This is a genomic window from Bacillus sp. JJ1532 (genome assembly GCF_036965085.1).
In the GTDB taxonomy this organism is placed as follows: domain Bacteria; phylum Bacillota; class Bacilli; order Bacillales; family Cytobacillaceae; genus Cytobacillus.
In genome coordinates this window covers 145,814-249,406 of record NZ_JBALOW010000016.1, presented here as the reverse complement: position 1 = coordinate 249,406, position 103,593 = coordinate 145,814, and the positions used below count along the sequence as shown (strand labels likewise).

Genomic DNA, 103,593 nt, shown 5'->3' with positions numbered 1-103,593 from the left:
AAAAAAATTACTCTAATTTAATTGAGTGATTTGAATTGAAATAAATTTATCAACTTTAACACATATTTCGTAGACTGTCTGTTGTCCAACAGATTGTTGTTAATTACAGTGTGAATTATAATGCTAATTTGACTGCTAAAATGCATAAACCCTTATATATCAACAAATAAAAAGAATCCAATTCATATGCGAATTGGATTCCCAATTATACTGCTATTTATTGTTTTGCACCTCTCAACCGAACCCATTAGCTTATGTTGGGCTTTTTTATTGGTTGAATAGCCCATTTTTCTAAAAATTAGTAAAAAGCATTGACTAATTAATTCGTACCAGTGTATTATTTGACTAGTACACCGGAACACTCATACAGGAGGGGAACTATGTTAGCATTTAAAGGCTTAATCATAAAAGAAATTAAATTGACTAAAAGCTGGTTTATGGTAGGGATTGGGATATTATTTTTTTCTTTCATTGCAGGTATAGGGTTAATGCATTACTTTGAAGAGTCTGTTATTTTTCCTATCATTTCTATCATGATTGTGGTTGGCCATGTTTTTTATTTGCCAGCATACTTAATAAATTCACTTAATATCGAAGGTCATTCACAACTTTGGCTGCACAATCCTAATCATGGTGCAAAGCTTTTCCTTGCTAAGCTTTCAGCAGGAACGGTTTATTTTCTTATTTCGTTTTCAATTGCCTTACTTATTGCAGATTGGCAAGTAAATCATTCCACCTATGCAGAAAGCTTTAATCAATTTGCTGGAGAACCTTTGCCTAATCTTAGCTTTATTGGATTGGCCCTTGCTTTAAGCTCGATTTATTTAGGCATATGGGTGTTATTTTACTGGTCCTTATATCACTCAATAAAAGGAGTTCCATCACTTAAGCCATTTCGTTGGCCAATCCTAATCGGGATATGGGTTGTTTTATCTGCAGCTAGTAATTATATTCAAAACCTCCCTTTTTATAAAAAGTTTATAAATATAGGTGTTATCCAGTTAGCTCCAATGAAAACCTTAAAGTTTGAAGCGGAAAAAACCTCTGCATCAGCAGGATTAGTAGATACGGCTGAAATATCAATTATGAACGGAATTATGTATACAGCTGTAGCCGTCATCGTTTTCCTCATCGCAGTTTGGCTATTAGAACGGAAAGTGGAGGTGTAGTGTATTGGGAGAAGAATTCCAAGCATCGAAGCCAATATATATGCAAATCGTTGATAAAATAAATCAGCAAATCATTAGAGGGGAGTTATTGCCTGGAAATAAGCTTCCCTCTGTCCGTGAAATGGCGATACAAACAGGTGTGAATCCAAATACAATTCAACGATCCTATAGTGAGTTAGAAAGGATGGAAATTGTGGAGACGAAACGCGGGCAAGGAACATTTGTAACTGAAAATACAAATCTAATAAAGGAATTAAAAGGCAAACTGCAAATGGATATTATTGAAGCCTTCTTTACTAATATGAAAGAGCTTGGCTTTTCAGAAGAAGAAATGGTTTCCGGCTTAGAGTTTTTTATAAAGGGAAGGCTGGGTGATTAGGATGATTGAATTTCAGCATGTAACGAAAAAGTATGGACGTGAACTTGGGTTAGACGATGTTTCCTTTAAGCTTGAAAGCGGGAAAATATATGGCTTGCTTGGTCCTAACGGAAGCGGCAAATCTACAACATTGAAGATGATTGCCGGTCTTGTCCTCCCATCTGCTGGGAAGGTAATTGTGAATGGGCAAGCATCTGATCGAAGAGTTGCGGGAAGTGTAGCTTATTTGTCGGAACTTGATATGTTCTACCCGTCTTTTAAGGTAAAGGATATGATCAATTTTTATGCTACACAGTTTGCAGATTTTCGAATGGAACGGGCGGAAGAATTACTTCAATTTATGAACTTGGATCCGAATAAAAAAATTAAGCAGTTGTCAAAAGGAAACCGCGGCCGTTTAAAGCTTGTTCTTGTTTTAGCAAGGGAAGCATCTGTATTGCTGTTAGATGAACCTTTTTCTGGCCTTGATCCAATGGTAAGGGATTCAATCGTAAAGGGATTGCTCTCTTATATTGATTTTGAAAACCAAATCGTGATTATCGCTACACATGAAATTGATGAAATTGAGCCTTTACTTGATGAAGTGCTTGCTATTCAAAATGGGAAAATAATCGCCCGTCATCATGTAGAGGAATTGAGAGAAACTGAAGGTCTTTCCATCATTGAATGGATGAAAAAGACATTTTCGGATGGGAGGGAAAATAATTGAAAGCCATTGTGGAAATTCAAAACGTAACAAAAACCATTAAAGGCAGAACAATCATTGATTCTTTGAGCTTTAATGTTAATAAAGGAGAAGTGTTTGGTTTTCTTGGACCAAACGGTGCTGGAAAGACGACCACCATTCGGATGATAGTAGGGTTAATTGGGATGACATCTGGTGATATCAAAATCCTTGGCCAGAGTATTAAAACAGATTTTGAAAAAGCCATTACTCATGTAGGTGCCATTGTTGAGAACCCTGAAATGTATAAATTTATGAGCGGGTATCAGAACCTTGTTCATTATGCAAGAATGTCTAAGGGAGTAACGAAAGAAAAAATAAATGAGACTGTTGAGCTTGTCGGTCTGACAGATAGAATCCATGACAAGGTAAAAACTTATTCTCTCGGGATGAGACAAAGATTAGGACTCGCACAATGCCTTCTCCATGATCCAAAGGTATTGATTCTTGATGAGCCGACCAATGGATTAGACCCGGCCGGAATAAGGGAGATCAGGGATCATCTAAGAATGCTTGCCAGGGAAAGGGATATGGCAGTTATCGTATCAAGCCACCTTTTATCTGAAATGGAAATGATGTGTGACCGTATCGGCATTATCCAAAAAGGAAAGCTCATTGATGTACAGCTTATGAGCGATTTTGTCCAAGGTAATGAAAAGGTTTATGAGATTGAAGTCGATGAAAAGGAGAAAGCAAGTTTTGTAATAAGGGAGTTATACTCTGATCTACAGGTGCAGCTGATTGAAAATGGCATCGCGGTTCCGTTAAAAAGAGAGGCTGTTCCAGTTATAGTAAAAGAGCTCGTTAATAATGGAATACAAATTTATGGAATTAAAGAGATGACAAAAACACTAGAAGATCGATTCCTAGAAGTGACTTCCAAGGAGGTGACGGAGCATGTTTAGACTAATCCAAAATGAATGGATGAAAATATTTAAGCGACCTGGGACGTATGTCATGATTGGAATTCTCCTTTTAGTCACAACGATAGCTGGCGGCTTTATTAAATATCAGGAAACGAAAGGGTCTGTTCCGGATAACACAGAATGGAAAAGAGGACTACAAGTTCAGAATGACAGTTATAAAAAGCAGTTAGAAGAAATGGGTGGTTCTGCACCTAGAGAAATGAAGGATCATTATGAAAGAGAAATAGCAATCAATACGTATCGAATTGACCATGATATTTCTCCAAATGAAGATTATTCGATATGGGGATTTGTTAATGATGCTTCACAGACAATCGAATTTGTTGGATTATTTACAATCATTATTGCAGCAGGAATTGTCGCTAGTGAATTTAATTGGGGAACCATTAAGCTGTTATTAATTCGGCCGATAAAAAGAGGAAAGATTTTACTGGCAAAGTATTTAACAGTTTTGATATTCGGTTTATTTATGCTTCTTCTATTGTTCGTTTACTCAGCAGGTCTAGGAGCGATTCTATTCGGATTGCCCGAACATCCTACCCCTTATTTAAACTATTTTAACGGGAAAGTGACCGAACAAAGCATGCTTGCTCATTTAATTTCTTATTACGGTCTTAAATCTATCAATATGCTGATGCTTGCTACGATGGCCTTTATGATTTCAGCAGCATTTAGAAATAATTCCCTAGCGATTGGACTATCATTATTCCTTTTATTCATGGGAGGACAGGTGACTAGACTGATTTCATTGAAATATGAGTGGGCGAAATATTTATTATTTGCAAACACAGATTTACTGCAATATTTTGAAGGATCTCCAATGGTTGAAGGAATGACATTAGGCTTCTCTGTCATCATGTTAGTTTTATATTTCGCATTATTTCAAGCAGTGGCTTTCTACGTATTTAAGAAAAGGGATGTAGCAGCTTAAAGTATATAGGAGGTTATCTTATGCAAATAATAAATTCTCTTATTACTGCAATTTTACAAGTATTGCTTCTATCAATCATCCCCTTTATTTGGTGGTTGATTTTTGGCAGGAAAGAAACAAGTTTTATTAGATGGGTAGGTTTTAAAAAGCCTATTATTCATAACAAAAGGAAATATGTGATTACATTTATAGCTACAATAATATTTTTATCCATTCCGTCATTTATTATTATCCCCTATTTTGTTGACCAATCAGTTTTGGCAACAGCCCAATTTTCTGGAAAGGGCATCGATGCATTAATTCCAGCTTTAATCTATGCTTTTTTACAGACGGGATTATCAGAGGAAGTTTTTTTTAGAGGATTTTTAATGAAAAGATTAGTTCACAAATTTGGATTACAAGTAGGAAATGGAGTACAAAGTTTATTATTTGGGCTTCTGCATGGGATTTTGCTTTTTTCTTACGCAGGTTTTTGGGGGGCAGTTATTATCACACTCATTACAGGAATAGCTGGTTGGTTAATGGGGTGGTTAAATGAGAAGCAATCAGAGGGCTCTATTGTGTCAAGCTGGCTGCTTCATGGCTGTGCAAACACGTTAGCATCCATCATAGTTATGTTTTAAATTTTTTAGGGTAAAAAGGACGATAGATAAAAAAAGATGAAATCAAAAAAATAGCTGATTTCATCTTTTTTTTACTTTTGGAGATTAGAGTAAATGACAGATATAGCCTGCTCAAATTTGCCCGTTTTCTTTGGCTGGTAATAAACTTTATTTTTTATATTATTAGGAAGGTATTGCTGCTTAATCCAGCCACCTTCATAATCGTGGGGATATTTATAATCAATGCCTCTGCCAAGTTCTTTTGCCCCTTTGTAATGGGCATCCTTAAGATGATCTGGAACTTCCCCGCTAATGCCATGCCTAATGTCGGCAAGAGCCGCATCGATAGCCATTATCGCTGAGTTTGATTTCGGTGATAAGCATAATTCAATAACTGCATTGGCAAGTGGTATTCTCCCTTCTGGAAAACCAACTCTTTCCGCGGTTTCAATCGCCGCCAACGTTCTTGCACCGGCTTGAGGAGAAGCAAGTCCGATATCTTCATAGGCGATTACTAGTAATCGTCTGCTAATGCTTTGTAAATCCCCTGCTTCAATTAATCTTCCTAAATAGTGCAAAGCGGCATTGACATCGCTTCCCCGGATCGATTTCTGAAATGCAGAGAGAACATCGTAATGAGCATCCCCATCTTTATCATGAGTTAAGCTTTTTCGCTGCATGCATTCTTCAGCTGCCGCTAAATCAATTTGGATGATGTTTTCGCTATTAGGTTCAGTTGATAAAACAGCCAGCTCTAAAGCATTTAACGAGCTTCTTACATCTCCGTTTGAGGCAGTTGAGAAATGCGTAAGTGCCTCTTCTGTTACCTGAACATGTTTTTCTCCTAATCCTCGCTCCTTATCCTCGATTGCTCGGAGCAAGGCCTCTTTAATATTTTCAACTGATAAAGGCTTCAGTTCAAAAATTTGACAGCGGCTGCGGATCGCTGGATTAATGGCATGGTAAGGATTGCTTGTCGTTGCACCAATTAGTGTAATCATCCCATTTTCTAAAAAAGGGAGAAGGAAATCTTGCTTCCCTTTATCTAACCTGTGTACTTCGTCAAGGAGCAGTATCACTTTTCCGGACATTTTTGCCTCGGCAGCAACGATTTCCATATCTTTTTTATTATTCGTAACAGCATTTAAGTTCCGAAAAGCGAAACGGGTGCTTCCGGCAATTGCACTGGCAATGGATGTTTTGCCTATTCCAGGAGGTCCGTATAAAATCATCGAGCTCAGCTGTTTAGCTTTCACCATTCGATTAATAATTTTTCCTTCTGCTACAAGATGCTCTTGCCCAATGATTTCTTCGATCGTCCGCGGTCTCATTCGGAATGCTAATGGCTTTATATTCAATTTCATCACTCCAAAACTTCTTATACATTCACGAAGGTAGAATATTATTAAACATACCATAATAATAAGTTTCACAAAATGATTATCACTTTTAAATATGCTATAATAACAAAAGTCTATCTAAATACTGAGAATAAGTTTTACTAATGGGGAGAAATGGACAGGTGGGTATGATAAAAAGGGGTCAAATAGGGCCTAGATTCATTGTTTTTATTGTAGGTTTGCTCATAATGACTCTTGGCGTCGTGATGTTAATTCTCGCTGATTTAGGCGCTACTCCATGGGATGTTTTACATGTAGGATTATATTACAAGTTAGGGCTGACCATTGGCACATGGACCATAATTGTTGGAATCGCAATTTTAGCTGCATCTTCAGTTATATTAAGGGAGTTCCCAAAAGTGGGTGCTTTATTAAATATGGTTTTATTTGGTTTGTTTATGGATTTTCATTTAATGCTTCCATTTATGCAAACTCCATCTTCACTTGTAGGAAAAATCATTATGTTTATAAGCGGAATAGTTATTTGCTGTTACGGAATGGGCATTTATATTTCAGCACAATTTGGAGCAGGTCCAAGAGATAGTCTTATGATTGCGTTAACTTCAAAAACAGGCTGGAAAGTGGCCCATATTAGACTTTGTATGGAAATTATTGTGCTATTAATCGGTTGGCTGCTCGGAGGACCTGTTTTTTGGGGAACGGTTATTATCGGAATTTCGATTGGGCCGATCGCAGGTATTGCTTTGCCCCAATGCCAAAAATTGACGGATCGATTTTTAGATAAAATGAAAGCAAAAGAAGCAATACCAGTTTTAAATGAAAAAGATAGAGGTGTAAATCAATGAAAATATCGACAAAAGGTCGTTACGGTTTAACTATTATGATGGAATTAGCTAAGAAGTATGGAGAAGGCCCGATTTCTTTAAAATCAATTGCACAAACGAATGATCTTTCTGAGCACTATTTGGAGCAGCTCATTGCTCCTTTAAGGAATGCCGGCTTAGTGAAGAGTATCCGTGGAGCGTATGGCGGTTATATTTTAGGAGATCTGCCTGCTAATATAACGTCAGGTGACATTATACGTGTCTTGGAAGGTCCAATCAGTCCTGTAGAAGGGATTGAAGACGAGGAGCCAGCGAAGAAACACCTTTGGATGAGAATACGTGATGCAGTGAAAGATGTGCTGGATAATACAACACTTGAAGATCTAGCTAATTATAAAGATGATGGAGATACGGACGGCTATATGTTTTATATTTAAGAGAAAAATGTAACTGTAGATTAAATATTTGCGAAAGCGGCAGATTTATTTGCGAAAGCAACGGATATATCCCAGAAGACGCGGATTAAGCTAAAGAGTATAAAATTAAGAAGGTGAAAAATTTGGAGCGGATTTACGTTGATCATGCAGCAACTTCTCCGATGCACCCAAAGGTGATTGATAAAATGATGGAGGTTATGAATGCTGAATTTGGCAATCCTTCCAGTATTCATTCTTTTGGCCGAGGTGCCCGCCATATTATCGATGAGGCTCGGGAAGAAATAGCGAAAAGTATCGGGGCAAAAGCGAATGAAATCATTTTTACGAGCGGAGGAACAGAAGCGGATAACAATGCAATTTTTGGCGTTGCCCATTCTAGTCAGCATAAAGGAAAACATATTATTACAACCCAAATTGAGCATCACGCTGTCCTTCATACTTGCGAGCAACTGAAGAATCTTGGGTTTGAAATTACTTACTTGCCAGTTGATCAAGAGGGGAGAATTTCTTTAGCGGATCTCGAGAAAGCCTTAAGAGATGATACAATTCTTGTAACGATTATGTACGGCAATAATGAGGTTGGAACGATACAGCCAATAAAGGAAATTGGCCAAATCTTAAAAGAACATCCTGCGATATTTCATACAGATGCAGTTCAGGCATACGGTCTTGAAAAAATCAATGTCAAGGAATGCGGAATTGATTTAATGTCCGTTTCGGCACATAAGATGAATGGACCAAAAGGGATTGGATTCTTATATGCAAATACAGATATTAAACTTGCACCACGGCTTTTTGGCGGTGAGCAGGAAAGAAAAAGACGAGCTGGTACTGAAAATGTGCCGTCCATTGCCGGATTTTTGGAGGCTGTACGCATCTCTCAGCAGGAGATGGAAACGAAGAAGGAAGAATACCTGAAGTTTAAGTCTGCTTTTATGAAAAAGCTCTTAGATCAACATATAGAGTTTATACAAAACGGATCGCTTGATTTTTCTTTGCCTCATGTTTTAAACTTAAGCTTTCCCGGAACGAATGTTGAAGCAATGCTTGTGAATCTTGATTTAGCTGGCATTGGTGCATCTAGCGGCTCGGCCTGTACAGCAGGCTCGATCGATCCATCACATGTTCTAGTGGCCATGTTTGGCAAGGATGATCCGCGCATTCAAAATTCCATTCGTTTTAGTTTTGGCCTATTCAATACTTTGGAACAAATTGAAAAGGTTGCGGAAGAAACAGGCAGAATCGTTAAGCGATTAACAACATAGAAACTTTGTATAGAAGCGTGGTGAAGTTACATGAAAAAAGAGCCTAAAGATACAAGGGTAGTTATTGGGATGTCAGGCGGTGTAGACTCATCAGTTGCAGCCCTATTGTTAAAACAACAAGGGTATGATGTCATTGGGATTTTTATGAAAAACTGGGATGACACAGATGCAAACGGTGTTTGTACAGCAACTGAGGATTATAATGATGTCATTCGCGTCTGCAATCAAATTGGGATACCTTATTATGCTGTTAACTTTGAAAAGCAATATTGGGATAAGGTATTTACCTATTTTCTAGATGAGTATAAAGCTGGCCGGACTCCGAACCCTGATGTCATGTGCAATAAAGAAATTAAATTTAAAGCTTTTCTTGAGCATGCTATGAAGCTCGGTGCTGATTACTTGGCGACAGGACATTATGCGAGAGTCGATTTCCGCGATGGAGAATATAAAATGCTTCGAGGCATTGATGAGAATAAGGATCAAACGTATTTCCTAAACCAGCTTGGACAGGCACAGCTAGAAAAAGTCATGTTCCCGATTGGCGATATTGAAAAGTCTAAGGTCAGGGAAATTGCTATTGAGGCAAATCTTGCTACAGCGACAAAGAAGGATAGTACAGGAATATGCTTTATTGGCGAACGAAATTTCAAGGAATTCCTTGGAGGTTATTTACCAGCTCAGCCTGGCAATATGGAAACCTTCGATGGCAAAGTAGTGGGAAAACATGATGGTCTGATGTATTATACAATTGGCCAGCGGCATGGATTAGGTATCGGTGGAGCGGGTGAACCTTGGTTTGCAATTGGAAAGGACTTGAAGAGAAATGTTCTGATTGTCGGTCAAGGCTTCCACAATGAAAAGCTCTATTCTCACTCTATTACAGCCGTAAACATTGGTTGGGTATCGGACAAAGACAAGCCAAAAACTTTTAAATGTACAGCTAAATTTAGATACCGTCAGCCTGATAACGATGTAACTGTTGAGCTGCTCGGGGATGACAAAGTAAGAGTCATTTTTGATGAACCGATTAGAGCGATAACTCCTGGACAGGCAGTAGTTTTTTATCATGGAGATGAGTGCCTAGGCGGCGGAACGATTGATGAAGTATTCAAAGACGGACAGCGACTTGATTATGTCGGATAAATTAGTTTAATGATGATGTAAGGGCTCTTTCGGTTCTGTTAAAACAGAGTCGATGAGCCCTTTTTTCTCGTTTGAAACTTTAAAGAATATGCTATACTTCTAAATGGAACGGAGTGAATTTAATATGGATAAAAACCAATTAGGTATTCAATATATGGAAGAAGGAAAATGGGAAGAGGCGGCAACTGTATTTATGGAAGCCATTGAAGAAAATCCTTCAGACCCGACCTCTTATATTAATTTTGGCAATGTCTTATCCGTTGTAGGTGAAACGGAAAAAGCATTAAAGTTTTATGAAAAAGCAATTAAGTTGGATGAAAATGCGGCTGCAGCCTATTATAGTGCAGGAAACTTGCAATACGATCTTCAAAATTTTCAGGAAGCAAAGAATATGTTTGAAACTGCGATGAAAAAGGGAATGGAATCCGGTGATAATTATTTTATGCTTGGATTATCTTTAATAGCGATGGAACAAGGAAAATTAGCCTTGCCCTATTTACAAAGAAGCACAGAATTAAATGAAAATGATGCTGAAGCATTGTTTCAATATGGCTTATGCTTGGCTCAAGAAAACTTTATCGATGAATCTATTATTCAGCTTAAGAAATGTATTCAAATCGATCCGAACCATTCAGATGCTTATTATAATCTTGGTGTCGCATATGGATTCAAGGAAGAGGAAGAACAAGCACTGCATTATTTCGAAAAAGCACTAGAAATTCAGCCAGACCATCTATTGGCAGGATACGGCAAAAAGTTAATTGAAAAAGGAACGGCTCAATAGGAAATTGAAGTATGGGGGAAAGGAGGCAGAGCGATGGATAAGCAGGAGTTGCAGGGGACTTTAGATTTATTTTCGGAACAGGAAAAGAAGTATATGAAAGGCAGGCATCTTGTAACCATTTTTCATAATGAACAAAATTTATATACGGTTTTACGGATTCGAGTGGACGAAACGAATCATCATTATGAAGATAAAGAAGCAGTTATTACAGGATATTTTCCGAAAATGCATGAGCAGGAAACATATATTTTTTACGGAGATTTGAAAGAACACCCTAAATTTGGAGTTCAGCTTCATGCTAGCCATTATCGCAAAGATATCCCTCAGACTAAACAGGGCGTTGTTAATTACCTTTCCAGTGAATTATTTAAAGGCATCGGTAAAAAAACAGCCGAAAATATCGTTGGAATATTGGGAGAAAATGCAATAACTAGAATTCTAAATGAACCGTCCCTTCTTGATGGAATCCCAAAACTGCCTCCTGAAAAAGCGAAGTCCTTATACGATACACTCATGCAGCATCAAGGCATTGAGCAGGCCATGATTGCTTTAAATCAATATGGATTTGGTCCTCAGATATCCATGAGGATCTACCAAGTCTATAAAGAGATGACGATCGAAACAATCCAGAAAAACCCTTATCAGCTCGTTGAGGATATCGAGGGAATTGGATTTGGCAGGGCAGACGAGCTTGGATATAAGCTCGGAATATCGGGCAATCACCCAGCAAGAATTAGAGCAGCTTGCCTTTACATATTAGAAATGGAAAGCATGCAGGCTGGGCATGTATACGTAGAAGCAAGGGATCTTCTTCAAAGCACGCAAAGACTTTTAGAGGAAAATAAGCGAGATGAAATTGAATTCAATGATATTTCCAAAGAAGTTATAAAGCTTCAAGAAGAGGGGAAAATCATGGTCGAGGAGCAAAGGCTGTATTTGCCTTCCCTTTATTTTTCTGAAAAAGGACTTGTTACAAATATTAAACGATTATTGAAGCAAACTCAATATCATGAACAATTCCCGGAATCTGAGTTTCTTCTGGCTCTTGGAAAATTAGAAGAACGTCTAAAGGTTCAATATGCGCCGACACAGAAAGAGGCAATCCAAACGGCGCTTATGTCTCCGATGCTAATACTAACGGGTGGCCCAGGTACAGGAAAAACAACAGTTATTAAAGGAATTGTTGAATTATATGCGGAACTGCATGGTTGTTCATTAGATCCTAAAGATTACAAGAAGGAGGAGCCCTTCCCATTTCTCTTAGCAGCACCAACAGGAAGGGCAGCTAAGAGAATGGCGGAATCCACAGGCTTGCCTGCAGTCACTATTCACAGACTGCTTGGGTGGAATGGAACAGAGGGATTCGATCGTGGTGAAGAAAATTTATTGGAGGGTAAAATCTTAATCGTGGATGAAACCTCCATGGTTGATATTTGGCTAGCCAATCAGCTCTTCAAGGCCCTTCCGGAAAATTTGCAAGTGATCTTAGTTGGGGATGAGGATCAGCTTCCATCAGTGGGACCGGGCCAGGTTCTAAAGGATTTGCTGCAGTCTGAGAGAATTCCTACTGTTCGGTTAACTGACATATACCGTCAAGCTGAAGGATCTTCGATAATCGAGCTTGCCCATGAAATGAAAAAGGGAAAGCTTTCGATGAATGTGACCGCACAGCAAGCCGACAGATCATTTTTTCAATGCAGTCCAGGGCAAATCGCAACTGTCGTAGAAAAAGTTGTTTTAAATGCTAAGAAAAAGGGATATACAGCAAAGGATATTCAGGTTTTAGCACCGATGTACAGGGGTCCAGCTGGAATTGATAAGCTGAATGAAATTCTTCAGGAGATTTTCAATCCGAATCCTGACGGAAGTCGAAAAGAGCTTGCGTTTGGGGATGTTAAATACCGTATAGGCGATAAAGTTCTCCAGCTTGTCAATCAGCCTGAAAGTCATGTTTTTAACGGGGATATGGGTGAAATCATTTCTATTTTCTATGCAAAGGAAAATACGGAAAAACAGGATATGATTATTGTGTCTTTTGATGGAACAGAAGTAACTTATACACGTCAAGACTTAAATCAAATTACCCTTGCCTATTGCTGTTCTGTCCACAAATCACAGGGAAGTGAGTTTCCGATTGTGATTTTGCCTGTTGTGAAAAGCTATTATCGTATGCTGCGAAGAAATTTATTGTATACGGCTATTACCCGCAGTAAACAATTTCTCATATTATGTGGTGAAGAAGAAGCATTTAGATTAGGAGTTGAAAGAACAGATGAGCTCTCGAGGCTTACTACTCTAACTGAAAGGCTGCAGGAGACCATTTTGGACTCGTTTGCAGTTGATAAATCTGAAGCTGATGATGAATTTCCAACTTATGAAGTGCTAATGAAGGTAGATCCATTAATAGGAATGGAAAATATCACGCCGTATGATTTTATGGAAACCGAAAGAAGCTAAGGGAAGAGCAGTATAAAAGACTGTTCTTTCCTTAGCTTTTTATTTTGTTCAAGGAGGTATTATGATGGGCAAATGGAATGAGGAAGCAGCTCCGAATAATAATATGACAGCGGTAGAAATTAAATCGTCTAAGCTTGCGATAGGTAAACAGGAAGTGGAATTTTCTGAAGAGCTTTCCGATGCTGGGGAACGAAATGAAAGGTTTAATAAGCCAAGGTATAACAAGAAATAACAAATTTTCATATATGATTTTACTGGGGAGATTGGTAAGTGATTCACCTTATTTTTAGATGAAAGAAAACGCAAACTATAAATGTTCCGGAAGGGTGGGACATCTTTTGCGGACATTTTCACTATTAAAAGGACTCCCAGTTATAGAAATAGAAAGTGGAACAAAAATTGGGGAAGTTTTTGATATAAGCATTTCAAGTGGTGGGGTCGTTACAGGCTTAATTGTTCGAAAGGGCGCTTTCTTCAAAAAATCTCTTTTACTTGAGGTGAAGAATGTTTCATCATTTGGATGGGATGGAGTCATGGTTGAATCCGAGCAGGTTCTTGAGCCGATAAAGAAATTGGATGAATACACCTTTGATAGCCAAAACCGGCTAATTGGGAAAATGATGATGACAAGAGAAGGGGAACGGCTAGGGTTATTAGAGGATGTATATTTTCAAGAAGAAGTGGGGACAATTGTAGGGTACGAACTATCGGATGGCTTTTTTTCAGATATGCTGGAAGGAAAACGCGTGGTAAAAACCGAGACTCCCCCTGCAATTGGAAAGGACGCTATCATTGTTAACGTTAAAGAGTGAGGTGTCTGCTCCATGTTAAAATGTCCTAATTGCCAAAGTAAAGATATTGGAAAAATTGGAATCAGTCAATATTATTGCTGGGGCTGCTTTATTGAGCTAACCATATCTAATGGTGTAATTAATACCCATCAGGTTGAGGAAGATGGAACATTGAGTTCGCTTGATGATTTATTTGAAGAAGAAGAACGCCGATATCTTTCCTAAATGATGCTGACCCATCGTTGCAAACTAACTGTTTAACAAAATAAACAATATATTGTAACGAGGTGATTGGATTGAAAAAAATGATAACTACAGCCATGGCATTCGGTGCTGGAATGGCTGCCTATAATCTTGTTCAAAGAAACAACCTAATGTCACAGCGTCAAATGAAAAAGCTGCAGAGAAGAATTACCAGACTATTTTAACTTGAGAGAGGCTAACACTTTATCGTGTTAGCCTCTTTTTTAGATGAATAATTTACACAATTTGCACGAAAAATAAAAAAAAATTAAGGAGGGAGAACGTGGATATTCGGTTAAAATGGTATTACCGCTTGGGCTTTCTCCTTCTTCTATTTATTGTATTATTTGTTTTTTTGAAACTAAGGGAGTTATGGCTGCCCATCCTAAAAGTTACATTTGCTGTGCTGCTCCCTTTCATTATTGCAGCTTTTATATCCTATTTGCTTCATCCAATTGTAGAAAAACTTAATAATAGCGGTCTTCATAAAGGGCTTGCTGTTTTCGGCATTTATATATTATTTTTCGGAGGGATTGGTTTGGCCCTTTATAAAGGGATACCAGCCTTCATACACCAATTAGAAGATTTATCTGAAAATGCGCCACAATTTGCGAATCAGTATCGAGGTTGGATTGATATAATCCAGGAGAAAACCTCATCATGGCCTGAGGGTATTCAAGCTAGAATTGATGAAGGGATTCTCGCAATGGAATCTTCTTTAGATAAAATGCTTTCGAAAAGTGTGAATATCCTAATAAATATATTAAATTATTCTATAATCATTGCCCTTATTCCGTTTATATCATTTTATATGATCAAGGATTATGATTTAATGAAACGGACCGTGTGGTATTTAACACCTAGAAAGTGGAGGCAGGAAGGCATATTATTTTTGCGGGATATCGATAAGTCCCTTGGAGGCTATATAAGGGGACAGATCATTGTCTGTGTGGCAATTGGAGCCATTTCTGCACTGCTCTTTTGGTTCGTTGGAATGAAATATCCTTTACTGCTTGGTTTAATAATTGGATTAACAAATGTTATCCCCTATTTCGGTGCATTTGTCGGCGCTATCCCAGCAGTCATTATTGCTTTCGCTATATCAATTAAAATGGTGATCATTTCGGTTATTATTGTTTTTGTCCTGCAATTTCTCGAAGGAAACATATTATCACCTTTGATTGTCGGAAAAAGTTTAGATATGCACCCGTTAGTCATTATGTTTGCCCTTTTAGCTGGTGGAGAAGCAGGCGGTGTCATCGGCTTAATCATAGCTGTACCGGTTTTAGCTGTCATAAAAGTAAGTCTTGTTCATGCTAGATCGCATTTTATTAAAGGACCTAACTCAAAATTTTCACGTTCATGAAGGAAATGTTGACAAACATGATTTTAAATCGTTATAATTCAGACTATATTAGAAAAGTGAAGCTAGAAAATACAATGAAGGAACGAGTATGTTATAGACCATCTAAAGAAAGGGAATTCCTTGGCTGGAAGAATTCCTAGATGAAGGATAACAGAATGCTAATCCCGAGTGCAGCTAATACCTGCCGTTTATTCCGCGTTAAGGATCTGAGAGATGAAGGTTATTGATTGACTGCCTTCTGAATCAGGGTGGTACCACGAGCAAGCTCTCGTCCCTGTATAGGGATGAGGGCTTTTTTGCGTATAAAAATACTTGGGTAATAGCAAAAAGAGAGAGTCGCCGATATATTTGCAAGGTTGCCGATATATCAAGAAAGTCGCTGATATATCAATACTAAACATAATTTTTAGGAGGAATAATCATGAAACAATTATCAGGTTCTGACATTCGCCGTCTATTTTTAGAGTTTTTCAAGGAAAAAGGCCACTCTATTGAACCGAGTGCTCCCTTAGTGCCGCATGAAGATCCATCTTTGCTTTGGATTAATAGCGGAGTTGCTACGTTGAAGAAATATTTTGATGGCCGTGTTATTCCGGAAAATCCAAGAATTACAAATGCCCAAAAATCCATTCGTACGAATGATATTGAAAACGTTGGAAAAACAGCTCGCCATCATACTTTTTTTGAAATGCTTGGGAATTTCTCGATTGGTGACTATTTTAAAGAGGAAGCAATCGAATGGGCATGGGAATTTCTTACCGATGAAAAGTGGATTGGCTTTGAAGCGGAAAAATTATCTGTCACAATCCATCCAGAAGATGATGAAGCATTTGATATTTGGAGAAAGCAAATTGGTGTTCCAGAAGAAAGAATCATTCGTTTAGAAGGAAACTTCTGGGATATTGGTGAGGGTCCAAGCGGTCCGAATACAGAAATCTTTTATGATCGTGGACCTGAGTATGGGGATGACCTAAATGATCCTGAATTATACCCAGGCGGAGAAAATGAAAGATATCTCGAGGTTTGGAATCTTGTTTTTTCAGAATTTAACCATAATCCAGATGGAACGTATACCCCGCTTCCAAAGAAAAATATTGATACTGGGATGGGGCTTGAACGGATGGCATCCGTTGTTCAAAATGTCCGAACAAACTTTGATACAGACCTTTTCATGCCAATCATCCGAGGAACAGAAGAAATCTCTGGTGTGAAATATGGAGAAAATATAGAAACTGACGTTGCATTTAAAGTAATTGCCGATCATATTCGGACTGTTGCATTTGCAGTCGGAGATGGGGCGCTCCCATCAAACGAAGGCCGTGGGTATGTTTTAAGACGCTTGCTGCGCAGAGCGGTCCGTTATGCGAAACAAATCAATATCAATCGTCCATTTATGTTTGAGCTAGTCCCAGTGGTTGGGGAGATTATGCAGGATTTCTACCCGCAAGTAAAAGAAAAAGAAGAATTTATCCAAAAAGTAATTAAAAATGAAGAGGAACGTTTCCATGAAACCCTTCATGAAGGACTGACGATTTTATCAGCCGTTATTAAAAAGGAAAAAGAAAAAGGAAGCGATCTGATCCAGGGCGAGGATGTATTCCGTTTATACGATACGTATGGGTTCCCTGTTGAGTTAACAGAGGAATATGCTGAAGAAGAAGACATGAAGGTTGATCATGATGGTTTTGAGCTAGAAATGAACCGCCAGCGTGAACGTGCTAGAGCAGCGAGACAAGATGTTGATTCCATGCAGGTTCAAGGTGGAGTATTAGGAGAAATAAAGGTTGAAAGTCAATTTACTGGCTATGATAACCTTGAGGCGGATTCCCAAGTGGTAGCAATCGTTAAGGATGGGCAGCTGATTAATGAAGCGCATTTAGGCGAAGAAGTACAGCTTATTTTAGATATTACGCCTTTCTATGCGGAGAGCGGCGGTCAAATTGCTGACAGCGGAATTTTAGAAGCAGAAGGTTTAAAAGTTGTGATTAAAGATGTTCAAAAGGCACCAAATGGCCAAAATCTTCATAAAGCAATCGTTGAAACAGGAACGTTGAAATTAAATGATCGTGTGCATGCAAGCGTGGATGAAGCATCACGTTCAAAGATCATTAAGAATCATACAGCAACCCATTTGCTTCATCAGGCGTTAAAAGATGTTCTTGGAAATCATGTTAACCAAGCAGGTTCATTAGTAGAGCCTGACCGTTTGCGCTTTGACTTCTCACACTTCGGGCAGATCACTGCTGAAGAGCTCGAGAAAATTGAAAACATTGTGAATGAAAAAATTTGGCGCAGTCTGGAATTAGAAATTGATTATAAAGACATTGAAGAGGCTAAAGCAATGGGAGCTATGGCGCTATTCGGTGAAAAGTACGGCAAGATTGTCCGAGTTGTTCAAGTCGGTGATTATAGTCTTGAACTTTGCGGGGGATGCCATGTTCCGAACACATCTGTAATTGGTCTATTCAAAATCCAATCAGAAAGCGGGATTGGAGCTGGCACGCGCAGGATTGAGGCTGTAACGGGTGAAGCAGCATACCAATTATTAAATGATCAAATAAGTATATTAAAGGAAGCTGCAAATAAATTAAAAGCCAATCCGAAAGATTTAGCTGGAAGAATTGAGGGGTTATTAACCGAAATGAAACAGCTGCAAAGAGAAAATGAATCATTGGCAGCGAAATTGGGCAACATTGAAGCTGGAAGCCTTGTGTCGAAAGCTAAAGAGATTAATGGAGTAACTGTATTAGCTGCTAAAGTTGCAGCATCTGACATGAATAACCTGCGGAATATGGCAGACGACTTAAAGAATAAGCTTGGTTCCGCTATTGTTGTACTAGGCAGTGTTAATGATGATAAAGTTAATTTAATTGCCGGTGTGACAAAGGATTTAATTGAAAAAGGATACCAGGCGGGAAAAATTATTAAAGAAGTGGCTACTCGCTGCGGAGGTGGAGGCGGTGGCCGTCCAGATATGGCACAAGCAGGCGGTAAAGATCCAGAAAAGCTTGAAAGTGCATTGAATTTTGTTGAAGAATGGGTTAAAACCTTTTGATATATACACAAAGTAGTGTAAAATGAAGGTAACCTGTCGAAAATGTTCAATATATGGATATAATTAGGGATTTTAATTAAAATAATGAACCTAATAATCGAACTTAAACAATGATTTGTGTATAAAGAAAAGTTCTTTCATTAGAGCTTTCCATCAAAAAAGCGAGGTGTAAGAAATGAGCTCATTTGATAATACGATGAGATTCAATTTTCCTGAAGAGCCCATGGAACATGATGTTAACCAGGTGCTTTTGCAAGTGTATGAAGCTCTTCAAGATAAAGGTTATAACCCTATTAACCAAATCGTTGGTTATTTGCTGTCGGGGGATCCTGCTTACATTCCCCGCCATAAGGATGCGCGCAATATTATTCGCAAACTCGAACGTGACGAAATCATTGAAGAGTTAGTCAAATCATATTTAAAACAGCAGCGAAAGGGATAATATATGCGGACAATGGGATTGGATGTCGGCTCAAAAACGGTCGGCATTGCGCTTAGTGATGCACTAGGCTGGACTGCTCAAGGCTTAGAAACTTTAAAAATAAATGAAGAGAAAAATGAGTTTGGTTTCGAGCAGATTGGTAAGATTATTAATGAGAATGAAGTTAGTAAAATTGTTGTCGGCTTGCCGAAGAATATGAATGGGACGATCGGGCCGCGTGGAGAAGCAAGCCAATTTTACGCTTCTGAACTAGAAAAACGATTTGGCTTGCCTGTCGTACTATGGGACGAGCGACTGACAACAATGGCAGCTGAAAGAGTTCTTCTAGAGGCGGATGTCAGCAGAAAAAAGCGTAAAAAGGTCATTGATAAAATGGCAGCCGTCATGATTTTACAAGGCTATATAGATAGTCAAAATACGATGAGGTGAACAGAATGAACCATGGAGAAAACAATATTACTATAGTAGATGAAGAAGGAAACGAGCAGCTATGTGAAGTGTTATTTACATTTGATTCTGAGGAATTTGGAAAGTCTTACGTCCTTTACTACCCAATTGGCGCAGATGATAATGATGATGAAGAAATTGATATTCACGCTTCAGCTTTTACCCCAAGTGAAGATAATCAAGACGGCGAATTAATGCCGATAGAAACGGACGAAGAGTGGGATTTAATTGAGGAAATGCTTAATACATTCCTTGAAGAAGAAGAAGAAAAAGAAGGTAAATAAAAGTAAAGCTGGCCATTGGCCAGCTTTTTTGCGTTCTATGGTTTTTTTTATTTGTGGCTAATCCTAAGGGACAGCCAATTAAATTGCATACGAAAAAGGTCGAATTGTACAAGTATATTTGGATTTATGTATTTTATTGCGACTATAAAAAGAAAATATAGTATAATAAGCCGAGTATAAGAATCACGTGATTTAATTTAGTTTACGCTTTCTCAGGAGGAGGGGATGTCTATGACGAAAGAAGAGAAAAAGGAGAAAAAGGATATCATCCGTCAAAAAATGATTGAACGCCAAAGCGAAGCGAAATTGGTAAGAAAAATTGTTTTTATCATCTCAATAATTTTAATCATAGTGGTTGGCGCAGTTGCTGGCGGGGGGTATTTTTATATAAAATCAGCCTTAGAACCTGTAAGCCCGGATAGTAATAAAGAGAAGAAGTTAGAAATTCCAATCGGCTCATCGACAACAAGCATCGGTAAAATTCTTGAAAGCAATGGAATCATCAAGGATGCCCGTGTATTCAAGTATTATGTTAAATTAAAAAACGAGACTGGTTTTATGGCCGGTGAATATAGCTTAAAGCCATCTATGACGATTCCTGAAATAATTGGAAGTTTAAAAACAGGAAAAGTGGTTGAAGAAGTAGTGTTTAAAGTGACAATACCTGAAGGAAAGCAGCTCAAACAAATTGCAGGTATTATAGCGGAGAAAACAAATAGGAATGCTGATGAAGTATTACAAAAGCTAAACGACCAAGATTTTATTAAATCCATGATGGCTAAATATCCAGATGTATTAACGGATGATATATTAAATGCAGATATTATATATCCATTAGAGGGTTATTTATTTCCAGCTACCTATCCTTTTTATAAAGAAGATCCAACTATAGAGGAAATTATTGGAGTTATGCTTGATAAGACAGCCTCTGTATTAATGGAATACCGTTCGGAGATGGAAGCTCAAAATCTTTCTGTCCACCAATTATTGACAATGGCGTCTTTAATTGAGGAAGAGGCTACTGAAAAAGTAGATAGAAATCAAATTGCAAGTGTCTTCTACAACAGAATGGAAACAGGAATGCCATTGCAAACAGATCCAACTGTCCTTTATGCACAAGGTGAACATAAGGATAGGGTGCTATATAAGGATTTAGAGGTAGATTCACCTTATAATACGTATAAATATCCGGGGCTAACGCCAGGACCAATTGCAAATGCTGGCGTCATTTCAATTGAGGCAGCATTAGCACCAGCCGAATCAGATTTCTTATATTTCCTGGCAACTTCGACTGGAGAAGTGCTGTTTTCGAAAACATTAGATGAGCATAATAGGAAAAAGGCACAGCATATTACGAATAAATAATTTTACGCGCCCGAACAGGGCGCCTCTCTCATTTACTTGGAAAAACATGAATATTAGCTTTCCCTTATCATTTATGTTAAAATAGTACAAGTGTTTTAATAGGCTCTAAAGTAGCGTAAATCACAGCTAAGAAGGATTTGGGTAAATAGCCGGTAAATCCTTAATGGTTGTGAACGCTATTTTTTTCTGTTAATAGAGCAAAACTTTTACATTGAGGTGATGGCAGCTTGAAAGCCGATAAGCTGCATGCATATATAGAAGGAATTATTCCTGCAAGGCCTAAGCTTTTAGAAGAAATGGAGCAGTATGCGAAAGAAAATGAAGTTCCAATTATGGAACTAGCCGGAATTGAGGCATTACTGCAGCTTCTTCGCATCCAAAAGCCAAACTCGATTTTGGAAGTCGGTACAGCCATAGGCTACTCAGCTCTTCGAATGGCTTATGCATTGCCTTCCTGTGAAATTGTTACGATTGAAAGAGATGCTGAGCGGTACCTGCTTGCAGAGAAATATATACTAGAGGCAGGAAAAGAAACTCAGATCCACTTGGTTAAAGGTGATGCTCTTGAAGTGGAATCGATCATTAAAGAGCATGGACCATTTGATGCAATTTTCATTGATGCGGCAAAGGGGCAATATAGGAAGTTTTTTGAAATATACTCTCCGTATTTAAGTAAAGATGGGATGATTATAACAGACAATGTTCTATTTAAAGGGCTTGTTTGTGAGACCGAAATTGAGAATAAACGTATTCGATCTCTAGTAAAGAAAATTAATGACTTTAACATATGGTTAATGAATCATCCTGAATACTATACGGTCATTCTGCCAGTAGGCGATGGGGTTGCAATTACTAAAATGAGGTGAGAGATGATGGAAAGGCCGGAATTATTAGTCACACCGAAAAGTGTGGAAGATATTATCCCTTTGGCTGAGGCGGGGGCAGATGCTTTTGTAATTGGAGAGCAGCGCTATGGATTACGCTTGGCTGGTGAATTTTTAAAAGATGATGTAAGGAAAGCCATTGAGCTTGCCCATGAAAAAGGAAAAAAAGTTTATGTAGCGATGAATGCACTTTTTCATAATGAAAAAGTGGACGATCTTCCTGAATATATAAAGTTTTTACAGGATGCGAAGGCTGATGCGATTCTTTTTGGAGATCCAGCAGTCCTCATGGCTGCAAGAGAAGCAGCGCCAAATATGAAGCTGCACTGGAGCACTGAAACAACAGGCACTAACTGGTATACATGTAATTATTGGGGCAGAAAGGGATCGAAACGTGCTGTTTTGGCCCGAGAAATAAACATGGACGCCATCATTGAAATTAAGGAGCATGCTGAGGTAGAGATTGAAGTACAAGTACATGGCATGACAGCCATGTTCCATTCAAAGCGTTCTCTCCTTGGCAATTATTATGAGTACCAAGGAAAAGTAATGGAAATTGAAAACCGTAAACATGAGCATAATATGTTTCTTCATGATAAGGAACGGGAAAATAAATACCCTATTTTCGAGGATGAAAATGGCACACATATTATGAGTCCAAATGATATTTGTATAATCGATGAGCTGCAAGAAATGATTGAGGCAGGGGTCGATTCTTTTAAAATCGATGGCATCCTGAAGAGTTCAGAATATATTCTTGAAGTAACAAAGCTATATAGAAAAGCGATTGATCTATGTGTGGAAGATGCTGATCAATACGATGATATTAAAGATGATCTATTAAATGCCATTGAAGAAATTCAGCCTGCTAATCGACCATTAGATACAGGGTTTTTCTTTAAGGAAACGGTATATTAATACTTTATTCAGCAGGTGTTTACTACTTCTAAAGTGGCGAATAAATGCAATAAGAGTAACTTATTCAGCGGGGCGAATCCTTGCTGAATAAAGTTAAGCCTCCGGCGGATGCCTCGATTTTTCAAATGAAACTTTTCGAGCAAGCTCGTGAGTATAGGGCGCAAATACGCCAAGGCGCAGTTGATTAAACTTGAAAGGGGAGCTGTATAATGGCAGCAGTGAAAGATAAAATTTCACAGATGGTGAACGGCAAACGGGTGATTGTGAAAAAACCTGAATTGCTCGCACCAGCTGGTAACTTAGAAAAACTGAAAATTGCCGTTCATTATGGCGCTGATGCAGTATTTATCGGCGGACAGGAATACGGCTTACGTTCAAATGCAGATAATTTTACATTTGAAGAGATGAAGGAAGGCGTTGAATTCGCCAAGAAATATGGAGCGAAAATTTATGTCACAACGAATATTTTCGCACATAATGAGAATATTGATGGACTGGAAGATTATATGAAAGGCTTAAGTGAAGCCGGAGTTGCAGGGATTATAGTGGCGGACCCTCTCATTATTGAAACGTGCCGCAGAGTTGCACCGGAAATTGAAGTTCACTTAAGTACTCAGCAATCCTTATCGAACTGGAAGGCTGTTCAGTTCTGGAAAGAAGAAGGATTAGAGCGTGTCGTTCTTGCCCGTGAAACGAGTGCGGAAGAAATTCGTGAAATGAAGGAAAAGGTAGACATCGAGATTGAGACCTTTGTCCATGGCGCTATGTGTATTGCTTATTCAGGCCGATGCACACTAAGCAATCATATGACAGCTCGTGATTCAAACCGTGGAGGATGCTGCCAATCATGCCGCTGGGACTATGATCTGTATAAATTAGAAGGCGAAAATGAAGTTTCATTCTTTAATGAAGGCGATGCCCCTTTTGCGATGAGTCCAAAGGATTTAAATTTAATTCAATCTATTCCCCAAATGATCGAGCTTGGTATCGACAGCTTGAAAGTTGAAGGTCGAATGAAATCTATTCATTATGTGGCTACTGTCGTAAGTGTATACCGTAAAGTAATAGATGCGTATTGTGCTGATCCTGAAAACTTCAAAATTAAGCAGGAATGGCTTGATGAATTGGCTAAGTGTGCAAATCGTGAAACTGCTCCAGCATTTTTTGAGGGAATTCCTGGGTATAAGGAGCAAATGTTTGGAAATCATAGCAAAAAGACGAATTCTGATTTCGTTGGCTTAGTTTTAGACTATAATCCTGAGACGCAAATCGTTACATTGCAGCAGCGCAATCATTTCAAGCCAGGCCAAGAAGTCGAGTTTTTTGGTCCTGAAATTGAAAGTTTCACTCATGTGATCGATAAAGTTTGGGATGAAAAAGGAAATGAGCTTGATGCTGCCCGTCATCCGATGCAAATTGTGCAGTTTAAGCTAAATAAGCCGGTTTACCCTCACAACATGATGCGAAAGGAGATTTAATCACCATGACTCGCAAACCAGTTGTTATCGGTGTTGCCGGCGGCTCTGGCTCCGGAAAAACAAGTGTAGCAAAATCTATTTATGACCGCTTTCATGGACACTCTATCTTAATGCTGGAACAGGATTATTATTATAAAGACCAAGCACATTTACCTTTTGAAGAACGTCTAAAAACAAATTATGATCACCCGCTTGCGTTTGATAATGATTTACTGATCGAGCATATTGAAAGACTATTGCAATATGAGTCCATTCAAAAGCCTGTTTACGATTATGCCATTCATAGCAGATCTGAAATGATTATTGAAGTAGAGCCTAAGGATGTTATTATTCTAGAAGGCATTCTTGTTTTAGAAGATGAGCGGCTGAGGAATTTAATGGATATAAAACTTTTTGTCGATACGGATGCTGATTTACGTATAATCCGCCGTTTGTTCAGAGATATTAAAGAACGCGGACGAACAATGGATTCAGTCATTGATCAATATATCAACGTTGTCAGGCCGATGCATAATCAATTTATTGAGCCGACAAAACGGTACGCGGATATTATCATTCCTGAGGGCGGACATAATCATGTCGCTATTGATTTAATGGTAACAAAAATTCAAACAATTCTTGAACAAAAGTCTTTTTTGTGACACAATAGCATAGAAAATAAAATAAGGTCCCTTTAATGGACAAACCTGTGCGCGCCCTAAAAAGGTCGCGCTCCTATATTAATTAGCAAGATAGGCTGCAAAGCCATTTATACAAGTACATTGCACAGCAGTATCTTGCAAAAATGCACCTTAAGCCAAGAAATTGGCATGGGTGCTTACATAAAATACAGAAAGAACACAATTCTACAAGGGTTGTGAAAAATTGAAGGAGTGAAGGTTTTGGCAATTGAAAAGGTTTTCCCTATGACACAAGCTGGAAAAGAAAAGCTTGAACAGGAATTGGAGTATTTGAAATCTGTTAAGCGTAAAGAGGTTGTTGAACGCATTAAAATAGCACGCAGCTTCGGAGATTTATCTGAGAACTCTGAATATGATTCAGCGAAAGAAGAGCAAGCTTTCGTTGAAGGTCGAATTACAACGATTGAAAATATGATTCGTAATGCAAAGATCATTTCTGAAAGTGAAATGACCGCAGATGCCGTGTCATTGGGCAGCTCAGTTACATTTATTGAGCTTCCAGATGGTGAGGAAGAAACGTATACGATTGTCGGCAGTGCTGAGGCAGACCCATTTGATGGCAAAATCTCAAATGATTCTCCAATTGCCAAAAGTCTGCTCGGGAAAAAGGTTGGAGATGAAGTGAAAGTACAAACTCCTGGTGGAGACATGGATGTACGAATTGTATCAATTAAGTAAAAAAATAGTTTGAAAAGAAGAAACCTCGTCAAAACTTTTGACGAGGTGTTTTATTATGTGGAGAAGAAGAGCGATAGGGTGGCTTTGTATTTGTTTACTGATGTTTTCTGTTTTGCTCGGCAGATTAATCCAGTTACAATTGGTGTCGACAGAAAACTTCACAAAAAGGCAAATCAATCTGCTTGAAGCAAGTGTAAGTCAAAGGTCACAGGAAATGGTGCTTGACACAGGAAGGGGAAATTTTCTCTACAAGGACGGAAGCTCCATTACACATAAAAGTCTGCCAGTCCTCATTTTGTTTCCCTTTTTAAAAAAAATGGATTGGGAATTGGAGAAGGTTGCTGAAATTATGGGTGTATCTGAATATGGCCTCCGCTATGCAGTGGAAAAGGCAAAGGTACCCTTTGCGTATGGAGATCCAAAGCCAATCCTTTTAACAGAGGGGCAAATGGAAAAAATAAACAGCTTAAAAATTCCTGGTGTATTTGCAGTGGAGAAGAAATACCATTTAACGGATAATCCTGCAGAACATTTAATTGGCATCACTGGTGAGAATGAAGAATTATTGCGAAAGCGATATCCAGACAAAGAGCTTTCTTCAACTACTATGATTGGCTTAACAGGAATGGAAAAAAGCTTCGATGAATTTCTATTGCCAGACGGGAAATCCAAGCTTGTTTTTCACGTTGATGCGACTGGTGGCCCTCTGTTTGGAATTAACGTTAAATATGTTGAGCCGGCGAATCCATTTTACCCGGTAAATATAAGGACAACAATCGATCCAAATTTACAGGCCATGGCTGAGAAGCTTGCAGATCAGCATGGGGTAAAAAAAGGTGGTATTATTCTGTTGGATATAGAATCAAACTCGGTTGCTGCTATGGTCTCAAGGCCATCACTTAATCGAAAGGACCCCTTCAATCAATCAGCTGGCGGAGCAGAAAATGTACTACTCAAACAGCAGATAATGGGTTCTGTATTTAAGACAGTTATTGCAGCAGCTGCCATTGATCATGATCTTACGAAAACCTCTCGAACTTTTGACTGCAGCAAGAAAATTAACGGAGAACCAGATTTGCAATTTCAATATGGCATGCTTGATTTTACAAATAGCTTTGCAAGAAGCTGTAATAATACGTTTGCCACTTTAGCAAAGGAATTAAAGGATATTGATCCAAATATCATTGAAGACTATGCAAAAAAACTAAGCTTAACAGGGTCTGTAGGATGGACTGGAGATATTTATCATTTCCATGACTTCAAACAGCTGCAGGAGGAAGACAAGGGTAGAATATTCCTTACTGAGGATGAGAAGAAGGATATAAATTATGTTGGTCTCACAGGTATAGGACAGCATGAGGTGAGAGGAACACCTCTAGCCGTTGCAAATATGATGGCAACGATTGCAAGAGGCGGTGGAAAAGAAATGGTGAGGGTAGCATCAAAGGTTGAATATAAGAATCAAACAACTTTATTAGATTTTAAGAAACAAAAACTAGATGGAGAGACAATCTCCCCTTATACAGCCATGAAACTGCAAAAGCTCCTAAGGGAAGTTGTCGTGAATGAGAACGGTACTGGAAGATGGTTTCAAAATCTTCCATACGAGGTAGCGGGGAAATCGGGTACCGGTGAGACCGGCAGAATTGATGGAGATAAGCCTCTTTATAATAAATGGTTTGCCGGCTATTTTCCTTACAATAAGCCTAAATATGCCCTTGTAACAGTTAATTTAGGCGTGACTGCAGATACGGGTGGTGTCAATGCTTTATTCGCAGACCTCGTGAAAGAGATCTATGACTATGATCACAATAAAAATATAAATGATTAGTCTCTGTTTTAATCAATTGATTTATGGTAAAGTGAAACTTTCCTTTACCTAAATCCGTCTCTTTAAGAGGAAAAGACAACAATCAGGCATTGTTTAGATCACATATATGGACAAAGCAGTAGTTTCATGGTTGAATGTTAATGTAATTTTTTTTAAGCTTTGCTTCATTCAATTGATATGAAACGAAGAAAAGCAAAGGGGGAGGAGATTTTTTGAAAGGAAAATATAGCTCACCAAGCCGGGAATCCCGCTCAAATATCCGTGGAAAAAGAAGGAAAACAAATTTAATCTTAAATTTGTTAATTGGCTTCGTTATTTTATTAATTATTGTCGTATCCGCAACAATTTTTCTAGGGGGAAGCGCTGAAGAAACGGCTGAAAAGCAGTCAGGAAATAAGGTGACAGATTCAGGTAAGGAAAATCAATCACCGGAAGATAATCCTGCTGACTCAGAAGACGAAACCCCCGTTAAAGGTGAAAATAATTCGTCTCAAGGAGATTCATCTAAACTAGAAGAAGAGACAGTTGATACGGATAAAGAGTCTGATAGCCAGCCTGAGAAAAAGGAAATTGCTCCTGCAAATGAAGAGGAAGCGGTTGTTACTACTGGCGGCGAAGAAGAAAATGTAAAAAAGACGATTGTAAATCCTAGCTGGCAGCCAATTGGAACATCTCAATCAGGTGAACACACATCTGTTTATGATGCTGATTCAGTTGATTGGGCAGAAATGCTGCAAGCTTTATCATATGCTGCAGGGGTAGAACAGGATAATATGACTGTTTGGTTTTTAGGGAATAATGGACATAATAGATCGGTTGGCACCATTTCATCAAAAGACCAACAAAAAAAGTACCGCGTTTATATTCAATGGGTTGATGGCCAAGGTTGGAAACCTGAGAAAGTGGAAGAACTTGACAAAATAGAAAACTAATAAATTTAATCAAATGAGGGGGCAATGAGCCTTCCTCATTTTTTTGCTTTAAAATGAACGACTGCTGAATAAAATGTTTTTCCATTTTCGTCCATATTCATCTGGTGTGATACATGATGTACATGAAGCAGAATGGCTTTATTATGCTCAATCTGAATGCTGATTTTCTTTTCAAGCGATTTTAAGTCATGCGCTTCGAAAAATTCGATTTTATCTTCAATTAAATCAAGCTTAAAGTTCATCTATATGATCTCCTTTTTGTCATTCAATTGTAATCATTTTAACCTAGAAAATTAGATAGTGGAAGTCAGTATGAGATTTCAGTTGATTGGAATAAATGAGAGTGGTAAATTGGGAACATGCATGATGATAAACAAACTCAAGAAAGAGGTCTAAAAGGAAATGAAAATTGGTATCATTGGAGCAATGGAAGAAGAAGTTACATTATTGCGTGAAAAAATAGAGGATAAAAGTCAGATAGTCATTGCTGGATGTGAGTACACAACTGGAAGGCTGGATGGTGTTGAAGTAATTCTACTTCGTTCCGGAATTGGTAAAGTAAATGCAGCATTATCAACAGCTATACTTCTAGAAAGGTTTACTCCTGACTATATCATTAATACCGGATCTGCTGGGGGTTTGAACCCTGATTTAAATGTTGGGGATGTCGTTATATCTTCAGAGGTAAGGCATCATGACGTAGATGTTACTGCTTTTGGTTACGAATATGGGCAAGTGCCTCAGCTTCCCGCAGCATTTGAAGCTGATAGTAAATTAGTACAAATTGCAGAGGAATGTGCTCAAGAAATTAAGGATATTCAAGTGGTAAGAGGATTAATCGCAACTGGAGATTCATTTATGAATGATCCCGTTAGAGTTGAGTATATTCGCGGAAAGTTTTCCAATCTACAGGCAGTAGAAATGGAGGCTGCGGCTATTGCTCAAGTTTCCTATCAATTTGAAACACCGTTTGTGATTATAAGGTCTTTATCAGATATTGCTGGTAAGGAATCAGATGTATCCTTTGAGCAGTATTTAAATAAAGCGGCTTTACACTCCGCAGATCTTGTCATGAAAATCGTTAGGGCTCTGAAATAGAAGATATTCATTGTTAGCAGCCTATTTTAATATTATTTTCAAATTTATGAAATAAAAAGGTTTACAAACTCCACATATATGGATATAATTACCTTTGTAAGTAAAAAAATTCCTAAAAGGAGGTCGAATAAAATGATCATGGTTAATGGAAATGCAAAAGCACTTCAAATTTTATACTTTACGAATTCGACCTACAAGGAATGGATTGCTTAATTTATTTTAACAATACACATCCAAGCCGCAGGGAGAATCGTTTCCTTGTGGCTTTTTTATGCCTTTTTGCCGCAGGGAATTTCTCTTTGCGGCCTTTTTGTGTCAAGGAGGTGGAAATATATGACACTAAATATCTTTTTTCTAACAATCACAATTAAAAAACGTAAACAATCAGTTGAAGAAATTATGTATAACGAGATGATTCACAAAATTCAAGAAGAAAATCGTGATCGTCAGTATACTTTGTATCGCCCATTTTAATTAATAATAAAAATATTGGAGAGAAAGGTGGTAATGAAAATGATTTTTCTTATGCAAGGACGGCAAGCAATTTTATGGGTGGAGAATGATACCACCTAGCTTTAAGTTAGGAGGAGATAGCCTTGGCTTTACATGTTCTTCTATTAACGCTTTCATTACGAAAAAAGAAACGCCAGAGCAAATAACATGTCTTCCCGATTTTCTTATTTAACAAAATGTTCACACCTAACCTAAACGAACAGGCCGCAAATGTGTTAATTTAATATTAAATAAGGGTTCTCAAAAGGGGGGCAAACGCATGTTCACGATTGTGATGGCAGCAGTTCTTTGCTCTGTAATTGGCTGCATTATTTTTTCCGAAGTAAGTGTCGAAGCAGTAGGAATTGAATAAACACTTAAAAGGATTAACCGCATGATGGTTAATCCTTTTTTATCTTTTTAGGGGGAACTTTTAAGAGCGGATAAAGCTGTTTTTCAGCGGCTTGTTAAATATTGGTAAAGTGAATGGTTTTGATATGATGCATATTTAAATAGATGAGTTCCTCTCTCGCAGTAATGAGCTCAATAAAATTATTTTGTAATTTATTTAATTTGCCTATAAAGTCGGAGTTTTCACCTATATTAAGGATAACTAGCTCATCGACCATTTTTTCGATCTGGACCTCCAACGTTCTTGCTAGTGAAATATTGAGTGGCTGTAAAGGCAGCTGCTGATTTGTCAAACTGTATGGTCTTTGATTGGCTGTATAAGGGATCAGCCATTTCAAATGATTAAGAGAAATGAGCATTGTTTTATATACAGGTGAATAGAAGACAAAATAATTATTCATGATGCTTGAAATAAAGCCTGGGATTGGCTGATTGCCTGTAATGTAAATTTCAGTAAACATACCTTTTCCAAGTGTGAGTACTTTTCTTAAAGAAAGTTCTTCATCATGCTCAATATTCGGTGTTGCGGTTGGAGGTGTAATATCATCTTCTTTAGGTTCCAATTTCGTAATATTTTGAATATGAACGATGGGAAGGTATAGGTAATCCTTCCCATCGAACAAAACCAATACATCGCTCCCTATTTCGATTACCATTCCTGCAATGACCTTTTTTCCAGGAAGCTGTAATTTGACTTTTTCACCCATTAATTTTTTTAAAATGCTTTTCAACTATTTTCCCTCCTTTCTTTTTCATAGCAGGAATAATTAATTAGCTCGTTCATTCTTAGCTGCGTGATCCGCCAAAAATTGATTCAAATTGCATAACACTCATTCCACTATCATAGTTGTCATTAGAATTTTGGCTGTTATTATTGGATTGCATATTAGACTCGTTAGCTTTTACAATAGTGTTTATATGAGAAATATTTAAAAAAACCTGTGCGTCTTTTCCGACTAAGATGATATAGTCATCTCCAATCTCAGCAAGAAAGCCTGTATACCCTTGCTTGTTGTTGTTGTTGTTGTTTTGATTGCCGTCGGTGTCAATGGAAACCCATTTTGAGTGGTGATCTTCGAGAACCTCTCTTAATGTCATCCCTTCAGAGGAATAATCAGTTACAAATGTTGTTTTTGATTTCTTGTTCTTTTGGTTTTTTGAATTCTTTGAGTTTTTTGTACTCCTTGTAAATCCCTTCATATTTTTAATATTATGGTAAATAATATTGTTATCCGTCTCGACTACAAAATAATCGCTTTTTATTGCTGCTAAAACACCTTCGATTGAATTTCCATCGCTTAACAAGATATTAATGTCTTTCCCAACTAATGAAGATAAATAGTGACCGAATTCCATTTCTATGAGCTCCTTTTTATTTGTTTTTTTGATGCTTTTAAGTTATAAGGATGCAAGCAGGTTTACCTAGCTTTCATCATTGTCATTTTCTTCTTCTTCAACCTTTACACCGTAGCTAATGCTTCGAATATGATACATAGATAGACGAAGCAGTTCTTCATTGCAGAAAAGAGCGACAAACTCTCCGTTCGTATCATGAAGCATGCCTTCTACTTTTTCTGGTCCCCCTCGATTAATGGTTACCCATTGATACCTTAAGTCTTCTAATAGCTCTTCAAAAGTATCTGGAGCAACGTAGTCTAAAGAATTAATTTGATCCAGGCTGTAGTTTTGTCCGTTATTGCCATTTTTTCCGTTATTTGAGCCTTCGGTTAAACTTTTAATGTGCTGATTCTTGAAGTATACAACTCCATCGTTTTCACTCAATAAAATTAGGTAGTCATCTTTAACATCAAGTAGAGTTCCAGAGCCCGTTTCTGGTCCCCCTCTGTTTATTTTAATGACTTTATTTACTAAAGACTCCATCATGTCCTTACTCATTGCTACTCCTCCTTAGGATTTATAAGCTTATTCACTGCATATATATGTATCATGGGAGGACAATGTACTATTGAAAACGCCTGTTTTTACTATATTAGGTGTAAATAGGCAAAGAAAAAATTGGGCTATTTACAAGAATCACGTTTGAATAGAATGAGAGCTTCGAAAAAGACTGTGGGAAATATTTCTGAGGAAAATAAATGAGGTGGACAGACAAAAACAACTCTTTTTGCACATAGGAATTAGTTAAGGCTAAAGTGTTTGAAAGCGGGGGTGGAAATAATGTCTGGAATATTAACAGCGCTTGGCTATTTAGTGAAAGAGATTGTGTTTCTCGTTTCATATGTAAAAAATAATGCTTTTCCTCAACCGCTATCGGCTGCTGATGAAAAAAAGTATTTGCGGTTGATGGCTGCTGGCGACACACATGCTCGAAACATGCTAATCGAGCATAATTTAAGGCTCGTAGCTCATATTGTCAAAAAATTTGAAAATACTGGGGAAGATTCTGAGGATTTAATCTCTATTGGTACAATCGGGTTAATTAAAGCCATAGAAAGCTATTCAGAGGGGAAAGGCACGAAGCTTGCCACTTATGCGGCGCGGTGTATAGAGAATGAAATCTTGATGCATTTGCGGGCTTTAAAAAAGACAAAAAAAGATGTCTCTCTCCATGATCCCATTGGGCAAGATAAAGAAGGAAATGAGATATCATTGATTGATGTACTGAAATCTGATTCAGAGGATGTCATAAATACAATCCAATTAAATATGGAGCTTGAAAAGGTAAAGGAATATATAGGGGTATTAGATGATAGAGAAAAGGAAGTAATTGTGGGCCGGTTTGGTCTAGACCTGCAAAAAGAAAAAACTCAAAGGGAAATTGCCAAGGAATTAGGCATTTCCAGAAGCTATGTGTCCAGAATTGAAAAAAGAGCTTTAATGAAAATGTTTCATGAATTTTATCGTGCAGAGAAGGAAAAGGAGAAACGAAAAAATAGCTAATAAAAATGGTAAAGCACAATCACTTGCATTTATGGATTTAATGCTAGTGATTGTGCTTTTTTTGACTTATTCAATTCTGCCGTTCTTTAGAACTAATTTCCAATTCTGACCCCCATCAAACGTTTCATAAACATCATTTAAATAAGTAGAAAATGAAAGGGTGTTTTGATCTTTATGATTAACAGAAATAAACGTAATCGGGTTATCATAGCTTAAAAATGGTATAATAATTTGCTCAGCTTCCAATGTATGGATGTTCATTTTATAAAAAAGGACCTTATTATTTTCAACAGATGAATAATATAGGTTGTCTTCTGAAAAGGCCAAGGCAGTTGACATGATAGGATCAGTAACTTTAATCATATTTTTTCCTTGATCTTTAGAATAAAATATTCCACTTTTAGTTGACATCGCCATTAAGCTGTTATTCGTAGGATGGGCAGCAATCATTCCTAGTGTGTCTGCATCTAGTCCATTTAGTTGAACCTGCTCCCACGTTTTCCCCTCATTTTCGGATATAAATACCCCAGGCTCTATTTGTGAATTTTTTTCTTGATTAATGATATAAATTACCTTTCCGTTATAGCTTACAGATAAAAAATAAAAATTACTCTCACCGTAGAAAGCGAGCTTTTCTATAGTTGCTCCTTTATCTTGGCTGTATACTAAGCCAAGGGGGTTTTTAAGATCAGATCCTTTTTCAGGGTGGCCGCTCGCCATAAATCCAGCCTCTGTTGCCTGGAATCCCATATATTCATGTTTTTCGGAGTTTCCTTCTAACCATCCGCCATTAGAAAATACTTTTAAACCTTCTTGCGAGGCAATATAAAGCCCTGTATCATTTCCCGGATATCCTAACCCATAAATCTGCTCTAAACGCTGAGGCGCTGCTTTTTTTAACTCGAAGGTGCCAGATTCAACAGGCTCTTCTTTTTTTAATGGCTGCTTCTGTTCATCGGCTGAACAGCCAGATGCAACTAATGCAAAAGCAAATGCTAAAAATGTTAAATGTTTTTTTATTCTTATCGATATGGTCATGTCGTTCACTCCAACTGCAAATTAATAAGATAAGAGATAAATCCCTTCCAATATTAACGGATATTATATTAGAGAAGCAAAGGATTCGTCCCGATTTTGGAAATTTGATAAATATTTCCCTGCTGCTACTATCTCAGAGCATTATTTTTAACCCCTTTTTTCCATGAATATACTATTGCCTATACGAGTATTTCATGAAAATCATACCATAAAAATAGAAGGTAAAAAGGGAGGCAGAATCAAAATGCCATTTGGTTATCCGTATACATTTGCTTATCCTCCTCCTGTCCCGTACTATGGCGGTGGGGGATTCTGGTTAGCGCTAGCTATTGTTCTTCTAGTCTTATTCCTTATTTTCTTCGGGTTCTTTTTTTTCTCAGGCTGCTGTTAAAACATTAATTGGCTAACATCATTATAAAAATGAGGGCTTAATTGCCCTCATTTTTATGTTGATGTTAGTGTTTCTGATTAATAGAACTTTTTGGAAAGTTAACCTATAATAAAATTATTGAATGAAAAGGGGGAAAAAGAATGACAGCAACAATCTATTCAACTATTTGGGATTTAGATGTTTTCTTTAAAGGCGGCAGCTCCTCAGAGGCTTTTGCTCAGCATTTACATACAACAGAAGAGAAAATTAATGAATTTGGCTTACAGGTACATACATGGGAAACAACAAATTCAATTTCAGATAAAACATCATTAATTAACTTAATAGAAAGCTTTCAAATAGCAACAAAGAAGCTGCGTGAAGCCGGAGCATTTGTCAGTTGTCTGCAGGCCCAAAAAACAAGTGATAAAAAAGCGGCTGAACATCGGGCAAAAATCACTGGGCTAAGTGCAAGCTTTCAAAACGTTTTAACCGTATTTGATGAAAAATTAACGAGCTACGACTCAACCGTTTGGGAGGAATTGCTGCAGGAGCATGGACTCAGCGAATTGTCTTTTGTCCTAACCGAACGGCGCAAGACAGCATCAGAGAAATTATCTAAAGAAGAAGAAAGCTTGATTAATGCCCTTGGGGTTGATGGCTATCATAGTTGGAGCCAGCTTTATGATTTAATTGTAGGAAAAATAAAAATTCCTTTCCAAGTGGATGGAGAAGAAAAACTTCTGTCTGTTGGGCAAGCAGCAAATAAATTTTCTAATCCGGACAGAGAAATCCGGAAACATATATTTGAAAAATGGGAACGGGCCTGGCAGGAACAAACCGATTATTTATCAAAAGCTTTAAACCATTTAGCGGGCTTTAGACTGAATGTTTACAAGCAGCGCGGATGGGAGGATGTATTAAAGGAGCCTTTAGCTATTAATAGAATGGACAAAGAAACACTCGATACAATGTGGGATGTTATTTCAAAAAATAAAGAACCTCTTGTAAAATTTCTAAACAGAAAGGCAGAACTGCTTGGGGTTGAAAAATTAAACTGGTATGACCTAGATGCTCCAATCAACAATACGGAATCGAAGCTTTCTTATCAAGAAGGTGCTGAATTTATTCTAGAAAATTTCTCGCATTTTGGTGATGAGATGACCGAATTTGCTAAAATGGCATTTGCAGAAAGATGGATTGAGGCAGAAGACAGGCCCGGGAAATCTCCAGGAGGTTTTCATACGTATTTTCCTGAGAGCAGCCAGTCCAGAATCTTTATGACATATTCAGGTACACCTTCAAATGTATCCACGTTAGCCCATGAACTAGGGCATGGCTTCCATACCTATGCCATGAGGGATTTACATTTATTAAACCGCAACTATGCGATGAATGTTGCGGAGACAGCCTCTACCCTTGCAGAAATGATTGTATCTGATGCAGCTGTTAAAAAAGCGCAAACCAAACAAGAGAAAATTGCCATGCTCGAGGATAAAATTCAAAGAACAGTTGCCTTATTAATGAATATACATGCGAGATTTTTATTTGAAACTCGATTCTATGAAGAGCGCAAAAATGGAACAGTTAGTACAGAGAGATTGAATGAGCTAATGGAGGACGCCCAAAAAGAAGCCTATGGTCAATCGCTAGGAGAATATCATCCGACATTTTGGGCATCTAAGCTTCATTTCTATATTACCGGTGTTCCATTTTACAATTTCCCATATACCTTTGGCTATCTTTTCTCACTTGGCATTTATGCCCGCGCATTAGAGGAAGGAAAGGAATATGAAGAAAAATATATTGCGTTATTGAAGGACACAGCATCAATGAAAGTAGAGGATTTAGCTAAGAAACATTTAAATGTAGACCTATCCACACATGAGTTCTGGGAAAAAGCCGTTCAACTCTGTGTGGATGATATTAATGAATTTCTTGAACTAACAAAATAATATTAAAAGCCGCACCTTAAAATTTTATAGGTTCGGCTTTTACCCCTGAGTATCCCTTTTTACAATAGCATCAACAGCCATTAGGAAAAACCCACAGACTAGAGAAATAGAAAAACTGATCCAAATTGATAAAAGAGGCCCAGCAGTAGAAAAAAACAATATACTAATTAACCATCCGATCAAGGCACTGTAAGGGATAAGATATGATATCTGACGCTTGCTGAAAACTACCCAAAGCATAACTGGAATAAGAGCTGCATATAGCTTTCCGAAAAAGAAAAGAAGTTGATGTAAACTTGGTGCTATAGTAGAACTAATTACTAATAGTACAAGACATAGAAGACCAGAAATAAGATATGAGTATTGATAAAGTTGGCGAGCCGTCAATTTTTTTGAATCATTTAGACAGTTTTTAACAATAAGAACTGTTGTAGCATGTAATTCTGCATTTGCAGTAGTAGTAAAAGTTCCAAAAAAGAATAACATTATTAAAACAACCAGTGGAACAGAATCAATTTTCGGAATCAGTTGAAAAAGCAATGAGTATGAATCTTGAAATCTTTGATCAAAGATCGAGATTAGTGTCATTGCTGAAAGAGCTAGAGGAATTGTTCCCAAAAGAGTTCCTGTTAACCAAAAAGTGGAACGGATTTTAGCGGGTTCAATTAAATAGATACGCTGCCAAGTAGAACGATCAGTAATGATTTGGCCAAATCCGATTAATATTGCAGTAATAATGAAGAGTATTGCTTCTTTATTATTCCAGAAAAGTAAATATGGATGATATAAGCGAATCCCATTATAAATTGGAAAAACACCTTCTAGAATGAAAAAGTAAACAGGTAAAAAAATAATACCTGTAAAGATAAAAATAATATTAATTCCTTCAAACCTTTGTATCCATTTCATTCCTCCAAGCCCAGCATGAATGAAACAATAAAATAAAAAGAAAAAAAGACCAATATTCACTGGGATTTCAAATAAAATGTTTAGAAAAATTCCAACACCTATTGAATGTACAAATAATGAATCAAATCCAAGAAAGATTATCATCCATAATAGGGCTGAAGAGCCTGATGGCTTTATTCGATCTTTAAGAAAATCACCTATAGTTTCATGCTGTGGAAAGTTAATACGTATTCGCTGAGCAATAATTCCAAATATAAAGAAGGTGAAAGCCCCCATAACTGAAAAACCAATTCCGCCAACTAATCCAAATTTAACAAGGGTTTCAGGAGATGTTACAATTGTATTTCCAGTAGCCCATCTTGCAAGTAAGCTTACAACTCCCAAAGAGAGTCCAAACTTTAGTGAACCGCTAATATAGTGTGAATATAGTTTCATTTATTTTTCCCTTTATTTCGAAAGTCTCTCGGTGATGAACCTGTTAGTTTATTAAATGATGAACTAAAATAGTGTTGACTGTTAAAACCGCATTTTTCCGATATGACTGATATACTCCAATCTTTTTGTTCTATTAAATATTTTTTAGCAATTTCAATGCGGAAGGTATGTAAATAATCAGTAAAGCTCATTCCCATTTCCTTGTGAAACTTTCTACTTAAGTAGGTAGGGTTAAGATGTATTTTTGAACCAATATAGTCAAGTGATAACTTACTATCATACTCTTTTTGAATGATAGTAATGACTTGTTGAATAATACTCGATTGAGCAGATAATTTTTTGAAAGGATTGAGAATAGAAAGCAGCTCTGACTCAATAACAGGCTTCGTAATATAATCGTTCACTCCAAGACGAATGGCAGTTTGTGCATATGAAAATGTTTGAAAGGCAGTAACCATAATAATTGCCATGGTGTAATTTTGTTTTAATTCAGCAGCTAGTTCCAAGCCAGACTTACCTGGTAGATGAATGTCTAAAAAAGATAATGTGATGTTGTGTTTTTGTGCAATACTAAGAGCTTGAGAAGCATCCTGGGCTTTATAGAAACTCCAATGAGGAAAGTGTGGCATTATTAAATATTCAAGCTGTTCTAATTCTAGAGGCTCGTCATCGACTAAAAGCACATTCATTATTAAAACCTCCTTGTTTGCTTACTCTGTGTTATCATCTGTTTTCATTGGCCAACTTACTATTGCTGATGTTCCGTGGTTTTTTTCAATAAGATTTAAAGAAACTTTTTCCGTTGGAAATAGTAATTTTAGCCTTTTCTTTATATTATTAAGACCATAGCCGCTATTGCTTGATGTTTGTATATCTGATAAAAAACTTCCGCTATTCCAAACCTCCACAAAAACACAATCTTCAATTTTATTTATTTTAATAATTAGCTCTGAAGACCCACTGTTTTTTTCGATTCCGTGTTTAAAACAGTTTTCTACGAGTGTTTGCAGAAGAAAAGGTGGTGACATGGCTATTAAGCAACTCTCGTCAATCTTTTGTTTGACGGTTAGTCTTGAACCAAAGCGCAGGTTTTGAATAGTTAAATAATCATTCATGTATTGAAGCTCATCTATTAGTGGAATAAGTGAACGATTCGTCTTATATTTATATTTAAAATATTTTGATAGAACTTCAATAGAGTGAACAAGATCTTCTTTCCTATCAAGTCGGGCAAGGCTTAAAATGGTATTTAGTGCATTGAAGAAAAAGTGAGGCTGAATTTGCTGGTTTAGTTGATAATATTGTGCCGACTTGAGTTCTTTTTCAAGTGATATTAGACTTGCTTCTTTTTGCAGGATGTCAAACCTTTTCTCAAAAATCATTATAAAGGAAAGAGTAAAGGCTCCTAATAATGGAGATAAGATGCAAAGCATAATATAAAGTGAAAAATCATCTAAACTTAGCATGCATATCACTCATTTCAAGGAAAGATATAAACATTTTACCGCTTTCTACTAAAAAAGAAAGCGGTTTTTGTAAATTTTCTCGTTATTTAGAATAATGACGAAGAAAAATTTATGCATAATGACATGCCACTAATTGTTTATTGCTTATTAACCTCAGGCTAGGCTCTTCGTTGCTGCAGCGCTCAGTTGCAAAGGGGCAGCGGGTTTGGAAGCGACAACCTGGTGGAGGGTCTATAGGCGAAGGTATATCGCCTGACAATATTATTCTTTCTCGCTTACTTTCTGTATTAGGCACAGGTATTGATGAAAGAAGTGCCTTTGTATAGGGATGTGAAGGATTAGAGAAGAGGGTTTTCTTATCTGCTAGCTCCACTATTTTTCCAAGATACATAACCATTACCCGATCCGAGATATGATGAACAACACTTAAATCATGAGAAATAAACAAATAAGTTAATTTTAACTCCCGCTGAAGCTTTTTTAGTAAATTTAAGATTTGGGCTTGTATTGATACATCAAGTGCTGAGACTGATTCATCGCAAATAATCATTTTCGGATTGACTGATAGTGCGCGTGCGATGCCAATGCGTTGGCGTTGCCCCCCCGAAAATTCATGAGGATATCTTTCAAGAGATTCTGGCCTTAAACCAACTAAACTCATTAATTCGAGTAAGCGTTCTTCTTGTTGATTTTTGGGGAGTACTTTTTGAATTGTCATTGCCTCACTTAGTATTTGACGAATACTTCTTCTAGGATTTAAAGATGCATATGGATCTTGGAAAATGATTTGGATATCACCCCTTATTTGGCGCAATTCCCGTTTAGAGAGAGAAGTCAATGAACGGTTTTGAAAAATAACCTTTCCTTCTGTAGGTTCATCAAGTCGAAGAATTGAACGACCTGTTGTAGATTTCCCGCATCCGGATTCTCCGACAATACTTAAAGTTTCTCCCTCCATTACATGAAAGGATATATCATCAACTGCTTTAACAACTTGCTTTTGCTGAAAAAAAGAGTCTTTTTTAAGAGGAAAGTATTGTTTTAAATTTTGTACATTAAGTAAAGGTTCTTTTGATTTTTCAATATCTGAAATCATACTGACACCTGCTTTTCATTAGATGAGAGTTTCCACTCTGGATCATACATCCAGCACCGAATTTGTTCTTCATCTCCAATATTGATTAATTCAGGCAAACTGTTCCTGCAAATCTCTTTAACGTAAGGACAGCGATCTGCAAAACGGCACCCCTCTGGAAAGCTGTATGGGCTTGGAACAGTTCCTTCAATCGTTTCTAATTCCTCTTGTTCTTCATGAATTTTAGGTAAGGATCGGATAAGACCCTGTGTATATGGGTGCAAAGGATTTTTGAAAATTGTTTTTGTCGATCGATTTTCTATAATTTGACCTGCGTACATGACTGCTACTTTGTCACAAACTTCTGCGACAACACCTAAATCATGTGTAATGAAAATAATGCTCATACCTATTTGGTTTTGAAGCTTTTTCATTAGATCTAAAATCTGCGCTTGTATTGTTACATCGAGTGCTGTGGTGGGTTCATCTGCGATTAAGACCTCGGGTGTACAAGCTAGAGCCATAGCAATCATGACACGTTGGCGCATTCCCCCACTTAATAGAAAAGGTTCCTGCTTAACTCTTTTTTCAGGCGAAGGTATACCGACAAGTTCAAGTAGTTCTAATGCTTTTGCTTTTGCTTGCTTTTTATTCAATTTCTGATGAAGTTGAATTGCCTCTGAAATTTGACCTCCTATTGGAATAACTGGGTTTAGACTTGTCATTGGTTCTTGAAAAATCATTGAGATTTGATTTCCTCGTATTTTTCGTAATTCCGAAGTTGGCATTGTTACGAGGTTTCTGCCTTTTAATAAGATCTCTCCAGCTACAATTTTTCCAGGAGGGGTGGGAATAAGTCTTAGTATAGAGAGTGAGGTAATCGATTTTCCGCACCCCGACTCTCCTACAATGCCCATAGTCTCTCCCTTTCGCAGAACAAAGTCGATCCCGTCAACTGCTTTAGCTACACCTTTTGATGTATGAAAATGTGTTTTTAGACCTTTAACTTCTAAAATAACTTCCTTATCCATATGTTCCTCCTCTAATTAAGTTCAATTCTTTTGTTAAAAAATCGATATAGGATATCTACAAATAAATTTACGATGACAAAGATAATTGAGGCTATAAGTATTCCACCTTGAACCATAGGAAGATCTCTTGTCCTTATTGAATCGACAATCATTCGACCAAGTCCATTTATTGCGAAAACAGATTCAATTAAAACAGTACCGCCTAGAAGCGAACCAAACTGAAGTCCAACAACTGTAATAACTGGAATAAGTGCATTCCGTAATGCATGCCTGTAAATAATTACGTATTCCTTTACTCCTTTGGCACGTGCTGTACGAATATAATCTTGACTCACGACATCAAGCATAGTCGAGCGGGTCATACGAGCAACGATGGCTGCACCGCCAACTCCAAGTGAAATAGCAGGCAATATTATATGCAAAATACTATCCCATCCAGCTACCGGTAAAATTTGTAGTTTAATAGAAAATACATACATCATAACTAAACCAAAAAAGAAGCTAGGTAATGAAATTCCAAGTAGTGCAATTAACATGACCAAAAAGTCCATAAGGGAATAAGGTTTTATTGCTGAAATAATCCCAGCGGCCATACCAAGAACGATGGTGATTAAAATACTGAAAAAGGCTAATTCAATTGTAATTGGTAACCGTTGCATAATTTCATTAAGAACTGGTTGCTTATTTTTAATAGAATGTCCTAAATCGCCTTGAAACACGTTAACAATATAGTTTATGTACTGTTCATGTAGAGGAAGGTCTAAACCAAGGTCCTTACGATATTGTTCAATTGTTTCTTTTGATGCACCTTCGCCTGCCAAAATCGCAGCCGGATCCCCAGGGACCATTTGCATAATGAGAAATACAACAAGCGTTACACCAAAAATAACCGGGATAATTTGCAGTAAGCGTTTTGATACGAAAAATAACATAAAACCTCACCTTTCATGAGTTTATTTTTTCATTCGTGGGTCCAGAGCGTCACGTAATCCATCACCAAAAAGATTAAACCCTAATACTAGAATTGAGATGACTAAACCAGGAAAAATCGCCATATATGGAGCACTGAAAAGAAAGTCACGTCCACTTGAAAGCATAGTTCCCCACTCCGGAGAAGGAGGTTGTGCACCAAGACCTAAAAACGATAACCCAGCAGCTGATAAAATGGCTGTCGCTAATCGTAATGTACCTTGAACGATTATAGGGGATAGTATATTCGGAAGTATGTGTCTGAAAATTATGATTGCATCATTTGCGCCTAGTACACGGATCGCTTCAATGTATTCCAGCTTTTTTACTTCCATAGTTGAACCGCGAACGATTCGAGCAAATAAAGGAATAGAAAAAACACCAACTGCAATTGTGACGTTAATTAAACTAGGTCCTAAAGCACTGATGATTGCAAGAGCAAGTAAAATACCTGGAAAAGCTAGCATTACATCAAGAACTCGGCAAATAATATTATCTACCCACTTTCCGTAGTAACCTGCAAGAAGCCCCAATGTAATTCCAAAGATAGCTCCAAATAGTACAGAGGAAATCCCTACACCCATCGATAATCTTGAACCATAAAGGATTCGGCTTAGAATATCACGTCCCTTATCATCGGTACCCATCCAATGCTCAATGTTCGGAGGCTGCAGCTTGTTTTCAAGCTGAATGACGTAGGGGTCGTAAGGAGCTAGAAATGGAGCAAAAAGAGTCATGATTAAATAAAAGATAATAATAATTCCACCAAATAATGCAGCTCGATTAGAAGTGATGGAAAAAATAACTTGTCTCCATCTCTCCTGTTTACTAGCTTTTCTAATTGATCGAAGTGATGGATTTGTGCTTGAAACTAAAGGTTTAACTTCCATATGGTATATCCTCCTTTAATAAATTTAGGAATTAATGTGAAATGAGCGTATTCTCTAAATCCAAAATAAAAAAAGTCAGCTAGAAAGTAAATAGTATTAATTAGAATAGTTTAAATATTAAAAAAGATAGTAAGTATAATGAAAAAATCACGACAGAACTTTCTTTATAATTAAAATTGGAAAATGAAATATGGAGAAGTTCAGAGTTTATTTTCTAGGTTGATAAAAGGAGTGAAAAAAGAGTGGATACCTTACTTATTAAGCAGGCACGGGTAGAAACAGGTTTTGAATATGAAGGAGACAGGGTATGCGGAACAAAAACAGAGTTAATGGATTTGTTTATTGAGAACGGTAGAGTAAAGGAAGTATCTTCTTCGGTTCATAAAGATGGTGTTGATGTGCTAAATGCAAATGGAAAACTGCTAATGCCATCTTTTCGTGATATGCACATCCATTTAGACAAAACGTATTTTACTGGACCTTGGAAAGCTTGTAATCCTGCTCCAAAGGGAATATTTTCACGTATTGAAGAAGAACAGTCTCTTCTTCCCAAGCAACTTCCGTTTGTACAGGAACGAGCAGAAGCAATTATAGATTTGCTGTTAACACAGGGGCATACACATATTCGTACACATTGTAATATAGATCCTGTTATTGGGCTCAGTAATCTAGAAGCAACAGTACAAGCTTTTAAAAGTTTTCAGGGAAAATTAACCTATGACATCGTTGCTTTTCCGCAGCATGGATTGTTACGAAGCGGTGTAACGTCTTTAATGAGAGAGGCAATGAAATATGGTGCAACGATTGTAGGTGGACTGGACCCAGCTACGGTTGACCGAAATATTAATCAATCTCTTGAAACAATGATGGATATTGCGATTGAAGCAGGAACAGGCATAGATATTCATCTACACGATCCAAGTTCACTTGGTGCATTTACAATTAATATGTTGGCGGAAGTAACGAAACATGCAAAAAAGGAAGGTCAGGTTACAATTAGTCATGGAATTGCGCTTGCAGATTTAGAACAACAAGAGTTAATCCCGGTGATAGAAACTTTGCTGGATACTGGAATTGATATAACATCAACGATACCTATCAATAGACCAACCATTCCTGTTCCGGTTTTAAAGTCATATGGTGTTTCTGTATCAGTTGGTCATGACTGTTTAACAGATCATTGGTCTCCATTTGGAACTGGAAACACAATAGAGAAGCTGAGTATTCTAGGAGAGCGTTTTAGATTAATAGATGAATACAGCCTTAATCGAACATGGGGCTTTGCATCAGGCGGTGTTACGCCACTAAACGAATTAGGTGAAAAAGTATGGCCACAAGTTGGAGATATTGCAAACATGATTCTTTTGGATGCCACTTGCTCCGCACATGCAGTAGCGAGAAGGGCACCTGTCAAAACAGTCCTTCATCAAGGCACTATTGTAAAGAACAACGCATGAGGAGGCGGTCTTCCTTGACTATAAAAACATGGAGTAAGAATAGAAGGGAATATGTGTGAAGAAATATGGATACAAAGGAATTCTTTGGGCTTCAAAAATAAAAAGACAAAAAACTATAAAAAGCAGTAAAAATTACGAAAAACAAAATATTTAGCATCATTCATAATCTAAATATATTAAAAATTCAGAAATATAAAGGAGGAGCATTTTATTGATTGATTTACTTTTAACAGACGGATTTGTCGTAACGATGGATAAGCAAAGGCGGTTACTTCAAAATGGCGGAGTAGCAATAAATAAAGGAAGAATTATTGATGTAGGCAATTCAGAAGATTTAAACAAAAAGTATCAGGCAAAGAAGGTAATTGATTGTAAAGGTCATGTAATAATGCCAGGCTTTATTGACGCGCATGGTCACGGGGGCCATTCACTTTTCAAAACGATAGCTTCAGATAATATTGGAGATTGGATGCCTATAATAACAACTGCATACAAGCACTTTGTGACCGATGAGTTTTGGTATTATGAAGGCAAGTTATCAGCACTCGAACGATTAAAATGTGGAGTGACAACAGGAGTTTCAGTTATGGGGTCTGTACCTCGTTCGGATAATCCGATATTTTCCATAAATCATGCAAAGGCTTATACAGAAATTGGAGTAAGAGAAATTGTTTGTACAGGTCCGGCTAACCCTCCGTGGCCACAGTCATTTAGCCGATGGAAAGATGGAAAGCGAATAGTCGAGGAGGTTACTTTTGATCAGGCTATTAAAGGAGCAGAGGCGGTTATAGAGGCCCTTAACCATTCACATAATGATCATATAAGAGCTTTTATTACTCCTTATGTCATTGTTACATCTGTCAATTCATCTGCACCTACGCCACTGGAATCACTTCATAGGCTGACAGATCATGATAAAATGCAGGCTCGGCTGGTTCGTTCAATCGCTAAAAAATATGATACGCGTATTCATTCTGATGCATTTGGCGGAATGATTCACCTTGCAGCTAAGGAAAAGGAGTTTTCACTTTTCGGCCCTGATGTTCATTTACAGCATTGTCGTGGAATATCATTCGATGAAGCGAAAATTCTCGCTGAAACAGGTACTAATGTCAGTGCATCACCAGGTTTTGGATCAATTAATGCTCGAACACCTGTTACTGAATTAATTGAAATGGGAACTACAGTTGCAATTACTACAGATGGAACATCACCAATTAGCCCATTTGATATGTTCCAAGCGATGAGGCGTATGCAGCTTCTTCAACAGGCAGCCCTTAGGGATTATTATTATTTACCACCAGGAAAACTATTGGAGATGGTCACCATCGATGCTGCAAAATGTGTAGGTTGGGACGATGAAATTGGTTCACTTGAGATAGGCAAAAAAGCAGACGTAATAACTGTTAATTTTAATCAGCCACATTTAACTCCGGCTTTCATGCATGTTCACCGTCTTGTATACCAAGCAGTAGGAAGTGATGTTGATACTGTAATTGTAGACGGTAATGTAGTAATGGAAAATAGAATTGTAAATACGGTGGATGAGAAGCAAGTACTAGACGAAGCAAATGAAGAAGCTTGGGCAACAGTTAAAAGAGCAGGATTGGAACCTTTTATGCAGCCAACTTCTTATTTTTGGGGACATGCAAGAGCATATTTGGATGAAAGGCGTTTTAATAAGGAAGAGTTTGAGCAGAAAATGGAGGTAAAAATTTTATGAAGAAAAAACTAAAGGCAAAATACGTAATTGCCTTCGATGGTAATGATCATACAATTTTAACCAATGCAGAAATTGTTTATGAAAACGACACTATCTTGTATGTTGGAGAATGTTTCAATGGGCAGGTTGATGAAACAATCGATTTTGGAGAAGCTGTAATTAGCCCTGGCTTTATTGATCTTGATGCACTTGGTGATATTGATCATGACTCCATTCATGTTGAACAAGAAGAAGAAAAACGCAAAAATCTGCTTTGGTCAAAAGAGTATTACGATGCTGGACCAAAAGAGTTTATGTCGGAGGAAGAAGAGGCATTCAAGTCTCTTTATGCATATTCTCAGCTAATACTAAATGGTGTTACAACTGCAATGCCGATTACATCTGTTTTCTACAAAAAGTGGGCAGAGACATATAAAGAACTAGAAGCAGCGGTTCATCATGCAGGAATGTTAGGTTTACGTGTATATTTAGGACCAAGCTATCAATCCGGAATTAGAGTCGTGTCACCAAATGGAGAGATAACTGTGGAATTTGATGAAGACGAGGGTCAAGCAGGTTTGGAGCGAGCGGTTGAATTTGTTCGGCGGTACGATGGTGCTTATAACGGGCTGATAAGAGGGATGCTTGCACCTGAAAGAATTGAAACCCAATCTGAAGATATTCTTGTTAAAACAAAAAAGTATAGTAAAGAATTAAAATGTCCGGTACGCCTTCATGCAGCCCAAGGTGAATTCGAATATAAAGAAATTGTAAGTCGTTATCAAAAAACACCAATTCGTTTTCTGTATGATATTGGTTTCCTTGATAAGAATACGGCAATACCTCACGCAATTTATACAGCTGAGTATGTAGGGGAAGAGGAAAAATATGGCAGTGATTTGAAGCTTTTACACGAAACAGGTGTAACAGTAATTCATTGTCCCCTAGTGTTGGGGAGGCATGGTGTTGCAATGGAATCATTTTCAAATTATTTGGGGATGGGAATACCACTTGCACTAGGTACCGATGCGTTTCCGCCAGACTTTTTTCAAAATATCCGTACAGGGGCAATATTATCACGCATAACTTCAAAAAAAGTACAAGGTTCTACCTTTGCTGATATTTTTAGAGCAGCCACAATTGGAGGAGCATCTTTTTTAGGTCGTCCTGATTTAGGACGACTTGCACCTGGGGCAAAGGCAGATATTATCGTTGTAGATATGTCAGGCTTTCACATTGGCAATATTGATGATCCTTTCAGAACAATGTGCCTTGCAGCTTCAGGAAGTGATATTAAAATGTCTATTATTAATGGTAGAACTGTTATGAAGGACAGAACCATACCGGGAGTAGATTTTACAGAATTGAAGAAAAAAGGGAAGGATTATTTCACAAAACTTAAAGCAAGTTATATAGTTAGGGATTATCAGAGTCTTGGTCCGGAGAAACTTTTTTCTTCAGCTTTGAATAGTGACAGTGAACAACAAAAGATAGAAAAGTAGAAAAGGAGAGGAAAAAAATGAGTATTGTACAAAAGCCATATAAATTAATCGTATTATTACTGGTATTAATGTTTGGTCTCGTGGGATGTTCCACTACAAAAGAGAATGTGGATGGGAAAGAAAAGGTTGAAAAGGAAGAGATTAATGAATTAATAGTAGCTCGAAAAGCGGACGCAGGAAATATTGATCCACACTTCATATCAAGTAATCCTACTGCAAATTATGTATATGGGAAAGTATATGAAAGTCTTGTATCAAGGGATAAGGACTCGAACTATATTCCAGCATTGGCAGAAGAATGGAGTCAGATTGATGATTTAACTTGGGAATTCAAGTTACGAAAAGATGTAAAATTTCATGATGGAAGCGATTTTAACGCTGAAGCTGTTAAGCAGGTTTTCGATCGCCTGCTAGACGAAAAAACTGCTTCACCGAGAGCCGTAGTTTTTTCCATGTTGAAGGAAGTTGAGGTTAAAGATGATTATACGGCAGTACTTCATTTAAATAATCCATTTTCAGCATTATTGTCTGTGTTAGCAAGCAGTGAAGGCTCCATTATTAGTCCTAAAGCATTTAATGAAGGAGGAGTTGACTTATCAATCAATGCTGTTGGGACAGGACCTTTCAAGTTCGAATCTTGGAAGCCGGGGCAAGAAATGGTCCTTCTTCGCAACGAAGAATATTGGGGAACAAAACCTTCTTTTGAAAAACTTACGTATAAAGTAGTCCCTGAAGAATCGACAAGAGTCGCAATGGTCGAAACAGGAGAAGCACATGTAGCCGATCAACTTCCGGTAACAGAGCTAAATAGAGTGGAGGGTTCTTCATCAATGTCTGTTCTTCGAACAGAAGGATTTGGTGTTGAATATATTGGATTCAATGTAGAAAAGGAACCATTTACAGATGTGAAAGTACGCCAAGCGATTGCACATGCTATCGAAAAGGACGCAATCATAAAAGGTGTATACAATAGTGTCGGATCTAGAGTAGCATCGGCATTGGCTCCAAAGGTGATTGGCTTTCACGATGGATTAAAAGATTTTCCATATGATGTGAATCAAGCAAAAAACTTATTAAAAGAAGCTGGTTTTCCTAACGGTTTTAAAACAACGATTGTAACCGATGATCGTAAAGAGCGTATTAATTTAGCAGAAGTTATTCAATCTCAACTTAAAGGTATTGGAGTAGAAGTAGAGATACAAGTATTAGAGTACGGAGTTTATATTGAAACACTTTCTGAAGGGAAATCTGAAATGTTTATTGGCGGATGGGGTAATGCAACTGGAGATGCTGATTACAATCAATACAATGTATTCCATAGCTCTTCAGCAGGACCGGTCGGAAACTTTTCCTTTTATAAAAATCCAGTAGTTGATAAGCTAATTGAGGACGCAAGAAAAGAACCAAATGAGGAAAAGCGAATGGAATTGTATGCGGAGTTGCAAGAAATTGAGTTAGAAGAAGCTCCTCTTATACCGATTAGAACTCTTGAGCATTTATCTGTAACTGCAAAGGGGATTGATCATGTTTGGATGAACCCAGTTGGATTTTTCTTCTTTGAATAAGTGAATAACAAAAATTTGACCCAAAAGGTTGTTAATAAACAACTCTTTTAGGTCAATTTTTTATTCCATGGTGTTTATTTGGGATAACATTTATTCTGTTAGGTATCAAGCGATAGGTATTCTACTAAACCTTTTTCAATTTAAACGGACTGACCATTAAAAATGAAAGGATAATCGTTATAAATAAGAAGAATGGCGCAGGAATATAAGGAATCATAAGGTAGCTCAATGTAATTAGACAGCCGGCAGCTGTTATCGGAAGTCCAGTAAAATAGCCATTGTTCTCACTAATATTAAATCGTGCTAAGCGGAAAGCTCCACAGCCAATATAAAAAATGGTGAAAAATGAACCGGGGGCCCCGAATTCAATTAAAATTCCTTGATATATTAATAGTGCAGGAGCAACTCCAAATGATATAATATCACTCATGGAATCTAATTGCTTCCCTAATTCCGATTCAATTTGAAGCTTTCTAGCAATCATTCCATCGAACCGGTCAGCAAGTGCTGCGACAAAAATGAGCAGCAAACTTAGATTTAAATTACCTTTTAAGGCAAAAATAATGGCAAACCCGCCTAATGATAAATTCACTAAAGTGATAACATTTGCAGTTTGTGCTTTTAGTTTTTTTATGGTTTGATCTAAAATATCATTTAAAAACATTTACCACACTCCTTTTTAGGTAAGATATCATATGCCTAGTTGTCGTCCTAAGTGCTTTAGATTCACAAGTAAGCACGTTACTGTTCTTATTTTATAATATTTAATTTTATTCTTTTTAGTACTGACCGTAAAGAGTATATTGGGGGTGAAAGAATGAAACAATCGCTTTATCGTCTTTTTATTGAGCTTACGAACGGTAAAATAACTTCAGGACTATTAAAAAGATTTGCTCGTTCCAATGCCAGCCGCCTGTTCGTCCCATCTTTTTGTAAAGCTTATCAAATTAACCAGGATGAAATGGGGAAAACATTAGCGGAATATCCCACTTTGCATGATTTCTTTACGAGGTCTCTTAAAGAAGGAGTACGTCTTATTGATCAAGATCCCTATTCCATTGTGAGCCCGGTTGATGCAATCATTGAAGACATTGGCCTAATAAAGCCGGGACATATTATTACAGTAAAAGAAAAGGATTATTCCATTAGAGAGATGATGGGGAATGATGAAAAGCTAGATAAATATACGGATGGCTGCTACATGATCTTCTATTTAAGTCCTAGTCATTATCATCGGATTCATAGTCCTGTTACCGGCCGTGTTCTTGACCAATGGACATTGGGTCAGAAATCCTACCCAGTTAATAAATATGGTTTAAAATATGGAAAAGATGCACTGTCAAAAAATTATCGGACCATAACTGAAGTAGAGCATATGAACGGCAAGCTTTCAATTGTTAAGGTGGGGGCTATGTTTGTGAATTCAATAGAAGTGATACATAATGGTGATCAATTGGCAAAGGGTGATGAAATGGCTTATTTCTCCTTCGGCTCAACGGTTGTCCTTTTATTCGAAAAAAACAGTTTTACCCCAATGTCAACGATTAAAACACCATATGACATAAAAGTGGGTGAGCGGATTGGCCATATTAATCATGACAAGAACATCACACAGTAGAAATAACGTTTTGGAAGAGGAAAAAAGGTGCTCTGCGGGGGCCGGTATATTTATCGTGAATTCACAAAGCCGTAACCCCCACTAAAAAGGAACATTGCATTAGGATGAAACTTTAATCTTATGTGACAATGAACGTCGGTGAATTTCCGTCTTTATTAGGTTAATAAAGTCTGAGCTTAACTTTAACTCGATTGCTTTATAATAGGATTCGATTAATAGTTCGTCTGACAGCTTTCGCATGTCCATTCACCTCCATGAATTTTAATTTTAGAATTCTATATAATTGACTTCATACATATAATGTAAGATTTATGTTGTAATCATACTCTAGCAAACTTTTTTCTTTAGAACAACCGTTCTGTTATCCACAATGCTTAGTGGATAACCTGTGGTTAAGTTGTTAGTAAAAGGTGGGAAATCATATAAATGAGTGTGCTTAATGTGAATAAAGTTATCCACAGAAATTTCTTGAGAAAAAAATGTCGAAAAATTTCTTAATTAGCTCAGATTAAGCCTATGTTTGAAAGAGAGAATAAAATTGTTTATGATGAGTACAAATTATTACTTTTCTTTTTCGTTTTATAATAAAGAAGTAAATAGAGGTGTTATATATCGTGTTGAAGCAATTTTTACCGGATCAGCATGTTAGAAGTATATTTGAGATTACCCCTGAAAAGTTGAAGGAATACGGCATAAAAGGAATTATTACTGATTTAGATAACACCCTTGTCGAATGGGATCGACCGAATGCTACACCAAAGTTGATAAATTGGTTTGAAGAAATGAAAAATAGTAATGTCATGATTACGATCGTATCAAATAATAATGATAATCGGGTTAGGTCTTTTTCTGAGCCGCTTAACATCCCCTTTATCCCATTGGCTCGAAAACCTTTAGGGCGGGCTTTTAATAGAGCATTACTTGAAATGGGTCTTAAGAAAGAGGAAACAGTCGTTATTGGCGATCAATTATTAACTGATGTTTTGGGCGGTAACCGAAGCGGATTTCGGACCATTCTTGTTGTTCCAGTTGCGCAGACTGATGGTTTTATTACTCGGTTCAATCGTAAAGTGGAGAGATTAATCTTAAATTGGTTTAGGAAAAAAGGCATGATTCAGTGGGAGGATTAATTTGTGAGTGAACAATATATTTGTATAGGCTGCGGTGTGAAGATTCAGACTGAAGATCCAGCCGCAATTGGTTATGCACCTTTATCAGCGCTGGAAAAGGAAGCGATTATTTGTCAGCGCTGTTTTCGCTTAAAACATTATAATGAAGTGCAGGATGTTGATTTAACGGATGATGACTTTCTGAAAATTTTAAATGAACTAGGTAAAAGTGATTCTTTGATTGTGAAAATCATTGATATATTCGACTTTAACGGGAGCTGGCTGCCGGGACTGCATAGGTTTGTCGGAAAAAATAAAATCCTGCTTGTAGGGAATAAAGTCGATTTGCTGCCAAAATCGGTTAAACACAATAAGTTAATTAATTGGATGAAGCAAGAAGCAAAAGAGCTAGGCCTTAAGCCAGAAGATGTTTTTCTAGTAAGTGCTGCTAAAGGGAAAAATATTTCTGAGGTGGCTGAAGCAATTGATGTATATCGAAAAGGTAAAGATGTTTATGTTGTTGGCTGTACGAATGTTGGGAAATCAACATTTATTAATCGAATTTTAAAAGAGGTAACAGGAGAAGGTGATGTGATCACAACCTCACATTTTCCAGGTACAACTCTTGATATCATTGAAATCCCCTTATCGGATGGGAAGTCACTTGTTGATACGCCAGGAATAATAAATCATCACCAAATGGCTCATTATGTTGATAAGCGTGATTTAAAAATCATTACGCCGAAAAAAGAAATAAAGCCGACAGTCTTTCAGCTGAATGAGGGGCAAACCCTCTTTATTGGAGGCTTAGCGCGCTTTGACTATAAAACAGGCGGACGCAGATCCTTTGTTTGCCATTTCTCCAATGATTTAAATCTTCACCGTACAAAATTGGAAAATGCGGATGAATTATACAAAAACCATGTTGGTGAAATGTTAACGCCGCCTAGGATGGAACAAATGGACAGCTTCCCGGAACTTGTTAAACATGAATTTACAATTAAAGAAGGAAAAACGGATATAGTTTTTTCAGGTCTTGGCTGGATTACAGTCAATGAACCTGGGGCAAAGGTAGCTGCATATGTTCCAAAGGGTGTTCATGCCTTATTAAGAAAATCATTAATATAAATTCTGGCAATCGTATTTAAAGGGGAGAGAAATTGTGAAAAAGTTTTTTGCCGTTATAGGGGATCCGATTGCCCATTCCATGTCACCTGCCATGCATAATGATTTATTTCAAGCCTATCGTATAGATGCCCATTACCATCCTCTTCACGTCAAGAGAGAGGATTTAGCAGATGCTATAAAGGGGTTAAAAGCCATCGGGATTTCAGGATTTAATGTGACTGTTCCACATAAGGAAACGATTATTCCATTGCTTGACGTACTTGATCCACTTGCACAATCAATTGGAGCTGTAAATACAGTTGTGAATCAGGACGGCAAACTGATTGGCTATAATACTGATGGCAGCGGCTACGTTAAAGGGCTGCAAAAGGAAATGCCAAATTTGAAGGATAAAAAAGTATTGGTTATTGGTGCTGGCGGTGCAGCAAGAGCTATTTATTTCACAATTGCTGAGGCTGGAGTTGAAAAGCTGGATATTTGTAATCGGACAGTATTAAAGGCAGAGGTAATTAAGAATGATTGTCCATATTCAGTCGATTCCAATGTGTATGATATAAAAAATGCGGAAGAAAATCTTGGATTATATGATCTAGTTATTCAGACAACACCTGCAGGTATGGCGCCAAAAGTTCAAGATTTGCCGCTTTCGTTACATAATTTGAAAGCTGGAGCATTAGCAAGCGATATCATCTATAATCCATTAGAAACAAGATTTCTAGAAGAAGCAAAAAGCAAAGGTGCAACAATTCAAAATGGCTTAAATATGTTTGTGTACCAAGGTGCACTTGCATTTGAAAAATGGACAGGGATTTTCCCAGATACGAATCGTATGAGAGATATCGTTCTTTCACAACTAGGAGGATAACAAAATGTTAACAGGAAAACAGAAACGCTTTTTGCGTTCTAAAGCACATCACCTAAATCCGATTTTTCAAGTTGGTAAGGGTGGCGTAAATGAAAATATGATTAAACAAGTAGATGAGGCTCTTGAAGCACGAGAATTAATGAAAATATCCGTTCTGCAAAATTGTGAAGAGGATAAGGACATCGTTGCTGAACAATTAGTAAAAGGAACGAGAGCAGAGCTTGTCCAAATTATTGGAAGTACAATCGTGCTTTATAAAGAATCACGTGAAAATAAGCAAATCAATTTACCTTAATTCTTTTCGTTAAGCATGAAAGAATGTTGGGAGGAATTCACATGATTAGAATCGGCATACTAGGAGGGACCTTTGATCCGCCACATCTGGGACATTTAATTATTGCAAATGAAGTGTTGAATGCTTATGACTTAGATGAAATTTGGTTTATGCCGAATCAGGAGCCTCCCCATAAAAAAAAATCTAATGCCATAAAAGAAGCAGATAGGAAAAATTTATTACAGCTTGCAATTAGTGGGCATCCTAATTTTAAAATAGAGCTATTAGAGCTTGAAAGATCAGGTCCCTCCTATACATATGAATCCATGAAGATTCTTACAAGAAAGCATCCTGATAAGGAATTTTATTTTATTATTGGTGCTGATATGGTTGAGTACTTGCCAAAATGGCGGAATATTGATGAGTTGGTTAAGATGGTTCAATTTATAGGCGTAAATAGACCATCTTATAGTAATGAAAGCCATTATCCAATATTATATGCAGAGGTTCCGGACGTGGAGATTTCATCCAGTCAAATCCGGAATCGACTGCTGAAAAATAAGACGATTCGATATCTCGTTCCCGATTCAGTCAGGAATTATATTAAGGAGAATCAATTATATGGATCGTGAATCTGCTTTACAAATAGTTAAGAAACAATTAACGGACCATCGTTACCATCATACGATTGGAGTAATAGAAACGGCCTTGGTCTTAGCTGAAAAGTATGGTGCTAATGTGAAAAATGCAGAGCTTGCTGCTATTTTCCATGATTATGCTAAATTTAGGCCAAAAGAGGAAATGCAACAAATCATTATCGATGAAGGAATGCCGAAAGAGCTTCTTCTATACAATAGTGAACTTTGGCATGCGCCAGTTGGGGCATTTCTAGTGCAAAATGAAGTTGGAATAGATGATGTTGAAATTTTAGACGCCATCAGATACCATACATCAGGACGAATTAATATGACCATACTTGAAAAAGTAATTTATTTGGCTGATTATATCGAGCCTGGAAGACATTTTCCCGGGGTTGATGAAGTTCGTGAAATAGCAAAGGAAAGCCTGGAAAACGCTTTAATAAAATCAATTCAAAATACGATCTTTTTTTTAATGAAAAAAGAACAGCCGGTTTTTCCTGCTACATTTAACACATATAATGACTTAATTATGAGATCGGGAGGACTGATTGAATGAAAGAAAAAGAATTGCTACTAACCGCTGTTAAGGCTGCTGATGATAAAAGAGCAGAGGATATTATTGTTTTAAATATGAAGGGTATTTCTTTAATTGCTGATTACTTTCTTATCTGCCATGGAAATTCTGATAAGCAGGTGCAGGCAATTGCACGTGAAATGAAGGAAAAGGCAGAGGAAAAGGAATATACAGTTAAAAGAATTGAGGGCTTTGATGAAGCAAGATGGATCCTCGTAGATTTAGGGGATGTTGTTGCACATATTTTCCACCGTGATGAAAGAAGCTATTATAATTTGGAACGATTATGGGGCGATGCACCAATTGAAAATGTGCAAAGTGAGCTGAATCAATGAGCTATGGAAAGTTTGCCTATCTTTATGATCAGCTCATGAAAGATGTCCCTTATGATAAATGGGCAGAATTAGTATTAGAGAAGGCAAAGAATTATGAAGTAAATGGAAAAAAACTACTTGATCTAGGCTGTGGGACAGCGGAACTTTCTGTGAAGTTATCTGAGATAGGATTTCAAGTGACGGGCGTAGATCTATCCGAGGATATGCTAACAGTCGCACAGGCAAAAGCTGATGAAAAAGGATTTGCCGTGGAATTTTATCAGCAAAACATGGCTGAACTCGATGGTTTAGGTAATTTTGATATTATTGGAATTTTCTGTGATTCGATAAATTATTTACAGGAAGAAAAAGAGGTTGTTGCGACATTTCAACGTGTCTATCAGCATTTGTCTAGTAATGGTCTCTTTATCTTTGATGTACACTCACTTCATAAAATCATGGAAATATTTACGGATCAAACCTTTACTGCGAATGACGAGGAGATAAGCTTTATTTGGCATTGCTTTGAAGGTGAATATCCTTTCAGTGTAGAGCATGATCTAAGTTTTTTTGTTTTAGACAATGAGACAGGCATGTATGCTCGTTATGATGAAATCCATTATCAGAGGACTTATCCCATTGATGTATATGAGAATTGGCTTCAGGAAACAGGCTTTGAACTCCTTGAAGTTACTGCTGATTTTGAAAATATTCCTCCACAAGATCAATCTGAACGAATCTTTTTTATTTGCAGAAAAGCCTCTAGAAACTAGTATAAGAGCCAGCTTATGCAGCTGGCTCTTTAATTTATAAAAAATTTATTTCTTACATAGGAAGGATTTTTTAATTATATAAAGAATAATTAAATATTGAGAGTATAGTGTTCTTTTACCTGTTTAATATCCTCGTCAAACTTTGCATGTGTCGCCTGGAATACTTTTTCAAACACATCACCTAATTCTTTTTCGAACACCTTGATTCCTTCCCCTGTGATGCCTCCCTTTACACAAACCTTTTCTTGCAGCTTTGGCAAAGTATAGAATCCTTTTTTCATTAGATCTCCCATACCAATTAACATATTCTCAGCTAGTGTTGTAGCGGTTTGCTGGTCAATTTCTGTCTCATTTACTGCTGCCATAATAAACCTTTGTGTTAAATAGCTGAAGAAGGCTGGTCCACAGCTTACAATGTCAGATGCCACTCTCGTAATGTTTTCTTCGATTTCAACAATCCTGGAAATATCGCCAAACATCTTTTTAATAATTGATTTCCACTCTTCCTTGCAATTCTTTCCAAATGATAATAAAGAAACACCTGAAAGTGCTCGATTTGTAATACTTGGTATGACTCTTGCGACAGAACAAGTTGCAATATTTTCTAGCTTATCAACACTAATTGGACTCGTGATGGAAACGATACATTTTTCTTTCGTTAGAAACGGGGTAATATCTTTAATGACGTTGTGAACATCATGTGGTTTAACACAAATAAAGATGAGCGAGGATTTCTCCGCCACATCCTTCCCAGTTGCTGCAACATTTATTTCTTGATAATTCTCCTTTATTTCCAAAGCTTTTGATAAAGTTCGATTGGTTATTGTTATGGAAGAAGGGGAAACGGCCTTCCCATCAATTAAAGCTTCTGTTAGGATTCTCCCCATATTACCTGTACCAATCATTCCAATTTTCAATGTCCTTCCCTCCTTCACAAGCGAGCTTTCTCCTATACATTATGAAATTCCTTATTAGAATATGCTAAATATGAAAGGGTGGTATAGTTGTTACACTTGATTAAAGAGCACAAAATTTACATTATTGCAGGTTTAGCTGCTTGTATTGCAGCCTTTTATTTTATTTATCAGCCAGTGCAGGATCAAAGTACGGTCTTTGAAGAACATGAACTCATTCTATCAAGTGAGCAAATAAGTGCTGAAAATCTGGAGGAGGCAATAATCGATGAGACCCTTTATGTTGATGTAAAGGGAGCAGTAGAAAAGCCTGGAGTATATGAAGCCAAAAGCAATGACCGAGTCATCGACATCATTAACAAGGCTGGTGGATTAATTGAATCAGCGGACGAAGCAAAAATAAACTTTGCTATGAGGGTTGAGGATGAGATGGTTATTTATGTACCGAAAATGGGTGAGGAATCTGAGGAAGCTGTTGAGGCTTTAAGAGTGGGAGGGTCCCAAGGAGCAGGTCAGGCAAAAAATGATGGAAAGGTTAATCTTAATACAGCCAATGAAGCTGAATTACAAACCCTGACAGGAATAGGACCTGCCAAAGCCGCGGCTATTATTGAGTTTCGCGAGACAAATGGTCCATTTAAAGGGATTGAAGATTTAAAATCCATTAGTGGAATTGGGGAAAAAACCTTTGAGAAATTGAGAGAGAGTATTAAAGTAAAATAGAAAACAATATTGACCCATTTTGACATGAGGCTTAAACTTGGCTTATAAGAAAAAGTCTTTGAAAGGTTCGTAAAATTTATTGTAAGGAGTAGGGAAAGTGGGAAGAAAAAGCTGGGATGAATATTTTTTAGATATTGCAACTGAAGTGGGATCCCGTTCGACATGCCCAAGATTACATGTGGGCTGTGTAATTGTTAAGGATAAGCATATTGTATCGACTGGCTACAATGGATCTATTCATGGTCATGACCATTGTGAAGATATAGGCTGCTTAATAAATGATCAGGGAAGATGTATTCGAACTCTTCATTCTGAGCTTAATGCAGTTCTGCATGCAGATAGGAGTTTATTAAAAGGGGCTACTGCCTATGTGACTCATGAGCCATGTGAAAATTGCGCTAAGACAATTGCTCAATCCGGTATTAGTAAAATTGTTTATCGACACGCTTATCCTAATAAATATAATGAATACTTTTTGAAAAACGTTGAAGTGGTTCATCTTCCTTAAGAGGAAGTATCGAATTAAAAGGTGTAGGGTTTTACCTATGCCTTTAACCATTTAAGGGAATGAACAATGAAATAAATGGATAAAGGAGAAAGGATGAAATGAAGGGCAAATGGATTTATTTTACCGTTGCCTCGCTGATGGGAATGTTAGCAAGCTTCATCAATGTTTTTATCTGTATGACTCTATTATTTCTGTTAATATTTCTCTATAAAAAGAAAAATTTTTCAAAGAGGCAGCTTCTTGCAGTAAGTATTTTTTTTACCATGTTTTTTTTGCGAAGTGAAATGATCGAAAGAGCAAATTTCAGCCGTTTAGTTCAAGGTGAAACAAATTTTATTGTTTACTTGCAGGAAAATCTAAAGGTAGATGGAGATACATTTACCGGAACAGCCAAAGAATTAAAACATAATGAAAGGCTAATTCTTACGTATAAAATAAAAACTGAAAAAGAAAAAGCTGATATACTAAAAAGGATAAGAACAGGGATGGCTTGTTCAGTCAGAGGTACATTAGAAGTGCCATACTCCTCAACAAACCAATATGCTTTTGATTATAAGGAGTATCTCTACCGAAATCATACTTATTGGATATTAAAAGCAGATTACTTAACACCCTCCAAATGTATGCCTCAGAAGAAAACACCACTATCTTTTTTCCGTACACTTAGAGAAAATGGGATTGAACATATACATAATTATTTTCCAAAGGATACAGCGCCCCTAGCAATTGCTCTGCTGTTTGGAGATCGAAATTATATTGAAGAAGACGTCCTAACTGCCTATCAAAAGCTCGGGATCGTTCATTTATTAGCCATATCGGGTCTTCATGTCGGAATGCTTTTCGGGATGATTTTCTTTCTTGGCATACGGGCAGGGGTGTCAAAAGAGAAAATGACATCAACCTTGCTTATATTATTGCCATGCTATGCCCTTATTACAGGTGCTTCCCCTTCTGTCATTCGTGCTGTTTTTATGATGATCATATTTTTAGCTCTTCAAAAATGGGGAAGGAACTTTTCACTTTTAACTATTGATGTAATAGGCATTGTCTTCATCTTATATACCTTTTTTTCTCCTTATGTTATTTATAATGTTGGGTTTCAGTTATCCTTTGGCGTAAGCTTTTCCCTTATATTATCCGCCCCCATTATCTTAAAACGCTTCTCTAATCCGATTTCATTATTATTTGCCACTTCTTTCATTTGCCAGCTGGCGGCTACCCCAATCATGTTTTACTATTTTTTTGAAGTTTCATTCATCTCTGTACTAGCTAATATTCTGTTTGTACCTCTATTTTCAATATTCATATTGCCTGCCTTATTTATCATCTTCCTCCTACATCTTTTATTTGGCGGGAATATTAATTTTCTCGTGACTTTAATGAATTTCATTATTTATTGGATGGATGGTATTGCTGGGGGGCTAGCTCAATTGCCATTTGCAACGATTGCTTTAGGAAGGCCCCATTTCATCATTTTGTTTCTTTATTTGATCATATTCCCCTGTTACTTTTCCTTATGGGAGAAAATGAGGGGGATAAAAAAGTCTCTGATCATTCTAATCTTACCGACCCTCCTATTATTACTGCACGGTTCTGTGAATTTTCTATCTCCATACGGAGAGATTACCTTTATTGATGTTGGGCAGGGGGAAAGCATCTTCATAAGACTTCCTCACAGTCAAGGGAACTACCTAATTGATACTGGAGGTACATTAAGGTTCCATACAGAGGAGTGGAAGTTAAGAAAGAATCAATATGAGGTTGGTAAGGATGTGGTCGTACCTTATTTAAAGAGCAAGGGTATTAGGACAATCCATAAGCTTATTTTAACGCATGGGGATTCAGATCATATAGGAGGCGCTCCTGCAATAATAGAAGAAATGAAAGTGAAGAATATTATTTTACCAAAAAGCGAGGAGCTTTCAGAGCTCGAAAAAGTGATCCTATTAAAAGCTAAAAACAAAAAGATTCCCTACTATTTTACAAAATCGGGTGATAGCTGGACGGAAGGTAAGGTTAATTTTCAAGTTTTATCTCCTCAACCGGAAATGGAGTCAGAAAGAAATAATGGTTCCATTGTTTTGTTTACAAAAATCGGGGGATTATCATGGCTGTTTACAGGGGATTTGGAGGAGAGCGGGGAAGAAAAATTAATTAGCCGTTATCATAATTTAAAAATTGATGTATTAAAGGTTGCTCACCACGGCAGTAAATCATCTACCTCTAGTTCGTTCTTAAATCGAATAGAACCAAAGCTTGCCGTTATTTCTGCTGGCAGAAACAATCGTTACGGTCACCCAAATAAAGAAATACTAAATAGCTTAGATGAAAGAAGTATTAAAGTATTACGGACAGATCTAAATGGAGCCATTACTTATTATTTTAAAGGAGACCTAGGAACCTTTTCTACGCAAATGCCATAAGATGTAGTAAATAAATCAGGAATTGAAAAAGAGGCTGCTATTTGCAGCCTCCAAAATTTCCTATGTAGTCATTAAGAGCCTATTACTTTAACGACTGTTGCAATAATAAATAACGTTGCAAAGAAACCGAAAGATACGATAAATCCTACTCCAGAGTCAATAGCATCATTGCGTTTATACTGGACGTCTTTTTCAAATTCATTCACAGTCTACCCCTCCTATTTCCATTATAGTATAAGCTAAAGCGAAGAAAAAATCTAGCTTTCCTCTAACAGCATTTCCTCTAGTGACAAGAGTTGTCACAAATAAGTTAAACTTGAATGGTCACAATAATGATACAGTGATGCACCGTCGTGGCTTGAGTATCCTAGGCCTCATGTTCCGACGTTCATTATAGATGAGGGAATTGGCACAAGATCGGTTCGTGTCAATTCCTTATTGCCTTTACAATTGGTCCGAAAAATGAATGGTAAAGTTTGAGCAACTAGGACATTTGTGTACACTTTGTTACTTGTCAAATTGGACAAGGTTCATTAGGATAAAGATATCCCAATGAGAACGGAGAGAAAGAAAGTGGTTTTTGAATTATGGAAGCAAATTAAAGCAAAAAATCTTTCTCCGATTTTTCTATTATACGGAGCGGAATCATTTCTTATTAATGAAACAAAGCAGTTATTAATTTCCAATATCCTTACTGAGGCCGACATGGATTTTAACCTTTCCTCCTATGATTTAGAAGAAACACCGATTGATGCTGCACTTGAAGATGCGGAGACACTGCCTTTTATAGGTGAAAAGAGACTCATTTTTTTACATAATCCTGTTTTTCTGACATCTGAGAAAACAAAAGAAAAAGTTGAGCATAATTTAGCAAAGCTGGAGGCTTATATAAAAGCACCATCTCCATATTCCATTGTTGTTTTTATTGCTCCTTATGAAAAATTAGATGAACGGAAAAAGCTTACGAAGGAATTAAAAAGAAGTGCAGCGGTTTTGGAGGCCAAAAAGCTGAATGAAGCGGAGTTAAAAGGATGGATTAGAAAACGTGCTGCTTATAATGGTGTTGAAATAGAAGATGAAGCAGTCGAATACACGCTAACTCTTGCAGGTACAAATTTGTTTTTACTAACGAGTGAAATGGATAAGCTTGCATTATATTCAGGTGCGGGCAACAGAATTGATTTCCAATTAGTTGAAAGATTAGTTTCTCGTTCTTTAGAGCAAAATATCTTTGCTCTAGTAGATAAGATTGTACAACGGAAAATTGAAGAGGCATTACGGATCTATTATGATCTGCTTAAGCAAAATGAAGAGCCGATCAAAATTTTATCTGTTATTACTGGACAATTTAGGCTGATTTATCAAGTAAAGGAGCTAGCTAGAAGAGGATATGGCCAACAGCAGATTGCAGGGGCCTTAAAGGTCCATCCTTTCCGCGTTAAGCTAGCTGCAGGACAGGCTCAAGCTTTTGATGAAAAAGAGCTAGCGCAAATAATGAAATTATTAGCAGATTCAGATTTTCAAATGAAGACAGGCGGTATGAATAAAGAATTGCTAATAGAGATGTTTCTGTTTCGCCTACATAGTAAACCAAATTAAAACGACCTAATTGGTCGTTTTTTTGCATAATAAAAGGCTATCTTTAGGAAGATAGCCAAAGCAAGCTTACGCGTTTAAAGTGTTCATTTTTTTCATTAAACGAGACTTTTTACGAGCAGCAGCGTTTTTGTGGATAAGACCTTTAGAAGCGGCTTTGTCTAATTTACGAGCAGCATCAACGAAAGTTTCTTTCGCAGCAGCAGCATCGTTAAGAACGATAGCAGCATCAACCTTCTTAACAGCTGTACGCATAGCAGATTTAACAGTAGCGTTTTGAGCGTTTTTAGATGCGTTCGTTTTCACACGCTTAATAGCAGATTTAATATTTGGCATTCCATTCACCTCCTGAGGGCAGCATCGAGATTATATTATAACTCGACATAAACATTCATTAACAATTTAATATTAAGAACAAGTGATATTTTATCAAACACGCTGGAATTTTGCAATACTCTCCCTTAGTTTTTCCTAATTTCGGACAACTTAAGTTAGGAGTTTTACTGAATGTTTTGCTAAGAAAAGGAAAGAATAGTAAATAGTCTAACTTATAGCAAAAGATGCGAGGGGGATTCAATATGGAAAAGTCAATGGATTTGAGTAAATATTCGATTAGAACAGATTTGGCTATTGAAGCACGGGAAATGGTCATAGCGGATCGCGATAAACATATTCAAGAGGAAGAAAATCTTTCGCATATTGAAGGGGTTATCATTAAAGAAAAAGAAGAGGATGATATTAAAGTATCATATGTTGAAGTGACAAAAGAAGGAGCCAAATCTTTAGGGAAAAAAGAAGGAAAATATTTAACACTAGAAGCAATAGGCATTCGCCAGCAAGATACACCAATGCAAAAAAAAGTTGTCAAAATATTTGCCTCTGAGCTTGCTCAGTTTTTGAAGCAGCTAGGTATTAAAGCGGATGCCTCCTGTTTAGTTGTCGGACTGGGGAATTGGAATGTAACTCCTGATGCTCTTGGACCGCAAGTGTGTGAAAACCTTCTTGTCACGCGACATCTCTATCAATTACAGCCTGAAAGTGTTGAAGAGGGCTATCGTCCTGTCAGTGCTATTGCTCCTGGAGTTATGGGGCTAACAGGTATTGAAACTAGTGATATCATCTTTGGAATTGTTGATAAAACAAAACCAGATTTTGTGATTGTCATTGATGCACTTGCCTCTCGTTCATTAGAAAGAGTAAATTCGACCATTCAAATTTCAGACACTGGAATTCACCCTGGTTCAGGCGTTGGAAATAAGCGAAAAGAAATTAGCCAGGAATCATTAGGGATTCCTGTCATTGCCATTGGCGTTCCAACTGTTGTTGACGCTGTATCTATCACAAGTGATACGATCGACTATATACTAAAACACTTCGGGAAAGAAATGAGAGAAGGGGACAGACCTTCAAGATCGTTGGCTCCTGCAGGAATGAGCTTTGGCGAACGCAGAAAGCTGACTGAAGAAGACCTGCCAGAAGAACACCATAGAAAAACCTTCCTTGGTATGATTGGAACACTGCCTGATGAGGAGAAGAGAAAACTAATATATGAAGTCCTCTCTCCGATTGGACATAACCTAATGGTAACACCGAAAGAAGTAGATATTTTTATTGAGGATATGGCAAATCTTCTTGCCAATGGGCTAAACGCGGCATTACATCAAAATGTTGACCAAGAAAATGCAGGTTTTTATACAAGGTAAATATTTTCTGTTCTATCCTTTCTAGCGAAGTCATATGAATTACTAGACTAGCAAAGAGAGGTGGAAGAATGAAACCTATTAAAACGAACGGAATTGCTGTGTTTATACAAGGGACAAGCTTACTAAAAATATTTGGCGGTTTTCTGCTGTTCTTATTTATGATTTTTTCACTGAGCGGTGTTTTAACTGTGTTAAAACCCGAATATAGAATCAGCTCATCATCTGTAAATACGGCTGCTAATAAAATAACTGGAGAAATGCTCTATCATTTCCTTGGTTGGGAAAACCATCATTTTATGCAAAGCTTGGACGATCAGACGGGCTCCCCAACCATCATGAACATGTTATTTAAACTTTCTACTAATATCAATTTAGATGATCCAAGAAGTTTATTGGGAAGGGAATTACCCTATTTCTCTATATATGACAAGGAAATTTTAGTCGCAGGTGAGGGCACGAATTATACGAATATGCCATTTGAATCCGCCCCGCCCATTGAGCTCCTTAGGGCTGAACAGCAAGCTACACTTCAGAATATCGAGGATTTAGAGAAGCCAAGCGGAGAAAAAACAGCGGAACCATCGATAAACACTACAGGTGATAGAAAAGTCGTTTATTTATATTTTTCCCATAATACGGAATCTTTTCTTCCGTATTTAAAGGATGTGGCTAATCCCGATTTTGCTCATCATTCCCAATTAAATGTTACTAAAATTGGCGATAAGCTAAAGGAAGAACTGGAGCGGAAAGGGATCGGGACAACGGTTGAAAAGACGGATATACAAGCAAAGCTGAATGAAAAAGGATGGGATTATTGGCGATCCTATCAAGAGTCTAGATCAGCTGTTCAAGCAGCAACGAGTAACGACCGAAATTTGACTTATTTAATTGATATTCATCGGGATTCCCATAGAAAAAAGGATACAACGAAAGAGATTAATGGAAAACCATATGCAAAGCTAGCCTTCGTCATTGGAACAGAGCATCCGAATTATGAAAAGAATGCACGTTTAGCCAATGAATTGCATAAAAGACTCGAGGAAAAATACAAAGGTTTAAGCAGGGGGGTTCTGCCTCAGCAAGGATCGGGCAATAACGGTATATATAATCAGGATTTATCAGAAAATGCCATATTAATTGAATTTGGCGGTGTTGATAACACATTTGAAGAATTAAATCGGTCGGCAGAGGCACTAGCAGACGTATTTAGCGAATTTTATTGGCAAGCGGAAAGTGTTAGTAATCCTGTACAAGAACAGTCTGAAAAGAAATAGTATAGATAGGTGATCAGTTATGAAATGGTTTATGTTGAAGACCTTTTTTCTTACAATACTCATGTTTATTGTTGTATTATTTAGCATGCAGCAGGCTAGTGAAGGGATAACAAAGATGAAAGGCTATAATGATGCAAATTTCAAAGGAGCATTCACCTTACAGGAGAATGACAGTGGAGGTCTGCAAGCATCCATTTTAGGCAATGATGTTTCAAGTCATGACCTCGAGCAGAAAAAAGCGAAGCTGGAGGAAATGAAAGCCTATAACTTTTTTTCAACAATGGGAAAGAAGCTATCTGAAGGCATTTCCACTATGACTGAAACCGTGGTGCATTTCATAACTGATTTAATAAGAGAAAAATAATGCGGCTGCATCGATGCAGCCGTTTTTGTTTTATACTAGAATACATCCGAAGTGAAACTTATTTTTTGTTTCATCGTATATTAATCAGCCACTGGCATTGAATCTTCATAAACGGACTGCTATAATCTAAAAATAGTGCATATTTTGTGCGTTAAAAGGAAGATATTTTTTATTAGATGTTTTACACTGGCGCAAAGAGCGCATGCGTTTTTCTATGTAGGAGTGAAATAATGAACAGAGAAGATAGACTTAATAGACAATCAAAGATACGGAATTTTTCTATTATCGCTCATATCGATCATGGAAAATCCACTTTAGCTGACCGAATATTAGAAAAGACGAATACTTTAACGTCAAGAGAAATGAAGGATCAGCTGCTAGATTCTATGGATTTAGAAAGAGAACGAGGCATTACAATAAAGCTAAATTCAGTTCAATTAAAATATAATGCGAAAGATGGAGAAACTTACACCTTTCATTTAATCGATACCCCAGGGCACGTCGACTTCACTTATGAAGTGTCCCGCAGTTTGGCTGCATGTGAAGGTGCCATTCTAGTTGTCGATGCAGCACAAGGGATTGAAGCACAGACACTAGCAAACGTGTATTTAGCAATTGATAATGATTTAGAAATTGTGCCGGTCATTAATAAAATAGACCTTCCTAGTGCTGACCCAGAGCGTGTAAGGAATGAAATAGAAGAAGTAATCGGTCTTGATGCTTCTGAGGCTGTTCTTGCTTCCGCTAAAGCTGGCATCGGTATTGAGGACATTTTAGAACAGATCGTAGAAAAGGTTCCTGCACCAACAGGAGATCCGGACGCCCCTCTAAAAGCACTTATTTTTGACTCGTTATTCGATGCTTACCGTGGAGTTGTAGCTTATATCCGAGTAGTCGAAGGAACAGTAAAAGCTGGGGACAAAATTAAAATGATGGCAACTGGCAAGGAATTCGATGTAGTTGAAGTTGGTGTCTTTTCCCCAAAAGCACAAGTCCGTGAAGAGCTGACTGTTGGGGATGTAGGGTTCTTAACCGCAGCAATCAAAAATGTTGGCGATACTCGTGTGGGTGATACCATTACAAATGCAAAAAATGGCGCAACCGAGCCTCTTCCTGGATACCGTAAATTGAATCCGATGGTTTTTTGCGGATTATATCCAATCGACAGTGCCAAATTTAATGATCTTCGTGAAGCTTTAGAGAAACTTGAACTTAATGACTCGGCTTTACAATTCGAGCCCGAAACATCTCAGGCTCTCGGGTTCGGCTTCCGCTGCGGATTTTTAGGACTCCTTCATATGGAGATTATCCAAGAGCGTATCGAGCGTGAATTCAAAATCGATTTAATTACAACAGCACCAAGTGTAATATATGATGTCATTTTGACAGATGGCTCCAATATTAAAATTGATAACCCATCCAAAATGCCAGATCCGCAAAAAATTGAACGCGTTGAGGAGCCATATGTAAAAGCAACCATGATGGCGCCAAATGACTATGTTGGAGCGATTATGGAGCTTTGCCAAGAAAAACGCGGAATCTTTATTAATATGCAGTATATGGATGAGACTCGTGTTAATATTACTTATGAAATTCCATTATCTGAAATTGTGTATGATTTCTTTGATCAGCTTAAATCAAACACAAAAGGATATGCTTCGTTTGACTATGAGTTAATTGGTTATAAGCCATCCAAGCTCGTTAAAATGGATATCCTTTTAAACGGAGAAAAAGTAGATGCATTGAGCTTTATCGTCCATAAAGATTTCTCTTATGACCGTGGAAAGATAATTGTAGAAAAACTTAAGGAACTTATTCCACGCCAGCAATTCGAGGTTCCGGTCCAAGCGGCAATTGGCCAGAAGATAATTGCTCGTTCAACCATTAAGTCAATGGGGAAAAATGTATTAGCGAAGTGTTACGGTGGAGACATTTCCCGTAAACGTAAGCTGCTGGAAAAGCAAAAAGAAGGTAAGAAACGCATGAAGCAAGTAGGATCGGTAGAAGTTCCTCAAGAAGCTTTCATGGCTGTTTTGAAAATGGACGATACCAACAAAAAGAAGTAAAATAGATAGATTCTATAAAAGGAGGTTGGAAATGCTGTCAAAATAAAAGCAGCTCCGGCCTCTTTTTTAATGAAATAAATAATAAGGGTGTGTTAATAATGATAAAAGCAGCCTATATTCATATCCCTTTCTGTGAGCATATTTGCCACTATTGTGATTTTAATAAAGTGTTTCTCGAAGGGCAGCCTGTTGATGAGTATCTTAATTCATTAAATAAAGAAATGGAGCTAACATTAATTGATTCCCCTGCCGTCCAATTAAATTCCATTTTTGTCGGGGGAGGCACGCCAACTGCATTAAATGAACAGCAGCTTGATATGCTTTGCCGAATCATAAAAGACCGCCTGCCATACAACGAACAAACGGAGTTTACGTTTGAGGCAAATCCCGGTGACCTCTCAGAAGAAAAACTTCGTATTCTTTACGAAGCAGGAGTTAATAGAATTAGCTTCGGGGTACAGACTTTTAATGAAGAACTGCTTAAGAAAATTGGCAGGGTGCATCGAGCAAAAGATGTTTTTCAATCTGTTGAAGCTGCAAAAAAAATAGGCTTCGAAAATATTAGCATTGATTTAATCTATAGCTTGCCTGGACAAACAGTGTCTGATTTCAGAGAAACATTAGAGACTTCTTTCACGTTAGATATTGACCACTATTCTGGTTATTCTCTTATTATCGAGCCCAAAACCGTATTCTATAACTTGATGAGAAAAGGAAAGCTCCAATCTCCAGGAGAAGACACAGAAACAGAAATGTTCAAAATATTAATGGAAGAGATGGATAAACATGGTTTCAACCAATATGAAATCAGTAACTTCTCTAAACCAGGATTTGAGAGCAAACATAATCTAACTTATTGGAATAATGAGTGGTATTACGGATTTGGTGCTGGAGCACATGGGTATGTTAATGGCAAACGTATTTCCAATCATGGACCATTAAAAAAGTATATGGACTCATTGAAGATGGGGAGATTGCCTATACTCGAAGAAAGCCATGTTACACGGACTGAGCAGATTGAAGAAGAAATGTTTTTAGGTCTAAGAAAAACAGCAGGCGTAGCCATTTCTCGCTTTATCGAGAAATTTGGTGAAAATCCTGTCGAATTATTTAAAGAGGAATTGAAAGAATTAAAAAATCGTGAATGGATCATCGTTACTGAAAATCAGATTCAATTATCGAAAAAAGGACGGTACCTTGGAAATGAAGTTTTTCAGTTCTTTCTAAGATAAAAAATCACATCTCGTTTTTATTGACACCAAACCATTGATTTGATAATTTATTAGTAGAATTAGCACTCACATCTAAAGAGTGCTAACAGAGGTGATAATTGTGTTGACTGATCGCCAATTATTGATCTTTCAGGTTATTGTTGATGATTTTATTCAATCTGCGCAGCCAGTCGGTTCAAGAAGTTTGTCGAAAAAGGACAAAATTACATTTAGTTCTGCGACAATTCGAAACGAAATGTCTGATTTAGAAGAGCTGGGGTTTATTGAAAAAACACATACCTCATCCGGAAGAATTCCTTCCGAAAAAGGGTATCGCTATTATGTGGATCATTTGCTTTCTCCTCAAAAGCTAAATCAGCAGGATATCCATAAGTTAAAGTCTGTATTTGCCGAAAGAATTTTTGAACTTGAAAAGATTGTACAGAGGTCAGCTAAAATATTATCGGAACTGACTAACTATACTTCAATTGTGTTAGGCCCCGCTGTTAAAGATAATAAATTAAAGAGAATTCAAATCGTTCCTTTAAATAATCAGACAGCCATTGCGATCATTGTCACTGATTCTGGTCATGTCGAGAATCGAATGTTTCATCTTCCTGAAACAATGAATTCCGGTGATCTTGAAAAACTGGTCAATATTTTGAATGATCGCTTAGCTGGCGCTCCAATTGAAAGCTTGAATGAAAAAATCTATAAAGAAGTAGCTATTCTTCTAAGGCAGCATATTACTAATTATGATTATATTCTGCATTCTATCGCAGATACACTAAAGATCCCAGCTCACGAGAAGCTATTCTTTGGCGGAAAATCAAATATGCTTAGTCAGCCTGAATTTCATGACATTGAAAAAATAAAAAATTTAATGGATATGATTGAACACGAAGATAGCATTTATGAGCTAATTCGAAAAAACAAGTCAGGAATTAATGTCAAAATAGGCAAAGAAAATAATAATACAGCTATGGAAAATTGCAGTTTAATTACAGCAACATATTCAATGGGTGCTGAACAACTAGGGACCATTGCTATATTAGGTCCTACAAGGATGGAATATTCCCGTGTAATTAGTTTATTGGACTATATTAGCACAGACCTTTCAGCCGTATTGACGAAGCTGTATCAAAGTGATTGACGTTGGAAATATTGACTAAGGGTGGGGGCCCCTCAGGGTCAAGACCCCCATCCCTTTCCTTGTGTTTATTTATTTGTACTTAAAGGGAGGTGAATAAATTGGCAGATGAAAAAAATATTTTAGAAGAAGAAACAATCCAAAATTCTGATCAAGCTGATGAGACTGATGTTTCTGAAACGGAAACTGCAGCCCATTCTGATGATACAGAAGCAGTGAACGAACTTTCTGAAGAAGCTTCTTTAGAAGAACAACTTGTGAAAGCTCAGGAAAAAACGGTTGAGTTAGAGGCCAAACTAGCTGATATAGAAAACCGTTACTATCGTCTTCAAGCCGATTTTGATAATTCCAGACGGAGAGCAAGATTAGATATTGAATCGTCTGAAAAATATAGAGCTCAAAAGTTAATTTCTGATTTGCTGCCTGCTATCGATAATTTTGAGAGAGCGCTGCAAATGGAATCTGATAATGAACAAGTGAAATCCGTTCTTCAAGGAATGGAAATGGTTTATCGCAGCTTGCTGGAAGCTCTGAAAAATGAAGGAGCAGAACAGATTGAAGCTGTTGGGAAGGAATTTGATCCTCAAGTCCATCAAGCAGTTATGCAAGCTGAGGTGGAAGGCTTCGAGTCAAATACTGTAGTAGAGGAATTCCAAAAAGGCTATATTTTAAAGGACAGAGTGATCCGTCCGGCTATGGTAAAAGTAAATTCATAAGATACATATTTTCGGGAGGTAAGAAACATGAGCAAAATCATTGGAATCGATTTAGGTACTACAAACTCATGTGTTTCCGTTTTAGAAGGCGGAGAGGCAAAAGTTATTCCAAATCCAGAGGGTAACCGCACAACTCCTTCTGTCGTTTCTTTCAAAAATGGGGAGCGTCAAGTTGGGGAAGTGGCAAAACGTCAAGCGATTACGAATCCACATACGATTATGTCTGTTAAGCGTCATATGGGAACAGATTTTAAGGTAGAGGCTGAAGGAAAACCGTATACTCCTCAAGAAATTTCAGCTATTATTCTTCAACACTTAAAATCATATGCTGAAGAGTATCTTGGTGAAAAAGTAACGAAAGCGGTTGTTACAGTTCCAGCATATTTTAATGATGCTGAACGCCAAGCTACAAAAGATGCTGGAACAATTGCTGGTCTTGAAGTTGAACGTATTATTAATGAGCCTACAGCTGCTGCTTTAGCTTATGGTATGGATAAGACAGATGAAGATCAAACAATTCTTGTATTTGACCTTGGTGGAGGAACGTTTGACGTATCCATTCTTGAACTGGGAGACGGTGTATTCGATGTAAAAGCTACAGCTGGTGATAACCGTCTTGGCGGTGATGATTTTGACCAAGCGATAATCGACTATTTAGTTCAGGAATTCAAAAAAGAAAATGCCATCGATCTTTCAAAAGATAAAATGGCTACTCAGCGTTTAAAGGATGCAGCTGAAAAAGCGAAAAAGGATTTATCTGGAGTCACTTCTACTCAAATTTCCTTGCCATTCATTACAGCAGGGGAAGCAGGTCCTTTACACCTTGAAGTAACATTAACAAGAGCTAAATTTGATGAGCTTACAGCAGATTTAGTTGAACGTACTATGGGCCCTACTCGTCAAGCATTAAAAGATGCAGGACTTTCGCCTTCTGAAATTGATAAGATTATTCTTGTTGGTGGTTCAACTCGTATTCCTGCCGTTCAAGAAGCGATCAAGAAAGAAACGGGCAAGGAGCCTCATAAAGGTGTTAACCCTGATGAAGTAGTAGCGATGGGTGCAGCAATCCAAGGTGGAGTAATCTCTGGTGATGTTAAGGATGTTGTCCTATTAGACGTTACACCACTTTCACTTGGTATCGAAACTATGGGTGGCGTATTTACGAAGCTAATTGACCGTAATACAACAATCCCAACATCTAAATCACAAGTGTTCTCGACTGCTGCTGATAATCAGTCAGCTGTAGATATTCATGTTCTACAAGGTGAGCGTCCAATGTCAGCAGACAATAAAACATTAGGCCGCTTCCAACTTGGAGATATTCCTCCTGCACCTAGAGGAATACCTCAAATCGAAGTGACTTTTGATATCGATAAAAACGGTATTGTAAATGTTCGTGCAAAAGATCTAGGCACAAATAAAGAACAAGCAATTACAATTAAATCTTCAACAGGTTTATCTGATGAAGAAATCGAAAAAATGGTAAGAGAAGCTGAAGAGAATGCGGAAGCAGACAAGAAGCGTAAGGAAGAAGTAGAGCTTCGGAATGAAGCAGATCAACTCGTTTTCACTACTGAAAAAACAATGAAGGATCTTGAAGGTAAAGTAGATGAAGCTGAAGTGGCAAAAGCAAATGAAGCAAAAGATGCTTTAAAAGCTGCCATTGAAAAGAATGATTTAGAAGAAATTAAAGCGAAGAAAGATGCTTTACAAGAAATCGTTCAAGCATTGACAATGAAGCTTTATGAAGAAGCTGCTAAACAAGCTCAAGGAGCGCAAGGGGCACAAGGTCAAGAAGGTAATAGCAGCGATGACAATGTAGTTGACGCAGAATTCGAAGAGGTTAAAGACGATAAATAAGTCTCAAAATCTTAAATGATGAAAAAGTCAAAGTCAGGTCATTCTTGACTTTGACTTTTATTTTTGAATGTCTAGCTCCAGCGCCTACCCCCTCGAGGTCATAAGCCAATCCTCCCAGAAAGGTAAAGAGCACCTTTCCGGGAGGCTTGTCTTATGCTTGTCGGGGGTGATCAAGGCGCTTGCACTTTTCTATTAGAAGCTGTTAAAATAATCTTTATGTGAAAAGATTCGGGGAGTGGTAATCAATGAGTAAAAGGGATTACTATGAAGTCCTTGGTGTCAGTAAAGGGGCATCCAAGGATGAATTAAAAAAGGCTTATCGAAAGCTATCCAAAAAATATCATCCAGATATTAATAAAGAACCAGATGCAGATGAGAAATTTAAAGAAGTAACAGAAGCATATGAAGTATTAAGTGATGACCAAAAACGTGCTCATTACGACCAATTTGGCCACACTGACCCTAATCAGGGCTTTGGCGGCGGAGGTTTTGAAGGATTCGGCGGCTTTGAAGACATTTTTAGTACTTTCTTTGGCGGCGGCGGATCACGCAGAAGAGATCCAAATGCTCCACGGCAAGGTGCTGATTTACAATACACAATGACTTTATCTTTTGAGGACGCAGTTTTTGGCAAGGAAACGGAAATTGAAATTCCTCGTGAAGAAACTTGTGAAACTTGTAACGGATCAGGTGCAAAGTCAGGTACTAAGCCTGAAACATGCGGACAATGTCATGGTTCTGGACAGATTAATATGGAACAAAATACGCCTTTTGGCAAAATTGTAAATCGCAGAACTTGCCACCATTGTAATGGTACCGGTAAACAGATTAAACATAAATGTTCCACTTGCGGCGGGGATGGAAAAGTAAAAAAACGCAAAAAAATAGCAGTTAAAATTCCAGCGGGTATTGATGACGGACAACAGCTTCGAGTATCTGGTCAAGGGGAGCCTGGGGTTAACGGAGGTCCTTCTGGAGATTTATACGTTGTTTTCCATGTTCGCTCTCATGAATTCTTTGAACGTGATGGCGATGATGTCTATTGTGAAATGCCAATCACCTTTGTTCAGGCTGCTCTAGGGGACGAGGTAGAAGTACCGACCCTGTATGGAAAAATAAAATTAAAAGTCCCAGCAGGCACGCAAACAGGTACAAAGTTCCGCTTAAAGGAAAAAGGGATCCAAAATGTAAGAGGATATGGCAAAGGCGATCAGCATATTATCGTGCGCATCGTAACCCCAACAAAGCTGTCAGAAAAACAGAAACAGCTGCTTCAAGAATTTGCAGAGATAAGTGGGCAAGTACCTCAAGGAGAACAAGAGGAAAGCTTTTTTGATAAAGTAAAGCGTGCATTTAAGGGCGATTAACCGCAGATTAACGGGCTGTAAGACTCCCGCTTGAAGAAGTTGAAAAACGAACTTCTAAGAGGGAGATCAAACGGCCCGTAAAGGCCCGATTATAGGAACACAGACTAAGAACGCCACGTCCTGTGGCAACGTCTGTGTGACCCACATCCTGTGGGCCGCAACTAACATTCAGTGGGGAAAAGGCGCCCCCACTGAATGAAGTTTCACTTTATGGAAATGGAGTTGGAAACATTGAAATGGTCAGAGATCAGCATTCATACGACAAATGAGGCAGTAGAACCAATTTCAAATATACTGCATGAAGCAGGAGCAAGCGGAGTTGTCATTGAAGATCCATTAGAACTTAAAAAAGAAAGAAAAGATCAATTCGGTGAAATCTACCAGCTCAATCCATTAGACTATCCTGAAGAAGGGGTTATCGTCAAAGCTTATTTGCCTGTAAATAGTTTTCTTGCAGAAACGATAGATGGAATTAAAGAAGAAATCAATAATCTCCTTTTATATAATATCGATATTGGCAAAAATGATATTAGCATCAGTGAGGTTAATGAAGAGGAATGGGCAACTGCCTGGAAGAAATATTACCATCCAGTAAAGATTTCTGAAAGATTTACAATCGTTCCAAGCTGGGAAGAATACACCCCTGTTTCCAGTGATGAATTACTCATTGAGCTTGACCCAGGGATGGCATTTGGAACTGGTACTCATCCAACAACAGTTATGTGTATTCAAGCGTTAGAAAGAACCGTAAAAAAGGGAGACAACATTATCGATGTTGGTACAGGTTCAGGTGTATTAAGCATTGCAGCTGCTATGCTTGGTGCTGAAAAAGTTACAGCACTTGATCTCGATGAGGTTGCTGTGAACTCTGCCCGGGAAAATATTGAATTGAATAAAGTTCATGATATTGTAAATGTTGCACAAAATAATCTGCTTGATGGAATCACCGGAAAGGCAGACGTTGTAGTAGCAAATATATTAGCTGAGGTTATCCTCAGATTTACTAATGATGTTGCTACAGTAGTGAAAAAAGACGGCTTCTTTATTGCATCAGGCATTATCCTGCAGAAAAAACAAGAAGTGAAGGATGCAATGATTACAGCGGGATTCCAAATCGAAGAAACGATTCAAATGGAAGATTGGGTTGCGTTAATCGGCAGAAGAAATTAGCACGGACGTTAGAACATAATTATGAATTCATTTTAGAAAAGGGGGGGCCTTCTATATGTTCCCTCTTTTTATACGTTAATAATAGAAGAAGGCAGAAAAGAGGGTGATCATTTTGCAGCGTTATTTTGTTAATCAATCTGCGATTGATAATTGTTTCACTATTACATCTGATGATTATCACCACATTGTTCGCGTAATGAGAATGAAGGAAGGCGATCAGCTTATTTGTGTAGATCCCCTGAAAACAAGTGCTGTTTGCTCAATTGTAGAAATTACCGCTGAAAAAGTGATTGCAGAAGTTGTAAAATGGGAAGAAGGGTCCCCTGAATTGCCGATTTATATAACAATTGTGAGCGGATTGCCTAAAGGGGATAAGCTGGAATGGATTATCCAAAAGGGAACTGAACTTGGAGCATATCGATTTATCCCTTTTATTTCAGCACGCTCAGTAGTAAAATGGGATGAGAAAAAGGGCGCAAAGAAAGTCGAAAGGTGGCAGAAAATTGCCAAAGAAGCGGCTGAGCAGTCTCATAGAACCATTTTACCTGAAGTCATGACTCCTCAAAATATGAAAGCTTTAATTAAAGCAAGCGAGAAGTATGACTATAAGCTGATTGCTTTTGAAGAAGAAGCGAAGCAAGGAGAGAAATCTCAACTATATAAAACCATGGCTAACATTCAACATGGCCAATCACTTATGATCGTATTTGGACCTGAGGGCGGATTAACTGAGCAGGAAGTCTCTTTATTAAAAGAAAACGGTTTTCAGGCTTGCGGGTTAGGTCCACGGATATTAAGAACGGAAACGGCACCGCTTTATGCACTATCAGCTGTTTCCTATCATTTTGAACTAATGGAGTGAAAAAATATGCCTACAGTTGCATTTCATACACTTGGCTGTAAAGTGAATCATTATGAAACAGAGGCCATTTGGCAATTATTTAAAGAAACAGGATATGATCGGGTCGATTTTGAATCAATGTCCGATGTTTATGTCATTAATACTTGTACGGTTACGAATACCGGAGATAAGAAAAGCCGTCAGGTTATCCGTAGAGCGATTCGAAAAAACCCGGATGCGGTTATTTGTGTGACAGGCTGTTATGCCCAAACCTCTCCAGCAGAAATTATGGCCATCCCAGGGGTTGATATCGTAGTAGGAACGCAGGATCGCGTGAAAATGCTAGATTATATCGCTCAATACAAGCAAGAACGCCAGCCGATTAACGGGGTAGGCAATATTATGAAAAGCCGCGTATATGAAGAGCTTGATGTGCCTGCTTTTACAGATCGTACACGTGCTTCCCTTAAAATACAAGAAGGCTGTAATAACTTCTGCACATTTTGTATCATTCCTTGGGCACGCGGATTAATGCGTTCAAGAGACCCGCAAGAAGTTATTCGCCAGGCACAGCAATTAGTGGATGCTGGCTATAAAGAAATTGTCCTAACAGGTATTCATACAGGCGGCTACGGAGAGGACATGAAAGATTATAACTTGGCAATGCTCCTTCGTGATTTAGAAGCACAAGTAAAGGGATTAAAGCGAATCAGAATCTCCTCTATAGAAGCAAGCCAGATTACGGACGAAGTTATTGAGGTTATTAATCAATCTAACATGATCGTAAGACATCTTCATATCCCGCTGCAGTCAGGGTCAAATACGGTTCTAAAAAGAATGCGCAGAAAATATACAATGGAGTTCTTCGGCGAACGTCTAGATCGCTTAAAAGAAGCTCTCCCAGGTTTAGCAGTTACTTCTGATGTCATTGTCGGCTTCCCAGGTGAAACAGAAGAGGAATTTATGGAAACGTATAATTTTATTAAAGAACATAAATTCTCAGAGCTGCATGTTTTCCCTTACTCTAAACGAACAGGAACGCCAGCAGCCAGAATGGAAGATCAAATAGACGAAGAAGTGAAGAATGAACGTGTTCATCGCTTAATTTCTTTATCTGACCAGCTTGCAAAAGAATACGCATCCCAATTTGAGGGAGAGGTTCTGGAAGTCATTCCTGAGGAAGAATTCAAGGAACAGCAGGAAGGCGGACTATATGTCGGCTATACTGATAATTATCTTAAAGTTGTTTTCCAAGCAACTGAAGAAATGGTCGGAAAAATTGTGAAAGTAAAAATCACAAAAGCCGGATACCCATATAACGATGGACAATTTGTCCGAGTATTAGATGAACTGGAAAATTGTGAAGAAGAAGCAGCAGTATAAAACATTCTAATTAAATGATAATATGTAAAGAGCTAATCGATTGCGATTAGCTCTTTACTCATTCCTTTATTTTAAAATAGCAAATAATAAATGATAAAAATTAATAAACTAAATAATGCCCTTTTAAATTGGAATAATAAGTTTATTAATATAAAACAAGTTATTTATGCAAATGAACCTGCTCATAATTATTCAACTCGAAATTTTTTCTTATGAGTGATATGATGTAAGAGGTACGTACAACTTGTTAGTTTGAAAGGAGTCATTATAATGGCGAAAAACGTAGCTGGAATGATCGATCATACATTACTAAAAGCAGATGCAACTAAGGAGCAAATTGAAAAAATTTGTGCTGAAGCGAAAGAATATCAATTTGCATCAGTGTGCATAAATCCTGCTTGGGTGAAGCTTTCAAGTCAATTATTGAGCGGAACAGATGTAAAAGTCTGCACAGTAATTGGTTTTCCTTTAGGTGCTTCAACGCCTGAAACAAAGGAATTTGAAACTAAAAATGCAATTGAAAACGGTGCAACTGAAGTAGATATGGTGATCAATATTGGAGCATTAAAAAGCGGAGATCATGAATTAGTCGAAAGAGATATCCGTGCTGTAGTGAATGCAGCAAAAGGAAAGGCTTTAACAAAGGTGATTATTGAAACTTCTCTACTTTCCGAAGTAGAAAAGGTTAGAGCATGTGAAATATCTGTAAAAGCTGGAGCAGACTTTGTAAAAACGTCAACAGGCTTCTCTACTGGCGGAGCAACTGTTGAAGATATCGCTCTAATGAGAAAAACAGTGGGTCCAAACATCGGTGTCAAGGCTTCTGGCGGCGTAAGAAGTGCAGAGGATGCACAGAAGATGATTCAAGCGGGAGCAACAAGAATTGGAGCAAGCTCAGGAGCAGCAATCGTTAACGGATTAACAAGCGATTCAGACTACTAAAAAAATGCCGGATCTCCGGCATTTTTTCTTTTGGGTTGACAGTTAGTTAATGACGTCCGTGGATTCTAATGATTATTTTCCCAAATTGAGTAGCAAATGGAAGTACCATTAAAGATGTGATAACGTTAAAGATAACACCGATATGTGCGAGCTGGACATCTGGTGCGGATGCTAATTGCAGACCGAGGGAAGTCAGGAAGCTGATAAATGGATAAAAAATCACAACTCCGATGACATTTAGCCAAATATGAGCGTACGCGCAAAGCCTTGCCTCTTTTCCTCCCAATAATGATGCTAAAAAAGCATCGACACATGTTCCAATATTGGAACCAAGCATGATTGCTATTCCTGTGTCCAGCCCGAATGCTCCTCCAGATAGAAAGCCCATAATGATGCCTGTAGTCGCAGTACTGGACTGAATGATTGCTGTAATAATAGTTCCAGCAAGTATACTTAAAAGGTAACTTCCTTTTAATTCAATTAATAGTTGATTGACAAATTCAATCGATCTTAATGGCCCTGCTAAATATTCGAATCCCCCCATCGCTGCAAAAACTGCAGATATACCTAGTAAGATTAATCCAATACTCCTTACATTTCTGTTCCCAATCAATAATAATACAGCACCTAAAAGGGCAAAAGGAATAAGGAAAGATTCAATATCAAATGTAATTAATTCAGTTGTTAACGTTGTTCCAATATTCGTTCCTAAAATAATTCCAATCGACTGAGGAAATGAAAGCAGCCTTGCAGAAATGAGCCCGATCATAATAATCATCACCGCTGAGCTGCTCTGCAATATACAAGTTATGCCTATGCCCGCTAATAATCCTTTCCAAGGAGTGGCTGTTAATTTAGTTAGTACATTTTTTAAAGAATCCCCAGATAAATTATATAGACCTGATCGAAGCAAGGTCATTCCGTATATAAAAAGTCCAATGAATAAAATAAATAGAAATAGCTGGGTCAAGCTCCCACCCCCTATCTCTATATGTATGGCAACTGAGCCAAGGACATGCCTTTTTATCTTTTTTATGACCGCACTCTTTAAATAATAGGGTTTTTCAACTAGTACTATGAAGGTTTATGTCGAAAATAGCAGGAAAATTTATGGCATGTACATTGGAGCGATGCTGCTGTTGAATTTCATTGTGAAAAACACTTCTGAGGGGGCTATTAACAGTTGACCTTGATTCACGGTTATATTATAATTGCAAAGTACATGGAAAAATCCATGTTGGTGTAAGTGTGTTGTGCTCGGAGGGAGGGAAAGAGAATGTCTAAAACCGTCGTTCGTAAAAACGAATCGCTTGAAGATGCTCTTCGTCGCTTTAAACGTACTGTATCTAAGTCTGGTACTATACAAGAAGCAAGAAAGCGCGAATTCTACGAAAAACCTAGTATTAAACGTAAGAAAAAGTCTGAGGCTGCAAGAAAACGTAAGTATTAAGAGAGGGTGTCCATTATGAGTCTTCTCGAACGTTTAAATGAGGATATGAAACAAGCGATGAGGAACAAAGAAAAAGATAAGCTAACTGTTATTCGGATGATTAAAGCTGCCTTGCAGAATGAAGCAATTAAGCATGGACAAGACTTATCCGAAGATCAAGAGCTTACTGTCCTTTCTCGCGAAGTTAAACAACGCAAGGATTCCCTCCATGAATTTGAAAAAGCAGGTCGTGAAGATCTTGTTGAAAAAATTCATACTGAACTTCAGTATGTCGAACTATATATGCCTAAACAGCTCTCTGAAGATGAGGTTTCAAAGATCGTACAAGAAACGGTTGCTGAAATAGGTGCAAAATCTAAAGCTGAGATGGGTAAGGTAATGGCTGCCATTATGCCGAAAGTAAAAGGCAAAGCAGATGGAGCACTTGTAAATAAACTTGTACAACAACACCTTTCATAAAAAACAAAACCATTGTATAAAAGACCGTGAGCATTCGCTTTCGGTCTTTTTTAATAGTTAGTAAAGAGACAAAATATTCATAAAAGAATTAGCCAAGTATGAAACCTTTTTTAGTTGAATACGTAAAAGAACTAGATGCATTGTTTTGGAGGGAGGGGAGAGCTTTGAGATTAAGAAGGATATTCATCATTTTTTCATTCCTTTTTGCTTTTATCCTAATGATTATCCCATTTAAAGGAAATGCTGATAATGAAATTGTCTATGTCGTTTCGATTCAAGATACAGTAGAAAAAGGTCTGTTTGCTTATTTAAACAGGGCTGTTCATTTAGCTGAGGAAGACAAGGCATCTGCGATTATTTTTGATATTGATACCCCTGGAGGGGCAGTGGATGCCGCTGGGAAAATTGGGAAGTTATTAACATCAACAGATGTGAAGACGATTTCATTTGTGAACAAACAGGCTTTATCTGCTGGTGCTTATATTGCACTAAATACAGATGAAATCTATATGGTGCCAGGTTCTACAATGGGGTCAGCGGCCATTATTGATCAACAGGGAAATACTGCTGGGAAGAAGGCTGAATCCTATTGGTTTGCGGCAATGGAGGAGGCAGCAAAGCAGAGTAAAAGAAACCCGATTTATGCGCTAGCAATGGCAGATGAGTCTATCAATCTTCCTGAAGTTGGAGCCCCTAAAGGAAAGTTACTCACTCTAGGTGCTGAAAAGGCATTGGAAGTAAAGTATTCAGAAGGGACTTTCAATAATTTGAATGAACTTCTCGATCATCTTGGTTATTCTGATGCTGAGGTCAAAACAGTGGAAGAAAGCTTTGCAGAAAAAATAGCGAGATTTATTACCCATCCTGTAGTGATACCGATATTATTATCTATTGGAAGTTTGGGACTAATCCTAGAATTGTATTCCCCCGGCTTCGGGCTTCCCGGATTTATGGGATTGTCTGCATTATTATTGTTTTTCTATGGACATTTAGTTGCAGGTCTTGCCGGATATGAAACACTTATCCTCTTTGTTGTTGGCATTGGACTGATCATCGCGGAGTTTTTTCTCCCAGGAGGAGTTGCAGGTATTCTAGGCCTGGCAGCGATACTTGGAAGTCTATTTTTAGCTTCTGATAATGTCGTCCATATGGGAATTTCTTTATTAATTGCTATCAGTATATCTATTTTAGCGTCTATTATAATGGTAAAGGTGCTTGGTAAAAAAATGAAATTTTTCAAAAAAATCATCTTAACTGATGCAACAAAAACAGAAGAGGGCTATGTTTCCAATAAAAGCCGATTAGAGCTCATTGGGTTAGAAGGCTACGCACTGACAGCTCTTCGGCCATCAGGTACCGTTGTGATTGAAGATGAAAGAATCGATGTCGTCAGTGAAGGTGCGTTTATTTTAAAAGATGCGAGAGTTAGAGTTGTAAAAGCTGAGGGTTCTCGTATAGTAGTAAGAGAAATAATAGATCAAAATAAGAAAGAAAAAGAGGAGGAATAAATATGGAATTGCTAGGGGCTGGTACAGCTTTTTTGATAGTAGCCGTTGTTCTTGCGATTATTCTATTGGGAGTTCTTTTTACATTTGTTCCAGTAATGCTTTGGATTTCAGCTTTGGCAGCTGGAGTCAGAGTCAGTATCTTTACATTAGTTGGGATGAGGCTCCGGAGGGTTATTCCAAGCAGGGTCATTAACCCCTTAATTAAAGCACACAAAGCGGGTATAGATGTAACGACAAATCAGCTGGAAAGCCATTATTTAGCAGGTGGGAATGTCGACCGTGTTGTGAATGCACTGATTGCCGCACATCGAGCAAATATTGAATTAAAATTTGAGCGCAGCGCAGCAATTGATCTGGCAGGCCGTGATGTTCTTGAAGCTGTCCAAATGAGTGTTAATCCAAATGTAATTGAAACACCTTTCATTGCTGGTGTTGCAATGGATGGAATTGAAGTAAAGGCAAAAGCTAGAATTACTGTTAGAGCGAATATTGAACGTCTTGTCGGGGGTGCTGGTGAAGAAACAGTCGTTGCTCGTGTTGGTGAAGGAATCGTCTCGACTATCGGTTCGTCAGAAAATCATAAAAAAGTTCTTGAAAATCCTGATATGATTTCTAGAACAGTCCTAGATAAAGGATTGGATTCCGGGACAGCCTTTGAAATCCTTTCGATAGATATTGCGGATGTGGATATCGGTAAAAACATCGGAGCCCATTTACAAACAGAGCAAGCAGAGGCAGATAAGAAGATTGCCCAAGCTAAAGCGGAAGAACGACGTGCAATGGCTGTCGCTTCAGAGCAGGAAATGAAGGCAAGGGTTGAAGAAATGAAAGCGAAGGTTGTAGAAGCTGAAGCACAAGTACCGCTTGCCATGGCTGAAGCGCTTCGATCAGGAAATATCGGGGTTATGGATTATATGAATATCAAGAATATTTCCGCTGATACAGATATGAGAGATTCTATTGGTCGGATTAATGATGATCACAAAGACGGCGGTCAAAGATAAATAAAGGCTCACTTTAATAAATAGAAGGGAGGGGGTTCCCTCTTGGAATTTATTTTCGAAAACCCAATTTTTATTATCGTAATAATTGGCTATATTATTTCCTTTTTCATGAAAAATAAAGGAAATCAGCAGCAACAGCGGAAAGGCAGCGGGCAGCAGGTGAAGCCATCTCCAGCTGAAGTGTTTAAGCAAATGCAGGAACGTATTCCTCAAATGGAGACGAGATCTATTGAAGAACAGCAAAGGCATCAGGCTGAACAAGCACTAAAGCTTGAAATGGAAGCTTTAGAAAGGCAGAGGCTTGCTGAAGAAGAGATAAATGCACTAAAGGAACAACAGGAAATGGCTAAGAAACAAGCGGAATTTATAAAGACAGTTTCTAAAGCTCCGGTACCTATTCAAGGTGCATTGCAAAAAGAATGGAGGCAGACCTTATCTCCTAGCAAAAAACAGCTTATCGATGGGATTATTTGGTCTGAAATTATCGGACCTCCAAGGGCATTAAAGGCTCATAAGTCAGTAAAAAAACAATAAATTATCTTAATTCATAGGTGAAAAATATGTGCTAGAACCCCCTTTCATTTCATACATATGAGATGAAGGGGGGTTCTTTTTTTATGGCAAGAAAGTGGGGACAATTCGTCCGAAAATGGATGACAAAAAACATGGAGCTTCCTCAAGATGTCATGATGGATTTACCCCGCATTACGATGATCGGACAAATCCATATATATATTGAGAACCACCGTGGATTGCTTGCTTTTTCAGATAAAGAATTAAGGCTGCTCCTTAAGCAGGGTCAGCTGTTAATAAAAGGGAAAGCCTTTGTCATAAAAACGATTCTGCCCGAGGAAATTCTGCTGGAAGGGAAAATTGATCAAGTCACATATATTAACGATTAATTAAGGATGTCCTTACAGAAGGACAGTAGCCTTCTGTAGGGACTTATAGGAAGGGTATTATGAACAGCAATTTGTGGTGATAAAGAGAATTCAGGGGGAAGGCAATGAAAAATCTTTGGGTCGAATTTTTTGGAGGGATTGTAACAGTTAAGACTAAGGGTAAAGGAATTGAGCGTTTTATTAATACTCTTACACGAAGCGGAATTCTTGTATGGCATGTAAAAAGGCACGGCACCGAAGCAGTAACCTTTAAAATGAAGCTAAATGATGTGAAGAAATTAAGAAATATTGTTCGGAACAGTGATTGCAAAATCGAATTTTTACAGCGGACAGGCTTTCCATTTATCTTTAAGCGCATGTTGAAAAATATTGGATTTGTTATTGGCGCCCCAATATTTTTATTAGTTATTATCATATTATCAAATATGGTTTGGGGAATAGAGATAAAGGGGGCAGACCCTGCAACTGAATACAAAATACGAAAAGAGTTAGATGAACTAGGTGTAAAACGTGGGAAAGTACAGTTTTTCTTAGATAATGTTGAAGCTATTCAGAGGAAATTGACAGATAATATTAAGGAAATTACTTGGGTTGGTGTGGAATTAAAAGGGACAACCTACCATCTTCAGGTTGTGGAAAAAACTGAACCAAATAAACCTGAATATTTAAGTCCAAGACATTTAGTTGCAAAAAAGAAGGCAATTATTGTTGACATGTTTGTTGAAGAAGGACAACCAAAAGTAAGTGTAAATGATCATGTTAATCCTGGTCAGCTCCTTGTTTCAGGAATTATTGGAGAGGATGGGCAAAAAACCGAGACAGTTCCGGCAAAAGGAGAAATCTTTGGTGAAACATGGTACACAACAACGGCTACAATTCCATTAAAAAACACCTTGCAAGTATTAAACGGAAATGAAAAACAAAAACATATTCTAAAGGTTGGAAAATATGAAATTCCGATATGGGGATTTGGTAAAGTGGATTACAAAGAATCCAAAACAGAGGCAAATGAAAAGAAAATCCACTTTTTAAAATGGGAGCTTCCAATATCTTATTTATTTAAAACAATAAGGGAAAGCGAACAGGTCATACAAATATATTCAAATGAAGAAGCATTTGAAGCTGCAAAAATTAGTGCGCGAAATGATATAAAAAACCTTCTTTCTGAAAATGCTAAAATTAAAGGGGAAAAAGTTTTACACAAGTCAGTAGAGAATGGTAAAGTAACTATATCAATACATTTCCAAATTATTGAGAATATAGCAGAAGCGCAACCAATTATTCAAGGAGATACGGAATGACTGAAGACTTGAAGACAATGAATGTACAACTTGAGAATCCGAATGAAGCAATGAGCTTGATTGGGAATTCAGACGCAAACATAAAAATGATTGAGCAAGAATTGTCTGTATCCATTGTTACACGCGGAGAAAATATTTTTGTTTCCGGTGAAATGGAACAGGTTGGAATGGTTGGAAAATTACTTTCTGAATTACTGCAGGTTATAAGAAAAGGAATCAACATTAGCCAGCGGGATGTCATGTACGGAATTCAAATGGCGAAAAAAGGTACTTTAGATTATTTTAGCGATTTATATGATGAAGAAATTATTAGAAATACTAAGGGTAAGTCAATTCGTGTAAAGACGATTGGTCAAAGTCAATACATTCGATCCATTCGAACTCATGATCTTGTTTTTGGAATAGGGCCAGCTGGAACAGGAAAAACATATTTAGCGGTCGTTATGGCAGTAAACGCATTGAAAAATGGTCAAGTTAAGAAAATAATTTTAACTCGTCCTGCCGTTGAAGCGGGAGAAAGCCTTGGATTTCTGCCTGGTGACTTAAAAGAGAAAGTGGATCCGTACCTTAGACCTTTATATGATGCTTTGCATGATGTATTAGGGGCTGAACATACAGAAAGACTAATCGAAAGAGGAACGATTGAAATAGCCCCCTTAGCCTATATGAGAGGCCGGACGCTTGATGATGCTTTCGTTATCCTTGATGAAGCCCAAAATACAACCCATGCTCAGATGAAAATGTTTTTAACCCGTCTTGGATTTGGCTCGAAGATGGTGATCACTGGTGATAAAACACAGGTGGATCTCCCGAAAGGCGCAAAATCAGGATTAATTCTTGGCGAAGAAATTCTAAAAGGTGTGAAGGGGATCGCGATTGTGCATCTTGAAGAAAGTGATGTAGTCCGTCATCCTCTAGTAGCAAAAATTATTCATGCATATGGTCAGCACGAGAATTAAAACCGTCGGGAATACCGTACGGTTTTCTTTTGCTGTTTTCGTTAAGTGAAGAATTATGACTTTTTCAGAAGTTTTTTAAGAAGGATGAAACTTGTTTGAAAAACTGTTATCATTTTACATAATAAATGTAAGTCTTAATCGAATAGTAGAATCACTTATCTGGTCAGTTTCATTAACCAAGATAGGAGGGATTGAATGTGGAAAAACTGCAGCAATACTTAATGAAAATTAGAAATTTATTAGAATTAACATTTTTTAGAGTTCTTCTATTTATTTTTCTTGGGATTGTGATGTTCCTTGCTATGTACAGTAATGTTAAACCAGAAAAATTAGACCTAGGACTGTTTTCAGTTGCTGAGCAAACAATCAGATCTCCTATCACGATTGAAGATAAAGTATTAACGGAAAAAAGGAAAAAAGAAGCAGCAGATCATGTGCCGGACGTTTATGTAGTAAAGAAGGAAATTGCCCAAAATCGTGTAGACTTAATTACATCTATATTTGATTCTGCTACTGAGGTTAATGATGAGATACAAGATGATTTAGAAAAGAAACAAAAAGCAGCTGAAAGCACGGATGAAGCTGAAGGTGAAACAATCGTTTTTTCTGAACCAACACCTTCAGATAAACTATTGTTGATGAAGGAGAAGCTGACTGAGGATGTAACGAAGGACATTTCTGATCAGACCCTCCTGACTTTATTACAGGCATCTAAAGGCGAACTTACAATTGCTAAAGACGTTACAGTAACCGCGATTAATAATGTAATGAGCAAAAGAATTCCTGCAGATGAAGTGGAAAATGCAAAAAAACGGTTAGAAGAGGAGCTAAAGTATACAAGTTTGAACTCTGGCCTTAAAGTGGGAGCAATTGAATTAGGAAGATATGCAGTGTACCAGAATGAGTTTTATGATCCTTCTGCAACGGATGAGATGCGTCAGCAGGCAGTGGAGAGTGTTGAAGCTGTAAAAATTCTTCAAGGACAAATTATTGTTGAGGAGCAGCATTTAATCAGCAGAGATATTTATAGACAGCTAGAGCTAATTGGATTGCTTGACAACAACCATTCTATAAAGCCTTTTTTTGGCCTTGGATTAATTACCTTTATTATTCTTGCAGCCCTTTATTATAATTTTAATGAATTAAAGCTTCACTCCGAGCTAAAACAAAGTTATCTATTATTATTTAGCTTAATATTTGCCCTGTCCATTTTAATGATGAAGGGAATCAGTTTTTTTCCTGAATTTAAGTATTCGGAAATTAGCTACATTTTTCCAGCTGCCATGGGACCTATATTAATCCGAAATTTAATTGATGAACGAATGGCTGTGTTATTTACAATCATTATGTCCATTTGCGGAAGTATTATTTTTAACGAAGGAATAACAGGAGCCTTTCACGTTACTTCTGGAATTTATATTATTTGCAGCGGGCTAGCAGGGATCATATTTTTAACAAAACAAAAAAATCGGTCACGAATTTTACAAGCAGGTATGTTTGTGGCTGGTGTAAATGTGGTTTTGATTTTTTCCCTTATCTTTCTTAGAAACGGGCAATATGATGGGCTGGAATATGGCTTTTATTTGATTATCGGGGCGCTGTCAGGAATTTTGTCTGCAGTATTAGCCATTGGCTTGCTTCCTTTTTTTGAGGCTGGATTTGGCATTCTTTCTACAATCAGATTGATTGAACTGACGAGCCCAAATCACCCTCTTCTTAGAAAAATCTTAACTGAAGCACCAGGCACTTATCACCATAGCGTCATGGTAGCTAACTTGTCTGAATCTGCTTGTGAAGCCATTGGGGCAAATGGGCTGCTTGCACGGGTTGGCTGTTATTATCATGATATTGGCAAAACAAAAAGGCCGCAGTTTTTTATTGAAAACCAAATGAATATTGAAAATCCGCATGATCGGCTGCCTCCGCAAACTAGTAAAAATATTATCATTGCCCATGCGACTGATGGAGCAGAAATGCTTAGAAAACATAAAATGCCTAAGGAAATTGTAGATATTGCTGAACAGCATCATGGGACGACACTTTTAAAATATTTTTACCATAAAGCAGGTCAAAATGGGCTTGAGGTTAGGGAGGAAGATTATCGGTATCCAGGACCAAAAGCTCAAACAAAGGAGGCTGCTATTATTGGGATTGCAGATAGTGTTGAAGCAGCAGTCCGTTCCATGTCTAATCCTACCCCTGAGCAAATAGAGGGGTTCGTAAGAAATATTATTGCGGATCGTCTTCAGGATGGACAGCTTAATGAATGTGATTTAACGTTAAAAGAGCTGGAAACAGTCGCTAACTCTATTTGTGAAACATTAAACGGAATTTTTCATTCTAGAATTGAGTATCCAGAAATGACAAAGCAGAAGGTGAAACAGGCATGAGTTTAAATATCGACTTTTTAGATGAAACGAATGAGCTTACTGAGGAACAAACCTCTTATATTGAAGAACTGCTAAATTTTGCAGCAAAGTTTGAAAAAATTGAAGAAGAAAGTGAAGTATCTCTTACCTTTGTTAGCAATGAAAAGATTAGGGAAATTAATAAAGAATATCGCCATAAAGACAGTGTAACAGACGTCATTTCTTTTGCGATGGAGGAAATGGGGGAGGGAGAAATGGAGCTCGTAGGTCTTGATATGCCGAGGGTGTTGGGAGATATCATTATTTCCGTTTCAAGGGCATATGAGCAGGCCGAGGAATACGGGCATTCCTTTATGCGTGAAATCGGTTTTTTGGCGGTTCACGGCTTTCTTCATTTACTCGGCTATGACCATGAAACACCGGAAGATGAAAAAGAAATGTTTTCGCGTCAAAAGGATATATTAGATGAATTCGGCCTCCAAAGATAGAAAGAATCGGTTGTTACATTCATTTGGATACGCAATGTCAGGCATTAAAAAGGCCTTCAAACAGGAGAAAAATTTGAATATCCATTTATTTGTTTCGATTATTGTCATCTTAATGGGATTATTGCTTTCCATATCTATTTTGGAGTGGCTTATCATTCTCTTAGCTATTGGAGGCATGCTGTCATTGGAAATGATAAATTCCTCGATTGAAAGAGTAGTGGATCTTGTTACGGAAGACTATCATCCACTTGCAAAGGCAGCAAAGGATATGGCAGCTGGGGCTGTATTGATTTTTGCTATCATCTCAGTCATCATCGGATTGATTATTTTTCTTCCGAAATTAGCTTTGCTTATTTAAAACTGTCCTTTTTTGCAGGGCAGTTTTTTGTTAAAATGATGAAATCATTGAGGTTTAATTAGATTTTTCCAGGGTAAAAAGCAAGAAATTGCAACAATTAACGAAACGATATTTGTAAATGACCCAATCGTTTTGATAAAATGACAGAGCAATACGACATATTTATCCTCATATTTTTGGAAAATTCAATTTTTTATATTACGTTTTTGCTACAATCAGTGATTTTGATTTCAATTTGAGGTAAAATAAAAGAAGGTAACATCTTTCAAAACGAAAGGAAGACTTATTAGTGCAAGTTGAAAAATTAATTGAAGAAGCGAAAGTCGCAAGAGAAAGAGCATATGCCCCTTATTCAAAATTTAAAGTTGGTGCAGCGCTCTTAACGTCAGATGGGAAAGTATACCATGGATGTAATATTGAAAATGCAGCATATAGCATGTGCAATTGTGCGGAAAGAACGGCTATTTTCAAAGCTTACTCTGAAGGAGTCAGGAACTTCACAGCAATGGCTGTAATAGCTGACACAGACCGTCCATGTTCTCCCTGCGGTGCATGCCGGCAAGTAATTGCAGAATTATGCCCTAAGGATATGAAAGTGTATTTAACGAACCTAAAAGAAGATATTCTTGAGATAACAATAGAACAACTACTGCCAGGAGCTTTTTCACCGGAGGATTTGAATGAATAATACTGAACAAGGACATAAATCAGGATTTATTTCCATTATCGGAAGACCAAATGTCGGAAAATCAACCTTTTTAAATCGAGTTATCGGGCAAAAAATTGCCATCATGAGCGACAAACCACAAACAACAAGGAATAAGGTTCAAGGAGTATTAACAACGAATGATGCTCAATTTATTTTTATTGATACTCCAGGAATTCATAAGCCGAAGCATAAACTAGGCGATTTCATGATGAAGGTCGCACAAAATACATTAAAAGAAGTCGATGTCATCTTATTTATGGTTAATGCATCAGAGGGTTATGGCCGTGGCGAAGAATTTATTCTTGAGAAGTTTCAGTCAGTTCGCACACCGATATTCCTGATCATTAATAAAATTGACCTAGTTCATCCAGATGAATTAATACAGATTATTGATTCTTACAAAGAAAAATATACCTTTAGTGAAATTATTCCAATTTCAGCACTTGAAGGAAATAATGTTGAAAATTTATTGGGGCAAATTAAAAAGTATATTCCAGAAGGACCACAATATTATCCTGCTGATCAAGTAACAGATCATCCTGAACGGTTTATCGTATCTGAGCTCATTCGTGAGAAAGCTCTTCATTTAACAAGAGAAGAAATTCCGCATTCACTTGCTGTGTTGATTGATAAGATGGAGCGCCGCGATGAAAAGGACATGGTTCATGTAATGGCCACGATCATAGTCGAAAGAGATTCCCAAAAAGGGATTGTCATCGGGAAACAAGGAAAAATGCTGAAGGAAATTGGTCAGAGAGCACGGCTTGATATTGAAAACCTACTCGGATCAAAAGTATTTTTAGAATTATGGGTAAAAGTTCAGAAAGATTGGCGAAATAAAATGTCGCAGCTGCGTGATTTTGGCTTCCGTGATGATGAGTATTAGAAAAATATTTTTTAAATGAGTATTACTGTCAATTGTCCAGCCTTAACTAAGGTATTACGGTCAAACACTAATTATGTTTATTTTTGATTTACAATATTTTTCTCTTATGAAATTTGAAAGACAGGCTATGATAAATGGTAAGGATTTGGGATAAAAGAAAATTGCGTTGAATAACGGAAAGGTGGGGTTTTCGATGATGGATTTTACCTGGAAAGTCTTTTCGCAGACAGGTAATATAGACACATATCTTCTCTTTAAAGAGCTAGAACAGGAAACTCAAGATATACCCGGAAATCAGGACGCAGAACTAACTGAAGTAGACTTTCCCATCTCATAGATTGTCTAAAACTTAGGGATGGTGGATATGGTGCTTGAAAAATGTGAGGGCATCATTATTAGAACAACAAATTATGGTGAAACAAACAAGATTGTAACTTTATACACCCGGGAATGGGGAAAGATTGGTGTGATGGCACGTGGAGCAAAAAAGCCGAGCAGCCGGCTCGCTGCTGTCACCCAACCTTTTACATATGGATATTTTTTAGTTCAAAGAAGCAGCGGATTAGGAAGTCTGCAGCAAGGTGAAATGATTTCTTCCATGCGCTCGATCCGCGAAGATATTTTTCTAACTGCCTATGCAAGCTATATTGTTGATTTAACAGATAAAGGTACAGACGATAGAAAGCCCAATCCTTATTTATTTGAATTAGTTTACCAATCATTAAACTTAGTCAATGAGGGATTTGACGCAGAAATTATTGTGAATATCTTCGAAATGAAAATGTTGAATACGTTTGGGTTGTATCCAGTTTTAAACCAATGCACCGTATGCAGCAGTACAGGTGGTCATTTTTCTTTTTCAATAAGAGAGGGTGGGCTTATTTGCCACCGCTGCCTGGAAAAAGATCCATATCATTATAAAATTTCTCCAGCAACAGTGAAGCTATTGCGGCTCTTTTATTTTTTTGATTTATCACGTCTTGGAAATATTTCTGTTAAACAAGAAACAAAAGCAGAGCTTAAAAAAGTTATTAACGCGTATTATGAAGAATATTCCGGACTCAATTTAAAAACAAAAAAATTTTTAAACCAAATGGCTAAATTTGAGGATATTCTATAATCAATTATGGTCTTGACATTCAATTTCGTATCGTATATGATTCAAATTATTAAATTAATAGTTGCTGTGATAAAGAAGAGTACTTAATTATTTAATAAAAGCGAACCTAGGATGGTGTGAGCTAGGGTATTGAAGGTTAAGGAAGGCACTTTTGAGCAACATCGGCATAAAGAGGCTGCCTATCATTGGCAGCAAATAGGGTGGAACCGCGGGTTAACTCTCGTCCCTATGCTTTTAGCATAGAGACGGGAGTTTTTTGTTTTTTTATAACTCATGAAGTGAGAGGTGCAGTATGAACATTCAAAATATGATTTTAACTTTGCAAAAGCACTGGTCTGATTATGGGTGCATACTCATGCAGGCTTATGATGTGGAAAAAGGGGCAGGAACGATGAGTCCTTATACCTTCCTGCGTGCAATCGGTCCGGAACCATGGAATGTGGCATATGTCGAGCCGTCCCGTCGCCCAGCTGATGGACGATACGGTGAAAATCCGAATCGGTTATATCAGCATCATCAGTTCCAGGTCATTATGAAACCATCACCAGACAATATCCAAGAAATGTACCTAGACTCTTTACGTGCACTTGGCATTAATCCACTTGAGCATGACATTCGATTTGTGGAGGATAACTGGGAAAATCCTTCCCTCGGCTGTGCGGGCTTAGGCTGGGAAGTTTGGCTGGATGGCATGGAGATCACTCAATTTACGTATTTTCAGCAAGTAGGCGGAATTGAATGTAAACCAGTTTCCGTTGAAATCACATACGGAATTGAGCGGCTCGCTTCCTATATTCAAGAGAAGGAAAATGTTTTTGACCTTGAGTGGACAAACGGGTTTACAGTAAGAGATATCTTTTTGCAACCTGAATATGAGCATTCCAAATACACATTTGAAACATCAGATGTAGATATGCTCTTTAATCTGTTCAATATTTATGAAAAAGAAGCACATCGTCAAATGGAAGCGGGTCTCGTTCACCCGGCATATGATTATGTATTAAAATGCTCACATACCTTTAATCTGTTAGATGCTAAAGGAGCGATATCGGTTACGGAAAGAACAGGCTATATCGGACGCTGCCGAAATCTTGCAAGAAAAATTGCAAGAACCTTCTATGATGAACGTGAAAAGCTTGGTTTCCCAATATTAAAATAAAAAATGTATAACCTTTTTAAAATATGATAACTGTCTAGCTCCAGCGTCTAGCCCCAACGTACAGGATGTACTAGTGTCGACAATGCGACAGGACGTCGCGTTTTTGTCGACCTCGAGGTCATAAGCCAATCCGTCAATAAGGTTAAAAAACAACCTTCTTGCCGGCTTGTCTTATGCTTGTCGGGGCTGATCAAGCCGCTTGAGCTTTTCGGGTAAGGGAGGAATGGAATCGTGACTAAAAGAGATCTCCTTTTAGAAGTAGGATTAGAAGAAATGCCAGCAAGATTTGTTACAAATTCGATGAATCAGCTTTCAGATAAAATCCAAGCTTGGTTATTAGAAAAAAAGATAAACTTTGACCATATTGATGCTTTTTCTTCACCGCGTAGGTTAGCGGTTCTCGTATCAGGTGTAGATGAATCTCAAGAGGATGTTCACGAGGAAGCAAAGGGTCCAGCAAGAAAGATTGCGATTGGTGAAAATGATGAATGGTCAAAGGCAGCTATTGGCTTTTGCCGTGGACAAGGGGCTAGTGTAGACGATATTTTCTTTAAAGAAATAAATGGTGTTGAATATGTCCATGTGAAAAAATTTATTCAAGGCCAAGAAACTATAACTTTGCTGCCGGAATTGCAGCAAATTATAACAGCTATGACATTCCCGAAAAACATGAAATGGGCTAATAATGATCTTCGGTACGTCCGTCCCATTAAATGGCTGCTTGCGTTATTCGGTAATGAAGTGATCCCATTTTCAATCACAGCGGTAGAGACATCCAATTGGACACTAGGTCATCGTTTCCTTGGAGACAAAATTGACATACATGAGCCAAAAGATTATGAAAAGGCTATGCTTAGTCAATATGTGATTGTTGATCCTGCTGAAAGAAAAAGCGCAATTACTGCACAAATAGAAACAATCGCCGAGGAAAATAATTGGGTCATTCCAATTGATGAAAATCTGCTAGAAGAGGTTACGAACCTTGTTGAGTACCCTACAGCTCTTTTTGGACGCTTTGAAGAAGAGTTTTTAGAAATTCCTGAAGAGGTTTTAATAACTTCTATGAAAGAGCACCAGCGTTACTTTCCTGTCAAATCAAAGGCAGGAAAGCTGCTTCCCTTCTTTGTGACCGTTCGAAATGGCGGGCATGAACATTTAGAAAAAGTAGCTAAGGGGAATGAAAAGGTACTTAGAGCAAGATTATCTGATGCAGCCTTTTTCTATAAAGAAGACCAAAAAACTGAAATTGAAGATTCATTAAGTAAGCTAAAAGCTATTGTCTATCATGAAGAAATCGGTACACTTGCTGAAAAGGTAAATCGTGTTCGAAAACTAACAAATGAGATAGCTGATAAGCTAGATTTTAGCACAGAAGATAAAGTAGCTGCCGACAGAGCTAGTGAAATTTGCAAATTTGACCTTGTAACAAATATGGTTTACGAATTTCCAGAATTACAAGGTTTTATGGGTGAAAAGTATGCTTTGCAAAAGGGAGAAAAACCTGCAGTTGCTAAAGCCATAAATGAACATTATATGCCAAGGAATGCTGATGACAGTACCCCAGGAAGCCATGCAGGAGCTGCACTGTCAATAGCAGAAAAAATGGATACTATTGCCGCTTGCTTTGCTATTGGCATTATCCCAAGCGGTTCACAGGATCCATATGCACTAAGACGCCAAGCTACAGGTATTGTTCAGACTCTAATAAATAAAGAGTGGGATTTGTCTTTAGAAAGTCTAATTGATTCTGCGTTAGCCTTAGTTGAAGAGGCTGGAATTGCTAAGAAATCTAAATCAGAACTTGCCGGAGAATTAATTGCATTCTTTAAACTAAGAATTAAGCATATCCTTCAAGAAAAGCATGTGCGGTATGATTTAATTGAAGCAGTTCTAGGCAATGAAATTGGTGCACTCCCATCCCTAGTAAGAAGAGCTGAAGTATTAGAAACTAGAAAAGAGGATAATGGCTTTAAGGAAAGCATGGAGGCTTTAAGCCGAGTTTTAAATATTTCATCTAAAGCTGAAAATCCTAGTGAAGTTAAACCTGATTTATTTGAAAATGAATTTGAAAAAAATCTGTACAATAAATATATGCTTGTCAAAGAAAAGTTTACTGCTCATACTTCAGAAAGTGACAAATTTGGTTTGCTCATATCTATGAAGCCTGAAATCGATCAATATTTTGATAACACGATGGTCATGGCAGATCATATAGAACTTCGGCAAAACAGGCTAAATCAAATGGTTTTACTGGCTGAATTGATTAAAAAGTTTGCAAATGTAAACGAAATTATTGTTAAATAACGTGGGTTTTCCATTTGGAGCCTGTTTCCAAAAGACAGGCTCCTTCCAATAAACTCCTGCCTTAATACTCATTTCTTTTCATTTATTCTAAATAGTATATAATAATTTTATAAAAGTATAACATTTTTGGTATTTGTCTAGCTCCAGCGCCTACCCCCGACGTACAGGACGTACTAGTGTCGACAATGCGACAGGACAAGGAAAGCCTCGGCAGCGAAACATCGCACGACCAAAAGTGAAGCTTTTGGGAGGATGTTGCGTTTTTGTCGACCTCGAGGTCATAAGCCAATCCTGAAAGGTAGAGCTCACCTTTCAGGGAGGATCGTCTTGTGCTTGTCGGGGGTGGGCGAGGCGCTTCCGCTTTTCTATTTTGCAATCATATCCATCTCTAGTAAAATCGATAGACAGTCCTCTTTTGAGCCTTATTATAAAAGAGGACAAAGAGAACCCTTTAACAAATTTTTAGAACTGTATTGCAAAAAGAAATTAAACAAAGTATACTAGTCATCGTGAACTTCTATTATTTTGTTTATAGTGGCTACTTAAAGGGTTAGGACCTCTTTGGACTAACTTTCCCCCGTGGTAGTTATCTGGAAATGTAGAATGTCATTATTATTGTTAAAGGGGGAAATTTGAATATGGAAACGATGGGTCGTCACGTAATCTCAGAACTTTGGGGATGCGATTTTGAAAAGTTAAATGATATGGATTTTATTGAGCGTACTTTTGTAGATGCAGCATTAAAATCGGGTGCTGAAATCCGAGAGGTGGCATTTCATAAGTTTGCACCACAGGGTGTGAGCGGAGTTGTTATCATCTCTGAATCGCATTTAACTATTCACAGCTTTCCTGAGCATGGTTATGCCAGCATTGATGTATATACGTGTGGAGATCTTGACCCTAGCATTGCTGCAAACTACATTGCAGAGGCGTTAGGTGCAGAAACGTGTGAGAATATCGAAATTCCACGCGGGATGGGTCCAGTTCAAGTTAAACAAGCGCAAGCTAATGCTTTATAATAACAAAAGGCATGAAAATTCAGAGGTGTATTTTATACACCTCTTTTAATTTGCCCATTTTCGGACTCATTAACTATTGGGCTTTTATCTAAAAAATAGTACAATAATAGTACCCGAGCATTTTGAATGAAAAGAATCCGGAGCTGATTGTATGAAATGTCCTTCATGTCAAAATAACAATACACGTGTACTTGATTCTCGTCCTGTTGATGACTACCGTTCCATTCGGCGCAGACGAGAATGCGAAGCCTGCGGATATCGTTTCACAACCTTTGAAAAGGTTGAGGAAATTCCTCTTATTGTCGTCAAAAAAGAGGGAACAAGGGAAGAATTCAGCCGTGATAAAATATTACGGGGTCTTATTAAAGCTTGTGAGAAACGTCCTGTTGCCCTGAAAGAGCTGGAAGAAATTACTTCCAGTGTCGAGAAGGAACTCCGCAGTAATGGTGTCTCTGAAATTCAAAGTGAAGCTGTTGGTGAAATGGTAATGGACAGGCTGGCTAAAATCGATGATGTCGCCTACGTAAGATTTGCATCGGTTTATCGGCAGTTTAAAGATATCAATGTCTTTATTGATGAATTGAAAGAATTGATTAAGAAAGAAAAGGAATAAAAGGGGCACGTTCTTTGAGCTAAAGAAATCTTTAGCTCTTTTTTGGTAAATGATTATTATTGAATTGAAAGGTTGATAAAATGGTTCAGCATTGGCAGGAATTGGTTCCGATTGATCGATATGTGGTAGCTGCTAGCGGGCTTTTGCATGCTTATGACCGAAAAGTGCTAACTTTTTTGTATCAGCCCTTAATCGGATCTACTTGTTTTAGTTTATACATGACATTATGGTCGGAGTTGGAAGAAAATCGATTATGGTCCAGCTCTAATTCACATCACAGCCTGATGAATTTTATGGATTTAGGCTTAAATGAGATTTACAAAGCCCGTATAAAGCTTGAAGGTATTGGGCTTATGAAGGTTTATGAAAAAAAAGATGAAGATGCCAGATCATTTATTTACGAATTGATCCCGCCTTTAACACCGGAACAATTTTTTTTAGATGGAATGCTAAATATATATTTGTACAAAAAAATTGGTAAAAATCAATATTCGAGATTAAAGCGGTTTTTTTCAGAAGATAAGGTGGATTCTAAGGGGAATTACTTTGAAGTTACCAAATCATTTCAGGATATTTTTATGACAAGTCATATGGACTCTATTTCTTATGATTCAGAAGCCGAAGAGATGATGCAAGCTTCAGAAGGGAAAAGTTTTATCAGAAGAGATGAACAGGACCGTATACAAATCATTCATGATACATTTAATTTTAAGCTTCTTGAAGCTGGACTAAATGAGTCCCTGATTCCGAAAGAGGCTTTCACAAAAAAAGTAAAAAATGCGGTCAGCAATCTTGCTTTTTTATATGGAATAGATGCGATCCAAATGAAAAATATTGTCATCAGCGCCATTACAGAAGATAATGAAATAAACATAGAAGAGTTGAGGAAGTCTGCTCGTGATTGGTACCAATTTCAACATCATGATCAGCTTCCATCATTAGTTGATCGAACACAGCCAATGGCACAGAGGACGCAAATAAAGGAGCCCGAAACGAAGGAAGAGGAATTGCTTCGTGCTTTAGAGATTACTTCACCTAGGCAAGTGCTAAAGGATCTTTCTGGTGGGGCAGAGCCTTCAAAAGGGGATCTGCAAATTATTGAAGGTGTTATGTTTAATCAAAAGCTGCCTCCGGGGGTTGTAAATGTACTGATTCAATATGTCATGCTGAAGACAGATATGAAATTAACGAAAGGCTATGTAGAAAAAATAGCGAGCCACTGGGCAAGAAAGAAAATAAAAACGGCAAAAGCGGCTATTGATTTAGCCAAAAATGAACATAGGCAATATATGGAATGGGGAGACGGGAATAAGAAACCAGCTAATTATGCAGGAAAAAAGAAACCGATTCGAACGGAAATGCTTCCTGACTGGTTTGACGAAACAGGTACCCCTGCACAAGAATCAATCAATAAACAACAGGATGAAGATCTTGAACTGAAAAAGAGAGAACTTCAAGAAACAATAAAGAAGTTACGTTCAGGAAAAGAGGCTGACTAATGGAAAGAATTAATGACACATTAAAACGATTGGCTGGCAGAGAGGATTTTCAAAAAAGATATGAAATGCAGCGCAGGGAAACATTAAATAATCCAGATGTGAAGGCCTTTCTCAAAAGCCATCAAGATGAATTAACCGAGAAAATGATTGAAATAAGCATGGTGAAGCTTTATGAATATTGTAATCAAAGCAAGGAATGTAATCGATGTCCAAGCTTAGATGGATGTGTGAATTTCATGAAGGGCTATCATCCAAAGCTTGTTATAGAAAGAGGCAGCATTGCATTACATTACGACAAATGTCCTCGAAAGGTTATGGACGATGAGAAACGCAAAAATGAAAAATTAATTCAAAGCTTGCATGTTCCAAGGGATATCCTTGAGGCTTCCTTTGATTCCATTTATGAGGATGATGAAAGAATTGATGCTGTTCAGAAGGCTGCTTCGTTTATTATGAATTATAAACCAGGCTCCAGACAGAAGGGATTATACTTTTATGGGAAATTTGGAGTTGGAAAATCATATTTACTAGGTGTTATTGCTAATGAATTGGCTAAAAAAGAAGTTTCGTCCATGATTGTGTATGTCCCTGAACTTTTAAGGGAACTAAAAAGCTCAATTGCTGATTCTACTCTTAATGAAAAGGTTGAGACTATCAAAAAAGTGCCTGTTTTAATGTTTGATGACATTGGTGCAGAAGCGATGTCTAGCTGGACGAGAGATGAGGTCATGGGACCCATCCTACAATTTCGAATGCTCGAAAGCCTGCCGACTTTTTTTACTTCTAATTTTGATTTTCAAGGACTGGAACATCATTTATCCTACAGCCAGCGAGGAGAAGAAGAGAAAATGAAAGCCCGGCGCATAATGGAGAGGATCAGATATTTAGCGGAACCAGTTGCCGTGGAAGGACGGAACCGCAGAGTTTAGATGTTAAAGCCTGAATAAACGGTATACCTATTGGTTTTCACTGGAAAGAGTTAATAAAATTATTTAGAGCTGTCCTATTCTCAGGATGGCTCTGTTTTTTTAGAGATGAATTTATCGCAGATTAACGGGCTGTAAGATCCCCACTTCAAGAAGTTGAGTAAAACAAAAAAATTCTAAGTGGGGGATCAACAGTCCGTAAAGGCCCGATTGGTTCAACTAACAATCAGTGGGGGATGAAGGAAAACCCCCACTGATTGAAGTTTCACTTTATTATCCTCAACATACATATGAATTCTTATCAGCACTTCTATTTTGTCCAAATTCCCCATATACATTTAAAACAGAATACTATATAAAGGGGGGATTTGGTTGATCGAAATCACTTTCCAGAAGACCGAGGATGCTAAAAATCTTTTTAGATATTTACAATATTATTTAGCTTCTTCCGCACTTTCCAATAAAAATATTCTTCAAATTGAAGATCACCATATAGTTCGAATCCAGATCGAGCCACAAATGAAAAAGGATTTAGAAATGATAAAAGAAGTTTTCTATAAGTTTATTATTACTAGTAAACAAGATAATTGGTTTCGCAGAATTATAGCTGAACATTATTATTATCAGGATGAGGAGGAACAGCAGCAAATTCTTGAGATTATTCATTCCATCCTAGAAGGAAATAGAAAGGACCTTACCACTTTCCTGAGTGATGTAGATATGGAGGGGAATATTAAAAATACGATTAATGAAATCTTCCATGAGAATATTAACTTTTCCTTCGATTCCTTTGTAAAATTTAGATTGCGTCCAATAATGGACCAAATGGCCAAATATGTAGAAATTTCAATAGATGAATATAAAATGGAGCAAGAGTACCAAATGTTTATTCAAACTTTAAGGGATTTTTTAACAGGTAGAGAAGCGAAGTTCGACCACATTCATTTACTAATTGATGATGGCATTCATTTTTTTAATGAAAACTATGATGAAATGAAACGGGCGGATTTAGCACATATGATTGATAGAAGGCTTCTGATTAATCACCCTGTTTATGTGGATTCAGTTACGATTGCCCCATTGCTTTCCATTGCACCGGCCATTATTTATCTTTATACCGAGTATAAGGAGCAGGCACTCGTTAGAACAATCCAAAATATTTTTGAAGAAAGACTCGTGATAAGCTCAACTAGTAAATTTTATAAAAATAAAAGTATGCTAACGTATACAGCTGATGAAAAAATATAAAGATGCCCTTGATTTTCCTGAAATAACAAACTATAATAACGTACATAATATGAAGTGCATCAATTCTTAATAAATATAAGTTTTGATAAGGACAAGGGTATTCTTTTACGGTTTAAAGAGAGGGAAGGCAAGGCTGGAACCTTCCTAACACGAATAGAATGCTTACCACCTTTGAACTTCAGCTCGGAAATGGGCTGACGGTCACAAGCCGTTAAATTGCTACAAGTCATTTGACACATATTTTTGTGAAATGAGAAGTAGGGTGGAACCACGTGTTAATTACAACTCGTCCCTTTTTTAGGGACGAGTTTTTTTATTTTTATCCAAATAGGAGGATTTGCTATGTCAGATTTAATTAAAGTATCGTTTCCCGATGGGGCTGTAAAGGAGTTTCCTAAAGGGACGACAACAGAAGATATCGCTGCTTCTATAAGTCCTGGACTTAAGAAGAAGGCGATAGCAGGTAAATTCAATGGCGAAATGTACGACCTGCGCCGTCCAATTGAAGAAGATGGAGCGGTCGAAATCGTTACTCAAGACAGCAGCGATGCATTGGAAGTACTTCGCCACAGTTCAGCACACTTAATGGCACAAGCGATTAAGCGCCTATATAAAAATGTTAAGCTCGGTGTAGGTCCTGTCATCGAAGGCGGGTTCTACTATGATATTGATCTTGAGCAATCCTTGACTCCAGAAGATCTGCCGCTTATTGAAAAAGAAATGAAAAAGATCATCAATGAAAACATTGATATCATTCGCAAGGAAGTTAGCCGTGATGAAGCTGTTAAATTGTTCAAGGAAATTGATGATGAATATAAATTGGAGCTGATCGAAGCAATCCCAGCGGATGAGACAGTGACACTTTATGAGCAAGGAGAGTTTGTTGACCTTTGCCGCGGTGTTCACGTGCCATCTACTGGCAAGCTGAAGGAATTAAAGCTACTAAGCATTGCCGGTGCTTACTGGCGCGGAAACAGCGATAATAAAATGCTGCAGCGCATATATGGAACAGCTTTCTTTAAGAAGGAAGATTTAGCAGAGCATTTGCGCCTGCTTGAGGAAGCAAAAGAACGTGATCACCGTAAGATCGGGAAAGAGTTAAATTTATTTACAAACTCACAAAAAGTAGGACAAGGCCTGCCGCTATGGCTTCCAAAAGGAGCAACAATTCGCCGTATCGTTGAGCGCTATATTGTTGATAAGGAAGTACGTTTAGGCTATGACCATGTGTATACACCAGTTATGGGAAGTGTAGAGCTATACAAAACGTCTGGTCACTGGGACCATTACCAAGAGGATATGTTCCCTGTCATGGAAATGGACAATGAGCAGCTCGTTCTTCGTCCGATGAACTGTCCGCACCACATGATGATTTATAAAAATGGCATTCACAGCTACCGTGAGCTTCCAATTCGGATTGCAGAGCTTGGAACGATGCATCGCTATGAAATGTCTGGAGCATTGTCTGGTCTTCAGCGTGTACGTGGAATGACATTAAATGACGCTCATATCTTTGTCCGTCCTGACCAAATTAAAGAAGAATTTATTCGTGTTGTCCGGCTTGTACTTGACGTGTATAAAGACTTTGGCATCGAGGATTATTCTTTCCGCTTATCTTATCGTGATCCGCAAGATAAAGAGAAGTATTTCGATGATGACCAAATGTGGGAAAAAGCACAAGCCATGCTGAAAGAGGCTATGGATGAAATTGGGCTCGACTATTTCGAGGCTGAAGGAGAAGCTGCTTTTTACGGTCCAAAACTGGATGTACAAGTAAAAACTGCTTTAGGCAAGGAAGAGACTTTATCAACAGTACAGTTAGACTTCTTATTGCCTGAGCGCTTTGATCTAACTTATATCGGGGAAGATGGCAAACATCATCGTCCAGTCGTTATTCACCGTGGTGTTGTTTCAACAATGGAACGCTTTGTAGCCTTCTTAATTGAAGAGTATAAAGGGGCATTCCCAACATGGCTTGCACCTGTTCAAGTTCAAGTCATTCCTGTTTCGCCAGATGTTCACTACGACTATGCAAAGGAAGTGCTTGAACAACTTAAAGCTGAAGGCTTCCGTGTGGAGCTTGATGACCGAAACGAGAAAATTGGCTACAAAATTCGCGAAGCTCAAATGCAAAAAACTC

The 103,593-nt window shown here is 37.6% G+C and carries 106 protein-coding genes and 2 other annotated features (1 of these 108 running past the window's edge); of the genes, 87 read left to right on the top strand and 19 right to left on the bottom strand.

Features of this window, described 5'->3' with window-relative positions; all coding sequences use genetic code 11:
* Positions 1-380 precede the first annotated feature (380 nt).
* From V7122_RS08205 to V7122_RS08180, 6 genes are read left to right on the top strand one after another with little or no spacing between them, the layout of a single operon-like run.
* Positions 381-1,169 (top strand): hypothetical protein, encoded by a 789-nt coding sequence (locus V7122_RS08205; protein ID WP_335526299.1) that lies wholly within the window; start codon positions 381-383, stop codon positions 1,167-1,169.
* A gap of 4 nt (positions 1,170-1,173) precedes the next feature.
* On the top strand, positions 1,174-1,548 hold the full coding sequence (locus tag V7122_RS08200) for a GntR family transcriptional regulator (protein ID WP_335526298.1): 375 nt from the start codon (positions 1,174-1,176) through the stop codon (positions 1,546-1,548).
* 1 nt (position 1,549) lies between these two features.
* The gene (locus V7122_RS08195) at positions 1,550-2,257 is read left to right on the top strand and encodes an ABC transporter ATP-binding protein (RefSeq protein ID WP_335486395.1); all 708 of its coding nucleotides are present in this window, start codon (positions 1,550-1,552) and stop codon (positions 2,255-2,257) included.
* Complete coding sequence (locus V7122_RS08190) at positions 2,254-3,177, top strand: ABC transporter ATP-binding protein (protein ID WP_335526296.1); 924 nt, start codon at positions 2,254-2,256, stop codon at positions 3,175-3,177. Before V7122_RS08195 ends, V7122_RS08190 begins: the two co-directional genes overlap by 4 nt.
* Positions 3,170-4,129, top strand: a complete 960-nt coding sequence (locus V7122_RS08185) for an ABC transporter permease (RefSeq protein ID WP_335526295.1) — start codon at positions 3,170-3,172, stop codon at positions 4,127-4,129. The genes V7122_RS08190 and V7122_RS08185 overlap by 8 nt, the downstream gene beginning before the upstream one ends.
* 20 nt (positions 4,130-4,149) lie before the next feature.
* Positions 4,150-4,752, top strand: coding sequence for a CPBP family intramembrane glutamic endopeptidase (locus tag V7122_RS08180; protein WP_335526293.1), 603 nt, complete (start codon positions 4,150-4,152; stop codon positions 4,750-4,752).
* A gap of 71 nt (positions 4,753-4,823) precedes the next feature.
* Here the strand turns inward: V7122_RS08180 and V7122_RS08175 are convergent, their stop codons facing one another.
* Positions 4,824-6,083 carry a replication-associated recombination protein A gene (locus V7122_RS08175; protein WP_335526314.1) on the bottom strand — a complete coding sequence of 420 codons (1,260 nt, stop codon included), beginning with the start codon at positions 6,081-6,083 and terminating at the stop codon, positions 4,824-4,826.
* A gap of 176 nt (positions 6,084-6,259) precedes the next feature.
* Between V7122_RS08175 and V7122_RS08170 the strand changes: the two genes are divergently transcribed.
* The 23 genes from V7122_RS08170 (at position 6,260) to V7122_RS08060 (ending at position 28,399) form a co-directional block, all read left to right on the top strand.
* On the top strand, positions 6,260-6,937 hold the full coding sequence (locus tag V7122_RS08170) for a YczE/YyaS/YitT family protein (protein ID WP_335526313.1): 678 nt from the start codon (positions 6,260-6,262) through the stop codon (positions 6,935-6,937).
* Positions 6,934-7,353, top strand: a complete 420-nt coding sequence (gene cymR, locus V7122_RS08165; protein WP_335526291.1) for a cysteine metabolism transcriptional regulator CymR — start codon at positions 6,934-6,936, stop codon at positions 7,351-7,353. The genes V7122_RS08170 and cymR overlap by 4 nt, the downstream gene beginning before the upstream one ends.
* Positions 7,354-7,475: 122 nt before the next feature.
* The gene (locus tag V7122_RS08160; protein WP_335526290.1) at positions 7,476-8,618 is read left to right on the top strand and encodes a cysteine desulfurase family protein; all 1,143 of its coding nucleotides are present in this window, start codon (positions 7,476-7,478) and stop codon (positions 8,616-8,618) included.
* A gap of 30 nt (positions 8,619-8,648) precedes the next feature.
* Positions 8,649-9,764 (top strand): tRNA 2-thiouridine(34) synthase MnmA, encoded by a 1,116-nt coding sequence (gene mnmA / locus V7122_RS08155; protein WP_335526289.1) that lies wholly within the window; start codon positions 8,649-8,651, stop codon positions 9,762-9,764.
* A 124-nt stretch (positions 9,765-9,888) separates the two neighbouring features.
* Positions 9,889-10,548 carry a tetratricopeptide repeat protein gene (locus tag V7122_RS08150; protein ID WP_335526288.1) on the top strand — a complete coding sequence of 220 codons (660 nt, stop codon included), beginning with the start codon at positions 9,889-9,891 and terminating at the stop codon, positions 10,546-10,548.
* Between the two features lie 33 nt (positions 10,549-10,581).
* Entirely contained in the window at positions 10,582-13,005 is a 2,424-nt protein-coding gene (gene recD2, locus V7122_RS08145) for an SF1B family DNA helicase RecD2 (RefSeq protein ID WP_335526286.1), read from the top strand.
* Between the two features lie 64 nt (positions 13,006-13,069).
* The gene (locus V7122_RS08140) at positions 13,070-13,237 is read left to right on the top strand and encodes a hypothetical protein (protein WP_335526284.1); all 168 of its coding nucleotides are present in this window, start codon (positions 13,070-13,072) and stop codon (positions 13,235-13,237) included.
* 106 nt (positions 13,238-13,343) lie between these two features.
* Positions 13,344-13,817, top strand: coding sequence for a PRC-barrel domain-containing protein (locus V7122_RS08135; protein WP_335526282.1), 474 nt, complete (start codon positions 13,344-13,346; stop codon positions 13,815-13,817).
* A gap of 12 nt (positions 13,818-13,829) precedes the next feature.
* A complete protein-coding gene (locus V7122_RS08130; RefSeq protein WP_335354180.1) occupies positions 13,830-14,021 on the top strand; it encodes a hypothetical protein in 192 nt (63 codons plus the stop codon).
* Between the two features lie 80 nt (positions 14,022-14,101).
* Positions 14,102-14,224, top strand: a complete 123-nt coding sequence (locus V7122_RS08125; protein ID WP_335354188.1) for a DUF3918 family protein — start codon at positions 14,102-14,104, stop codon at positions 14,222-14,224.
* Between the two features lie 98 nt (positions 14,225-14,322).
* Positions 14,323-15,405 carry an AI-2E family transporter gene (locus tag V7122_RS08120; protein ID WP_335354179.1) on the top strand — a complete coding sequence of 361 codons (1,083 nt, stop codon included), beginning with the start codon at positions 14,323-14,325 and terminating at the stop codon, positions 15,403-15,405.
* Between the two features lie 421 nt (positions 15,406-15,826).
* Positions 15,827-18,460: an alanine--tRNA ligase gene (gene alaS / locus V7122_RS08115; protein ID WP_335526279.1), complete on the top strand. Its 2,634-nt coding sequence runs from the start codon at positions 15,827-15,829 to the stop codon at positions 18,458-18,460.
* Between the two features lie 175 nt (positions 18,461-18,635).
* Positions 18,636-18,902 carry an IreB family regulatory phosphoprotein gene (locus V7122_RS08110; protein ID WP_066293092.1) on the top strand — a complete coding sequence of 89 codons (267 nt, stop codon included), beginning with the start codon at positions 18,636-18,638 and terminating at the stop codon, positions 18,900-18,902.
* Between the two features lie 3 nt (positions 18,903-18,905).
* Positions 18,906-19,331, top strand: a complete 426-nt coding sequence (ruvX, locus tag V7122_RS08105; protein WP_335354177.1) for a Holliday junction resolvase RuvX — start codon at positions 18,906-18,908, stop codon at positions 19,329-19,331.
* Between the two features lie 5 nt (positions 19,332-19,336).
* Entirely contained in the window at positions 19,337-19,633 is a 297-nt protein-coding gene (locus tag V7122_RS08100; RefSeq protein ID WP_335526277.1) for a DUF1292 domain-containing protein, read from the top strand.
* A gap of 231 nt (positions 19,634-19,864) precedes the next feature.
* Positions 19,865-20,998, top strand: a complete 1,134-nt coding sequence (gene mltG, locus V7122_RS08095; protein ID WP_335526275.1) for an endolytic transglycosylase MltG — start codon at positions 19,865-19,867, stop codon at positions 20,996-20,998.
* A 227-nt stretch (positions 20,999-21,225) separates the two neighbouring features.
* Positions 21,226-21,864 carry an O-methyltransferase gene (locus V7122_RS08090; RefSeq protein ID WP_335526273.1) on the top strand — a complete coding sequence of 213 codons (639 nt, stop codon included), beginning with the start codon at positions 21,226-21,228 and terminating at the stop codon, positions 21,862-21,864.
* 6 nt (positions 21,865-21,870) lie between these two features.
* On the top strand, positions 21,871-22,800 hold the full coding sequence (locus tag V7122_RS08085; protein WP_335526311.1) for a peptidase U32 family protein: 930 nt from the start codon (positions 21,871-21,873) through the stop codon (positions 22,798-22,800).
* Positions 22,801-23,009: 209 nt separating this feature from the next.
* On the top strand, positions 23,010-24,278 hold the full coding sequence (locus tag V7122_RS08080) for a peptidase U32 family protein (protein WP_335526271.1): 1,269 nt from the start codon (positions 23,010-23,012) through the stop codon (positions 24,276-24,278).
* A 5-nt stretch (positions 24,279-24,283) separates the two neighbouring features.
* Positions 24,284-24,919 carry a uridine kinase gene (gene udk / locus V7122_RS08075; RefSeq protein WP_335347963.1) on the top strand — a complete coding sequence of 212 codons (636 nt, stop codon included), beginning with the start codon at positions 24,284-24,286 and terminating at the stop codon, positions 24,917-24,919.
* A gap of 240 nt (positions 24,920-25,159) precedes the next feature.
* Positions 25,160-25,636: a transcription elongation factor GreA gene (greA, locus tag V7122_RS08070; RefSeq protein ID WP_335347964.1), complete on the top strand. Its 477-nt coding sequence runs from the start codon at positions 25,160-25,162 to the stop codon at positions 25,634-25,636.
* Positions 25,637-25,691: 55 nt separating this feature from the next.
* Positions 25,692-27,467 carry a peptidoglycan D,D-transpeptidase FtsI family protein gene (locus V7122_RS08065; protein ID WP_335526269.1) on the top strand — a complete coding sequence of 592 codons (1,776 nt, stop codon included), beginning with the start codon at positions 25,692-25,694 and terminating at the stop codon, positions 27,465-27,467.
* 212 nt (positions 27,468-27,679) lie between these two features.
* Positions 27,680-28,399 (top strand): YrrS family protein, encoded by a 720-nt coding sequence (locus tag V7122_RS08060; RefSeq protein WP_335526267.1) that lies wholly within the window; start codon positions 27,680-27,682, stop codon positions 28,397-28,399.
* 35 nt (positions 28,400-28,434) lie between these two features.
* Here the strand turns inward: V7122_RS08060 and V7122_RS08055 are convergent, their stop codons facing one another.
* Positions 28,435-28,641, bottom strand: coding sequence for a DUF2536 family protein (locus V7122_RS08055; RefSeq protein WP_335347967.1), 207 nt, complete (start codon positions 28,639-28,641; stop codon positions 28,435-28,437).
* Between the two features lie 160 nt (positions 28,642-28,801).
* Here V7122_RS08055 and mtnN point away from each other — a divergent pair, with 160 nt between their 5' ends.
* Together mtnN and V7122_RS08045 are read left to right on the top strand one after the other, a co-directional pair.
* Complete coding sequence (mtnN, locus tag V7122_RS08050) at positions 28,802-29,497, top strand: 5'-methylthioadenosine/S-adenosylhomocysteine nucleosidase (protein WP_335486448.1); 696 nt, start codon at positions 28,802-28,804, stop codon at positions 29,495-29,497.
* Positions 29,498-29,830: 333 nt separating this feature from the next.
* The gene (locus V7122_RS08045) at positions 29,831-29,971 is read left to right on the top strand and encodes a YrzI family small protein (protein WP_335526265.1); all 141 of its coding nucleotides are present in this window, start codon (positions 29,831-29,833) and stop codon (positions 29,969-29,971) included.
* 485 nt (positions 29,972-30,456) lie between these two features.
* On the opposite strand, the gene V7122_RS08040 is transcribed toward V7122_RS08045, so the two are convergent.
* The 3 genes from V7122_RS08040 to V7122_RS08030 all read right to left on the bottom strand — a co-directional run bounded on the left by V7122_RS08040 (position 30,457) and on the right by V7122_RS08030 (position 32,296).
* Positions 30,457-31,131 (bottom strand): DUF2642 domain-containing protein, encoded by a 675-nt coding sequence (locus V7122_RS08040; RefSeq protein WP_335354169.1) that lies wholly within the window; start codon positions 31,129-31,131, stop codon positions 30,457-30,459.
* Between the two features lie 55 nt (positions 31,132-31,186).
* Positions 31,187-31,756, bottom strand: a complete 570-nt coding sequence (locus V7122_RS08035) for a hypothetical protein (RefSeq protein ID WP_335526262.1) — start codon at positions 31,754-31,756, stop codon at positions 31,187-31,189.
* 66 nt (positions 31,757-31,822) lie between these two features.
* Entirely contained in the window at positions 31,823-32,296 is a 474-nt protein-coding gene (locus V7122_RS08030; protein WP_335347972.1) for a hypothetical protein, read from the bottom strand.
* A gap of 282 nt (positions 32,297-32,578) precedes the next feature.
* Here V7122_RS08030 and sigK point away from each other — a divergent pair, with 282 nt between their 5' ends.
* Positions 32,579-33,301 (top strand): RNA polymerase sporulation sigma factor SigK, encoded by a 723-nt coding sequence (gene sigK / locus V7122_RS08025; RefSeq protein ID WP_335486454.1) that lies wholly within the window; start codon positions 32,579-32,581, stop codon positions 33,299-33,301.
* A gap of 66 nt (positions 33,302-33,367) precedes the next feature.
* Here sigK and V7122_RS08020 read toward each other — a convergent pair whose 3' ends face one another.
* Positions 33,368-34,339: a F510_1955 family glycosylhydrolase gene (locus tag V7122_RS08020; protein WP_335526260.1), complete on the bottom strand. Its 972-nt coding sequence runs from the start codon at positions 34,337-34,339 to the stop codon at positions 33,368-33,370.
* A gap of 244 nt (positions 34,340-34,583) precedes the next feature.
* Between V7122_RS08020 and V7122_RS08015 the strand changes: the two genes are divergently transcribed.
* Both V7122_RS08015 and V7122_RS08010 read left to right on the top strand, forming a co-directional pair.
* Positions 34,584-34,730 (top strand): hypothetical protein, encoded by a 147-nt coding sequence (locus V7122_RS08015; protein WP_335355560.1) that lies wholly within the window; start codon positions 34,584-34,586, stop codon positions 34,728-34,730.
* A 140-nt stretch (positions 34,731-34,870) separates the two neighbouring features.
* On the top strand, positions 34,871-36,664 hold the full coding sequence (locus V7122_RS08010; RefSeq protein WP_335526258.1) for a M3 family oligoendopeptidase: 1,794 nt from the start codon (positions 34,871-34,873) through the stop codon (positions 36,662-36,664).
* A 39-nt stretch (positions 36,665-36,703) separates the two neighbouring features.
* Here the strand turns inward: V7122_RS08010 and V7122_RS08005 are convergent, their stop codons facing one another.
* The 7 genes from V7122_RS08005 to V7122_RS07975 all read right to left on the bottom strand — a co-directional run bounded on the left by V7122_RS08005 (position 36,704) and on the right by V7122_RS07975 (position 43,439).
* Positions 36,704-38,008: a hypothetical protein gene (locus V7122_RS08005; protein WP_335526256.1), complete on the bottom strand. Its 1,305-nt coding sequence runs from the start codon at positions 38,006-38,008 to the stop codon at positions 36,704-36,706.
* Positions 38,005-38,697 (bottom strand): response regulator transcription factor, encoded by a 693-nt coding sequence (locus V7122_RS08000; protein WP_335346902.1) that lies wholly within the window; start codon positions 38,695-38,697, stop codon positions 38,005-38,007. The genes V7122_RS08005 and V7122_RS08000 overlap by 4 nt, the downstream gene beginning before the upstream one ends.
* Before the next feature lie 21 nt (positions 38,698-38,718).
* Positions 38,719-39,474: a sensor histidine kinase gene (locus V7122_RS07995; RefSeq protein WP_335346901.1), complete on the bottom strand. Its 756-nt coding sequence runs from the start codon at positions 39,472-39,474 to the stop codon at positions 38,719-38,721.
* 109 nt (positions 39,475-39,583) lie between these two features.
* Positions 39,584-40,570: an ABC transporter ATP-binding protein gene (locus V7122_RS07990; protein ID WP_335346900.1), complete on the bottom strand. Its 987-nt coding sequence runs from the start codon at positions 40,568-40,570 to the stop codon at positions 39,584-39,586.
* The gene (locus tag V7122_RS07985; RefSeq protein WP_335526254.1) at positions 40,567-41,580 is read right to left on the bottom strand and encodes an ABC transporter ATP-binding protein; all 1,014 of its coding nucleotides are present in this window, start codon (positions 41,578-41,580) and stop codon (positions 40,567-40,569) included. The genes V7122_RS07990 and V7122_RS07985 overlap by 4 nt, the downstream gene beginning before the upstream one ends.
* Positions 41,581-41,591: 11 nt before the next feature.
* Positions 41,592-42,512: an ABC transporter permease gene (locus tag V7122_RS07980; protein ID WP_335346898.1), complete on the bottom strand. Its 921-nt coding sequence runs from the start codon at positions 42,510-42,512 to the stop codon at positions 41,592-41,594.
* A 21-nt stretch (positions 42,513-42,533) separates the two neighbouring features.
* Positions 42,534-43,439 carry an ABC transporter permease gene (locus tag V7122_RS07975; RefSeq protein WP_335346897.1) on the bottom strand — a complete coding sequence of 302 codons (906 nt, stop codon included), beginning with the start codon at positions 43,437-43,439 and terminating at the stop codon, positions 42,534-42,536.
* Between the two features lie 242 nt (positions 43,440-43,681).
* Between V7122_RS07975 and V7122_RS07970 the strand changes: the two genes are divergently transcribed.
* From V7122_RS07970 to V7122_RS07955, 4 genes are all read left to right on the top strand, one after another.
* Positions 43,682-44,896, top strand: coding sequence for an amidohydrolase (locus tag V7122_RS07970; RefSeq protein ID WP_335526252.1), 1,215 nt, complete (start codon positions 43,682-43,684; stop codon positions 44,894-44,896).
* Between the two features lie 211 nt (positions 44,897-45,107).
* A complete protein-coding gene (locus tag V7122_RS07965) occupies positions 45,108-46,619 on the top strand; it encodes an amidohydrolase family protein (protein WP_335346895.1) in 1,512 nt (503 codons plus the stop codon).
* Positions 46,616-48,100, top strand: coding sequence for a chlorohydrolase family protein (locus tag V7122_RS07960; RefSeq protein WP_335346894.1), 1,485 nt, complete (start codon positions 46,616-46,618; stop codon positions 48,098-48,100). Before V7122_RS07965 ends, V7122_RS07960 begins: the two co-directional genes overlap by 4 nt.
* A gap of 17 nt (positions 48,101-48,117) precedes the next feature.
* Positions 48,118-49,665 (top strand): glutathione ABC transporter substrate-binding protein, encoded by a 1,548-nt coding sequence (locus V7122_RS07955; RefSeq protein ID WP_335526250.1) that lies wholly within the window; start codon positions 48,118-48,120, stop codon positions 49,663-49,665.
* Positions 49,666-49,789: 124 nt separating this feature from the next.
* On the opposite strand, the gene pssA is transcribed toward V7122_RS07955, so the two are convergent.
* The gene (gene pssA / locus V7122_RS07950) at positions 49,790-50,329 is read right to left on the bottom strand and encodes a CDP-diacylglycerol--serine O-phosphatidyltransferase (RefSeq protein WP_335346892.1); all 540 of its coding nucleotides are present in this window, start codon (positions 50,327-50,329) and stop codon (positions 49,790-49,792) included.
* 153 nt (positions 50,330-50,482) lie between these two features.
* Between pssA and V7122_RS07945 the strand changes: the two genes are divergently transcribed.
* Complete coding sequence (locus V7122_RS07945; protein ID WP_335526248.1) at positions 50,483-51,283, top strand: phosphatidylserine decarboxylase; 801 nt, start codon at positions 50,483-50,485, stop codon at positions 51,281-51,283.
* 99 nt (positions 51,284-51,382) lie between these two features.
* On the opposite strand, the gene V7122_RS07940 is transcribed toward V7122_RS07945, so the two are convergent.
* Positions 51,383-51,523: a sporulation histidine kinase inhibitor Sda gene (locus V7122_RS07940; RefSeq protein WP_335346890.1), complete on the bottom strand. Its 141-nt coding sequence runs from the start codon at positions 51,521-51,523 to the stop codon at positions 51,383-51,385.
* Positions 51,524-51,897: 374 nt separating this feature from the next.
* On the opposite strand from V7122_RS07940, the gene V7122_RS07935 reads away from it, so the two are divergent.
* The 8 genes from V7122_RS07935 to V7122_RS07900 are packed head-to-tail and all read left to right on the top strand — an operon-like array spanning position 51,898 to position 56,961.
* Positions 51,898-52,413, top strand: a complete 516-nt coding sequence (locus V7122_RS07935) for a YqeG family HAD IIIA-type phosphatase (protein WP_335346889.1) — start codon at positions 51,898-51,900, stop codon at positions 52,411-52,413.
* A 3-nt stretch (positions 52,414-52,416) separates the two neighbouring features.
* Positions 52,417-53,520, top strand: a complete 1,104-nt coding sequence (gene yqeH, locus V7122_RS07930; protein WP_335346888.1) for a ribosome biogenesis GTPase YqeH — start codon at positions 52,417-52,419, stop codon at positions 53,518-53,520.
* A gap of 34 nt (positions 53,521-53,554) precedes the next feature.
* Positions 53,555-54,385, top strand: coding sequence for a shikimate dehydrogenase (gene aroE / locus V7122_RS07925; RefSeq protein WP_335526246.1), 831 nt, complete (start codon positions 53,555-53,557; stop codon positions 54,383-54,385).
* A 4-nt stretch (positions 54,386-54,389) separates the two neighbouring features.
* Entirely contained in the window at positions 54,390-54,680 is a 291-nt protein-coding gene (gene yhbY / locus V7122_RS07920; protein WP_335355293.1) for a ribosome assembly RNA-binding protein YhbY, read from the top strand.
* Between the two features lie 41 nt (positions 54,681-54,721).
* Positions 54,722-55,291 (top strand): nicotinate-nucleotide adenylyltransferase, encoded by a 570-nt coding sequence (locus tag V7122_RS07915; protein WP_335526244.1) that lies wholly within the window; start codon positions 54,722-54,724, stop codon positions 55,289-55,291.
* A complete protein-coding gene (yqeK, locus tag V7122_RS07910) occupies positions 55,281-55,856 on the top strand; it encodes a bis(5'-nucleosyl)-tetraphosphatase (symmetrical) YqeK (protein WP_335526242.1) in 576 nt (191 codons plus the stop codon). The genes V7122_RS07915 and yqeK overlap by 11 nt, the downstream gene beginning before the upstream one ends.
* Entirely contained in the window at positions 55,853-56,209 is a 357-nt protein-coding gene (gene rsfS / locus V7122_RS07905) for a ribosome silencing factor (RefSeq protein WP_335355296.1), read from the top strand. Before yqeK ends, rsfS begins: the two co-directional genes overlap by 4 nt.
* Entirely contained in the window at positions 56,206-56,961 is a 756-nt protein-coding gene (locus tag V7122_RS07900; RefSeq protein ID WP_335526240.1) for a class I SAM-dependent DNA methyltransferase, read from the top strand. Before rsfS ends, V7122_RS07900 begins: the two co-directional genes overlap by 4 nt.
* An 89-nt stretch (positions 56,962-57,050) precedes the next feature.
* Here the strand turns inward: V7122_RS07900 and comER are convergent, their stop codons facing one another.
* Entirely contained in the window at positions 57,051-57,878 is an 828-nt protein-coding gene (comER, locus tag V7122_RS07895) for a late competence protein ComER (RefSeq protein WP_335526235.1), read from the bottom strand.
* An 87-nt stretch (positions 57,879-57,965) separates the two neighbouring features.
* Here comER and V7122_RS07890 point away from each other — a divergent pair, with 87 nt between their 5' ends.
* From V7122_RS07890 to V7122_RS07880, 3 genes are all read left to right on the top strand, one after another.
* Positions 57,966-58,598 (top strand): helix-hairpin-helix domain-containing protein, encoded by a 633-nt coding sequence (locus V7122_RS07890; protein WP_335526233.1) that lies wholly within the window; start codon positions 57,966-57,968, stop codon positions 58,596-58,598.
* A gap of 97 nt (positions 58,599-58,695) precedes the next feature.
* A complete protein-coding gene (locus V7122_RS07885) occupies positions 58,696-59,106 on the top strand; it encodes a deoxycytidylate deaminase (protein WP_335355300.1) in 411 nt (136 codons plus the stop codon).
* A 98-nt stretch (positions 59,107-59,204) separates the two neighbouring features.
* Positions 59,205-61,529, top strand: coding sequence for a DNA internalization-related competence protein ComEC/Rec2 (locus V7122_RS07880; RefSeq protein ID WP_335526232.1), 2,325 nt, complete (start codon positions 59,205-59,207; stop codon positions 61,527-61,529).
* Positions 61,530-61,600: 71 nt separating this feature from the next.
* On the opposite strand, the gene V7122_RS07875 is transcribed toward V7122_RS07880, so the two are convergent.
* The gene (locus V7122_RS07875) at positions 61,601-61,735 is read right to left on the bottom strand and encodes a YqzM family protein (protein ID WP_335526230.1); all 135 of its coding nucleotides are present in this window, start codon (positions 61,733-61,735) and stop codon (positions 61,601-61,603) included.
* A gap of 367 nt (positions 61,736-62,102) precedes the next feature.
* On the opposite strand from V7122_RS07875, the gene holA reads away from it, so the two are divergent.
* The gene (gene holA, locus V7122_RS07870; protein WP_335526228.1) at positions 62,103-63,128 is read left to right on the top strand and encodes a DNA polymerase III subunit delta; all 1,026 of its coding nucleotides are present in this window, start codon (positions 62,103-62,105) and stop codon (positions 63,126-63,128) included.
* 66 nt (positions 63,129-63,194) lie between these two features.
* Here the strand turns inward: holA and rpsT are convergent, their stop codons facing one another.
* On the bottom strand, positions 63,195-63,461 hold the full coding sequence (rpsT, locus tag V7122_RS07865; protein ID WP_335346877.1) for a 30S ribosomal protein S20: 267 nt from the start codon (positions 63,459-63,461) through the stop codon (positions 63,195-63,197).
* Positions 63,462-63,703: 242 nt separating this feature from the next.
* Between rpsT and gpr the strand changes: the two genes are divergently transcribed.
* The 13 genes from gpr (at position 63,704) to deoC (ending at position 79,172) form a co-directional block, all read left to right on the top strand.
* Positions 63,704-64,828: a GPR endopeptidase gene (gene gpr / locus V7122_RS07860; RefSeq protein ID WP_335486503.1), complete on the top strand. Its 1,125-nt coding sequence runs from the start codon at positions 63,704-63,706 to the stop codon at positions 64,826-64,828.
* Between the two features lie 68 nt (positions 64,829-64,896).
* Positions 64,897-66,102 carry a stage II sporulation protein P gene (gene spoIIP, locus V7122_RS07855; protein ID WP_335526226.1) on the top strand — a complete coding sequence of 402 codons (1,206 nt, stop codon included), beginning with the start codon at positions 64,897-64,899 and terminating at the stop codon, positions 66,100-66,102.
* Positions 66,103-66,121: 19 nt separating this feature from the next.
* Positions 66,122-66,466: a YqxA family protein gene (locus tag V7122_RS07850; RefSeq protein WP_335486509.1), complete on the top strand. Its 345-nt coding sequence runs from the start codon at positions 66,122-66,124 to the stop codon at positions 66,464-66,466.
* A gap of 230 nt (positions 66,467-66,696) precedes the next feature.
* Complete coding sequence (gene lepA / locus V7122_RS07845) at positions 66,697-68,532, top strand: translation elongation factor 4 (protein WP_438824001.1); 1,836 nt, start codon at positions 66,697-66,699, stop codon at positions 68,530-68,532.
* Between the two features lie 98 nt (positions 68,533-68,630).
* Positions 68,631-69,764, top strand: coding sequence for a radical SAM family heme chaperone HemW (gene hemW / locus V7122_RS07840; protein WP_335486512.1), 1,134 nt, complete (start codon positions 68,631-68,633; stop codon positions 69,762-69,764).
* A gap of 100 nt (positions 69,765-69,864) precedes the next feature.
* On the top strand, positions 69,865-70,896 hold the full coding sequence (gene hrcA / locus V7122_RS07835; protein WP_335346872.1) for a heat-inducible transcriptional repressor HrcA: 1,032 nt from the start codon (positions 69,865-69,867) through the stop codon (positions 70,894-70,896).
* A 98-nt stretch (positions 70,897-70,994) separates the two neighbouring features.
* Complete coding sequence (grpE, locus tag V7122_RS07830) at positions 70,995-71,609, top strand: nucleotide exchange factor GrpE (RefSeq protein WP_335486515.1); 615 nt, start codon at positions 70,995-70,997, stop codon at positions 71,607-71,609.
* Positions 71,610-71,636: 27 nt separating this feature from the next.
* A complete protein-coding gene (gene dnaK / locus V7122_RS07825) occupies positions 71,637-73,469 on the top strand; it encodes a molecular chaperone DnaK (protein WP_335486518.1) in 1,833 nt (610 codons plus the stop codon).
* Between the two features lie 245 nt (positions 73,470-73,714).
* A complete protein-coding gene (gene dnaJ / locus V7122_RS07820) occupies positions 73,715-74,836 on the top strand; it encodes a molecular chaperone DnaJ (RefSeq protein ID WP_335486521.1) in 1,122 nt (373 codons plus the stop codon).
* Positions 74,837-75,067: 231 nt separating this feature from the next.
* Complete coding sequence (prmA, locus tag V7122_RS07815) at positions 75,068-76,006, top strand: 50S ribosomal protein L11 methyltransferase (RefSeq protein ID WP_335486524.1); 939 nt, start codon at positions 75,068-75,070, stop codon at positions 76,004-76,006.
* A gap of 112 nt (positions 76,007-76,118) precedes the next feature.
* Positions 76,119-76,868, top strand: coding sequence for a 16S rRNA (uracil(1498)-N(3))-methyltransferase (locus V7122_RS07810; protein ID WP_335486527.1), 750 nt, complete (start codon positions 76,119-76,121; stop codon positions 76,866-76,868).
* Between the two features lie 6 nt (positions 76,869-76,874).
* Positions 76,875-78,230 (top strand): tRNA (N(6)-L-threonylcarbamoyladenosine(37)-C(2))-methylthiotransferase MtaB, encoded by a 1,356-nt coding sequence (gene mtaB, locus V7122_RS07805; RefSeq protein ID WP_335346048.1) that lies wholly within the window; start codon positions 76,875-76,877, stop codon positions 78,228-78,230.
* 270 nt (positions 78,231-78,500) lie between these two features.
* Entirely contained in the window at positions 78,501-79,172 is a 672-nt protein-coding gene (gene deoC / locus V7122_RS07800) for a deoxyribose-phosphate aldolase (RefSeq protein WP_335526225.1), read from the top strand.
* 46 nt (positions 79,173-79,218) lie between these two features.
* Here the strand turns inward: deoC and V7122_RS07795 are convergent, their stop codons facing one another.
* On the bottom strand, positions 79,219-80,142 hold the full coding sequence (locus V7122_RS07795; protein WP_335346050.1) for a Na/Pi symporter: 924 nt from the start codon (positions 80,140-80,142) through the stop codon (positions 79,219-79,221).
* A 306-nt stretch (positions 80,143-80,448) separates the two neighbouring features.
* Between V7122_RS07795 and rpsU the strand changes: the two genes are divergently transcribed.
* From rpsU to thrS, 23 genes are all read left to right on the top strand, one after another.
* Positions 80,449-80,622 (top strand): 30S ribosomal protein S21, encoded by a 174-nt coding sequence (gene rpsU, locus V7122_RS07790; protein ID WP_066293305.1) that lies wholly within the window; start codon positions 80,449-80,451, stop codon positions 80,620-80,622.
* Between the two features lie 15 nt (positions 80,623-80,637).
* Complete coding sequence (locus V7122_RS07785; RefSeq protein WP_335346051.1) at positions 80,638-81,081, top strand: GatB/YqeY domain-containing protein; 444 nt, start codon at positions 80,638-80,640, stop codon at positions 81,079-81,081.
* 218 nt (positions 81,082-81,299) lie between these two features.
* Positions 81,300-82,589, top strand: a complete 1,290-nt coding sequence (locus tag V7122_RS07780) for an NfeD family protein (protein WP_335486583.1) — start codon at positions 81,300-81,302, stop codon at positions 82,587-82,589.
* A 2-nt stretch (positions 82,590-82,591) separates the two neighbouring features.
* A complete protein-coding gene (gene floA, locus V7122_RS07775; protein WP_335345364.1) occupies positions 82,592-83,593 on the top strand; it encodes a flotillin-like protein FloA in 1,002 nt (333 codons plus the stop codon).
* A gap of 42 nt (positions 83,594-83,635) precedes the next feature.
* A complete protein-coding gene (locus V7122_RS07770) occupies positions 83,636-84,127 on the top strand; it encodes a hypothetical protein (protein WP_335354552.1) in 492 nt (163 codons plus the stop codon).
* 83 nt (positions 84,128-84,210) lie between these two features.
* The gene (gene yqfC, locus V7122_RS07765) at positions 84,211-84,495 is read left to right on the top strand and encodes a sporulation protein YqfC (protein WP_335345366.1); all 285 of its coding nucleotides are present in this window, start codon (positions 84,211-84,213) and stop codon (positions 84,493-84,495) included.
* Between the two features lie 104 nt (positions 84,496-84,599).
* Complete coding sequence (yqfD, locus tag V7122_RS07760) at positions 84,600-85,796, top strand: sporulation protein YqfD (RefSeq protein ID WP_335526223.1); 1,197 nt, start codon at positions 84,600-84,602, stop codon at positions 85,794-85,796.
* Positions 85,793-86,755, top strand: coding sequence for a PhoH family protein (locus V7122_RS07755; protein ID WP_335526221.1), 963 nt, complete (start codon positions 85,793-85,795; stop codon positions 86,753-86,755). Before yqfD ends, V7122_RS07755 begins: the two co-directional genes overlap by 4 nt.
* Before the next feature lie 197 nt (positions 86,756-86,952).
* A complete protein-coding gene (locus V7122_RS07750; RefSeq protein WP_335526219.1) occupies positions 86,953-89,145 on the top strand; it encodes an HD family phosphohydrolase in 2,193 nt (730 codons plus the stop codon).
* On the top strand, positions 89,142-89,612 hold the full coding sequence (ybeY, locus tag V7122_RS07745) for an rRNA maturation RNase YbeY (protein ID WP_335354548.1): 471 nt from the start codon (positions 89,142-89,144) through the stop codon (positions 89,610-89,612). The genes V7122_RS07750 and ybeY overlap by 4 nt, the downstream gene beginning before the upstream one ends.
* Positions 89,590-89,970, top strand: coding sequence for a diacylglycerol kinase family protein (locus V7122_RS07740; RefSeq protein ID WP_335354547.1), 381 nt, complete (start codon positions 89,590-89,592; stop codon positions 89,968-89,970). The genes ybeY and V7122_RS07740 overlap by 23 nt, the downstream gene beginning before the upstream one ends.
* Before the next feature lie 289 nt (positions 89,971-90,259).
* Entirely contained in the window at positions 90,260-90,658 is a 399-nt protein-coding gene (locus tag V7122_RS07735; protein WP_335526218.1) for a cytidine deaminase, read from the top strand.
* Complete coding sequence (gene era, locus V7122_RS07730; protein ID WP_335486546.1) at positions 90,651-91,565, top strand: GTPase Era; 915 nt, start codon at positions 90,651-90,653, stop codon at positions 91,563-91,565. Before V7122_RS07735 ends, era begins: the two co-directional genes overlap by 8 nt.
* A 193-nt stretch (positions 91,566-91,758) precedes the next feature.
* Entirely contained in the window at positions 91,759-91,902 is a 144-nt protein-coding gene (locus V7122_RS07725; protein WP_082677167.1) for a YqzL family protein, read from the top strand.
* Positions 91,903-91,932: 30 nt separating this feature from the next.
* On the top strand, positions 91,933-92,685 hold the full coding sequence (gene recO / locus V7122_RS07720) for a DNA repair protein RecO (protein WP_335526309.1): 753 nt from the start codon (positions 91,933-91,935) through the stop codon (positions 92,683-92,685).
* 57 nt (positions 92,686-92,742) lie between these two features.
* Positions 92,743-92,916: a binding site (T-box leader), on the top strand.
* Positions 92,917-92,977: 61 nt separating this feature from the next.
* Positions 92,978-93,844 carry a glycine--tRNA ligase subunit alpha gene (gene glyQ, locus V7122_RS07715; protein ID WP_335344568.1) on the top strand — a complete coding sequence of 289 codons (867 nt, stop codon included), beginning with the start codon at positions 92,978-92,980 and terminating at the stop codon, positions 93,842-93,844.
* 231 nt (positions 93,845-94,075) lie between these two features.
* A complete protein-coding gene (gene glyS / locus V7122_RS07710; protein ID WP_335526216.1) occupies positions 94,076-96,148 on the top strand; it encodes a glycine--tRNA ligase subunit beta in 2,073 nt (690 codons plus the stop codon).
* A 638-nt stretch (positions 96,149-96,786) separates the two neighbouring features.
* Positions 96,787-97,167: an adenosylmethionine decarboxylase gene (gene speD, locus V7122_RS07705; RefSeq protein WP_066292566.1), complete on the top strand. Its 381-nt coding sequence runs from the start codon at positions 96,787-96,789 to the stop codon at positions 97,165-97,167.
* Positions 97,168-97,318: 151 nt separating this feature from the next.
* Positions 97,319-97,780 carry a transcriptional regulator NrdR gene (gene nrdR, locus V7122_RS07700; protein ID WP_066292568.1) on the top strand — a complete coding sequence of 154 codons (462 nt, stop codon included), beginning with the start codon at positions 97,319-97,321 and terminating at the stop codon, positions 97,778-97,780.
* Between the two features lie 80 nt (positions 97,781-97,860).
* Positions 97,861-99,279: a replication initiation and membrane attachment family protein gene (locus tag V7122_RS07695; RefSeq protein ID WP_335344234.1), complete on the top strand. Its 1,419-nt coding sequence runs from the start codon at positions 97,861-97,863 to the stop codon at positions 99,277-99,279.
* On the top strand, positions 99,279-100,208 hold the full coding sequence (gene dnaI / locus V7122_RS07690) for a primosomal protein DnaI (protein WP_335344233.1): 930 nt from the start codon (positions 99,279-99,281) through the stop codon (positions 100,206-100,208). The genes V7122_RS07695 and dnaI overlap by 1 nt, the downstream gene beginning before the upstream one ends.
* A 369-nt stretch (positions 100,209-100,577) precedes the next feature.
* Complete coding sequence (gene ytxC / locus V7122_RS07685; protein ID WP_335344232.1) at positions 100,578-101,453, top strand: putative sporulation protein YtxC; 876 nt, start codon at positions 100,578-100,580, stop codon at positions 101,451-101,453.
* A 73-nt stretch (positions 101,454-101,526) separates the two neighbouring features.
* Positions 101,527-101,750 (top strand) — a binding site (T-box leader).
* A 45-nt stretch (positions 101,751-101,795) separates the two neighbouring features.
* Positions 101,796-103,593, top strand: the 5' portion of a protein-coding gene (thrS, locus tag V7122_RS07680; protein ID WP_335344231.1) for a threonine--tRNA ligase. It continues 134 nt past the right edge of the window; only the first 1,798 of its 1,932 coding nucleotides appear in the window; the start codon lies at positions 101,796-101,798; its stop codon lies off the right edge, out of view.

Bases quoted from the DNA above. Each gene is read 5' to 3' on its own strand.
- V7122_RS08205 (WP_335526299.1), top strand. From the start codon at position 381: ATGTTAGCATTTAAAGGCTTAATCATAAAAGAAATTAAATTGACTAAA.
- V7122_RS08195 (WP_335486395.1), top strand. From the start codon at position 1,550: ATGATTGAATTTCAGCATGTAACGAAAAAGTATGGACGTGAACTTGGG.
- V7122_RS08185 (WP_335526295.1), top strand. From the start codon at position 3,170: ATGTTTAGACTAATCCAAAATGAATGGATGAAAATATTTAAGCGACCT.
- V7122_RS08180 (WP_335526293.1), top strand. From the start codon at position 4,150: ATGCAAATAATAAATTCTCTTATTACTGCAATTTTACAAGTATTGCTT.
- V7122_RS08170 (WP_335526313.1), top strand. From the start codon at position 6,260: ATGATAAAAAGGGGTCAAATAGGGCCTAGATTCATTGTTTTTATTGTA.
- cymR (WP_335526291.1), top strand. From the start codon at position 6,934: ATGAAAATATCGACAAAAGGTCGTTACGGTTTAACTATTATGATGGAA.
- mnmA (WP_335526289.1), top strand. From the start codon at position 8,649: ATGAAAAAAGAGCCTAAAGATACAAGGGTAGTTATTGGGATGTCAGGC.
- V7122_RS08150 (WP_335526288.1), top strand. From the start codon at position 9,889: ATGGATAAAAACCAATTAGGTATTCAATATATGGAAGAAGGAAAATGG.
- recD2 (WP_335526286.1), top strand. From the start codon at position 10,582: ATGGATAAGCAGGAGTTGCAGGGGACTTTAGATTTATTTTCGGAACAG.
- V7122_RS08140 (WP_335526284.1), top strand. From the start codon at position 13,070: ATGGGCAAATGGAATGAGGAAGCAGCTCCGAATAATAATATGACAGCG.
- V7122_RS08130 (WP_335354180.1), top strand. From the start codon at position 13,830: ATGTTAAAATGTCCTAATTGCCAAAGTAAAGATATTGGAAAAATTGGA.
- V7122_RS08125 (WP_335354188.1), top strand. From the start codon at position 14,102: ATGATAACTACAGCCATGGCATTCGGTGCTGGAATGGCTGCCTATAAT.
- alaS (WP_335526279.1), top strand. From the start codon at position 15,827: ATGAAACAATTATCAGGTTCTGACATTCGCCGTCTATTTTTAGAGTTT.
- V7122_RS08110 (WP_066293092.1), top strand. From the start codon at position 18,636: ATGAGCTCATTTGATAATACGATGAGATTCAATTTTCCTGAAGAGCCC.
- ruvX (WP_335354177.1), top strand. From the start codon at position 18,906: ATGCGGACAATGGGATTGGATGTCGGCTCAAAAACGGTCGGCATTGCG.
- V7122_RS08100 (WP_335526277.1), top strand. From the start codon at position 19,337: ATGAACCATGGAGAAAACAATATTACTATAGTAGATGAAGAAGGAAAC.
- mltG (WP_335526275.1), top strand. From the start codon at position 19,865: ATGACGAAAGAAGAGAAAAAGGAGAAAAAGGATATCATCCGTCAAAAA.
- V7122_RS08085 (WP_335526311.1), top strand. From the start codon at position 21,871: ATGGAAAGGCCGGAATTATTAGTCACACCGAAAAGTGTGGAAGATATT.
- V7122_RS08080 (WP_335526271.1), top strand. From the start codon at position 23,010: ATGGCAGCAGTGAAAGATAAAATTTCACAGATGGTGAACGGCAAACGG.
- udk (WP_335347963.1), top strand. From the start codon at position 24,284: ATGACTCGCAAACCAGTTGTTATCGGTGTTGCCGGCGGCTCTGGCTCC.
- V7122_RS08065 (WP_335526269.1), top strand. From the start codon at position 25,692: ATGTGGAGAAGAAGAGCGATAGGGTGGCTTTGTATTTGTTTACTGATG.
- V7122_RS08055 (WP_335347967.1), bottom strand. From the start codon at position 28,641: ATGAACTTTAAGCTTGATTTAATTGAAGATAAAATCGAATTTTTCGAA.
- mtnN (WP_335486448.1), top strand. From the start codon at position 28,802: ATGAAAATTGGTATCATTGGAGCAATGGAAGAAGAAGTTACATTATTG.
- V7122_RS08045 (WP_335526265.1), top strand. From the start codon at position 29,831: ATGACACTAAATATCTTTTTTCTAACAATCACAATTAAAAAACGTAAA.
- V7122_RS08035 (WP_335526262.1), bottom strand. From the start codon at position 31,756: ATGGAATTCGGTCACTATTTATCTTCATTAGTTGGGAAAGACATTAAT.
- V7122_RS08030 (WP_335347972.1), bottom strand. From the start codon at position 32,296: ATGAGTAAGGACATGATGGAGTCTTTAGTAAATAAAGTCATTAAAATA.
- sigK (WP_335486454.1), top strand. From the start codon at position 32,579: ATGTCTGGAATATTAACAGCGCTTGGCTATTTAGTGAAAGAGATTGTG.
- V7122_RS08020 (WP_335526260.1), bottom strand. From the start codon at position 34,339: ATGACCATATCGATAAGAATAAAAAAACATTTAACATTTTTAGCATTT.
- V7122_RS08015 (WP_335355560.1), top strand. From the start codon at position 34,584: ATGCCATTTGGTTATCCGTATACATTTGCTTATCCTCCTCCTGTCCCG.
- V7122_RS08010 (WP_335526258.1), top strand. From the start codon at position 34,871: ATGACAGCAACAATCTATTCAACTATTTGGGATTTAGATGTTTTCTTT.
- V7122_RS08005 (WP_335526256.1), bottom strand. From the start codon at position 38,008: ATGAAACTATATTCACACTATATTAGCGGTTCACTAAAGTTTGGACTC.
- V7122_RS08000 (WP_335346902.1), bottom strand. From the start codon at position 38,697: ATGAATGTGCTTTTAGTCGATGACGAGCCTCTAGAATTAGAACAGCTT.
- V7122_RS07995 (WP_335346901.1), bottom strand. From the start codon at position 39,474: ATGCTAAGTTTAGATGATTTTTCACTTTATATTATGCTTTGCATCTTA.
- V7122_RS07990 (WP_335346900.1), bottom strand. From the start codon at position 40,570: ATGATTTCAGATATTGAAAAATCAAAAGAACCTTTACTTAATGTACAA.
- V7122_RS07985 (WP_335526254.1), bottom strand. From the start codon at position 41,580: ATGGATAAGGAAGTTATTTTAGAAGTTAAAGGTCTAAAAACACATTTT.
- V7122_RS07980 (WP_335346898.1), bottom strand. From the start codon at position 42,512: ATGTTATTTTTCGTATCAAAACGCTTACTGCAAATTATCCCGGTTATT.
- V7122_RS07975 (WP_335346897.1), bottom strand. From the start codon at position 43,439: ATGGAAGTTAAACCTTTAGTTTCAAGCACAAATCCATCACTTCGATCA.
- V7122_RS07960 (WP_335346894.1), top strand. From the start codon at position 46,616: ATGAAGAAAAAACTAAAGGCAAAATACGTAATTGCCTTCGATGGTAAT.
- V7122_RS07955 (WP_335526250.1), top strand. From the start codon at position 48,118: ATGAGTATTGTACAAAAGCCATATAAATTAATCGTATTATTACTGGTA.
- pssA (WP_335346892.1), bottom strand. From the start codon at position 50,329: ATGTTTTTAAATGATATTTTAGATCAAACCATAAAAAAACTAAAAGCA.
- V7122_RS07945 (WP_335526248.1), top strand. From the start codon at position 50,483: ATGAAACAATCGCTTTATCGTCTTTTTATTGAGCTTACGAACGGTAAA.
- V7122_RS07940 (WP_335346890.1), bottom strand. From the start codon at position 51,523: ATGCGAAAGCTGTCAGACGAACTATTAATCGAATCCTATTATAAAGCA.
- yhbY (WP_335355293.1), top strand. From the start codon at position 54,390: ATGTTAACAGGAAAACAGAAACGCTTTTTGCGTTCTAAAGCACATCAC.
- V7122_RS07915 (WP_335526244.1), top strand. From the start codon at position 54,722: ATGATTAGAATCGGCATACTAGGAGGGACCTTTGATCCGCCACATCTG.
- yqeK (WP_335526242.1), top strand. From the start codon at position 55,281: ATGGATCGTGAATCTGCTTTACAAATAGTTAAGAAACAATTAACGGAC.
- rsfS (WP_335355296.1), top strand. From the start codon at position 55,853: ATGAAAGAAAAAGAATTGCTACTAACCGCTGTTAAGGCTGCTGATGAT.
- V7122_RS07900 (WP_335526240.1), top strand. From the start codon at position 56,206: ATGAGCTATGGAAAGTTTGCCTATCTTTATGATCAGCTCATGAAAGAT.
- V7122_RS07880 (WP_335526232.1), top strand. From the start codon at position 59,205: ATGAAGGGCAAATGGATTTATTTTACCGTTGCCTCGCTGATGGGAATG.
- rpsT (WP_335346877.1), bottom strand. From the start codon at position 63,461: ATGCCAAATATTAAATCTGCTATTAAGCGTGTGAAAACGAACGCATCT.
- gpr (WP_335486503.1), top strand. From the start codon at position 63,704: ATGGAAAAGTCAATGGATTTGAGTAAATATTCGATTAGAACAGATTTG.
- spoIIP (WP_335526226.1), top strand. From the start codon at position 64,897: ATGAAACCTATTAAAACGAACGGAATTGCTGTGTTTATACAAGGGACA.
- V7122_RS07850 (WP_335486509.1), top strand. From the start codon at position 66,122: ATGAAATGGTTTATGTTGAAGACCTTTTTTCTTACAATACTCATGTTT.
- lepA (WP_438824001.1), top strand. From the start codon at position 66,697: ATGAACAGAGAAGATAGACTTAATAGACAATCAAAGATACGGAATTTT.
- hemW (WP_335486512.1), top strand. From the start codon at position 68,631: ATGATAAAAGCAGCCTATATTCATATCCCTTTCTGTGAGCATATTTGC.
- dnaK (WP_335486518.1), top strand. From the start codon at position 71,637: ATGAGCAAAATCATTGGAATCGATTTAGGTACTACAAACTCATGTGTT.
- dnaJ (WP_335486521.1), top strand. From the start codon at position 73,715: ATGAGTAAAAGGGATTACTATGAAGTCCTTGGTGTCAGTAAAGGGGCA.
- mtaB (WP_335346048.1), top strand. From the start codon at position 76,875: ATGCCTACAGTTGCATTTCATACACTTGGCTGTAAAGTGAATCATTAT.
- deoC (WP_335526225.1), top strand. From the start codon at position 78,501: ATGGCGAAAAACGTAGCTGGAATGATCGATCATACATTACTAAAAGCA.
- rpsU (WP_066293305.1), top strand. From the start codon at position 80,449: ATGTCTAAAACCGTCGTTCGTAAAAACGAATCGCTTGAAGATGCTCTT.
- V7122_RS07785 (WP_335346051.1), top strand. From the start codon at position 80,638: ATGAGTCTTCTCGAACGTTTAAATGAGGATATGAAACAAGCGATGAGG.
- V7122_RS07780 (WP_335486583.1), top strand. From the start codon at position 81,300: ATGATTATCCCATTTAAAGGAAATGCTGATAATGAAATTGTCTATGTC.
- floA (WP_335345364.1), top strand. From the start codon at position 82,592: ATGGAATTGCTAGGGGCTGGTACAGCTTTTTTGATAGTAGCCGTTGTT.
- yqfC (WP_335345366.1), top strand. From the start codon at position 84,211: ATGGCAAGAAAGTGGGGACAATTCGTCCGAAAATGGATGACAAAAAAC.
- yqfD (WP_335526223.1), top strand. From the start codon at position 84,600: ATGAAAAATCTTTGGGTCGAATTTTTTGGAGGGATTGTAACAGTTAAG.
- V7122_RS07755 (WP_335526221.1), top strand. From the start codon at position 85,793: ATGACTGAAGACTTGAAGACAATGAATGTACAACTTGAGAATCCGAAT.
- ybeY (WP_335354548.1), top strand. From the start codon at position 89,142: ATGAGTTTAAATATCGACTTTTTAGATGAAACGAATGAGCTTACTGAG.
- V7122_RS07740 (WP_335354547.1), top strand. From the start codon at position 89,590: ATGAATTCGGCCTCCAAAGATAGAAAGAATCGGTTGTTACATTCATTT.
- era (WP_335486546.1), top strand. From the start codon at position 90,651: ATGAATAATACTGAACAAGGACATAAATCAGGATTTATTTCCATTATC.
- V7122_RS07725 (WP_082677167.1), top strand. From the start codon at position 91,759: ATGATGGATTTTACCTGGAAAGTCTTTTCGCAGACAGGTAATATAGAC.
- glyQ (WP_335344568.1), top strand. From the start codon at position 92,978: ATGAACATTCAAAATATGATTTTAACTTTGCAAAAGCACTGGTCTGAT.
- speD (WP_066292566.1), top strand. From the start codon at position 96,787: ATGGAAACGATGGGTCGTCACGTAATCTCAGAACTTTGGGGATGCGAT.
- nrdR (WP_066292568.1), top strand. From the start codon at position 97,319: ATGAAATGTCCTTCATGTCAAAATAACAATACACGTGTACTTGATTCT.
- V7122_RS07695 (WP_335344234.1), top strand. From the start codon at position 97,861: ATGGTTCAGCATTGGCAGGAATTGGTTCCGATTGATCGATATGTGGTA.
- dnaI (WP_335344233.1), top strand. From the start codon at position 99,279: ATGGAAAGAATTAATGACACATTAAAACGATTGGCTGGCAGAGAGGAT.